At 35.3% G+C, this 107,362-nt stretch carries 100 protein-coding genes, 3 tRNA genes, 2 pseudogenes and 1 CRISPR repeat array; of the genes and pseudogenes, 75 read left to right on the top strand and 30 right to left on the bottom strand.

Translation table 11 applies throughout. From position 1 onward, the window contains the following. The first annotated feature begins 260 nt into the window (after positions 1–260). The 4 genes from GQ590_RS03995 (at position 261) to csdE (ending at position 3,867) form a co-directional block, all read left to right on the top strand. Positions 261–1,256: a peptidase U32 family protein gene (locus tag GQ590_RS03995; protein ID WP_160407164.1), complete on the top strand. Its 996-nt coding sequence runs from the start codon at positions 261–263 to the stop codon at positions 1,254–1,256. Between the two features lie 87 nt (positions 1,257–1,343). Continuing rightward, a complete protein-coding gene (locus GQ590_RS04000; RefSeq protein ID WP_160407161.1) occupies positions 1,344–2,222 on the top strand; it encodes a U32 family peptidase in 879 nt (292 codons plus the stop codon). After that, entirely contained in the window at positions 2,191–3,402 is a 1,212-nt protein-coding gene (csdA, locus tag GQ590_RS04005) for a cysteine desulfurase CsdA (protein ID WP_160407184.1), read from the top strand. The genes GQ590_RS04000 and csdA overlap by 32 nt, the downstream gene beginning before the upstream one ends. Before the next feature lie 69 nt (positions 3,403–3,471). Further along, complete coding sequence (gene csdE / locus GQ590_RS04010) at positions 3,472–3,867, top strand: cysteine desulfurase sulfur acceptor subunit CsdE (protein ID WP_160407158.1); 396 nt, start codon at positions 3,472–3,474, stop codon at positions 3,865–3,867. 49 nt (positions 3,868–3,916) lie between these two features. Here csdE and dolP read toward each other — a convergent pair whose 3' ends face one another. Further along, on the bottom strand, positions 3,917–4,495 hold the full coding sequence (gene dolP, locus GQ590_RS04015; RefSeq protein WP_160407155.1) for a division/outer membrane stress-associated lipid-binding lipoprotein: 579 nt from the start codon (positions 4,493–4,495) through the stop codon (positions 3,917–3,919). A gap of 238 nt (positions 4,496–4,733) precedes the next feature. On the opposite strand from dolP, the gene GQ590_RS04020 reads away from it, so the two are divergent. Then, the gene (locus GQ590_RS04020; protein WP_160407152.1) at positions 4,734–5,432 is read left to right on the top strand and encodes a DUF1266 domain-containing protein; all 699 of its coding nucleotides are present in this window, start codon (positions 4,734–4,736) and stop codon (positions 5,430–5,432) included. After that, positions 5,429–8,128: a J domain-containing protein gene (locus GQ590_RS04025; protein WP_160407149.1), complete on the top strand. Its 2,700-nt coding sequence runs from the start codon at positions 5,429–5,431 to the stop codon at positions 8,126–8,128. The genes GQ590_RS04020 and GQ590_RS04025 overlap by 4 nt, the downstream gene beginning before the upstream one ends. A gap of 72 nt (positions 8,129–8,200) precedes the next feature. Here the strand turns inward: GQ590_RS04025 and GQ590_RS04030 are convergent, their stop codons facing one another. The 3 genes from GQ590_RS04030 to xthA all read right to left on the bottom strand — a co-directional run bounded on the left by GQ590_RS04030 (position 8,201) and on the right by xthA (position 12,173). Further along, complete coding sequence (locus tag GQ590_RS04030; protein ID WP_160407146.1) at positions 8,201–9,871, bottom strand: molecular chaperone HscC; 1,671 nt, start codon at positions 9,869–9,871, stop codon at positions 8,201–8,203. A gap of 130 nt (positions 9,872–10,001) precedes the next feature. Further along, the gene (gene xseA, locus GQ590_RS04035; RefSeq protein ID WP_160407143.1) at positions 10,002–11,336 is read right to left on the bottom strand and encodes an exodeoxyribonuclease VII large subunit; all 1,335 of its coding nucleotides are present in this window, start codon (positions 11,334–11,336) and stop codon (positions 10,002–10,004) included. Positions 11,337–11,366: 30 nt separating this feature from the next. Further along, positions 11,367–12,173 carry an exodeoxyribonuclease III gene (gene xthA, locus GQ590_RS04040; RefSeq protein ID WP_091120250.1) on the bottom strand — a complete coding sequence of 269 codons (807 nt, stop codon included), beginning with the start codon at positions 12,171–12,173 and terminating at the stop codon, positions 11,367–11,369. Positions 12,174–12,288: 115 nt separating this feature from the next. Here xthA and tyrA point away from each other — a divergent pair, with 115 nt between their 5' ends. The 18 genes and pseudogenes from tyrA to GQ590_RS12445 all read left to right on the top strand — a co-directional run. Further along, positions 12,289–13,410 (top strand): bifunctional chorismate mutase/prephenate dehydrogenase, encoded by a 1,122-nt coding sequence (tyrA, locus tag GQ590_RS04045; protein WP_160407140.1) that lies wholly within the window; start codon positions 12,289–12,291, stop codon positions 13,408–13,410. Between the two features lie 150 nt (positions 13,411–13,560). Next, positions 13,561–14,892, top strand: coding sequence for a phosphoglucosamine mutase (glmM, locus tag GQ590_RS04050; RefSeq protein WP_160407137.1), 1,332 nt, complete (start codon positions 13,561–13,563; stop codon positions 14,890–14,892). A gap of 254 nt (positions 14,893–15,146) precedes the next feature. Next, positions 15,147–15,929, top strand: a complete 783-nt coding sequence (atpB, locus tag GQ590_RS04055) for a F0F1 ATP synthase subunit A (RefSeq protein ID WP_160407134.1) — start codon at positions 15,147–15,149, stop codon at positions 15,927–15,929. Positions 15,930–15,953: 24 nt separating this feature from the next. Then, on the top strand, positions 15,954–16,193 hold the full coding sequence (gene atpE / locus GQ590_RS04060) for a F0F1 ATP synthase subunit C (RefSeq protein ID WP_034911224.1): 240 nt from the start codon (positions 15,954–15,956) through the stop codon (positions 16,191–16,193). Between the two features lie 24 nt (positions 16,194–16,217). Then, a complete protein-coding gene (gene atpF, locus GQ590_RS04065; RefSeq protein WP_160407131.1) occupies positions 16,218–16,688 on the top strand; it encodes a F0F1 ATP synthase subunit B in 471 nt (156 codons plus the stop codon). A 13-nt stretch (positions 16,689–16,701) separates the two neighbouring features. Continuing rightward, a complete protein-coding gene (atpH, locus tag GQ590_RS04070) occupies positions 16,702–17,235 on the top strand; it encodes a F0F1 ATP synthase subunit delta (RefSeq protein WP_160407128.1) in 534 nt (177 codons plus the stop codon). Positions 17,236–17,246: 11 nt separating this feature from the next. After that, positions 17,247–18,788: a F0F1 ATP synthase subunit alpha gene (atpA, locus tag GQ590_RS04075; protein WP_160407125.1), complete on the top strand. Its 1,542-nt coding sequence runs from the start codon at positions 17,247–17,249 to the stop codon at positions 18,786–18,788. Between the two features lie 14 nt (positions 18,789–18,802). After that, the gene (gene atpG, locus GQ590_RS04080; protein ID WP_160407122.1) at positions 18,803–19,672 is read left to right on the top strand and encodes a F0F1 ATP synthase subunit gamma; all 870 of its coding nucleotides are present in this window, start codon (positions 18,803–18,805) and stop codon (positions 19,670–19,672) included. A gap of 47 nt (positions 19,673–19,719) precedes the next feature. Next, positions 19,720–21,102 (top strand): F0F1 ATP synthase subunit beta, encoded by a 1,383-nt coding sequence (atpD, locus tag GQ590_RS04085; protein ID WP_160407119.1) that lies wholly within the window; start codon positions 19,720–19,722, stop codon positions 21,100–21,102. A 41-nt stretch (positions 21,103–21,143) separates the two neighbouring features. Beyond that, entirely contained in the window at positions 21,144–21,569 is a 426-nt protein-coding gene (locus GQ590_RS04090) for a F0F1 ATP synthase subunit epsilon (protein ID WP_160407116.1), read from the top strand. A gap of 253 nt (positions 21,570–21,822) precedes the next feature. Next, positions 21,823–25,032, top strand: coding sequence for an exodeoxyribonuclease V subunit gamma (gene recC, locus GQ590_RS04095; RefSeq protein ID WP_160407113.1), 3,210 nt, complete (start codon positions 21,823–21,825; stop codon positions 25,030–25,032). 8 nt (positions 25,033–25,040) lie between these two features. Beyond that, a complete protein-coding gene (locus GQ590_RS04100) occupies positions 25,041–25,811 on the top strand; it encodes a TatD family hydrolase (protein ID WP_160407111.1) in 771 nt (256 codons plus the stop codon). A gap of 82 nt (positions 25,812–25,893) precedes the next feature. Continuing rightward, complete coding sequence (locus GQ590_RS04105; protein ID WP_160407108.1) at positions 25,894–27,297, top strand: MFS transporter; 1,404 nt, start codon at positions 25,894–25,896, stop codon at positions 27,295–27,297. A 4-nt stretch (positions 27,298–27,301) separates the two neighbouring features. Further along, positions 27,302–27,934 (top strand): MBL fold metallo-hydrolase, encoded by a 633-nt coding sequence (locus GQ590_RS04110; protein ID WP_160407105.1) that lies wholly within the window; start codon positions 27,302–27,304, stop codon positions 27,932–27,934. A 150-nt stretch (positions 27,935–28,084) separates the two neighbouring features. After that, positions 28,085–28,669: a biotin transporter BioY gene (locus tag GQ590_RS04115; protein ID WP_160407101.1), complete on the top strand. Its 585-nt coding sequence runs from the start codon at positions 28,085–28,087 to the stop codon at positions 28,667–28,669. Further along, positions 28,656–29,231: a YiiX/YebB-like N1pC/P60 family cysteine hydrolase gene (locus GQ590_RS04120; RefSeq protein ID WP_160407099.1), complete on the top strand. Its 576-nt coding sequence runs from the start codon at positions 28,656–28,658 to the stop codon at positions 29,229–29,231. The genes GQ590_RS04115 and GQ590_RS04120 overlap by 14 nt, the downstream gene beginning before the upstream one ends. A gap of 96 nt (positions 29,232–29,327) precedes the next feature. Continuing rightward, positions 29,328–29,403 (top strand) — tRNA-Asn (locus GQ590_RS04125). A 152-nt stretch (positions 29,404–29,555) separates the two neighbouring features. Continuing rightward, positions 29,556–29,800, top strand: a pseudogene (locus tag GQ590_RS12445) (integrase core domain-containing protein); the annotation flags it as partial. 218 nt (positions 29,801–30,018) lie between these two features. Here GQ590_RS12445 and GQ590_RS04135 read toward each other — a convergent pair. After that, positions 30,019–30,095, bottom strand: a tRNA-Pro gene (locus GQ590_RS04135). Between the two features lie 22 nt (positions 30,096–30,117). Next, a tRNA-His gene (locus GQ590_RS04140) sits at positions 30,118–30,193 on the bottom strand. Between the two features lie 485 nt (positions 30,194–30,678). On the opposite strand from GQ590_RS04140, the gene GQ590_RS04145 reads away from it, so the two are divergent. Next, the gene (locus tag GQ590_RS04145; protein ID WP_160407178.1) at positions 30,679–31,359 is read left to right on the top strand and encodes a response regulator transcription factor; all 681 of its coding nucleotides are present in this window, start codon (positions 30,679–30,681) and stop codon (positions 31,357–31,359) included. A gap of 18 nt (positions 31,360–31,377) precedes the next feature. Continuing rightward, entirely contained in the window at positions 31,378–32,673 is a 1,296-nt protein-coding gene (locus GQ590_RS04150) for an ATP-binding protein (protein WP_160407097.1), read from the top strand. Positions 32,674–32,679: 6 nt separating this feature from the next. On the opposite strand, the gene GQ590_RS04155 is transcribed toward GQ590_RS04150, so the two are convergent. Further along, on the bottom strand, positions 32,680–33,423 hold the full coding sequence (locus tag GQ590_RS04155; protein ID WP_160422540.1) for a M15 family metallopeptidase: 744 nt from the start codon (positions 33,421–33,423) through the stop codon (positions 32,680–32,682). Between the two features lie 125 nt (positions 33,424–33,548). Between GQ590_RS04155 and GQ590_RS04160 the strand changes: the two genes are divergently transcribed. The 8 genes from GQ590_RS04160 to lysS all read left to right on the top strand — a co-directional run bounded on the left by GQ590_RS04160 (position 33,549) and on the right by lysS (position 41,437). Beyond that, positions 33,549–34,712, top strand: coding sequence for a bifunctional tRNA (adenosine(37)-C2)-methyltransferase TrmG/ribosomal RNA large subunit methyltransferase RlmN (locus GQ590_RS04160; RefSeq protein WP_160407175.1), 1,164 nt, complete (start codon positions 33,549–33,551; stop codon positions 34,710–34,712). Positions 34,713–34,802: 90 nt separating this feature from the next. Beyond that, positions 34,803–35,360, top strand: a complete 558-nt coding sequence (locus tag GQ590_RS04165; RefSeq protein WP_160422542.1) for a hypothetical protein — start codon at positions 34,803–34,805, stop codon at positions 35,358–35,360. Positions 35,361–35,396: 36 nt separating this feature from the next. Continuing rightward, positions 35,397–35,969, top strand: a complete 573-nt coding sequence (locus GQ590_RS04170; RefSeq protein ID WP_160407088.1) for a manganese efflux pump MntP family protein — start codon at positions 35,397–35,399, stop codon at positions 35,967–35,969. A gap of 305 nt (positions 35,970–36,274) precedes the next feature. Continuing rightward, on the top strand, positions 36,275–37,003 hold the full coding sequence (locus tag GQ590_RS04175; protein WP_065635400.1) for a type 1 glutamine amidotransferase: 729 nt from the start codon (positions 36,275–36,277) through the stop codon (positions 37,001–37,003). 34 nt (positions 37,004–37,037) lie between these two features. Then, entirely contained in the window at positions 37,038–37,865 is an 828-nt protein-coding gene (locus GQ590_RS04180) for a VanW family protein (protein WP_160407085.1), read from the top strand. A 104-nt stretch (positions 37,866–37,969) separates the two neighbouring features. Next, complete coding sequence (locus tag GQ590_RS04185) at positions 37,970–38,593, top strand: Fe-Mn family superoxide dismutase (protein WP_065635398.1); 624 nt, start codon at positions 37,970–37,972, stop codon at positions 38,591–38,593. A 197-nt stretch (positions 38,594–38,790) separates the two neighbouring features. Further along, positions 38,791–39,889, top strand: a protein-coding gene (gene prfB, locus GQ590_RS04190; RefSeq protein WP_160407082.1) for a peptide chain release factor 2 whose coding sequence is annotated in 2 segments (ribosomal slippage) — positions 38,791–38,865 and positions 38,867–39,889 — 1,098 coding nt in all. Because the reading frame shifts where the segments join, the coding sequence is not laid out codon by codon here. A gap of 30 nt (positions 39,890–39,919) precedes the next feature. Continuing rightward, on the top strand, positions 39,920–41,437 hold the full coding sequence (gene lysS / locus GQ590_RS04195; RefSeq protein ID WP_160407079.1) for a lysine--tRNA ligase: 1,518 nt from the start codon (positions 39,920–39,922) through the stop codon (positions 41,435–41,437). A gap of 731 nt (positions 41,438–42,168) precedes the next feature. On the opposite strand, the gene GQ590_RS04200 is transcribed toward lysS, so the two are convergent. Then, positions 42,169–43,461: an NAD(P)/FAD-dependent oxidoreductase gene (locus GQ590_RS04200; RefSeq protein WP_160407076.1), complete on the bottom strand. Its 1,293-nt coding sequence runs from the start codon at positions 43,459–43,461 to the stop codon at positions 42,169–42,171. Between the two features lie 370 nt (positions 43,462–43,831). On the opposite strand from GQ590_RS04200, the gene GQ590_RS04205 reads away from it, so the two are divergent. The 5 genes from GQ590_RS04205 to rraA all read left to right on the top strand — a co-directional run bounded on the left by GQ590_RS04205 (position 43,832) and on the right by rraA (position 48,669). After that, positions 43,832–44,803, top strand: coding sequence for an HlyD family secretion protein (locus GQ590_RS04205; protein WP_160407073.1), 972 nt, complete (start codon positions 43,832–43,834; stop codon positions 44,801–44,803). Further along, positions 44,785–45,924, top strand: a complete 1,140-nt coding sequence (locus GQ590_RS04210; protein ID WP_160407070.1) for an ABC transporter permease — start codon at positions 44,785–44,787, stop codon at positions 45,922–45,924. Before GQ590_RS04205 ends, GQ590_RS04210 begins: the two co-directional genes overlap by 19 nt. 16 nt (positions 45,925–45,940) lie before the next feature. Further along, positions 45,941–47,089 (top strand): ABC transporter permease, encoded by a 1,149-nt coding sequence (locus GQ590_RS04215; protein ID WP_368669152.1) that lies wholly within the window; start codon positions 45,941–45,943, stop codon positions 47,087–47,089. A gap of 102 nt (positions 47,090–47,191) precedes the next feature. Beyond that, positions 47,192–48,088: a 1,4-dihydroxy-2-naphthoate polyprenyltransferase gene (locus GQ590_RS04220; RefSeq protein WP_160407064.1), complete on the top strand. Its 897-nt coding sequence runs from the start codon at positions 47,192–47,194 to the stop codon at positions 48,086–48,088. An 89-nt stretch (positions 48,089–48,177) separates the two neighbouring features. Further along, a complete protein-coding gene (rraA, locus tag GQ590_RS04225) occupies positions 48,178–48,669 on the top strand; it encodes a ribonuclease E activity regulator RraA (RefSeq protein WP_160407170.1) in 492 nt (163 codons plus the stop codon). A 96-nt stretch (positions 48,670–48,765) separates the two neighbouring features. Here the strand turns inward: rraA and dprA are convergent, their stop codons facing one another. Continuing rightward, positions 48,766–49,872: a DNA-processing protein DprA gene (gene dprA / locus GQ590_RS04230; protein ID WP_160407061.1), complete on the bottom strand. Its 1,107-nt coding sequence runs from the start codon at positions 49,870–49,872 to the stop codon at positions 48,766–48,768. Between the two features lie 156 nt (positions 49,873–50,028). Here dprA and def point away from each other — a divergent pair, with 156 nt between their 5' ends. Beyond that, a complete protein-coding gene (def, locus tag GQ590_RS04235) occupies positions 50,029–50,541 on the top strand; it encodes a peptide deformylase (protein ID WP_065605826.1) in 513 nt (170 codons plus the stop codon). A 44-nt stretch (positions 50,542–50,585) separates the two neighbouring features. Here the strand turns inward: def and grpE are convergent, their stop codons facing one another. Beyond that, positions 50,586–51,179: a nucleotide exchange factor GrpE gene (grpE, locus tag GQ590_RS04240; protein WP_160407057.1), complete on the bottom strand. Its 594-nt coding sequence runs from the start codon at positions 51,177–51,179 to the stop codon at positions 50,586–50,588. Between the two features lie 155 nt (positions 51,180–51,334). Between grpE and nadK the strand changes: the two genes are divergently transcribed. Beyond that, a complete protein-coding gene (gene nadK, locus GQ590_RS04245; RefSeq protein ID WP_160407054.1) occupies positions 51,335–52,213 on the top strand; it encodes an NAD(+) kinase in 879 nt (292 codons plus the stop codon). A gap of 55 nt (positions 52,214–52,268) precedes the next feature. On the opposite strand, the gene GQ590_RS04250 is transcribed toward nadK, so the two are convergent. Both GQ590_RS04250 and argF read right to left on the bottom strand, forming a co-directional pair. Further along, entirely contained in the window at positions 52,269–52,766 is a 498-nt protein-coding gene (locus tag GQ590_RS04250; RefSeq protein WP_160407051.1) for a phosphatidylglycerophosphatase A, read from the bottom strand. 99 nt (positions 52,767–52,865) lie between these two features. After that, the gene (argF, locus tag GQ590_RS04255; RefSeq protein WP_160407048.1) at positions 52,866–53,876 is read right to left on the bottom strand and encodes an ornithine carbamoyltransferase; all 1,011 of its coding nucleotides are present in this window, start codon (positions 53,874–53,876) and stop codon (positions 52,866–52,868) included. Positions 53,877–54,146: 270 nt separating this feature from the next. Here argF and carA point away from each other — a divergent pair, with 270 nt between their 5' ends. From carA to cas6f, 7 genes are all read left to right on the top strand, one after another. Next, on the top strand, positions 54,147–55,307 hold the full coding sequence (gene carA, locus GQ590_RS04260) for a glutamine-hydrolyzing carbamoyl-phosphate synthase small subunit (protein WP_160407045.1): 1,161 nt from the start codon (positions 54,147–54,149) through the stop codon (positions 55,305–55,307). Positions 55,308–55,309: 2 nt separating this feature from the next. Continuing rightward, entirely contained in the window at positions 55,310–58,525 is a 3,216-nt protein-coding gene (gene carB, locus GQ590_RS04265; protein WP_160407042.1) for a carbamoyl-phosphate synthase large subunit, read from the top strand. Between the two features lie 170 nt (positions 58,526–58,695). Next, the gene (gene cas3f / locus GQ590_RS04270; protein ID WP_160407039.1) at positions 58,696–61,713 is read left to right on the top strand and encodes a type I-F CRISPR-associated helicase Cas3f; all 3,018 of its coding nucleotides are present in this window, start codon (positions 58,696–58,698) and stop codon (positions 61,711–61,713) included. A gap of 425 nt (positions 61,714–62,138) precedes the next feature. Further along, a complete protein-coding gene (csy1, locus tag GQ590_RS04275) occupies positions 62,139–63,518 on the top strand; it encodes a type I-F CRISPR-associated protein Csy1 (RefSeq protein ID WP_160407036.1) in 1,380 nt (459 codons plus the stop codon). Beyond that, positions 63,518–64,441: a type I-F CRISPR-associated protein Csy2 gene (gene csy2, locus GQ590_RS04280; protein WP_160407033.1), complete on the top strand. Its 924-nt coding sequence runs from the start codon at positions 63,518–63,520 to the stop codon at positions 64,439–64,441. Before csy1 ends, csy2 begins: the two co-directional genes overlap by 1 nt. Positions 64,442–64,476: 35 nt before the next feature. After that, positions 64,477–65,487, top strand: coding sequence for a type I-F CRISPR-associated protein Csy3 (gene csy3, locus GQ590_RS04285; RefSeq protein WP_160407030.1), 1,011 nt, complete (start codon positions 64,477–64,479; stop codon positions 65,485–65,487). A 5-nt stretch (positions 65,488–65,492) separates the two neighbouring features. Then, entirely contained in the window at positions 65,493–66,062 is a 570-nt protein-coding gene (cas6f, locus tag GQ590_RS04290; RefSeq protein ID WP_160407027.1) for a type I-F CRISPR-associated endoribonuclease Cas6/Csy4, read from the top strand. Positions 66,063–66,199: 137 nt separating this feature from the next. Continuing rightward, a CRISPR array of direct repeats spans positions 66,200–67,127; the repeat unit is 28 nt; unit sequence CTTCAATGCCGTGTAGGCAGTTTAGAAA. A gap of 424 nt (positions 67,128–67,551) precedes the next feature. On the opposite strand, the gene flhA is transcribed toward cas6f, so the two are convergent. The 5 genes from flhA to flgA form a co-directional block, all read right to left on the bottom strand. After that, entirely contained in the window at positions 67,552–69,636 is a 2,085-nt protein-coding gene (flhA, locus tag GQ590_RS04295; RefSeq protein ID WP_160407024.1) for a flagellar biosynthesis protein FlhA, read from the bottom strand. Between the two features lie 17 nt (positions 69,637–69,653). Then, a complete protein-coding gene (gene flhB / locus GQ590_RS04300; protein WP_160407021.1) occupies positions 69,654–70,781 on the bottom strand; it encodes a flagellar biosynthesis protein FlhB in 1,128 nt (375 codons plus the stop codon). 152 nt (positions 70,782–70,933) lie between these two features. After that, entirely contained in the window at positions 70,934–71,368 is a 435-nt protein-coding gene (locus GQ590_RS04305; RefSeq protein WP_160407017.1) for a flagella synthesis protein FlgN, read from the bottom strand. A 26-nt stretch (positions 71,369–71,394) separates the two neighbouring features. After that, positions 71,395–71,688 (bottom strand): flagellar biosynthesis anti-sigma factor FlgM, encoded by a 294-nt coding sequence (flgM, locus tag GQ590_RS04310; protein ID WP_160407014.1) that lies wholly within the window; start codon positions 71,686–71,688, stop codon positions 71,395–71,397. Between the two features lie 78 nt (positions 71,689–71,766). Beyond that, positions 71,767–72,426, bottom strand: a complete 660-nt coding sequence (flgA, locus tag GQ590_RS04315) for a flagellar basal body P-ring formation chaperone FlgA (protein ID WP_160422544.1) — start codon at positions 72,424–72,426, stop codon at positions 71,767–71,769. Between the two features lie 152 nt (positions 72,427–72,578). Here flgA and flgB point away from each other — a divergent pair, with 152 nt between their 5' ends. The 9 genes from flgB (at position 72,579) to flgJ (ending at position 79,875) form a co-directional block, all read left to right on the top strand. Continuing rightward, on the top strand, positions 72,579–72,989 hold the full coding sequence (gene flgB / locus GQ590_RS04320) for a flagellar basal body rod protein FlgB (protein ID WP_160407008.1): 411 nt from the start codon (positions 72,579–72,581) through the stop codon (positions 72,987–72,989). A 2-nt stretch (positions 72,990–72,991) separates the two neighbouring features. Then, the gene (gene flgC / locus GQ590_RS04325) at positions 72,992–73,402 is read left to right on the top strand and encodes a flagellar basal body rod protein FlgC (RefSeq protein WP_160407005.1); all 411 of its coding nucleotides are present in this window, start codon (positions 72,992–72,994) and stop codon (positions 73,400–73,402) included. Positions 73,403–73,415: 13 nt separating this feature from the next. Beyond that, on the top strand, positions 73,416–74,153 hold the full coding sequence (locus GQ590_RS04330; protein ID WP_202112868.1) for a flagellar hook assembly protein FlgD: 738 nt from the start codon (positions 73,416–73,418) through the stop codon (positions 74,151–74,153). Positions 74,154–74,168: 15 nt separating this feature from the next. Beyond that, positions 74,169–75,380 (top strand): flagellar hook protein FlgE, encoded by a 1,212-nt coding sequence (flgE, locus tag GQ590_RS04335; RefSeq protein WP_160407002.1) that lies wholly within the window; start codon positions 74,169–74,171, stop codon positions 75,378–75,380. Positions 75,381–75,394: 14 nt separating this feature from the next. Beyond that, on the top strand, positions 75,395–76,153 hold the full coding sequence (locus GQ590_RS04340) for a flagellar basal body rod protein FlgF (protein ID WP_091121528.1): 759 nt from the start codon (positions 75,395–75,397) through the stop codon (positions 76,151–76,153). Between the two features lie 29 nt (positions 76,154–76,182). After that, positions 76,183–76,965, top strand: coding sequence for a flagellar basal-body rod protein FlgG (gene flgG / locus GQ590_RS04345; protein WP_065635947.1), 783 nt, complete (start codon positions 76,183–76,185; stop codon positions 76,963–76,965). A gap of 23 nt (positions 76,966–76,988) precedes the next feature. Further along, on the top strand, positions 76,989–77,666 hold the full coding sequence (locus tag GQ590_RS04350) for a flagellar basal body L-ring protein FlgH (protein WP_237397805.1): 678 nt from the start codon (positions 76,989–76,991) through the stop codon (positions 77,664–77,666). A gap of 50 nt (positions 77,667–77,716) precedes the next feature. Then, entirely contained in the window at positions 77,717–78,787 is a 1,071-nt protein-coding gene (locus GQ590_RS04355) for a flagellar basal body P-ring protein FlgI (protein ID WP_368669153.1), read from the top strand. Positions 78,788–78,852: 65 nt separating this feature from the next. Beyond that, positions 78,853–79,875 carry a flagellar assembly peptidoglycan hydrolase FlgJ gene (flgJ, locus tag GQ590_RS04360; protein ID WP_160406994.1) on the top strand — a complete coding sequence of 341 codons (1,023 nt, stop codon included), beginning with the start codon at positions 78,853–78,855 and terminating at the stop codon, positions 79,873–79,875. 272 nt (positions 79,876–80,147) lie between these two features. On the opposite strand, the gene flgL is transcribed toward flgJ, so the two are convergent. The 8 genes from flgL to GQ590_RS04400 form a co-directional block, all read right to left on the bottom strand. Beyond that, positions 80,148–81,104, bottom strand: a complete 957-nt coding sequence (gene flgL, locus GQ590_RS04365; protein ID WP_160406991.1) for a flagellar hook-associated protein FlgL — start codon at positions 81,102–81,104, stop codon at positions 80,148–80,150. 14 nt (positions 81,105–81,118) lie between these two features. After that, positions 81,119–82,762, bottom strand: a complete 1,644-nt coding sequence (flgK, locus tag GQ590_RS04370) for a flagellar hook-associated protein FlgK (RefSeq protein ID WP_160406987.1) — start codon at positions 82,760–82,762, stop codon at positions 81,119–81,121. A 130-nt stretch (positions 82,763–82,892) separates the two neighbouring features. Beyond that, complete coding sequence (gene motB, locus GQ590_RS04375) at positions 82,893–83,780, bottom strand: flagellar motor protein MotB (RefSeq protein WP_160406985.1); 888 nt, start codon at positions 83,778–83,780, stop codon at positions 82,893–82,895. Further along, positions 83,780–84,661 carry a flagellar motor stator protein MotA gene (gene motA / locus GQ590_RS04380; protein ID WP_160406979.1) on the bottom strand — a complete coding sequence of 294 codons (882 nt, stop codon included), beginning with the start codon at positions 84,659–84,661 and terminating at the stop codon, positions 83,780–83,782. The genes motB and motA overlap by 1 nt, the downstream gene beginning before the upstream one ends. 68 nt (positions 84,662–84,729) lie before the next feature. Continuing rightward, on the bottom strand, positions 84,730–85,335 hold the full coding sequence (gene flhC, locus GQ590_RS04385; RefSeq protein WP_160406975.1) for a flagellar transcriptional regulator FlhC: 606 nt from the start codon (positions 85,333–85,335) through the stop codon (positions 84,730–84,732). 13 nt (positions 85,336–85,348) lie between these two features. Then, positions 85,349–85,678 (bottom strand): flagellar transcriptional regulator FlhD, encoded by a 330-nt coding sequence (gene flhD / locus GQ590_RS04390; protein WP_160406973.1) that lies wholly within the window; start codon positions 85,676–85,678, stop codon positions 85,349–85,351. A 180-nt stretch (positions 85,679–85,858) separates the two neighbouring features. After that, positions 85,859–86,575 (bottom strand): RNA polymerase sigma factor FliA, encoded by a 717-nt coding sequence (locus tag GQ590_RS04395; protein ID WP_160406970.1) that lies wholly within the window; start codon positions 86,573–86,575, stop codon positions 85,859–85,861. Positions 86,576–86,751: 176 nt separating this feature from the next. Further along, complete coding sequence (locus GQ590_RS04400; RefSeq protein WP_160406967.1) at positions 86,752–87,564, bottom strand: flagellin; 813 nt, start codon at positions 87,562–87,564, stop codon at positions 86,752–86,754. Between the two features lie 336 nt (positions 87,565–87,900). On the opposite strand from GQ590_RS04400, the gene fliD reads away from it, so the two are divergent. The 5 genes from fliD (at position 87,901) to GQ590_RS04425 (ending at position 92,400) form a co-directional block, all read left to right on the top strand. After that, complete coding sequence (gene fliD / locus GQ590_RS04405) at positions 87,901–89,334, top strand: flagellar filament capping protein FliD (RefSeq protein ID WP_160406965.1); 1,434 nt, start codon at positions 87,901–87,903, stop codon at positions 89,332–89,334. Positions 89,335–89,343: 9 nt separating this feature from the next. Next, positions 89,344–89,724, top strand: coding sequence for a flagellar export chaperone FliS (gene fliS / locus GQ590_RS04410; protein ID WP_160406961.1), 381 nt, complete (start codon positions 89,344–89,346; stop codon positions 89,722–89,724). Positions 89,725–89,736: 12 nt separating this feature from the next. After that, positions 89,737–90,084: a hypothetical protein gene (locus GQ590_RS04415; RefSeq protein ID WP_160406959.1), complete on the top strand. Its 348-nt coding sequence runs from the start codon at positions 89,737–89,739 to the stop codon at positions 90,082–90,084. 265 nt (positions 90,085–90,349) lie between these two features. Then, positions 90,350–91,111: an IS5 family transposase gene (locus GQ590_RS04420; RefSeq protein ID WP_160406956.1), complete on the top strand. Its 762-nt coding sequence runs from the start codon at positions 90,350–90,352 to the stop codon at positions 91,109–91,111. Positions 91,112–91,521: 410 nt separating this feature from the next. Then, entirely contained in the window at positions 91,522–92,400 is an 879-nt protein-coding gene (locus GQ590_RS04425) for a DMT family transporter (protein WP_160406953.1), read from the top strand. A gap of 146 nt (positions 92,401–92,546) precedes the next feature. Here the strand turns inward: GQ590_RS04425 and GQ590_RS04430 are convergent, their stop codons facing one another. Both GQ590_RS04430 and fliE read right to left on the bottom strand, forming a co-directional pair. After that, the gene (locus GQ590_RS04430) at positions 92,547–93,668 is read right to left on the bottom strand and encodes a hypothetical protein (RefSeq protein WP_160406950.1); all 1,122 of its coding nucleotides are present in this window, start codon (positions 93,666–93,668) and stop codon (positions 92,547–92,549) included. A gap of 278 nt (positions 93,669–93,946) precedes the next feature. Then, a complete protein-coding gene (gene fliE, locus GQ590_RS04435) occupies positions 93,947–94,258 on the bottom strand; it encodes a flagellar hook-basal body complex protein FliE (RefSeq protein ID WP_160406948.1) in 312 nt (103 codons plus the stop codon). A 175-nt stretch (positions 94,259–94,433) separates the two neighbouring features. On the opposite strand from fliE, the gene fliF reads away from it, so the two are divergent. The 13 genes from fliF (at position 94,434) to fliR (ending at position 105,282) form a co-directional block, all read left to right on the top strand. After that, positions 94,434–96,152: a flagellar basal-body MS-ring/collar protein FliF gene (gene fliF / locus GQ590_RS04440; RefSeq protein WP_160406945.1), complete on the top strand. Its 1,719-nt coding sequence runs from the start codon at positions 94,434–94,436 to the stop codon at positions 96,150–96,152. After that, positions 96,149–97,147 (top strand): flagellar motor switch protein FliG, encoded by a 999-nt coding sequence (gene fliG / locus GQ590_RS04445; RefSeq protein ID WP_160406942.1) that lies wholly within the window; start codon positions 96,149–96,151, stop codon positions 97,145–97,147. Before fliF ends, fliG begins: the two co-directional genes overlap by 4 nt. Next, the gene (locus GQ590_RS04450) at positions 97,134–97,910 is read left to right on the top strand and encodes a FliH/SctL family protein (protein WP_160406939.1); all 777 of its coding nucleotides are present in this window, start codon (positions 97,134–97,136) and stop codon (positions 97,908–97,910) included. Before fliG ends, GQ590_RS04450 begins: the two co-directional genes overlap by 14 nt. Position 97,911: 1 nt before the next feature. Then, positions 97,912–99,297 (top strand): flagellar protein export ATPase FliI, encoded by a 1,386-nt coding sequence (gene fliI / locus GQ590_RS04455; RefSeq protein ID WP_202112870.1) that lies wholly within the window; start codon positions 97,912–97,914, stop codon positions 99,295–99,297. Between the two features lie 12 nt (positions 99,298–99,309). Then, complete coding sequence (gene fliJ / locus GQ590_RS04460; RefSeq protein ID WP_160406933.1) at positions 99,310–99,771, top strand: flagellar export protein FliJ; 462 nt, start codon at positions 99,310–99,312, stop codon at positions 99,769–99,771. Continuing rightward, positions 99,761–100,939: a flagellar hook-length control protein FliK gene (locus GQ590_RS04465; protein ID WP_160406929.1), complete on the top strand. Its 1,179-nt coding sequence runs from the start codon at positions 99,761–99,763 to the stop codon at positions 100,937–100,939. Before fliJ ends, GQ590_RS04465 begins: the two co-directional genes overlap by 11 nt. Before the next feature lie 179 nt (positions 100,940–101,118). After that, the gene (locus GQ590_RS04470; RefSeq protein WP_160406926.1) at positions 101,119–101,589 is read left to right on the top strand and encodes a flagellar basal body-associated FliL family protein; all 471 of its coding nucleotides are present in this window, start codon (positions 101,119–101,121) and stop codon (positions 101,587–101,589) included. A gap of 5 nt (positions 101,590–101,594) precedes the next feature. Then, entirely contained in the window at positions 101,595–102,656 is a 1,062-nt protein-coding gene (gene fliM / locus GQ590_RS04475) for a flagellar motor switch protein FliM (RefSeq protein WP_160406923.1), read from the top strand. Next, positions 102,649–103,029, top strand: coding sequence for a flagellar motor switch protein FliN (gene fliN / locus GQ590_RS04480; RefSeq protein ID WP_160406920.1), 381 nt, complete (start codon positions 102,649–102,651; stop codon positions 103,027–103,029). Before fliM ends, fliN begins: the two co-directional genes overlap by 8 nt. After that, entirely contained in the window at positions 103,029–103,460 is a 432-nt protein-coding gene (gene fliO, locus GQ590_RS04485) for a flagellar biosynthetic protein FliO (RefSeq protein ID WP_160406918.1), read from the top strand. Before fliN ends, fliO begins: the two co-directional genes overlap by 1 nt. 6 nt (positions 103,461–103,466) lie before the next feature. Beyond that, on the top strand, positions 103,467–104,204 hold the full coding sequence (fliP, locus tag GQ590_RS04490) for a flagellar type III secretion system pore protein FliP (RefSeq protein ID WP_160406916.1): 738 nt from the start codon (positions 103,467–103,469) through the stop codon (positions 104,202–104,204). Between the two features lie 8 nt (positions 104,205–104,212). Then, positions 104,213–104,482, top strand: a complete 270-nt coding sequence (fliQ, locus tag GQ590_RS04495) for a flagellar biosynthesis protein FliQ (RefSeq protein WP_160406913.1) — start codon at positions 104,213–104,215, stop codon at positions 104,480–104,482. A 5-nt stretch (positions 104,483–104,487) separates the two neighbouring features. Further along, positions 104,488–105,282, top strand: coding sequence for a flagellar biosynthetic protein FliR (gene fliR, locus GQ590_RS04500; protein WP_160406910.1), 795 nt, complete (start codon positions 104,488–104,490; stop codon positions 105,280–105,282). Between the two features lie 162 nt (positions 105,283–105,444). Here the strand turns inward: fliR and GQ590_RS04505 are convergent, their stop codons facing one another. From GQ590_RS04505 to GQ590_RS04515, 3 genes and pseudogenes are all read right to left on the bottom strand, one after another. After that, positions 105,445–105,780, bottom strand: coding sequence for a zinc ribbon domain-containing protein YjdM (locus GQ590_RS04505; RefSeq protein WP_160406907.1), 336 nt, complete (start codon positions 105,778–105,780; stop codon positions 105,445–105,447). A 225-nt stretch (positions 105,781–106,005) separates the two neighbouring features. Next, complete coding sequence (locus tag GQ590_RS04510) at positions 106,006–106,968, bottom strand: aldo/keto reductase (protein WP_160406903.1); 963 nt, start codon at positions 106,966–106,968, stop codon at positions 106,006–106,008. A 302-nt stretch (positions 106,969–107,270) separates the two neighbouring features. Then, positions 107,271–107,362 (bottom strand): annotated as a pseudogene (locus GQ590_RS04515) (elongation factor Tu); the annotation flags it as partial.

The following is a 107,362-nucleotide window of genomic DNA, read 5'->3' on the forward strand; positions in this document are numbered from 1 at the left end:
TTCTTCGTTAGGCTACTTGCCTCTCGTTGAATTTAAAAAACACTTACCCCTTAATTTTTTTGTTTGAAAATGTGTTGCCATTCCAGTTTTAAAAATGAGCAAATACAAAAATTTATTTATACGGTTATTCATATTTTTAGCGGTGATTGTAGTGCGCTATCTACTTTTTAAGCACAATTACCGCTTTCCATTCGCATTAAACTCAGAATTATTGCATAATACACAGCGTATAAAATACCAAACTTAAGTTAGGAATAATTATGGAACTTCTTTGCCCAGCAGGATCTTTACCATCACTAAAAGTCGCCATTGATAATGGGGCTGATGCTGTTTATATTGGTTTGAAAGACGATACCAATGCCCGTCATTTTGCTGGTTTGAATTTTAACGAGAAGCGTTTGATTGAGGCGTCGGATTATGTGCATAAACGTGGCAAAAAGCTGCATATTGCCATTAATACCTTTGCCCACCCCGATAATTTTGAACGTTGGCAATATGCAGTTGATACTGCGGCTAATATTGGTGCTGATGCTTTAATTATTGCCGATCTTGCTATGCTTGATTATGCGGCTGAAAAATACCCTAATCTTGAGCGTCATGTTTCTGTGCAAGCATCATCGACAAATGAGGAGTCGATTAAGTTTTACTATAATAATTTTCAGGTACATCGCATTGTTTTACCTCGCGTACTTTCAATGCATCAAGTTAAACAGTTATCACAAGTTTCACCCGTTCCGCTTGAAGTATTTGCTTTTGGTAGTTTGTGTATTATGGCGGAAGGTCGATGTTATTTGTCATCTTACTTAACTGGTGAATCCCCTAATACCGTTGGCGCTTGTTCGCCTGCTAAGTTTGTACGTTGGGAAGAGACCGAAAAAGGCCTGGAATCAAGACTGAATAATGTGTTAATTGATTGCCATAAAAAGGGCGAAAATGCAGGCTACCCAACATTATGTAAAGGTCGTTATTTTGTTGGGGATGAGCTTTATCATCCTATCGAGGAGCCAACAAGTTTAAATACCATTGAGCTATTGCCTGAACTGTTTGCCGCAAATATTGCCTCAGTCAAAATAGAAGGCCGTCAGCGTAGCCCTGCTTATGTTGAGCAAGTCACTAAAGTGTGGCGACAAGCCATCGATCGCTATAAAGCCAATCCGCAATCGTTCCAAGCCGAACAATGCTGGATCGATACGCTTGGTTCGGTGTCAGAAGGCACACAAACAACATTAGGCGCTTATCACCGTAAATGGCAATAAGGTGAGTTAGTTAGCAATAGGTAATTTGCTAACAGCATCAACGTAAATCATTGAGAAAGATCTAACATAAATATAGTGAGCAAAACCATGAAATACGCATTAGGACCAGTGCTTTATTATTGGCCTAAAACTGAAACAGAAGCTTTTTATTATGCCGCCAAAGAGAGTCAAGCGGATATTGTTTATATGGGCGAAACGGTTTGTACCAAACGCCGTGAAATGAAAGTCGCCAATTGGCTTGAGCTGGCAAAAGAGATTGCCAAATCAGGCAAGCAAGTCGTGCTATCAACACTGGCTTTGCTTGAAGCGCCCTCAGAACTTAATGACTTACGGCAATTAGTAAATAATGGCGATTTTTTAGTCGAGGCTAATGATTTGGCGGCAATTAATATTGCGCAAGAACATAAGTTGCCGTTTGTTGCAGGCCCAGCCATTAACTGTTATAACGCTTTAACGTTAAAATTGTTACAAAAACAAGGCATGGTGCGTTGGTGTATGCCAGTTGAGCTGTCGCGCGATTGGTTGAGTAATGTGCTTAAACAGTTTGAGAGTTTAAATATTGCACGAAATTTTGAAGTCGAAGTGTTCAGTTATGGTTATTTACCTTTAGCTTATTCAGCTCGCTGTTTTACGGCAAGATCGGAAGATAAACCTAAAGATAAGTGTGAAACTTGCTGTATTAAGTATCCTGTTGGACGTGAGGTATTTTCACAAGAACAACAGAAAGTATTTGTGTTAAACGGCATTCAGACTCAAAGCGGTTATTGTTACAATTTGGGAAATAATCTAAAAGAGATGAAAGGGTTAGTCGATATTATTCGTATTTCTCCTCTTGGGATTGAAACGCTTGATGTTGTAAAGCAGTTCAAAGCTAACGAAGATGGGTTAAATCCACTGACAATTGAACACAAACGAGATTGTAATGGTTACTGGAATGGGATTGCCGGACTTGAACTTACCCAATAAGCATTTTCTGCCTGAACAGTTTCGGGCAAATTTTCCTGCACTTAATAGTGAAAGCGTATATCTTGATTCGGCAGCAACAGCACTTAAACCGCAAGCCTTGGTTGATGCAACACTGGCGTATTATGCTCAAAACACAGCAACAGCAAAACGCAGTTTGCACCAAGATGCGTTGCAAGTCACTGCCACAATTGATAAGGCAAGGCAAAATGTTGCCGATTTGATCAATGCTAAGAGCAGCGCTGAAATTATTTGGACTCGGGGGGCAACCGAGTCAATTAACTTAATTGCCCAGAGCTATGCTCGCCCATTATTGCAACCTGATGATGAAATTATTGTCAGTGAATTAGAGCATCATAGCAATTTGTTACCTTGGTTGATTGTGGCTGAGCAAACTGGCGCTAAAGTCGTTAAGTGGTCGTCGGATGTTAATGAGTTATCATCGTTAATGTCAGCTAAGACCAAGATTGTTGCAGTGACTCAAATGTCAAACGTAACTGGATTTTGTCCTGATTTAGCTACAATAAGCAACATTGTTCATCAATATGATGCGGTTTTAGTGGTGGATGGTGCGCAAGGTGTTGTTCATCATGCAATTAATGTTAACCAGTTAGATATCGATTTTTATGCCTTTTCTACCCATAAGTTGTATGGTCCAACGGGGCTTGGCGTTTTATATGGTAAAAAGGCATTACTTGAGCAAATGTCGGTTTGGCATGGTGGCGGTAAAATGCTAAAAAGCGCTTCGTTTGATGATTTTATTCAAGAAGATCTTCCTTATAAATTTGAAGCTGGTACGCCTAATATTGCCGGTATTGTTGGTTTTAATGCCGTACTTGAGTGGTTAAAAAGTTGGGATAATAAGCAAGCAGAAAACTATACAAAACAGCTAACTTATTATGCAAAATCGCTACTAAGCCAATTTGCTGATATTCAATTTTATAGTGTGGATGATAGCCCGATAATCACTTTTAATATCAATAATATTCATCATAATGATATTGCTATTTTGTTAAGCGAACAAAATATTGCCATCCGTACTGGTGAGCTTTGTGCCCAGCCTTTAATGAATAAATTAGGATGTCATGGTGCGGTTCGTGTTTCATTGATGCCATATAATAATCAGCAAGATGTGGATAAATTTATTTTAGAGTTGAAAAGTGCAATTGAAATATTGGTGTAATTCTATTTTAAACGGTATAGAATCCTGAATATTTTTTACAAAATGACCAACCATAAATGAGGCAATATTATGCTATCACAGCAAGCTTTAATCGAATTATTTTCGCAGCAACATTCTTGGCAAGATCGTTACCGACAGCTTGTGATGTTAGCAAAGCAATTGCCTGACTTTCCTGAATCCCAAAAAACAACAGAAAACCAAGTGAACGGCTGTGAAAATCGCGTTTGGCTGACTTATCAAAAACAGGCTGATAATACCTATGTTTTTAGTGGCGATAGCGAGGGTCGAATAGTGAAAGGGTTATTGGCTGTGTTAATCAGTATTGCTAATCACAAAACAGCACAGCAAATAGCTGCTATTGATTTTCAATCGGTTTTGCATGAATTAAAAATTACTGACGAACTGAGCCAGTCTCGTTTGCAAGGACTAGCAAAATTGATTGAGCGTATTGAGTCGGTCATATAAAAAAGGAGGCTAATTAGCCCCCTATTTTTAGTCTCTTTTTTGTGATTGGTTAATTGTTAATATCAGTAAATAGGGTGACAACTTTCTTCACACCTTGAACTTTACTTGCCAGCTCTGCTGCTGTTTTACCTTCTTGTGATGTAACAATACCAATTAAAAATACTTCGCCATTTTCAGTAACAACTTTAATCTTGCGAGCTTTTGTTTGCGGATCTAAAATTAGTTTAGATTTAACTTGAGTGGTTATCCAAGAATCATTGGTAATGGTTCCTGCCCCAACTGGTTCACCAATACGAATTTGGTTATAGACTTTTTTCACTCCTCCAACTTGATAAGCAAGGCTTTGAGCTTTTTCAGCTTGTTCATTATTTGCTTGCCCAGTTAAAAGAATATTGCCATTATAAGTACTTATAATAATGCGCGATCCAATAAAGAGTGACCCATTATTTTTAATTTTCATACTCATGCGTGAACTAAGTGTTGTATCATCAACTTGAGTACCCGCAGTACGAGGATCAGTTGCAACTTTTGCCGTAGCCCCTGCACCAACCCCTATAACGGCAGCAACGCAGCCTTGTAATATTAATGTACAAGAAATTAACATTACCATTAAGGCGATCTTTTTCATTATAACTCCTTATGACTTATTACCCTGTAATAATCAAATTCCAATATATTTGGCTTATTATGCCTTGTAGAGGTTGATTTGCAAAATAATTTTATAATTTATGCTAGATGTAAAATATTTAACATTTCATTAAACCTAACATCATCATAACTTTTACTCGAATTTCAATTTTTATTTGAATAAAAATCTGCTATCTTTTGTTAAGAAGTAAAATAAATCAGATGATTGGAATTAAAATATGAATCAAGATTGTATCGATTGGCTATATGGCTTATCCGCGCCAATGGTTGCTTTAAATAAGAGATATGGTGCAAGTTATACTTCACCATCTTTTTATCCTGACAGAACATTTGTTGATATGGAGGATGATTGGGGAATAGATTCTCGACAAAAACTACTAAACTGTGTGTTTGATATGGTTGATGATGGCCATGCGCCAATGTTATCTCGATATTATGCGATGTACTCTCGATTTTCTGAATCACAATGGCGTGATTATTGCCAAGCACAAGATGATTACCAAAAAGTATTACTAACGTTTGTTGAACAAACTTTTTGTGTATGCGGCTATGGTGGCATTCGTAGTTGGGATTATGCCCGTATGGGATATTTGCTACGCAATGGCACGACTAATAAATATATTAGCGAAGAAGAAGCACTATGGATTTTTTCAAGAATTGCCGAGCGTTCCCAATATTTTTATAGCTCTTGGCACCACTACTTTGCTGGTTGGTCGATTGGATTTCAATATTGGGAAACACTCAACAATAAAGAAGATCTTGAAGCATTACGCTGTGAATTAACCCGAGCATCACAAACACATACCATGAAAATATTAATTAACGACGAGGATTCGCCTTGTAATCGATTGGCTTGGTATATTGATATCGACGAACTAGAAAAACCAGAATCATTAGCGGAGTATGATTGGTCATGAGTACAAATTTTTGGCAATTATTAGGCATCGAAAAAACAACTGACACCACGGTTATTCGTCAAGCATATCGTGTAAAGTTACCTTTATATCATCCTGAAACGGATCCCGATGGCTTTAAAGCACTGCGTGAGGCGTATGAATCGGCAATGAATTATGCTAAATCGCCCGAAACAGCTGTTGATGAAATGACAGAGAATTCAGTACAAGCAGCGCCACAACTAACAGAAGAACAAATCAAAGCAAATGAAATTTGCGAGGCTTATCAAGCACTGTTAACCGATCCAATGCGATGCTATAACATTGATGAATGGCAAAAATTTATCGGTTCATTCTATGATTACCCCATGACAGTTATCGATTCGGTAAAATGGCGACTATTAGAATTAAGTTACAAAACAACAGATATATCTGAGTCATGTGTCAAAATTTTAGCTGATAATTTACGTTGGCGTCAGCAACTTATGACACAATTTACTGATGAATATGAAATATATGATAATTATTTAAATCACATTGATCGCGGTGATTTATTTGATTACACATGCTTGCCAACAACCAATAAAACACTACAAAATGCAACTATCGATTATATATATAATGCCAAATGGTTATTTTGGGAACGTAGAGCGGAAAATGTTTATGCATTTTTAGCTCAAGATACCGTTATTTATCTTCCTGATGATAAGAAGTTTATGCTCGAATTTGCTCATTGGCATAGTACTGCGAGCTTAAAGAATCAATCTATTTTAGATTATGCTTTAAAATGTATTGCCGAAGGCGATGAAGACGAAAATATTATTATCGAGTGGAAATATATTGCCGCTATCCAATATACTTTGCTCGAAGACAAACAAAATGCCTTACAAGCTTGGTTAGAGTTGTATTATTCAGGCCATTATCAACAAAAAGCAGAAAGCTGGATAGCGGGGTGGTGTACTTATTTTGAAAAAAATTACTTTCCATTATTAGTTATGGCGCTAAATAATAGTTATTGTGTCGCTACCGATAAAACAGAAAATTATTTGCATACTATTCCGCAAATCACAGCAACCACAACAGCACGATTAGCCGCATTAGAGAATATCGATGAGTATCCAAAAGAAATTGTCGACTTTGTTAACTGGGCCTTGAATATAAGTTGGAGTTATAAACAAGTCTTATCAATATTGTTACTCGATGACGGCAATAATCGATTATATCGTTTATACCGACATGCCATTATGTTGCGCCACGGTAATGAAGTATTATTACAAGAAATTTTAGACGATCACAGCGATGATCCATTTGAACAATTTATTTTGCAACATTTGCAACGCCAAGCACGACAACATCTTGCATGGCTTACAGAACTTTCACCCGTGCAAGAATTTAAAGCATGGTTATTTGATAATAATGAAAATGCGCAACTTCCACCTCAATTCGATCCCGACGAGAATGGCAAGCTAGTTTTATATGCCCGTTTATGGCTAGATAGATTCAGGGATATTCCTGATATTGCTAAATTACATTTATATCAAAGTCTTTCTTATGCAAATATGGAAATGTTTGACTGGATTACGTTCTTAAAATTTAATGATTATTATCAACTACCAAAATCTCCAGATCCTTCGGTTATTGCTAATAATAAAGAAGCTTATTGGCAATGGTATCGTTGTTATTTATTAGTAATTGCAATTACTTGTAAACCAGTAGAAACAGCAAAATTTCTTCGACAAGAAAATAATACTTTTATTATTGATGAAAATAACCCATTTAAACCATTAATAGAGATATTTAAGCATGGTAATTGGCAAAATGAAACGGAGCTGTATAACCTAATTAATAATGATAGTGGACTAATTAATAGTGTTTTAAATAATTATCCAAATTCGATTGAATGGTTTATTGATGCGCCTCACCTTATTGATTTTGACGATATTGCGCAAAAAATGGAGTATACATGGGCACAAAAACTGGCAAATAAAAACCCAATTTATTTAATGTTGTTATACATAATTGTATTAAATAAACCTGAGCAAAAAAATAAATTAGATACAATGTTACAAGATATTACTGGTGATAATAAAGAGTTAATAGAAATAGCCAAAGATCTGCAAGATAGTTGGATTATACCATCTTCTAATAGCCAAAAAAAATACAATTATATCAAACAAATTGATAAAATAATAATGCTTGCTGAACGTTTGTCTAACTATTACGGTATATGTGATAACGATGAACTTGAAATGTTAGACAAGTTTAAAAACAGCAGTGATAATGATTTAGCCTTACGGCTTTGTGCGTCATTACTTATAGCAAAACATCGTGAAAATCAACAAAAGCTGGAATCACAGCCATTACCTAAAAATAAATGGTGGCAGTTTTGGCGTTGGAAAGGACGAACTAATATAAAAGGTTTTATTATACAATTATATTGTAGCTTCATAGTGTTAGGATTGATGATCGCACTTAACAACAATTTTGAATTGAATAGTCCTACTTTTTCTATGATTTGTTATTCCATTGCTGTAACCAATATGGTTTTTGCTTTAAAACGACGTTTTAATGATATCTATAAAGGGGAACCGCTCATCGGTTTTGTGGGCGAAATATTGGCTTATCTCTTATTTTTTGCGCCATTTTGGGTTTCTGGTGTCAAATACACTAACCGTTTTGGATCACCCGTAGAAGAAACAACCAAAGAAAAGGAAAAGTAAAAGTAAACAAAATAAAGCCCTCTTTTTTATCTCTAAAAAAGAGGGCTTTTTATATTTTTTAAATTTTATTGGTTATCGATTCAGATCTTGTAGATTAGATTCAATTTCACAACGAATTTCGTTAATTTCTTCAAGATTTTGTCTATTTAATGCTTCCATAAAAACTTCGATATATGATCCAATTAATAGTCGTTCATCACCCAATGATTGTGCCCATGCACGTTCTAGCCTTGCCAATAAAGTACGATTCGGCATTTCGTTGCGAGGGTGAATTTTAAGTGCTTTCAAGCGATCATGACTTTCTTGTTTTTGTTTGTCTGTTAATCCAATTGGACTATGATCAATAACTTTGCCATGTTGTTTACCTGTTTCAAGCAAAACAACGTCTACTTCTAATAAGCCATTTAGATCATAACTAAAGCGGACATCAATTCCTTGTATTCTTTCCATTGGCGTTAGGGGCACTTCAAACTCATCAATTAAAACATTATTTTCAACGCGTGGATTTTCACCTTGATAAACCGAAATACATATCACTTTTTGCTGAGGGTGCGTTGTGTAAAATGTTTTTACTTTTGAGGTCGGTACAATGGTATTACGTTCAATAATGGGTGAAAATAACCCACTGACATTATTTGAACAACTTTCAATCCCTAGCGTATAAGGGCACACATCAGTTAAAATGACTTCTTCAACATCGGCATTTCGCAATCGACAAGCCGCTTGAACTGCGGCACCTTGTGCAACAATCGTTGTTGGATTGATATGGCGATACGGTAATTTACCAAATAATTTGGTCACTAGCTCACGTACCACACCCAATTGTGATGAGCCACCCACTAATACAATATGTTCAAGCTGATTAGGCTTTAAGCGTGCATCACTTAATGCCTGTTCAATTGGTGCTCGTAAGCGATTAAGTAATGGTAACCATAACGTTTTTGCTCGGCTTTCGTTTAAGGAAAATTGCCACTGCTTATCCTGCCAAATCCAAGTTAAAGTATGTGATTGTTCACCATTTAATTGACATTTTAGTTGTTCGGCTAAATCTAATAAGCGAGCATAATCATCGGTCGGAATATCTTGCTTTTTAAGGTTCCATTCACTTAAGCAAGCTTTAACAAGCTCTTGGGTAAAATCTTCACCACCTAAATAGTTATCACCAGCAGAAGCGTGCACTTCAATAATCGGCATGGCATATTCAAGTACAGTCACATCAAATGTGCCACCACCTAAATCAAATACTAATGTATTGCCCGATTGTTCTTCGTGTAATCCATATGCCATGGCAGCGGCGGTTGGTTCATTAATTAAACGTACAGCATTTAATCCTGCTAACTCAGCTGCGAACCGAGTTTGCTTGCGCTGTTCATCATTAAAATAAGCAGGAACCGAAATAACCACATCACGAATTTCTTGTTTTAAAAACGCTTCGGCATCAGCTTTAAGTGATTTTAAAACCATGGCTGAAAGTTCAGTCGGTGTAAACTTTTTGTCTCCTAATTCAAACACTTTATTTGAGCCTAAAAAACGTTTAAAAGCCGCTGCACTACGATTGGGATGTGTAGTTAAACGAGACAACGCTGCGTGTCCAACTAAAATAGAATCGTCTTCATCAACACTTACTGCAGATGGTGTAACAACTTCACCAATTGAATTAGGAATAAGAACTGGTTTGCCATCTTGCCAAATACAAATTAAACTGTTTGTCGTACCTAAATCAATACCGATTGGATAATGCATAAACTCTCTGAATAATATCGCAATTTTTTATTGTTTGGATTATATACTAATGCTCACCTAAATTGCAAAAATCAGCTAAACACCTAAACACCTAAACACCTAACCACTTAGTAATAAAACGATTTATAAACTACTTATCGATTTTAGTAATTTGACTAACAATACTGCCTTTTTTTAGCTTTGTAATAATTAATTCACCAACAGCTACTTGTTCAGGAAAGCGAACCACGGTGTTATTTTGATTTGTCGTAACAGAATAACCCCTTTCAAGTGTCGCAAGTGGGCTGACGCTATTAAGTTGGGAGGTTTGTAAAACAAATTGGTGTTGAGATTGAGTCAATTTTTGTTGTACTAAATGAATAATTTGTTGCTGTTTTTGACTAACAAATTGCTGTAAAGAGTAAATTTTATTTTGTGGTGAAATGCGTGACAATCGTTTATCTAATTGATTGTATTGGTTTGATTTTTTGAGTAAATATTGCTGAATATTATCATATAATGTGTGACGATAAGTGAGCAGCGTGTTTAGCTGTTTTGCTAACTTTGTTTGAGGGTGCTGAGTTTGCAACCGATGATACCATTTATTTAGTTTTTCTCGGCTCTGTATTAAATAGTAATCCATTGCCATAGATAAATGTTGCTGTTGAGCTTGCAAGCGCTTAACTTGCGCTAGGCTATCTTGGCTAACTAGTTCGGCAGCAGCCGATGGTGTTGCCGCTCTAACATCAGCAACAAAATCAGCAATGGTAAAATCAATTTCATGCCCAACGGCACTGACAATCGGTAATTGACTTGCAAATATAGCCCTTGCAACGATTTCTTCGTTAAATGACCATAAATCTTCAATCGATCCGCCACCCCGTCCAACAATTAAGACATCACACTCTTTACGAATGTTGGCGATTTGAATCATTTTGGCAATTTGTTCGGCCGCTTCAATACCTTGTACTTGCGTTGGGTAGATAACCACATGCAAACTTGGATCACGACGTTTTAATATCTGGCAAATATCATACAACGCTGCGCCCGTTGACGATGTAATAATACCCACGGTGCGGATATTTTCAGGAAGTGGCTTTTTATAAATGGCATCAAATATTCCTTCATCTGAAAGCTGTTTCTTTAACTGTTCAAATTTTTGTTGTAATAGCCCAGCACCTGCAGGCTGAATTTTATCAATAACCAGTTGATATTCACCACGAGCTTCGTACAAGGTTACTGTTGCTCTAACTAAAACCTGTTGCCCATTTTGTGGCGTAAAACCTGCCCGAAAATTACTGTTGCGAAACATCGCGCAACGAACTTGTGCGCTATCGTCTTTTAACGAAAAATACCAATGACCCGATGAGGGACGCGAAAAGTTAGAAACTTCGCCCACTAACCAGACCTGCCCAATTGCATCAGACAGTAAATCTTTAACAATTTGATTAAGATCTTTGACCGATAAAACCGAGCTGTTTTGCATGTGATGATCCTTTATTACGATGATACAAATTTATATTAAATCAAATTTAGCCCAAATTGGCGCATGGTCTGAGGGTTTGTCCATTGCCCGAATAGCATAATCAATCCCTGTTTGTTGACAGTGTGCTAGCAATTTTTGGCTAGCTAAAATTAGATCAATCCTAAGTCCTGTGTCTGTTTCAAACCCTTTTGATCGGTAATCAAACCATGAATATTCTTGCTTTGTTGGATGTTCGTTACGATAAGTATCTATAAAGCCAAGTGACATTAAATTGTTCATCCATTCACGCTCTTGCGGTAAAAATGAACATTTACCCGTACGAAGCCAACGTTTACGGCTTTCTTCTGAAATACCAATATCTAAATCAGTCGGACTGATGTTCATATCACCCATAATTAAAGTTAATTGATTATTTAATTGATGCTTTTGTAAATGGTAAATCAAATCTTGATAAAACTTACGTTTAGCAGGGTATTTAGTTTCATGATGTAAACTTTCACCTTGCGGAAAATAGCCATTAATTATGGTTAAATTGCCTTTATTAGTAGGTAATTGAGCCATAATTAAACGGCATTGTGCTTCATCCCCATCGGTTGGAAAACCACATTGCACCGACAGCGGTTTTTGCTTTGTTAGTAAAGCAACTCCGTAATGTCCTTTTTGCCCGTGATAGTTTAGGTAATAACCAAATGGTTCTAGCTCAGCAATAGGAAACTGGTCATTATGGACTTTCGTTTCTTGTAAGCCAATCACATCAGGCTGGTATTTATCAATAATGGCTGCTAATTGGTGAATTCGAGCTCGAAGGCTGTTAATATTAAATGAGATAACATTCATGTTGATTTATTGTCTTGTATTTGATGTTCTAAATACGCATCGTACCAAAAATACGTTATACTGTTAAGCTATTACAGAAAAAGCAACTCTTTGTGATAATAAGGAACTACCCAATATGTCTACGGAACTACTTGCCTTACGCGATAAAATCGATGAAGTTGATCAATCCATTTTATCTTTAATTTCAAAGCGATTAGCGTTAGTTGCCGAAGTTGGCGAAGTAAAAAGCAAGCATGGTATTCCCATCTATGATCCTAAACGTGAATCCGCTATGCTAACTAAAAGACGGCAAGAGGCTGAAGCTCAAGGTGTTTCTCCTGTTTTAATTGAAGATATTTTACGTCGTTTAATGCGTGAATCTTATATTAGCGAAAACGACAAGGGCTTTAAAAAAGTCTACACGGGTCAAGGTTCTGTCGTGATTGTTGGCGGTAATGGGCAAATGGGCCGGTTATTTGCTCGGTTATTTACGTTATCGGGCTATCAGGTGAAAACGTTAGGCTCAAAAACGATGCATCAAGCAGCCGAAGTGGTTGCTGATGCAATTTCGGTTATTGTAACCGTGCCGATTAATAAAACTTGCGAAATCATTAAACAATTACCGCCATTACCCAAAGATTGTATTTTAACGGATTTTACATCCATAAAAGCTAAGCCTCTCCAAGCAATGCTTGATAAACATCAAGGACCTGTTGTTGGTTTGCATCCAATGTTTGGTCCTGATGTGCCAAATTTGGCTAAACAAGTCATTGTTTATTGTGATGGACGTGAGAAAGCGAAATATCAATGGTTAATTGAGCAAATGCGGATATGGGGTGCCAATTTATGTGCGATTGATGCCAAAGAGCATGATAAATGTATGTCATTTATTCAAGCATTACGCCATTTTACCTCGTTTTCATATGGTGTTAATTTACAACGTGAACAAGCGGATTTGGAACAACTCATTGCATTATCATCACCAATCTATCGGCTTGAACTGATGATGGTTGGACGCCTGTTTGCGCAAGATCCCGAACTTTATGCTGATATTATCATGGCATCTGATGATAACATTGAATTAATCAAGCGTTATTATAAATGTTTTGGGGAAATGGTGAATTTAATTGAACAACGAGACAAAACTAAGTTTATAAAAAACTTTAATGAAGTTACCCAGTGGTTTGGCAGTTATGCCGAGCGCTTTATCAAAGAGAGCCAAGGGTTATTAAAATTTGCTAATGATAATCGAGCGTAACTTTATATTAAACGGTATATTTTCCTGAAAGTTTTTTACAAGTTAAAAATATACTTTTTATCAAAAAAACAGTGTTATATAGTTTTATAACAAAGCATTACAGTTTAATAAAGTGGTTAAAGATAACAAATGTTAGTATGAGGAAATAGAATGTCTAATCGAAAATATTTTGGTACAGATGGGATTAGGGGTAAAGTTGGACAATATCCTATCACACCAGATTTTGCACTCAAATTAGGTTGGGCAGCAGGACGAGTTCTTGCCAAAGACGGCGTTAAAAAAGTATTAATTGGTAAAGATACTCGTATTTCAGGTTATATGCTTGAATCGGCCTTAGAAGCAGGGTTTGCTTCGGCAGGTGTTGCAGCAGCCTTTACTGGACCAATGCCAACGCCTGCTATCGCTTATTTAACCCGCACCTTTCGTGCTGATGCGGGCGTTGTTATTTCTGCTTCACACAATCCTTTTTATGATAATGGTATTAAGTTTTTTTCAACCGAAGGAAAAAAACTTGATGATGCCATCGAATTAGAAATCGAAGCTGAACTTGAAAAAGAGATCGACTGCGTCGAATCCAAACAACTTGGACGAGCAAGCCGTATCACCGATGCCGCAGGGCGTTATATCGAATTTTGTAAAAGCACATTTGATCATGATTTGAGTTTAGCAGGACTTAAAATTGTTGTTGATTGCGCTAATGGTGCTACCTATCATATCGCTCCTAAAGTATTACGAGAACTTGGTGCGCAAGTAATAAAAATGGGTTGTGAGCCAGATGGTGTTAACATCAACGAAAACTGTGGTGCAACAGATGTTAAGGAACTTGCTAAACGTGTTATTGATGAAAAAGCCAATTTAGGTTTTGCCTTAGATGGTGATGGCGATCGTATTATTATGGTTGATCATAACGGTCAAAAAATTGATGGTGATTTAATTATCTATATCATTGCTCGTGAAGCATTAAGGCAAGGCCAATTAAAAGGCGGTGTTGTTGGTACATTAATGAGCAACATGGGGCTTGAAATAGCACTTAAAAATCTTGGTATTCCTTTTGTTCGCGCCAAAGTTGGCGACCGTTATGTGCTTGAAAAATTAGTTGAGAAGAACTGGCGCCTAGGTGCTGAAAATTCAGGGCATGTTTTATTATTAGATAAAACGACAACCGGTGACGGTATTGTTGCCGGTTTACAAGTTCTGGCAGCAATGGTTCGTAATGATATGTCGTTAGCTGATTTATGCAGTGGCATGATAATGTTGCCACAAGTATTAATTAATGTTCGGTTTTCAGGTGAACATGATCCACTAAAAAGTGCTCAGGTAAAATTGGCAATAGAACAAGCAGAAAAACAACTTGGTAACAATGGGCGAGTATTGATCCGTAAATCAGGAACAGAACCGCTTATTCGCGTAATGGTGGAAGGAAATAACGAAACAGAAGTGCAAAATTTGGCCGAAGCTATTGCTGTAGCGGTTAAAACCTAAAAATAGCATCATTTATACCCATTAATTAAACCATTAATTGTGCAATATTAGGGGTAAAATGATAATTGAAGTTGTAAATATTTACATAAATTTAGTAAAAAGTGTCTAAATTCTTAATTTAGTTAATCAAAGGTTGACTTAATATAGGCAATTAGGTTTAAAATAGTAGCTTCGAGTTATTACAGCGATTGCTTATACCTTTTTAAACAAGTATAAGCAATATTTTATTTTTAGAAATAAGTTAAGAGGGTTATATGTCAGTTTCCTCTCCAGCTTCACCACAAGCTTATATCAAGCACCATCTTGAGAACTTGCAAGTAGGTTCTGGTTTTTGGACCTTAAATCTTGACTCATTGTTCTTTTCGATTCTGCTTGGTGTTATCTTTCTATGGGTATTTTATCGTGTTGCCCAAAAAGCAACCAGTGGAGTGCCAAGTAAATTACAATGTGCAGTCGAGATGATCTTTGAATTTGTCAATAATACAGTCAAAGATATGTTTACTGGTCAAAATAAGCTCATTGCGCCGTTAGCATTAACGGTATTTATTTGGGTTTTCTTGATGAATTTAATGGATCTTATCCCTGTTGATTTCCTACCTTATGCAGGTCAATATTTAGGCTTGTCACACTTAAGAGTAGTACCAACGGCAGATGTTAGCATTACTATGTCAATGTCTTTAGGGGTATTTGCACTCATTATAATTTATTCAATTAAATACAAAGGGGTGTCAGGGTTTATTAAAGAATATACTTTACATCCTTTTAATCACTGGGCATTTGCACCAATCAATTTAGTGCTTGAACTGGTTAGTCTTTTAGCTAAACCCGTTTCTTTAGGGCTTCGACTTTTCGGTAATATGTATGCAGGTGAACTTATCTTCATCCTTATTGCGGCATTATTACCTTGGTGGTCACAATGGGCATTATCATTACCATGGGCCATTTTTCATATTTTAATTATTACGTTACAAGCTTTTATTTTTATGGTGTTGACGATCGTCTACTTAGCTATGGCGTCGGCAACGGAAGATCATTAATTTTACTATTTTTTTGTTAATAAACTGGAGTATATAATGGAAATGTTATTTGTAGCCGCAGGTATTATGATGGGATTAGCTGCAATTGGTGGTGCAGTTGGTATTGGTTTATTGGGTGGCAAGTTTTTAGAAGGTGCTGCGCGTCAACCGGAATTAATGCCTATGTTACGTACTCAATTCTTTATCGTTATGGGTCTAGTTGATGCAATCCCAATGATCTGTGTTGGTATTGCGCTTTACGTTATTTTTGCTGTTGCCGGTTAATAAAAATTTAAGAGGAATCGTGTCATGAATATGAACGCAACGCTCCTCGGCCAAGCAATTACATTTGTATTGTTTGTTTGGTTCTGTATGAAGTTTGTTTGGCCGCCTGTTATTGGCGCGATTGAAAAACGCCAAAAAGAGATAGCAGATGGCCTTGCTTCAGCAGAAACAGCAAAAAAAGATTTGGAATTAGCCAAAGCAAATACATCTGACATAATGCAACAGGCTAAGGTTGAGGCTAATGCAATTATTGAGCAAGCAAACAAACGCAAAGCTGCTATTCTTGAAGAAGCAAAGCAAGAAGCTGTGCGTGAAAAAGAGCGAATTGTTGCTCAAGGGCTTGCCGAAGTAGAGGCCGAACGCAAACGAGCAAAAGAAGAGCTTAAACAACAAGTTGCAGCACTTGCTATTGCTGGGGCAGAAAAAATTATTCAACGCTCTGTTAATGAAGCCGCAAATAGCGACATCATTGATAAACTCGTAGCTGAACTATAAGGAGAATAGAGCAATGGCTGACTTAATTACAATTGCTCGCCCTTATGCTAAAGCTGCTTTCGATTTTGCGATAGAAAAAAACAGCATTGAATCATGGCATAAAATGTTGGTGTTAACGTCACAAGTGAGTCAAGACCCACAAGTTCGAAGTATTTTAACATCTGACATGAAAGCCGATTCGGTGGCTAATCTACTCATCAACATCTGTAAAGATGTGTTAGATGAGTTTAATACCAATTTTATTAAAATTATGGCAGAGAACAAGCGGTTATCACTTCTTCCTGAAGTGCTAACTTTGTTTGAACAATACTGTTTAGATAGAGAGTCTCAAGCAGATGTCGATGTTATTTCTGCCGATGAGCTCACAAGTGAACAACTTAATAAAATTTCTGTCGCTGTCGAAAAACGTTTATCACGAAAAATAAAACTAAAATGTCATATAGATAAATCGCTCATTTCTGGTTTTATTATTCGTACGGGCGATATGGTTATTGATAGTAGTATCAGAGGGCGTTTAAATCGTTTAAATGACGCTCTACAGTCTTAAGGGGACTGATAATGCAGCTAAATTCAACTGAAATAAGTGAACTAATTAAAGAGCGAATAGCTCAGTTCAATATTGTGAGTGATGCTCACAATGAAGGCACTATCATATCTGTAAGTGATGGTATTCTTCGAATCCACGGATTAACCGACGTAATGCAAGGCGAAATGATTGCATTACCTGGGGGTCGCTATGCAATGGCACTTAACCTTGAAAGAGATTCAGTCGGTGCGGTAGTTATGGGGCCATACGAAGATTTATCGGAAGGTATGAAAGTACAATGTACTGGTCGTATTTTACAAGTACCTGTTGGTGAAGGTCTATTAGGACGCGTAATTAATACACTTGGTGAACCAATTGATGGTAAAGGCTCACTTCAACATGATGGTTTTTCACCCGTAGAAGTCGTTGCCCCTGGTGTTATCGATCGTAAATCTGTTGACCAAGCTTTACAAACTGGTTATAAAGCGGTTGACTCAATGATTCCAATTGGTCGAGGTCAACGTGAGCTTATCATCGGTGACCGTCAAACAGGTAAAACAGCATTAGCAATCGATGCAATCATCAATCAACGTAATTCAGGTGTAAAATGTATTTACGTTGCCATTGGTCAAAAACAATCTACTATTGCTAATGTAGTGCGTAAACTTGAAGAATATGGCGCACTTAAAAACACAATTGTGGTTGTTGCGTCTGCTTCTGAATCAGCTGCGTTGCAATATTTAGCACCGTATGCAGGTTGTGCAATGGGTGAATACTTCCGTGACCGCGGTCAAGATGCATTAATTGTTTATGATGATTTATCAAAACAAGCCGTTGCTTATCGTCAAATTTCGTTATTACTTCGTCGTCCACCTGGACGTGAAGCTTATCCTGGTGATGTGTTCTATCTTCACTCTCGTTTACTTGAACGTGCAGCGCGCGTTAACGAAGCTTATGTTGAAGAATTTACCAAAGGTGAAGTTAAAGGTAAAACTGGCTCATTAACAGCATTACCAATTATAGAAACCCAAGCGGGTGACGTTTCAGCATTCGTACCAACTAACGTAATTTCGATTACTGATGGTCAGATTTTCCTTGAAACTAGCCTATTTAACTCAGGTATCCGCCCTGCGGTTAACCCTGGTATTTCGGTTTCACGTGTGGGTGGTGCTGCACAAACGAAGATAATGAAAAAATTATCAGGTGGTATTCGTACTGCGCTTGCACAGTATCGTGAGTTGGCTGCGTTCTCTCAATTTGCATCAGACTTAGATGAAGCAACAAGAAACCAATTAAGCCACGGTGAAAAAGTAACTGAACTATTGAAACAAAAGCAATACTTACCAATGACAGTTGCTGAACAATCAATAGTACTTTACGCCGCTGAACGTGGTTATCTTGAAGATGTAGAATTAGCTAAAGTATTGCCATTTGAAGCAGCACTTCTTGCTTATGCCCATAGTCAATACGCTGATTTTGTTAAATCAATTGATGAAACAGGTAATTACGATGATGAGATTGAAGCTAAGCTAAAAGAGTTACTCGAAAGCTTTAAATCAACTCAAACATGGTAAGGGTGAGGTAAAATATGGCTAATGCAAAAGAAATTAGAACCAAAATTGCCAGTATCCAAAGTACACAAAAAATCACAAAAGCGATGGAAATGGTTGCCAATTCTAAAATGCGTAAAACGCAAGATAGAATGGCTGCTAGTCGACCCTATGCTGAAATGATTCGTGAAGTAATTGGACATTTAGCGTTAGCTCAAATAGGCGCCAAACATCCCTATTTAGAAAAAAGAGATGTAAAGCGAGTTGGCTATCTTATCATTTCAACCGATCGTGGTTTATGTGGTGGTTTAAATATCAATCTTTTTAAGACTGTCATTGCTGATATGTCAGCATGGCAGGAAAAGGGTGTTGAAGCAGATGTTGCTTTAATTGGTTCTCGGGCAGTTTCGTTTTTTTCATTAGTAAAAGCAAACATCTTAACCCAAGTCACCAATTTAGGTGATGAACCCGCTTTATCTGAGTTGATTGGTCCGGTAAAAACAATGCTTGGGGCATACGATAACGGTAAAATTGACAAACTATATATTGTAACAAATAGATTTATCAATACCATGTCGCAAAAACCGACAATACAGCAGTTATTACCGTTACCGCCATCAGAGGATAAAGAGCTTAAAGCTTCATCATGGGATTATATTTATGAGCCTGATGCTAAATCACTATTAGATGTGATTTTACGTCGCTATATTGAATCACAAGTTTATCAAGCAGTGGTTGAAAATCTAGCGAGTGAACAAGCAGCAAGAATGGTGGCCATGAAAGCAGCAACAGATAATGGTGCAAACTTAATCAATGAATTACAAATTGTGTATAACAAAGCCCGTCAAGGTGCTATCACGAATGAATTAATTGATATTGTATCGGGTGCAGCTGCTGTTTCAGGTTAGTGCTAAATATTGGCTTATAGTTAAGAAAAAGACGTAGAGGATTAAAAATGGCTACTGGAAAGATTGTCCAGATCATCGGTGCGGTGGTTGATGTCGAGTTCCCAGAAGATGCAGTACCAAAGGTATATGATGCATTAGAAGTAGAAACTGGCACTGAGAAATTAGTTCTAGAAGTTCAACAACAATTAGGCGGTGGCGTTGTTTGTTGTATTGCAATGGGTTCATCTGATGGTTTGAGACGTGGACTTAGCGTAGTAAACACTGGTCACGGTATTGAAGTACCAGTTGGTACAAAAACACTAGGTCGTATTATGAACGTACTTGGTGAGCCTGTTGATAAAGCAGGTCCAATTGGCGAAGAAGAGCGTTGGGCGATTCACCGCGCAGCACCAAGCTATGAAGAACTTGCTAGCTCAACTGAATTACTTGAAACAGGTATTAAAGTTATCGACTTAATTTGTCCATTTGCTAAAGGTGGTAAAGTCGGTCTATTCGGTGGTGCGGGTGTAGGTAAAACCGTTAACATGATGGAATTAATCCGTAACATCGCTATCGAGCACTCTGGTTACTCTGTATTTACGGGGGTAGGTGAACGTACTCGTGAAGGTAATGATTTCTATCATGAAATGAAAGAATCAAACGTACTTGATAAAGTATCGTTAGTTTATGGTCAAATGAATGAGCCACCAGGAAACCGTCTGCGTGTTGCGTTAACTGGGTTAACCATGGCTGAAAAATTCCGTGACGAAGGTAAAGATGTTTTATTATTTATCGATAATATTTATCGTTATACCCTAGCCGGTACTGAAGTGTCTGCGTTATTAGGTCGTATGCCATCAGCAGTAGGTTACCAACCAACATTAGCTGAAGAAATGGGTATATTACAAGAACGTATTACTTCAACAAAAACGGGGTCAATTACCTCAATCCAAGCAGTATATGTACCAGCGGATGACTTAACTGATCCATCACCAGCAACAACCTTTGCTCACTTAGATGCAACAATTGTATTGAGTCGTCAAATTGCTTCTTTAGGTATCTATCCTGCGGTAGATCCACTTGATTCAACAAGTCGCCAATTAGATCCTTTAGTTGTTGGTCAAGAGCACTATGATTGTGCCCGTGGTGTTCAGTCAATTCTACAACGTTATCAAGAATTAAAAGACATTATTGCAATTCTTGGTATGGATGAATTATCAGAAGATGATAAATTGATCGTTGCGCGTGCTCGTAAAATTCAGCGCTTCTTATCTCAACCATTCTTTGTTGCAGAAGTATTTACAGGATCACCAGGGAAATATGTACCATTAAAAGACACTATTAGTGCATTTAAAGGAATCATGAACGGTGATTATGACCATATCCCTGAACAAGCATTTTATATGGTTGGTTCAATTGATGAAGCAATTGAGAAGGCAAAATCTCTATAAGAGATTCATTGAACTAAGATCATATTAATGGAGATCGTATTATGGCACTAACTTCCTATCAATTAGAAGTTGTTAGTGCTGAATCTCACCTATTTTCGGGTGATGTTCAGCGAATCAGAGTAACAGGTAGAGAAGGTGAATTAGGTATTTATCCTGGGCATACTCCTCTACTTACAACCATAAAACCAGGTATGGTTGGTATTGTGAAAACGAATGGTGAAGAAGAGTTTATCTATCTATCTGGTGGCATCTTAGAGGTTCAACCTAATATCGTAACCATCTTAGCCGATACCGCAATTCGTGGCGAAGATTTAGATGAAGTAAGAGCACAAGAAGCAGTAAGGCAAGCACAAGAACAGATTAATCACCCAAGTGATGATATGTCTTTTGCCCAAGCATCGGCCAAATTATCAAAAGCGTTGGCAAAAATTCGCGTTATCGAGTTAACTCGCCGTATGGGTCAATAGTTTGCGTTTGTGCTTAACCATATATAAAAAGGTTACTTACACTGCTAAGTAACCTTTTTAATATTTTGATTTATAATAAAATTATACTTAAACACATAGCTTTCCTGAAACTTTTTGACAAAAATAAGAAAAATATCAAAATACAGTTTTCTTTTCCACTATTGTTATTAAATGGTTAAAACTTAACACTGACTGGATTTATTGGCAGCTATCAGCGATAATCTGAATAAATCTTATCAATATTAATGTGATTATGTTTACCATTTACCATTCAAATCAAGTCGATCTACTTAAGACACTCGTGAGCGAGCTAATGCGTAGGCAACCATTAGAGGACGTATTCACGCCTGATATTGTTATGGTACAAAGCCAAGGTATGGCACAATGGCTGCAAATTGCGTTAGCAGATGATTTGGGCATTGTGGCTAATGTTGATTTTCTTTTTCCAACGCAGTTTATTTGGCAACTTTATCAAACATTATTACCCGAGGCACCAGTTGAAAATAGTTATAATGTGGAATCAATGAGCTGGCGTTTGTATTATTTGTTGCCTCAAGTTATTAAACAACCTGAATTTAGCGCACTTAAGCATTATCTTGATATTGATAAACAAGATAGAAAACAGTATCAACTAGCAATACGAATCGCTCGGTTATTTGACCAATATTTAGTTTATCGTCCTGATTGGTTAGCAAAATGGGAAGTAAACCAAACTGTAGCTGAATTAAATAATCATTCTGATGAAGTATGGCAAGCAGAGCTGTGGCGGAAGTTGATATCAATCAGTCAACCTTATCATCGTGCTAATATTTATCAACAAATGCTTGAAATTTTATTAGATGATAACTTTGATCGCTCACGCTTAAATTCGTTACCAAATCGTATTTTTATTTTTGGTATTACCTCGCTACCGCCAATTTATCTTTCACTTCTTGCAGCGCTTGGAAAACATATTGATGTCCATTTAATGTTTAATAACCCGTGTAAATGGTATTGGGGTGATATTGTTGAAAAACAGTTGTCGGATATATTAAATACCCCCGATCAGATACCCAATCCACTTTTAACTTCGTGGGGAAAACTAGGACGTGATAATCTGTTTTTATTACAGGAATTTAATGATAAGCAAGATATTGATGTCTTTGTCGATCAAAATCGGGATTGTTTATTACATGCAATTCAGCAAGATATTCTCGAACTTTATCCAATAGTTGACGCTCAAAAGCCAATTGAACTTGCAGATAAATCACTGTCGTTTCATGCTTGTCATAGTGAACAACGTGAAGTTGAAGTACTGTATGATTATCTTTTATCTGTTTTTGATGAAGATCCTACACTAGAATTACGCGATTGCATTGTGATGGTATCGGATATTGATAAGTATGTTCCTTACATTCGGGCTGTTTTTGGTAATGCTTATGGAAAGCGTTATTTGCCTTTTACAATTTCTGATCAAAAAGCCAGAAATATTGATCCGATTGTTCAAGGTTTTTTTACTATTCTAAATTTTCCACAAAGCCGATTTACTGCTGAAGAACTATTTAATTTATTAGAAATACCAGCAATTTCAGAAAAATTTGCGATTAGTGAATCACAATTAACGTTGTTACGCACATGGATTGTTGAATCGGGTATTCGCTTTGGTCTTGAAAATGCACATAGTTGGTTATTTGGACTTGAGCGGTTATTACTAGGCTACACCATGAATAGTGAACAAGGTGGTTGGCAACAAATATTACCGTATGATGGTGCAACAGGTTTAGATGCCGAATTAATTGGCAAGTTAGCTGAGTTTGTTAGTGTTGTGAAAAAATGGTTATCAATCTTAAGTGAAGAAAAACCATTAATTGAATGGCAAAGTTGTGGCTTTGAATTGATGAATGACTTTTTTGCGAGCAATCTACAGCGTGAATCTATTTTGTTAATGATCGAAGATGAGTGGCAAAAATTGATTAATAGCGGAATGGTGGCTAATTATACGGATAATATTTCTATCATTATTTTGCATGATGCTATGCAATCACGCTTAGAACAAAATCATTTAGCACACCGTTTTTTAATCGGTAAAATAAACTTTTGTACTATGATGCCAATGCGCTCTATTCCATTTAAAGTTGTTTGTTTATTGGGTATGAATGATGGCGATTATCCAAGAACATCACTACCACTTGATTTTGATCTTATTGCCCAACACCCAAGGCGAGGTGATCGCAGTCGTCGTAATGATGATCGCTATCTCTTTTTAGAAGCCATTTTATCGGCGCAAAACCAGCTTTATATTAGCTATATTGGTCGAGATATAAAAGATGATAGTGAACGTTATCCATCAATACTTGTTGATGAACTTTGGGAATATATTGCTCAATATTATAACATTTCTGTAAAACAGGTTGATAACATTATTAACAACTTAGATTGTTTACGGATAAACCATACACGTACACCATTTAATCCCCTAAACTTTTTACAAAATCCAAAAAGTTATGCCGATGAATGGTTACCAGCTGCATTACAACAAGGAAAAAATCAAGACTTTATCAGTGAAATACCCGCTATCAGTGTCGATAATATTAGTCTTGATGAATTAAAACGATTTTATCAGCACTCTATTAGGCTATTTTTACAAAAACGATTTAATTTTTATATGAATTATCTGGATGATACCTTACCAGATGCTGAAAACTTTAATTTTGATAGTTTACAGCGTTACCAGCTGAATTTGCAGATTTTAAATCAACTCATTACCAAAGAACCTCAACAAAAAGATGATTTATATCAACAATTAGCATTAACTGGTGACTTACCTGATGGAGCATTTGGTCAGATTATTTACCATGAGCAAAACGAAACAATGCAATCATTAGCTGATAAAATCTGCCAAGAACGTTTAGTCATGACAACGCAAGAAGTTAATTTAACTATTTCATCCAATGATCAACATTACCAATTACAAGGTTGGTTAACTCACATTCAAGACGATGGTATATTGACATGGCGACCATCAAAGCTTTCCATTCGTGATGGTATTTCATTGTGGATTGATCATTTGGTTTATTGCATTTTAAGTCCCAATAAAATTGACAGTCAAAGTCGCATGTATGGTCGGGAAGATAATGAATGGCGATTTTCACATTTAAATGCAGATCAGGCTTTAGCCATATTAACTAATTTAGTTGAAGGCTATCTGCAAGGTATCAATGAACCATTATTAATGCCATTAAAAAGTTCATGGAGTTGGTTAATTGCAGCTTATGACCAAAAAACAGGTAAAATTATCGCTAGCGATAGAGCTATCAATCAGCTTTTAAATTCATGGCAAGGAGGCTTTAACCAATCCGCTGAGTGTGATAGTTATTATACTCGCCTTTATCCTGAATTAACGGATAAACTCATTGAACAAATTATATTTGCTGCTGAGCGATTTTTATTGCCAATTTTATTACATCAAAAAGCAGTAAACTAGGAGGCATAATGTTTATCGATACGCATTGCCATTTTAATTTTCCACTGTTTACGCAGCATATTGCTGAGTCGATACAACAAATTCAACAAGCGAATATTACAGGATTAATTATCCCTGCTGTTTCTGCTTCACACTTTAATACAATATTACAGCTTTCTGAAACTTACGATGAAATTTATGCAGCATTAGGCTTACATCCGATTTATCAACATACTCAAGCTGATCTACAACAATTAATAAGTATACTAAAAACTAAATCCCAAAAACTTGTCGCCATTGGTGAAATTGGCTTAGATAGACACGATCTAACCATCGATTGGCAAGAGCAACTTGCTGTTTTTAGGGAACAATTATCGCTTGCTAAACAGTTTGATTTACCTGTTTTGATTCACTCTCGTAAAACGCATGATATCATGTATCATGAACTACACCGAGCCAATTTACCTTGTCGTGGCGTGATACATGGATTTTCCGGTAGCTATCAACAAGCAATGCAATTTGTTAAACTCGGCTATTATATTGGTGTGGGTGGCGTAATTAGTTATGAACGTGCTAATAAAACTCGCAATACAATTGCTCAATTACCTCTTGAAAGCCTAGTGCTTGAAACAGATGCCCCCGATATGCCATTAAGTGGACGCCAAGGTCAACCAAACCGCCCTGAATATATTACCGAGGTTTTTAAAATCTTGACACAATTACGCAATGAATCACCAGATCACATACTTAACACAATTTTAACAAATACTTTAACTTTGTTCAAAAAATCAATAGGATAAAAAACAACTAAAATAACCTCACAAACATTAAAAAATTATTTTATCAAACCATATCATTTAAATTATTTTAGGCTAAATTAAAATGAATAGTGAATCACAGTTATCCCCTTTTGTGTATCGTATATTACCCTGGATTGCGGCATTTGCTTTTTTTATGCAATCACTCGATACTTCGATATTAAATACCGCACTACCTGCCATGGCTAGGGATCTTAATGAGTCTCCTTTAAATATGCAGTCTGCTGTGATAAGTTATGCTTTAACCTTAGCCTTATTTATTCCAGTTAGTGGCTTTTTATCGGATAAATTTGGTACTAGAAATATTTTTGCCATGGCCGTTTCGCTATTTACATTAGGATCTCTACTTTGTGCTTTATCTAATTCATTAGTTTTTTTAGATATATCACGGGTTATCCAAGGCATTGGTGGCTCGATGATGGTACCTATATCACGTTTAGTATTAATAAAATCTTTTAAACGTAGTGATTTTTTAGCTGCGTTAAATACGGCCACAATTCCTGGCTTAATTGGTCCTGTTTTAGGGCCAGTATTAGGGGGATATTTGGTTGATATGGTCAGCTGGCATTGGGTATTTTTTATTAATTTACCTATTGGTATTTTAGGCGTAATAATCAGTTGGAAATATATGCCTAATTTAAAAGGTCAACGTATGCCTTTTGACTTATTCGGTTTTATTTTTATCGTTGTTAGCTTTATAAGTGCCACATTAAGTGTCGAGATTTTAAGTCAAAACCAGACATACTCAGTTCCATTACTACTTGCAACAATCAGCCTACTTTTTTTATTGATTTATCGCGGGCATGCAAGAAAGAAACTCAACCCTCTATTTCCATTATCACTTTTTAAGATTCGAACGTTCAAAATTGGTATTATTGGCAATCTTGCTTGCCGTTTAGGTATATCAGGAGTGCCTTTTCTTATTCCGTTGTTATTACAAGTAGGGTTTGGTTACTCTGCTATCTTTGCTGGTGTTATGCTAGTGCCAATGGCTATTGCTTCACTTTGTACCCGAATATTTATTCCACATATTTTAGCGCGTTTAGGTTACCGTTTCGTACTTGTTACTAATACAATTTTAGCTGGTGTAATGATTTTTTTAATGTCCCTGTTAAATTTGTCAACGCCTCTTATCCTCATCAGTTTATTGCTATTTTGTATCGGTGGCATCAATTCTATGCAATATACTGCTATGAATAGTATAACTCTTGCTAATTTAGAAAACGATAATACAAGTAGTGGCAATAGTTTAATGGCAGTAAATCAGCAATTAGCAATCAGTTTTGGTACGGGTTTTAGTGCCGTTTTACTGCGATTAATTAGCAATTCAACGAGTACGCTTCACGCATTTCAATTAACATTTGTTATACTTGGCGTGGTTACAGTGCTATCAGGCTTTATTTTTGCACAACTAAAAAAACAAGACGGACAAAACCTAACTAATCATCACCAAGAAACAAGGAGATAAATCTATGTTCCAATACCAAATCATCCCCGTTACCGCTTTTCAAGAAAATTGTAGCATTATTTGGTGTGATGAAACGATGGAAGGTGCAATTATTGATCCCGGAGGCGAGCCCGAACTCCTGAAAAAAGCGGTTGAAAAGCTAGGCGTTAATATTAAGCAAATTTTATTAACCCATGGACATTTGGATCATGTTGGAGCAGCAGTCGAATTAGCTAAACATTATCATGTGAAAATAATGGGTTCTAGTGCCGAAGATGAATTTCTATTCACCAATTTGCCACAACAATGTATACAATTTGGCTTTCCTCATATTGAAAGTTTTTTACCAGATCATTGGCTAAAAGAAGGCGATAAAATTCAAATGGGTAAAATTGAACTTGATGTACTTTTTTGCCCTGGGCATACGCCGGGACATATTGTTTTTATTAATCATTCAAACAAACTAGCCTTCGTTGGCGATGTGCTATTTAAAGGTAGTATAGGACGGACTGATTTTCCGCGCGGTAACTATACCGATTTAATTTCGTCCATTACTAACAAATTATTTCCGCTTGGTGATGATTTTATTTTTGTACCGGGGCACGGACCTATGTCAAGTTTTGGTTATGAACGGAACAGCAATCCTTATTTAGTTTAAATAAATATTGATTTTGTTATCGCACCCTTGATTTTAGAAAAAATAACAACTCTTTTATTTTAATGTAAACATTTTTATAAAAAAATGGTTTACATTAAAATGCGTTGCGCTATTATAGTTTTGCTATTTATATATCAAAGGTAGAAAACAATGAAACAACAACTGACTTCGTATTACCCTACATTTATTACTACGTTAGTTAATTTATCATCTTGGCAACGTAAACTATTAACTACCACCAGTGCAGCACTCCTTTTAGGACTGGCTGCTAATGTTAGCATACCCACTTATCCCGTACCTTTTACATTACAATCATTGGCAGTCTTGTTAATTGGCGCTTTTTTAGGTCGTAAGTTAGGTGCATTAACAATAATTCAATACCTTTTTTTAGGCGCGATTGGATTACCACTCTTTGCCAATGGTAGTGGTGGAATTATGTCGCTAGCATCGCCTTCTTCAGGTTACTTATATGGCTATGTATTTAGCGCCTACTTAGCAGGTTTTGCGGCGGAAAAGGGTTATGATCGTCACTTTATTTTAGGATTAATTGCATTCGCTTGTGCTCATCAATTATTATTTGTATTTGGTGTTGTCTATTTAATGGGCTATTTACACATCACGTTAATTGATGCTTTAAAAGTGGGTTATCTGCCATTTGTTGGTGTTGATGCGTTTAAATTTATTATTGCAACTTGTGTAATGTTTTCGCTATGGCGTTATCGTGCTAAAAAATAATAATATCCAATGCGGAGATATTATCTTCCAAAGCCTTAAAAAAAATAATGCTTTTAATGGTGCTGTAAGCCTTTCAGGAGCAGCACTTAACACAGATGAAATAACGAATAATATTAATCATGTTGGTTTATATGTTGGAAATAATACCGTTATTGAAGCAACACAAAACTATGGCGTAATCGAACAATCTTTAACTGATTTTGTTTGTGTTGCTAAGTACAATATTATTGCTAGAATTCATGATGTGGGTATTATTAAAAATGCATTAAAGCGAGCAAAAACTTGCTTAGGTTCACCTTACAACCACAGTTTTCACCCCAATGCGAATGGGTTTTATTGTAGTGAACTCATTACATATGCCTTTAAAACTGAGCAAGGTAATGATTACTTCGAATTATACCCAATGAATTTTAAGAATTTAATAACAAAACAAATTTTACCTTATTGGATTGATTATTATCTCTCTATAAAGCAAATTATTCCGCAAGGTGAGCTTGGTTCACATCCACAACAATTACTGAGACAGCGCCATTTATTCAAGACAATTTCAATATTAGAATGATTATTTAAGCGGCAATTTAACACAAATTGATATTTTAAATAATTTAACTATTGACATAGCGCCATTAAATCTATAATATGCGCGCTACATTTCGGTTCCTCCATAGTTCAGTCGGTAGAACGGCGGACTGTTAATCCGTATGTCACAGGTTCAAGTCCTGTTGGAGGAGCCAACTTTACGTTTTATCATATTCCAAATATTTTATATTTATTCATAACTAAATAATTCTTAATTAAACTTATTTAATTTATTTATTCACCTTTTATCCTATTTCTAGGAAAGTAATCCCGAAACAAAGCTTATTTTACGCCCCTGCACGGGGCTGCTTATGAACTTTATCTTAATATAGAAGACATTAAACACACCAAAACCAAAGCCTACAGCCCACAAACTAACGGTATTTGTGAGCGATTCCATAAGACGATGAAAACAGAATGTTATGATATTTTTATTTCGACGTAAGATTTACACACAATTGAGTGAAATACAAAACGATATTGAACAATAGTTTGAGTTTTACAATCGAGAAAACGCACTTTGGAAAATATTGTTATGAAAAGACACCCTAGCAAACATGGAACGGAGCAAAAGGACTAGTTAAGGAAAAGCAATTGGAGAATTTATTGTGCTCATCGGACACGCATTTTGTTAGAATGAAGGCTAATGAGTAATAAGTTTCTGTCAGTTTAAGTTTGAGCTAACATGCATTAAGGCTATTAACGATGAACCAATTCGCTAGGAGACAATAAAAAAGCCGACTTAATTGAGTAGGGTTTTTATTAAAAATTGGTCGGCGAGAGAGGATTCGAACCTCCGACCCACTGGTCCCAAACCAGTTGCGCTACCAAGCTGCGCTACTCGCCGTTAGATTTACTACTATATAAAATGGGGTGGCTAATGGGATTCGAACCCACGACAACTGGAATCACAATCCAGGGCTCTACCAACTGAGCTATAGCCACCACAGAAGCAGGACAAAATATTACGCATAAAAAATGATATTGTCCAGCATAATTTTAAAAAAAAGACCGATTGATTACATAAAAAGCGTTAAAAGTATAAAATTTGATAATTTAAAATATACTAAATTATGATCAGATTTTATCAATGAGCTTTTATACGACTTGTTGTTTTCTTTTTTGTCTCCATATTAATAATGCTAAATGGTAAAACTATTTTTCAAATAATATAGATTTTGTTTTAGTTTTTTGTTCAAGATTGGATAGTGTTTTTTGTAAAGCAATCTGATAATAGTATTTCTTTTTCAGATCATGTTGAAAATATAGAGTAAAGCATGAAATTAACCTCAACTTCCTTACATAGTTAAATAGTAAATTAAACAATCAGCAATAGTATAAAATATGTAATATTTTAGTAAAACTACCTGACTTTTTTTTATTATTGCAATAATGTAAAGACCTAAAATTAGATTATGGTGGCGATTATGATAAATATTTTATTAATTGATGATGATGTTGAATTATCACAAATGCTTAGCGAATATTTGACTAATGAAGGTTTTAATATCAAAAGCGTTTATTTGGGTAAAGATGGCATTAATGAAGCATTATCAGGAAAGTATCGTGCTGCAATTTTAGATGTAATGTTACCTGATATTAATGGAATTGATGTTCTTAAAAGTATACGTCAACAATGTAATATGCCTGTTATTATGCTAACAGCTAAAGGCGATAATATCGATCGCGTTTTAGGGTTAGAATTAGGTGCTGACGATTATATCCCTAAACCATGTTATCCTCGTGAGTTATTAGCAAGATTACGTGCTGTTCTTCGCCGATTTGATGAACGCTCAGTAGAAACCGTTGATGATAAAAAATACCATTTTAACGGTTTAACATTAGATCTACCACAGCGATTATCCACTTGGAATGGACAAGTTATTGACTTAACATCAACTGAGTTTAATTTGTTAGTATTGCTTGTAAAACATAGCGAACGAGTAGTAACAAAAGAAGAATTATCTGAAATAGGACTTGGCCGAGCGCGAGAGCTTTACGATCGTAGTGTCGATGTGCATATTAGTAATATTCGTCAAAAACTACACCAAGTTGCACAAAATGATGTAACAATAGAAACAATTAGAGCCGTTGGCTACCGTATTCGTTAATGACTTAATAGGCTTGATATGAATCGTCGATTATTTTGGAAAATACTCATTATATTTGGGATTATTTTTTATCTTACTTTCCAATTAACTTGGATTGCGTTTTCTATTTATGTAGGAAATAAAAATCAAAGATTCCTTAATCATATGCCGACAAAAGTTGATATGATTGCTCAGTTATTACATGTGGCAGGTGAAGATGAAACACTTAATTTTGTAGCGCATTTGCCTGAACGAGAAAGATCTTTATTATCAATAAAATTAGTTTCTCCTGTTAATGAGCAAGTCAATATTTTGAACGATGAATTAGAAACCCCAACATATGCTTACCAGCGTATGGCAGCAGCACCTGACGGAACACTTTATTCTGTTTCATTTAAAGAAGATAAGGATGATCACGATACAAAAGCGTTATTTAATATGCCAATGACAATTGTATTACTTGGGATATGTGTTGGCCTTGTTTTTAGCCTTTTTTTAGCTTGGAACTTAACCAGGCCAATGAGACTATTAAGACAAGGTTTTTTTAGAGTATCTCAAGGGGATCTTTCGGTTAGATTGTTCAATAAATTAAAACCTCGCCGCGATGAATTAAGTGAGCTTGGTAAAGATTTTGATATGATGGTTGAACAGCTCAATATTTTGCTCTCTGATCGTCAATCTCTTCTTCATGACGTTTCTCATGAACTTAGAACTCCACTAGCCCGTTTGCAGTTAGCAATTGGGCTTGCTCAACAAAATAAGCAAAATATTGATACGGCTTTAGCTAGAATTGAATTAGAATCAGAACGATTAGATCAGCTAATTGGTGAGATTCTAAATTATTCTCGTGCAGAAATGAATAATCGTACCGATGAGTATTTTGATTTAAAAGACTTAATTAGCGTGGTGATTAATGATGCTAACTATGAAGCTAATCATCAGTTAATTGATGTACATTTTAATCTATCACCAATCACGCATTCTATTGTTAAAGGGAATTCAGAGCAAATTCGGCGTGCAGTTGAAAACATTATTCGTAATGCCATTCGTTTTTCAATATCTGGACAAGCTGTAGAGGTTTCGTTAAAAGAAACTGGTAAATATTTACAAATTGAAGTTAAAGATCGTGGTCCTGGTGTTGAAGAGAGTAAATTATCTAGTATCTTTGAACCATTTGTCCGTATTCAGTCTCCTCAATTAGGCAAAGGTTACGGACTAGGACTTGCGATAGCAAGAAAGACCGTTATTATGCATAACGGTACTATTGAAGCGACTAATCGTGATGGTGGTGGGCTTATTGTAACAATATGTTTACCTTATTGGAGAAAGCTTTAATAAGAGTTAGTAACAGTCGCTATTAACAGTTAATACATACTCTTTAACTAAGCTTCCTAGTCTAATTTTATCGTGACCAATAAAGTTTAGCGTTTTGATGATAGCATTTGGATCACTCTCTAATATGGCTTTATATTGTGCAATATATTGGCTAGCAATGGGCTTGTATGACCAGTGCCATTCTTCAAGTTGGTATCCGCCTTTTCTACCACCATTAAATGCTTGGCAAAAACCATATTTTGGTAGATTCTCTTGAAGCCATTTATAAAGAATAATTCCTTTTTTATCATTCCTAAAATATTCCGAAGAAACGCTAGTAATGTCGACATCACTACCCCAATGATGCCTTGATGTACCAGGCATTGAGGAATATTTTAAAATTTCTTCGGCAATTTTTTGAGGATCATTAAATTTAGCAGATAAAGCATCCCATTTTCGTTGCCAAATTCCATTTTGGTAAGTGTAATTACGCGTTGCACTTACCACTATAAAAGGAATATTTGGATGAGTACTTCTGAAATCTTTAAAGGCCTTTATCAACTGCTCAGTCGCTTCTTTTTGCAAATACATTCCTTTTTTATTAACAAGTAATTCTGTCGAATCTAATGCAACAAAATCACTGTCATTTTTTTCATCAAATTGCCCAGTTAGTTTATTTAATGGAATTGTTTGCGCCATAGTAAAACTCGAATAAAAAAGTAAGGTTACTGTCTGAATTAAAATAAAAAATATTTCTAATTTTCTTTTCATTTTAAATATATATCTATTCTTTAATAGCAAGATAAGGTAAAAACCAGTATAATCTTTTTCCTAAAAATTGAAATAGCCATAATGTGTAAAAACGAGGCCTTATGTCAACACCATGTACATCCAATATGTCTGCTTGTTCAGACTCTCCAAACGTAATAAATCTAACAAAAATGAACCAAAGTAACGAAAAAATAAATTTACTCAATTTTACACGCAAACAGTTAAGAGAATTTTTTATTTCACTAGGCGAAAAGCCATTTAGAGCCGATCAAGTGATGAAGTGGATTTATCACTTTGGAATAGATGATTTCGACCAAATGACCGATATCAACAAAAAACTACGAGAACAATTAAAAACTTTGGCAGAAATTAAAGCCCCAAAAATTGCCATAGAACAACGATCATCGGACGGCACAATAAAATGGGCTCTTGATGTGGGCAATAATCAGATGATTGAGTCTGTTTATATACCTGAGCGAGATCGGGCAACATTGTGTGTTTCGTCACAAGTAGGTTGTGCATTAGAGTGTAAATTTTGCTCAACAGCACAGCAAGGGTTTAATCGGAATTTAACGGTTTCTGAAATTATTGGCCAAGTATGGCGTGCATCAAATGCGATTGGTGTAACGGGTAAATTAGCTGATAGACCTATTACCAATGTAGTTATGATGGGAATGGGCGAACCATTACTTAATTTATCTAATGTTGCTCCCGCTATGGAAATCATGTTAGATGATTTTGGCTATGGTTTATCTAAAAGACGAGTAACACTCTCTACATCTGGTGTTGTTCCTGCTTTGGATAAATTGGCGGGTATGATTGATGTTGCATTAGCTATCTCACTTCATGCACCAAATGATAAAATTCGTAGTGAAATTATGCCAATAAATCAAAAATATAATATGGCAATGTTACGTGATTCTATTTTACGTTATCTTTCTACTTCAAATGCAAATCATGGTAAGGTAACGATTGAATATGTACTACTTAATCAAATTAACGATGGCGTTGAACATGCTCATGAACTTGCTGCATTCCTAAAAAATGTACCTAGTAAAATTAATTTGATTCCTTGGAATCCGTTTCCTGGTGCACCTTATTCACGTTGTTCAAATACTCGTATTGATCGCTTTATGAAGACATTAATGGGATATGGATTTACCGTCATTGTTCGTAAAACTCGTGGAGATGATATTGATGCCGCATGTGGTCAATTAGCTGGTGAGGTAGTTGATCGTACAAAAAGAACACTTTATAAAAAACAAAATCTTGCCCAGCAAATTTCATAAAAATGCATCTTTATAAAAAAGGGAGGATAAATGAAAAAACTGTTAATTATATTTAGCTGTTTTTTGATAATCATACTATCTGGCTGTCAAATGAAAAACAGTGATGAATTTGATCCAGAAAAGGCCGCTTTAGCACGAATGCGACTTGGGTTGGGTTATCTTGCTAAAGCAAATGAGTCAGAAGAAAACGTTAAAGCAGCACATTATAATCTCAAATTAGCAGCACAATACTCACCAAACAATCCTCAAGTCATGTTGGCGATGGCAATGTTTGATCAACATGTAGGTGAATATAACGAAGCGGAAATGATTTACAAACGTATTACACTAATGCAACCAGGTAACGGATTATATCATGTTCATTACGGAGCTTTTTTATGTGGGCGTGATCGTTATCAAGAAGCAAAAGAGCAATTTCAACAAGGACTTGATTTAGATCGCCACCCTTGGAAAGCTGATGCTTATGAGCAATATGGCTATTGTGCAATCCAAAACAACGATCGAAAAACAGCTGATTTAATGTTTAAGCAGCTTTTTCAATATGATGCAACCCGTCGAGAAAATGTAAAAAAAACAGCTGAACTTTATCAAAATAAAGGCGATATAAAAATCGCAAATTATTTATTTTCTATAACAAAAAATAAATAATAAAAACTACTACAATTTAAAGCAAGAGTATATGTCATGAGTTTTTGGGCTATTTTATTACTGGCACTGGCTATGTCAACCGATGCCTTTGCTGTCGCTGTGTGTCGTGGAATGTCACTTAAATCAATGCCGTTTTTCGGAGCCTTAAAAGTAGGTATCTTATTTGGCATTGTCGAGGCGATTACGCCATTACTTGGTTGGCTAGTTGGTTATATCGCACTTCAATATGTTGAGCAATGGGATCATTGGCTTGTTTTTGCTGTTATGCTATTTTTAGGTACTAACATGATCTATAACAGCTTTAAAAAGCCAGATGATTGCCAGGATGATGAAAGTCTATCAGACAAAAAATCGTTCTTGATGTTAATTTTTACAGCAATATCAACCAGTATCGATGCATTTGCTGTCGGCGTAGGGTTGGCATTAGCAAGTGTTAATATCTGTTTTGCAGCAGGAATGATTGGGCTGGCAACGTGTATGATGGTAACGATTGGATTATTGCTAGGTAAAAAAATTGGCTGTTTAATTGGTAAACGAGCTGAGCTTTTGGGTGGGTTAGTGCTTATTTTGATTGGTATAATCATACTTTACCAACATCTATTTAATTAGCTTTTTTCCTTCTTTATCTAACGACACTTTTTATCTTAAAAAGTATGATATATTGCAATTACTCGCATTATTTACAGTAATTAAAAACTATGCTAATTAATACACATAAAAAATAAAATTTACGCTGATCAATAATAGCTTGATTCTAATCTTTCTACTCACTAAATCAATAGAAAAACAGAAAGTATAATATGCACTTTCATAGTAATGTGGCATAATTAGCAAAATTTAACAGTGTAATTATATCCTCCTAAAATAATATAGTAAGAAAAGTAGTACATTTTTTATCAAAGGAAATTTTACTCATGCATATCCATTTTATTATTCACGAGGCTTTTGAAGCTCCGGGTGCTTATGAGCAATGGGCAATAGATCATCATCACACTATAACTTATTCTCGCGTTTACCTTAATGAACCACTTCCTAATAGCATTGATGATATCGACTTTCTTATTGTTATGGGCGGTCCACAGTCACCATCAACGACCAAACAAGAATGTGCTCATTTTGATTCTAAAGCAGAACAAGCCATTATTTTATCAGCAATAAAAGCAGAGAAAGTAGTCATTGGTGTATGTCTTGGTTCACAATTAATCGGCGAAGCTCTAGGGGAAAGTTATAGCAACAGCCCAGAAAAAGAAATTGGCAAATTCCCTATTATGTTAACTCAAATCGGTAAAACAAATCCTTTGTTTACTGATTTTGGTAGTACATTAGAAGTCGGTCATTGGCACAATGATATGCCAGGTTTAACCAAAGATGCTCAAATTATTGCGTATAGTGAAGGGTGTCCTCGTCAAATCATTGCATACAGTAAATTTGTTTATGGTTTCCAATGCCATATGGAGTTAACACCTGAAGTAGTCGAATTATTAATTACCCATTCACAAAAGGAACTTAGCCAAGCAGAAAAATACCGCTTTGTCGATACACCTGATAAGCTTCGCTCTCATGATTACACTGAAATGAATCAAAAACTTTTCACTTTTCTCGACAAGTTAAGCCAACGCTATCTGTCACCTTTAGAAAAATAACTGATTATATCTTGTCGATAAGGGAATGGAAAATATGCAGGATATTATTATCGATAAACCGATAAAACGCAGTAAATTAAGGCTAAAATTAGGCAAAGAATATTTTATCTTAAAACGAAAATTTGATTGGTGGCAACATCGTAACGCATATTGCACTGTCGACATAAATAATAATACATGTTGTTTTTCACACAAAAAGCATCAGTCTGTTTTATTAAGACAACTAAAAGATGTTGATATGTATTTACAATATAACAAAATCACTAATCTTAGATTAGCAATTGAAAAACTTAATGGTTCAATCATTAAGCCTAATCAACGTTTTTCGATCTGGCACAAAGTAGGACGCCCATCAAAACGGCGAGGATTTCTTGAAGGACTATCGCTACATAATGGACAAATAGGTAAAGATATTGGCGGCGGTTTGTGCCAATTAGGTAACTTAATTTATTGGATTGTATTACATTCTGATTTAACTATAGTAGAGCGTTGGCGACATAGCTTTGATGTTTTTCCTGATGTTAACCGTACCATTCCGTTCGCTTGTGGCGCAACTTTATCGTATAACTATGTGGATTTACAATTACTAAACAAAACCAATACCACTTATCGCCTTAATCTTTGGCTTGATGATGAATATTTACATGGCGAATTACTTGCTGATACGCCTTTATCTTATACTTATGAAGTCTTTGAAACCGATCACCGCATTGAACAACAATGGTGGGGAGGCTATACCCGACATAATAAAATATGGCAACGTAAAACACATTTAATTGATAATCATGTTGAAGAAAAGCTAATTAGTGAAAATCACGCTATTATGATGTATATCCCTTATCTAAAAAATAATGACGATTAATAAAATAGATAGTCATTAACTATCTATCTAATAGATTGTTAGTAATATTAATAGCCCGTATACTGCTAAGATAAAGTAGTTAATAATATGAAAGGAACAATACCATGGCTTATACTTTACCGCCCCTACCTTATGCTTATGATGCATTAGAACCTTATATCGATTCAGAAACCATGCATCTTCATCATGATAAGCATCATCAAACTTATGTGAATAATGCTAATGCGGCGATTGAGTCATTGTCTGCTGAACTAAAACAGTTATGCCCAAGCGAATTATTAAAAAATTTAGATAAAGTCCCCGCTGACAAATTAACCGCTATTAAAAATAATGTGGGTGGACATGTTAATCACACCTTTTTCTGGGAACTTTTAAAAGTCGGTACTGAACTTAAAGGCGAGCTTAAAACTGCAATCGAAAAGGATTTTGGTTCAGTTGACGCCTTTAAAGAAAAATTTGCAGCAGCGGCAGCCACTCGCTTTGGTTCAGGTTGGGCTTGGTTAGTACTACAAAATGGCAAACTTGCTATTGTATCTACTGCTAATCAAGATTCTCCAATTATGGGCGAAAAATTTGCCGGTGTGTCTGGTACGCCAATTTTAACGCTTGATGTTTGGGAACACGCTTATTATTTAAAATATCAAAATCGCCGTGTTGATTACATCGGTGCATTTTGGAATGTGGTTAACTGGGATAAAGTTGCCGAACTTTATGCTCAAGCTAAATAATTAAATAATAATAAACATAATAATAAATATAATAATAAAATTTTATTGAGAATGGCGTATTATGCGTCATTTTTATTTTTTAATTTATCAATAAGTTAACCTAATCGGCCTAAAATTGGTCATTGCTAAATCATGCCTAAATCCGCTACAATGAGCGATTCTTAAAAAATCAAAGCCAATAAAATCCAAATAAAAATATGTTTGAAGTTAATCCTGTAAAAACCAAAATAGCTGAACTTACCGAGCGCACGGCTGTAATTCGGGGGTATCTTTGACTACGATGTCAAAAAAGAGCGACTAGAAGAAGTTAATGCCGAACTAGAACAAGCCGAAGTTTGGGCAGATCCTGAAAAAGCACAAGCATTAGGTAAAGAACGCGTCGCACTTGACGAAATCATCAGTACGATCAACTCATTAAATCAAGGTCTTGATGATGTAGAAGGCTTGCTTGAACTTGCCATTGAAGCTGAAGATCAAGATACTTTCGATGAAGCTAATTTTGAACTTGAACAGTTAGAGAAAAAACTGGCTGGACTTGAATTCCGACGAATGTTTTCTGGTAAATATGATAGTGCAGATTGTTATTTAGATATCCAATCAGGCTCAGGGGGAACTGAAGCACAAGATTGGGCAGAAATGTTACTTAGGATGTATTTACGCTGGGCTGAATCAAAAGGTTTTGCAACTGAAGTGATGGAAGTATCGGATGGTGATGTTGCTGGTATCAAATCGGCAACGATTAAAGTATCGGGTGATTATGCTTACGGTTGGTTACGCACAGAAACTGGAGTACACCGCCTAGTTCGCAAAAGTCCATTTGACTCAGGCAATCGACGCCATACCTCGTTTGCTTCTGTATTTGTTTATCCTGAAATTGATGATGATATTGATATCGACATTAACCCTGCCGATCTCCGTATCGATGTATACCGTGCGTCAGGTGCTGGTGGTCAACATGTAAATAAAACTGAGTCTGCTGTACGAATCACTCATATTCCTACGGGTATTGTTACTCAATGTCAAAATAACCGTTCACAACACAGCAATAAAGATCAAGCAATGAAACAGTTAAAAGCAAAACTGTATGAGCTTGAGATGCAAAAAAAGAATGCTGAAAAACAACAAATGGAAGAGACTAAATCTGACATTGGTTGGGGAAGCCAAATTCGCTCTTACGTACTTGATGATTCGCGTATCAAGGATTTGCGTACTGGCGTTGAAACTCGTAATACACAGGCCGTATTAGATGGCGATTTAGATCAATTTATTGAAGAAAGCTTAAAAGCAGGTTTATAAACCGCTTGGTTATAAATAAAAGGTAAAACTATGTCAACAGAGCAGCAAGATCAACAAAACCAAATTGAAGAGTTAAATAATGAACTAAAAGTACGTCGCGAAAAGCTCGCTCATCTTCGCGAACAAGGTATTGCTTTCCCTAATGATTTTCGCCGTGATGCGATTTCTAGTGATCTCCATAAACAATATGGCGATAAAACTAACGAAGAACTGATTGAAAAGAAAATTATTGTAACTGTGGCTGGCCGTATGATGATGCGTCGTATAATGGGTAAAGCCTCGTTTGTTTCTCTACAAGATGTTGCTGGACAAATCCAACTTTATGTTACTCGTGATGATCTCCCTGAAGGTTTTTATAACGAGCAATTTAAAAAATGGGATTTGGGAGATATTGTCGGCGCTAAGGGTTACCTATTTAAGACTAAAACTGGTGAGCTTTCTATTCACTGTGAAGAAATTTGTTTATTAACTAAAGCTCTTCGCCCATTACCTGATAAGTTTCATGGACTTGCCGATCAAGAAATGCGTTACCGTCAACGTTACTTGGATCTTATCACAAATCAAGAATCAAGAGAGACGTTCAAAGCACGTTCAAAAGTGGTCAGTGAAATTCGTAACTTTATGATTGAAAACCACTTTATGGAAGTCGAAACGCCAATGATGCAGGTAATTCCGGGTGGTGCATCAGCTAAACCCTTTATTACGCATCACAATGCGCTTGATTTAGATATGTATATGCGTATTGCGCCAGAACTTTATCTAAAACGATTAGTTGTAGGCGGCTTTGAGCGGGTATTTGAAATTAATCGCAACTTCCGAAATGAAGGCGTATCACCAAGACATAATCCAGAATTTACCATGATGGAAATGTACATGGCTTATGCTGATTACAAAGATCTGATCGTATTAACAGAAACATTATTCCGTCGTTTAGCTATTGCGGTAACAGGTGATGCTGTTGTGCAATATGGCGATCATACTTTTGATTTTGGTAAACCTTTTGTCAAAATGACCATGCGTGAGGCTATCTGCCATTACCGTCCAGAAACCAATAATGCAGACTTAGATGATTTTGATAAAGCTTGTGCTATTGCACAGTCAATTGGCATTAAAATTGAAAAAGGTTGGGGACTTGGTCGTGTTGTGACTGAAATTTTTGAAGAAGTGGCTGAATCGAACTTAATTCAACCAACTTTTATTACCGAATACCCAGCAGAAGTATCACCGCTTGCTCGTCGTAACGACGAAAACCCATTTGTAACAGACCGATTCGAGTTCTTTATTGGTGGTCGTGAAATTGGCAATGGATTCTCAGAACTCAACGATGCCGAAGATCAAGCTCAACGCTTTGCTGATCAAGTATCACAAAAAGATGCAGGTGATGATGAAGCGATGTTTTATGATGAAGATTATATTACAGCGCTGGAGCACGGCTTACCGCCAACAGCAGGACTTGGGATCGGTATTGACCGTACCGTGATGCTATTTACCAACAGCCACACGATTCGTGATGTAATTTTATTCCCAACCATGCGTCCAATCAAATAAAACCGCTTATCACTACTTATCACTAAAAACACACTTATTTTTTGATAAGTGTGTTTTGATACTTAAGTACATACTTTCCTGAAAGTTTTTAACAAAATCTAGCTGTTTTTTAGATTATTTTTTTGTAAAAAATATTCAGGATTCTATACCGTTTCGCGATTTATTATAAATTTACAGCCGCTATTTATTAAAACAAAGATAACCACTGTAACAACCCCCTAAAATAGTACAGCAAAAAGTAGAAAATTCTCCATAATAAAAGTAAAAGAGGATTTAAACATAAAAAAAGAAGCGAACACTAAATTATATCGATATTAAAAGATACAAAAGCAGGTATTGTCGTTAAAGAACTTTGCCGTAAATATGGCATGGGCAACTCGACCATTTATAAATGACGAGAAAAATATGGTGGCATGGAAAGCTTAGATATCAAACGATCAAAAGAACATGAGGAAGAAATCGTTAGCTTAAACAAATGGTTGCTAAGTTAAGTTTAAAATTCTAGCTTCAGGAAAAAAATTATAAAAAGCTGTAATGTCCACGTAGGAACGTAAAAGGAGAAAGGCAAAGGGTTGGTTAAGGAAAAGTAATTGGAGCGTTTATTTGGCTCATCGGACACGCATTTTGTTAAAATAAAGGCCGATGAGTAATAAGTTTTTGTCAGATTAATTTTGAGCTTGAGCGTTTTCTATTGGTTGTTAACCAAACCAAACGACAAAGGAGCAAAGAAATTAATCTTGATGAGTAAAGATAGAAGTAAATGTATTTTTATACATCTGTTTGCTAGCTTTAACAAATCGAATTGTTTTGACAATGCCTAACAGGCTTGCTTGATGCATGCGATACAACAGACGATGAATCATTAAAGCAAAAAATCCTTTAACGTTCATTTCGCCTTTACCAGCAATTTTAACCACACCTTGAGCTGTATCATGCAAAGAAATAATTGTGCCATTATCTGTATATTTAAATAACTTCATTGGCTTATTATTTAATTTTTTAATAATATTTTCATAACATATTTTTGCCATCTGATGCGCTGCTTGTGCCGTAGCAGGAGAAGCTCTACCACTATCTTGCATTGCATAAGCACAATCACCAATTACAAAAATATTATCATCACGTGTGGTTTGTAATGTTGGTTTAACAACAAGTTGATTAGAACGGCTTGATTCTAGACCTGCAATCTCTTTTAAAAAATCGGGTGCTTTTACCCCTGCAGTCCAGATCATAATATCTGCGTTAATTGTATTGCCTTCTTTTGGATAAAAACCATCGCTTTCCACTTTAGTTATCATGGTATTAGTCAACACATGAATTCCGCGCTGTTGTAAGGTTTTAGTAATACCTAATGCTGTCTTTTCAGGTAATGCAGGTAAAATTCGATCGGTTGCTTCAATAACGGATACATCCAGTAACTCCGAACACATTTTATTACGTCCACAAGAGCCAAAGGTTTCAACCATATGAGGTAATTCTGAAGCTAATTCAACGCCAGTTGCTCCACCGCCAACAATAGCAATACGAATTTTATCTTCATCTTTTGCTTCATTTTTATCAATGATTGAACAAAAACTGGCAAACTTTGCAATGAGTGTTTCACGTAAACGAATTGCAGCATTTTGGTCATCTAAAAAAATACAATGTTCTTTTACTCCTGGTGTCCCAAAATCGTTTGAAGTACTACCAATTGCTACAACTAAAATATCATATGGAACAGAAACAGATTCATTATTTGAGTTGTTAATAATAACTTGTTTTTCTTCACGATTAAGATCGGTAAAAGCACCTTGAATAAATTGAAAAGCGTGTTGTTGACCTTGTGTAGTATAATCAATTTTATCTGCTTGTTCGCTTAAAACGCCGGTGGCAACTTCATGTAATAAAGGTTTCCAAATATGATAACTATTTTTATCTATTAGCGTAATTTCAGCTTGGTTTCCTTTTCCTAGTTTATCGCCAAGGTCAGTTGCTAATTCTAATCCTCCTGCGCCACCACCAATAATAACTATTTTTTTTATCATATTTAATCCTTTTTTAATACTTTATATTTTAAACTATTAAATATCTTACTAAATACATAGATTTTTATCTATTTTTTTTGACTGATATCATTTATATATAAAACCTATTAAAGTGATGGTTTACAATTGTTAAAAAGTATCTATAGTAATCTATAATATAAAAATAAAAATTATTTGCTATGATTATGATAGTGAAGATACACATTAATATGTATTGATTTAAAATGATTTTTTGTTTTATTTAACGCTTATAAAGCACTTTTTGTATAATGCGAAAATAAAAGTGGTCATATGTTTATAAAATATAGTATATGATCATTTTAATTTTTTATGCCTTATGTCTTTACCATCACTCTATACACGAAATTTTATGAATAAAAAATTTTTTATTATCATTACGTTAATCGTTATTTTGATATCAATGACGATTTTAATTCGCTCACACAATAGCCCGCTTATATTACAAGGCGAAGTTGATGCGCCGAATATTAATGTTGTGTCTAAAGCAAAAGGCCGAGTGCAAGTCATTCATGTTAATCGTGGGGATGATGTTAAACCTAACGATATTTTAATTACACTCGATAGTCCAGAGCTATTAGCTCAGGTTAAAGCGGCCGAAGCCGTTTGTGAACAAGCAAAAGCTCAAGTTGAGCTTTCTAAACATGGCACACGTGAAGAAAGCATTCGCTACTATGAAGCATTACTTCAACAAGCTAAAGTGGCTTATGATAATGCATCTAAAGAATATGATCGTAACAAAGCCATTTCGGCTAAAGGATTTGTGTCGCAATCAATATTAGATAATGCACTAAAAAACCGTGATGCGGCTTTTCAACAAGTACAATCAGCGCAAGCAAGTTTAGATCAAGCTAAAAATGGCGATCGTGTCGAACAACGACAAATTTATGATGCGCAATTAAAACAAGCAGAAGAACAACTTAAACAATTACAAATTCAATATGACGATTTACAAGTAAAAGCTCCCGTTGGTGGCGAAGTCGGCTCAGTACCTGCCGAAGTGGGTGAGTTATTTAACGCCAATAGTCCTTTATTAACTATTATTCAACTTCCTCAAGCTTACTTTATATTTAATCTTCGTGAAAATATTATGCCCAATATTCATAAAGGCGATCATGTTAAGCTTGATGTTCCTGCTCTTGGTAGTAAAGAAATTGAGGCCGAGGTTCGTTATATTGCTCCAATGGGAGATTATGCAACAAAACGTGCAACACGAGCGACTGGAGATTTTGATTTAAAAACCTTTGAAGTTCGACTTTATCCAATTAAACCTATTGAGGGTTTACGTGCAGGTATGAGTGCATTATGGAAATTAGACAACTAATTTGGGATTTTTGGTGTCGTTTTAAACAAGCGTTTAATGCAGAAATACTTGTTATATTTAAGCGATTTACGTTTCACTGGTTAATGTGGATTTTACCTCTTATTATTTTTGTATTAATCAGCAGTATTTTTTATCGTGGTGTTTTATTCGATCTTCCTGTTGGTTATATTGATAATGATAAAAGTGGTTTATCACGCGAAATAATGCGTGATCTTAATGCTGGTGCACATGCTAATCTTATCAATTACGGCAATGAGCTTTCTTTGGCGGAAAGTGATTTACAAAAAGCAAAAATTTATGCCATTTTGTATATTCCTCCTAATTTTGAATCAGATGTATTAGCTGGTCATCAACCAACACCAATGCTGTATTATAATGCGTTATATTACAGTGCAGGATTGTATTCCATTATGGATTATTCGGGTTTAATTGCATCATTAAATACCCAATATCGAACCACATTGGCAACCAGTATTGGCATGCCGGTACCTCCACTTGCGAAAGTCAATTTTAATTATGATGGGTTATTTAATGCAAGCGGTAACTCAATGTACTTTCAACAATTTTCAGCTGTAGTTCATTTGTTACAATTATTTGTGGTAACAACCACAATACATATTTTATCGCAACTACCTAAAAGGACACGGCCTAATTACCCATTTGTCCTTGGTAAGTTAGCGCCCTATACCATTTGGTATACAATGTTACTTATTTTTGAAATTGCGATGTTAGTTTTGTTTTCTGATGCACGTGTATCAGGCTCGCCATTTGCCATGATCACTGTTGTCTTTTTCTATGTCATTGCAGCGCAAAGTATTGGTATTTTGCTCTATTCTTTTACCAAAACAGCAATTGATGCTTATACTTATATAGGTATTTTAGTTGGACTTGCATTAACTTATTCTGGCATTGTTGTACCAGAGCTTTCCATGCCTTGGATTGCGAGATTTATTTCATCACTTGAGCCTTTAACTTATGCGCTTAATAAGTTGTTTGATCTATTTTTACGTCATTCTAGCTATCTTTCTGTGTTAAAAACCTGTGGTATTTTGATGATCTACCCAATAATTATTACAGTCTTAGTAAGAAAACGCCTAGTAAGACGGTTACATTCACAGTAGGAGGAATACTAGGATGATTAAAATATTTTGGTCTTCATTCGTAAAAATATTTTTATTTATGTTAGTAAGACCTATGTGGTTATTATTGCTATTATCTGTTTCATTGATGAGCTTAGTTTATAGTAATGGCACTATCACCAGTTTGCCTGTTGCTATTGTTGATCAAGATCATACAGCGGCAAGCCGAAGTTTAATTCGTTCTTTAAATACTAGCTCTAAAATTGAAACAGTTATATATGATAGTTCACTACAGGCTTATGATGATATTAATAATCATAAAATTTTTGCAGTATTTACTATTCCAAATGATTTTGAAAAACGGTTATTAAGTGGTCAAGAAGTCACTATACCTGCTTATGGAGATGCCTCAAGCCGTTTAGCTAATGGTTTAATACAAGTTGATATAAAAGGGATCTATCAGCAGATATTGATTGAATATAATACTAAAATAATGCGTAATAATGGATTTTCAGATAAACAGATCAATATCATCTTGTCACCAATCAAAGGGCAAACAGAACCACTTTATAATGCAGGCATCAGTTTTGCTGCTATTACGTTTCCAGGCTTATTAGTTATGTTATTGCAACACTCTTTCCTAATTGCGGCAACTCGCACCAATATTACATTAAGCTCACTACCTCAAGGCAAACCACCTAAAATAGTTATACTGGGTAGCTTAAGTGGGTTAATTCCTATCTGGTTATTTTTATCTATTGTGCTATTTGGCTTGTGGCCTTGGATTCTTGGCTATCGACAGCTTGCTAATATTCCCGAAATTTTAATTATGACATTTCCCTTATTACTTGGTGTGTTAGGACTCAGTAAATTACTGACAGAATGCTTACGAAAAACCGAAATGATTTATCTAACACTGGCATTTTTGACAACTCCAGTCTTTTATTTATCAGGCACAATTTGGCCACTCGATGCAATGCCATTTTGGGTGCAAGTTGTTTCCAAAATGTTACCATCAACTTGGGCAACAAATATGATTGCAGGCGTAAATCAAATGGGACTAGGTCTAAAAGAAAATTTATTTAATGTGTTTATGATTTTATTACTTGGGATTATATATGGTTCGCTAGGTATTTTTATTGCTGCATTGCGAGATGGGCGAATAAGAAAATTGTTTAAAAACTACAGCATGCAAACAGAAAAATAAAATAATAACAAGTTTATTATTAGCTGTTAAAATGTAACAATCATATTGATGCTTATTATGTAATTATTATTTTCCTAGTTATAAATGATATATTAAACGCACATGAAATTTTATCCATGGATTATTAGTTTTCGACCTAAAACTTTAGCGCTTTCTTTTTCTTCTATTTTATTGGGTAATGCATTGGCTTATTGGCAACAATCTTTTGATGTACTTATCTTGTTACTTTCACTCATTACTGCCAGCTTATTACAGATATTATCCAATTTAGCCAATGATTATGGTGATGCAATTAAAGGGAGTGATAGGCAAAATGTGCTTGCTCATACTCGAGGAGTTCAATTAGGGCTTATCACTCTAGAACAGTTAAAAATGGCCTTATGTATTAATATTTTTTTATGTATTATATCAGGTTTGAGTTTGATCATTTTTGCCTGCCATAACACTTATCAATTTTTAATTTTTATATTACTAGGGTCACTATCTATTATTGCTGCAATTACTTATACAATAGGTAAAAAACCTTATGGCTATATTGGATTAGGTGATTTATCTGTATTAATATTTTTTGGTTTAGTCGGTGTAATAGGTAGTTATTTTTTACAAGTAAAGTCATTATCTGTATCAATTATATTACCTGCGATTAGTAATGGGTTGCTGGCTGTTGCTGTTTTAAATATTAACAATCTTCGTGATATTGATAGCGATCGAGCAAATCATAAAAGAACATTAGTTGTATTAATGGGTAAAACGTTAGGTAAATATTATCATCTATTGTTATTACTAAGTTCATTTATTTTATTTAGTCTATTTGCTTATTACAATTTACACACAATTTATAGTGGATTATTTCTTTTAATCTTACCGTTATATGTCAAACATATTGATGCTTTATTTAAATTTAATAGTATAAAAACGGCTGTGCCTTTATTAATACAGATGGTTAAGCTTGCTTTATTGACTAATTTACTTTATTGTTTGGGTATTATTTTGAGCTAGTTCACGTTTATTTAAATTTAATATCATTTTATTTAATGTTAGCGTTATACTAAATATCATTAAACATGACAGCAAAAGGAGATTTGATGATGGAGTTTGATACTTCAATTCTTTGCGATTATTACCCAGAAGATATTAACGTAGTTGAACCGATATTCAGTAACTTTGGTGGTGTTGCATCATTTTCTGGTCAAGCTGTAACAGTTAAATGTTTTGAGGATAACGGCTTACTATACGAAATTTTACAATCTAATGGTGCAGGTAAAATCCTTGTCATTGATGGTGGTGGTTCTGTTCGCCGTGCATTAATTGATGCAGAGCTAGTAGATATTGCTGTTCAAAATCAATGGGAAGGAATCATTGTTTATGGTGCTGTTCGCCAAGTTGATTATCTAGCCGAAGCCGACATTGGTATTCAAGCTCTAGCTGCTATTCCAGTAGGAGCCGAAGATCAAGGTGTTGGCGAAATCGATATTCGTGTTAATTTTGGTGGTGTGACTTTCTTTTCTGGTGATTTTGTTTATGCCGATAACACAGGTATCATCCTATCTGAAATTGCGCTTGAAATTGAAGATAAGTAAAAATAGTATCAGCACTCGATTCGCCGATACCTATCGGCGGGTTTTATACTTAAACATCTACTTATCTGAAAATTTTTAACAAAAATCTTTTTAATTTTAAATTACTCGATTACGAATATAACCGCCTGTTACTGTTTTAATTAATCCTTCTAGTTCCATATCTAATAATTTGGTAGTCACTTCTGAAATTGACATATTTACTTGCTGAGCAATAATATCAACAGGAATCGGTTGATGGTGAATAATAGAAAAAATTTCAGGATACAAAATAGAATTGCACTGTTTTTCTTTAGGCTGATTATGAGAGTTATTTACTGCTGATAAATAACTATAATAATGCTCTAAAATATCAGTAGGCTTCGAAACTAAATAAGCACCTTGTTTAATCAAATAATGTGTTCCACTACAGTTTTCATTGTTAATATCACCTGGCAAGGCAAATACATCGCGGTTTTGTTCAAGAGCATAACGTGCAGTAATTAATGAACCACTTTTTTCTGACGCTTCAACCACGAAAGTTCCTAAACTTAGCCCGCTAATAATTCGGTTCCGACGAGGAAAATAAACCGATCTGGCTTTTTCAAATGGCAAAAATTCCGATACAATCGCCCCATCTTGCGACAAAATATCATTAGCTAAGTTTAGATTTGATCTTGGTGCAATTTTTGCTAAACCGCTGCCTAAAACTGCGATGGTATAACCCGATACATCAAGTGCACCACGATGGCAAATAGCATCTAATCCCAATGCCAAACCACTAGTTATTGTTAAGCCATTAATAGCTAATTCACTAGCAAAATATCGTCCCCACAGTGCTCCATATTCACTAAATTCACGACTTCCAACCATAGCTAATTGAGGCGAATGTAATAACTGCCGATTACCTAAAACAAACAATAATAAAGGTGGAGAGCAAATTTGTTTAAGTAATAATGGATAGTCGCTATCACTATAAGCAATAAGGTGTTTTGGTGGGTTAGGCGAATCTAGCCATTCAAGTATTGGTTCAAAATGAAGATATGAAGTTTCATAAAATAACGCTAATTGAGCATCAGACAATTTCAACTTATCTAATACATAAGAGACGTTTTGAATACTATTAGGTAAGTTGTTTGTAAAGATCTGCCCAATTTTTACAAAAATGGCTCGTTTCCCATAACTAAGCATTGAAATTCGTAATAAAAACTCATATTTACTCATCATAATCTTTCCGCACTCGTTTTAAATGATTTAGATATCTTGAATTGATAAGATAAATACTACCAATAGCCAACAAGGGCTATTCATCAGTATGATAAATGTTTACAATGAGCAATAGTTTGAATAAACCCGAAATTTGAGGAGTAGATCGAATAATTTATGGCTATTTTACCGGTATTACGTTTTCCTGATGAGCGACTTCGCAAAGTTGCTAAACCAGTTACTAAGTTCACCCCTGAGCTACAAACGATCATTGATAATATGATTGAAACCATGTACGACGAAAACGGTATTGGGCTTGCTGCAACCCAAGTTGATGTACATGAACAAATTATTGTTATTGATGTATCAGAAGATAAAAGCCAAGTTTATGTGATCATCAATCCTGAAGTGATAAGCCAAGAAGGTGAAACGGGTATTGAGGAAGGGTGCTTATCGGTTCCTGATTGTCGTGGATTTGTGCCAAGAGCAGAAAAAATCAAAATTAAAGCCCTAGATCGCCATGGCAATCCTTACGAAATTGATGCCGATGAGTTACTTGCTATCTGTATCCAACACGAAATGGATCACTTAAAAGGTAAACTCTTTGTTGATTACCTTTCACCATTAAAACGTCAACGAATTGAACAAAAAATGAAGAAACTTGCTCGTGAGGAGCAACGGAATCAATAAAATTAACCGCCACAGTGATTGGCGGTTAACCTATCTAAAGATAACTATTTAGCAACAATTACCATCGCAGGGCGAATTAACCGGCCATTTAAGGTATAGCCTTTTTGGATGGTATTTACTATTTGACCTGATTGATGTTCTGGTGATTCCACCATACTAATGGCTTGATGCACATCCGGATTTAGTTGTGAATCTTCAGTATTAATCACTTCAATACCAAATTTTTTGACAGTATCTAGGAATGATTTTAATGTCAGTTCTAACCCTTCAACAGTAGCTTTATGCTCAGGGTTGGTTTTATCTGTAGATTCTAAAGCTCTCTCTAAATTATCAATAACGGGGAGTAATTCATTAGAGAATTTTTCTAGTGCAAATTTACGAGCTTTATCAACATCTTGTTCAACACGTTTACGAACATTATCAATTTCAGCTCGCGCACGAATCATGGCTTCGCTTTCATTTTTTTTAGCCAACTGTAATGCTTGTTCTAGCTCTGCAATGCGTGTATCTTTTGCGTTTAATTGCTCTTCTAGACTTGGTTGCGCTGGGGTTTCTTGCTCGATAGTTTCTTCTGTTGGTGTATCAATATTAGTTTCGTTAGTTTCATTTTCTGACATATTTTTATCTTGCTCTGTCATAAGGTACTCCAAATAATGTAGTCGAAAACTCAGTGAATAACGGTTATTATGGGGATAAATTTTATTATTACAAGCTTATTGGCATGTTGATATGCATTTTTTTGAACTAAAACTAAAAAATACATAGATTTATATAAAAATTACAAGGATATTTTATGGATACACCTTTTAAATGCATTGGTCTCATTGGGCTTCCTCGTAAATTAGAGGCAATCGAAACTCATCAAGTGCTTTATGATTGGCTTGTTAGTCTTGGTATTCATGTGCTAGTTGAAGATCGCTTAGCGGATCATATTCAATTTCCAGTTAGCCATTACGCCTCGTTAGAAGCAATTGGTGAACAGGCTGACCTAGCCATTGTTGTGGGTGGTGATGGAAATATGCTACGTTCAGCTAGGTACTTGTCACACTATAAAATCAAAGTGATTGGTGTTAATCGAGGTAATCTCGGTTTCTTAACGGATATCTCGCATGAACAAGTGATTGAACAATTAAGTCCAGTTATTGCGGGTGAATATGATGATGATCCTCGATTTTTACTTGAAGTTTCTATTTATGATAATGGTAAATTAATTAATTCAGGGTTTGCTGTTAACGAAATTGTCGTAACGCCAAATACTGTTGCTCATATGATTGATTACGATGTCTATATTAATGAACGCAATGCATTTTCACAACGTGCTGATGGCTTAATTATTGCAACACCAACAGGCTCTACTGCTTACTCGTTATCAGCAGGAGGTCCTATTTTAGCGCCACATTTAGATGCTTTAATTATTACCCCAATGTTTCCTCACTCGCTAGCGGTTAGACCATTAGTGATTAAAAGTGATAACCCTATACGTCTAAAATTTCCAACAACAGCACTGGATCTCAATATTGCTTGTGATAGTCAGATTATTTTACCTGTCAAACCAACACAAGATGTGATTATTCGCCGATCTTTATATGAATTTAATTTAATTCATACCAAAGATTATGATTATTTTAATAATCTTTCGACTAAGTTAGGATGGTCGCAAAAGATGTTTTAATCTATTTTTGTAAAAAACTTTCAGGAAAGTATGCGTTTTAGTATAAGATTACATCTTAAATAACCAATGTCATGATATAAACGGTGAATGATGAAAAGATAGCGGCAATCACATCATCCACCATAATACCAAAACCGCCAGGTATGCGTTTATCAAACCAACGAATTGGCCACGGTTTTGCCATATCAAAAATCCTAAATGCTATAAAGGCTATCGCAATCCACATAACAGAAAGTTGTGGAATAAAAAATAGGGTGATCCACATGCCAACAAATTCATCCCATACTATATGCCCTGAATCGTGAGTATGGGTATCATCCGATGTTTTTTGGCAAATAAAACAACCAAAAATAAAAGTCACTAAAATAAATACCCAGTATAAAGCTGGTTGTAAACCATAAAATAATAGCCAAAGTGGAATCGCCATTAACGATCCCATTGTTCCTGGCATAATTGGAGACAAACCACTACCTAGTCCTACAGCTAAAAAATGAATGGGATTGGTTAACTTGAGGAATTTTTTAAAATCTTTATTTCGTTCTTGTTTTGTCATAATCCAATATTCTTTTAAATAAAATTTGCCGACATTAAGCCGGCAAAAAGAAAGTGCCTAATTTTTTAGCTAAGCATTTAAGTATTGATTATGTCAATATTATTCATCTTTGGTTAATGTTGCAACCATTACCGCTTTAATGGTATGCAGTCTGTTTTCTGCTTCATCAAAAACAATACTATGTTCAGATTCAAACACATCATTAGTCACTTCAAGTCCATTGGTTAAACCATATTGAGCTGCCATTTGTTTACCGACGGTAGTGTTCATATCATGAAAAGCTGGTAAACAGTGCATGAATTTGACATTTGGATTATTGGTAAGTTTAATAACATTTTCATTCACTTGATAAGGTGTTAATAATTTAACACGCTCATCCCAAACTTCCTTAGGTTCACCCATTGATACCCATACATCAGTATATAAAAAGTCGACGTCTTTAACTCCTTTGGCAACATCTTCTGTTAAAATAATTTTTGCACCCGTATTTTTTGCAATATCTTGGCACTTTTGTACAAGTTCGGCTTCGGGATGACAGGCCTTTGGTGCAACTAAACGAATTTCCATTCCCATTAAAGCCGCACCTTCCATTAACGAATTTCCCATGTTATTACGGGCATCACCTAAATAGGCAAATTTAATACTACTTAATGGGCGATTGCCTATATGCTCTTTCATCGTCATAAAATCGGCTAATATTTGGGTTGGATGTGCTTCGGTCGTTAAGCCATTCCATACTGGTACACCAGCATATTGAGCTAATGTTTCAACGATCTCTTGACCATAACCACGGTACTCAATACCGTCATACATTCGCCCAAGTACTCGAGCTGTATCTGCAATTGATTCTTTATGCCCAATTTGACTACCACTTGGCCCTAAATAAGTGACATTTGCACCTTGATCAAATGCACCAACCTCAAATGCACAACGCGTACGGGTGGAGTCTTTCTCAAAAATTAACGCGATATTTTTACCAATCAAATGTTGTTGTTCTTGCCCTTGTCGTTTAGCTTGTTTTAATTCAATAGCAAGATTAATTAATTGATTAATTTCGGTAGGGGTAAAATCAAGTAACCGTAAAAAATGGCGCTGATAAAAACCGTGCATGATAAGCTCCTAAATGGCGATAAATATTTGTACGATTCTATTTGAATAATTATGCAAATTCAAGCTAAACATAATAATACGAATAATATTTTATTTGTTTTTGTCGTTAAGTCTCAAAAATGAGACATTATTATCTATTTATTTTTTATAATATTGCTTTTTTTGTTTAAAAATTTGTAATAAAATGATTAAATATTGTCTGCTAAAAATGAATTGAATTGTATTTTTATTCATTTATATTGATTTTTTATTCAAAAGGCCTTTTAAATCATGCAAACTTATGCCCTCTTTATGTTACAAGATGGTTCACAATTTGTTGGTAAGTCAATTGGTGCTGACGGACAAGCTGTTGGTGAAGTAGTGTTTAATACATCAATGACTGGTTACCAAGAAATTCTTACTGATCCTTCTTATTGCGAACAATTAGTGACATTAACTTATCCACATATTGGTAATGTTGGCACGAACAATGAAGATGCCGAGTCAAAGCAAGTTTATGCAAAAGGGCTGATCATTCGTGATTTACCATTATTAGCTAGTAATTATAGAAATGAACTCGATCTTTCTAGCTATTTAAAAAAACATAATGTTATTGCCATTGCAGATATTGATACGCGGCGCTTAACCCGTATTTTGCGTGAAAAAGGTGCACAGCATGGCGTCATCATAACAGCAACGGACAAAACGAGCTTACTTGAAAAAGCCGAAATAGCTAAACAGCAGGCAATCGATTTTAAAGGATTAAGCGGGCTTGATTTAGCCAAAGAAGTGACTTGTTTGACAAGTTATATTTGGTCACAAGGCATATGGACAAGGCAACAGAAACAGCCTGCTCCAAAACCAGAAAGCCAATTACCATATCATGTTGTTGCTTATGATTTTGGTGTAAAACACAATATTTTACGAATGCTAGTTGAACGTGGTTGTCGATTAACTGTCGTGCCGGCAAAAACAACGGCAGACGAAGTACTTGCATTAAATCCTGACGGTATCTTCTTGTCTAATGGACCCGGTGATCCCGCTCCATGCACTTATGCCATTGATGCTATTAAGCAATTTTTAAACACAGATATTCCTATTTTTGGCATTTGTTTAGGTCATCAACTTCTTGCGCTTGCTTGTGGTGCTAGAACTATCAAAATGAAGTTTGGTCATCATGGTGGTAATCATCCTGTTAAAGATCTAGAAAATAATAAGGTAATGATCACTGCACAAAATCACGGTTTCGCTGTAGATGAGGCAAGCTTACCAGCTCATTTACGAGCGACGCACAAATCACTGTTCGATGGTTCATTACAAGGCATTCATCACAATCAAAAACCAGCTTTTAGTTTTCAAGGTCATCCTGAAGCCAGTCCTGGGCCTCATGATGCCGCACCTCTTTTTGACCACTTTATTGAGTTAATTAAAATTTATAAGCAGGAGCAATAATTATGGCTAAGCGAACAGACATAAAAAGTATACTAATTATTGGCGCTGGCCCAATTGTTATTGGTCAAGCATGTGAATTTGATTATTCTGGTGCACAAGCTTGTAAAGCGCTGCGTGAAGAAGGTTATCGTGTTATTTTAGTTAACTCTAATCCAGCCACTATCATGACAGATCCTGAAATGGCTGATGCCACTTATATTGAACCCATTCATTGGACAAGCGTTCGTAAGATTATTGAACAAGAAAGGCCAGACGCCATTTTACCAACCATGGGCGGTCAAACAGCGTTAAACTGTGCATTAGAGCTTGAAAAACAAGGTGTATTGAAAGAATTTAATGTTGAAATGATTGGTGCAACAGCCGATGCTATCGATAAAGCCGAAGATCGAAAACGCTTTGATGAGGCGATGAAAAAAATTGGTCTTGATACCGCTCGCTCAGGGATTGCTCATTCGCTTAAAGAAGCTTACGCCGTTCTTGATCAAGTCGGTTTTCCTTGCATTATTCGTCCATCATTTACCATGGGGGGCACTGGTGGCGGTATTGCTTATAATACCGAAGAGTTTGACGAAATTTGTACTCGAGGACTTGATCTTTCGCCAACCAATGAACTACTTATTGATGAATCATTAATTGGTTGGAAAGAATATGAAATGGAAGTAGTTCGAGACAAAAATGATAACTGCATTATTGTTTGTTCAATTGAAAACTTTGATCCAATGGGTATTCATACAGGTGATTCAATTACGGTGGCTCCGGCACAAACCTTGACTGATAAAGAATACCAAATCATGCGTAACGCTTCGATCGCGGTACTGCGTGAAATTGGTGTTGAAACTGGTGGCTCCAATGTACAATTTTCGGTTGATCCAAAGACAGGACGATTAATTGTTATTGAGATGAATCCACGGGTGTCGCGATCATCTGCCTTAGCTTCGAAAGCAACGGGCTTTCCTATCGCGAAAATCGCCGCTAAACTGGCTGTCGGTTATACGCTTGATGAATTATCTAATGATATAACAGGCGGAAAAACCCCTGCTTCATTTGAACCGTCAATTGATTATGTTGTCACCAAAATTCCACGCTTTAATTTTGAAAAATTTGCTGGTTGTAACGATCGTTTAACCACACAAATGAAATCAGTTGGTGAAGTGATGGCCATTGGGCGCACCTTCCAAGAATCAATACAAAAAGCGTTGCGAGGGCTTGAAGTTGGCGCTTCAGGATTTGATCCTAAAATTGATAATCATACTGATGAAAAAAATATCACCAAAATTCGTTATGAGCTCCAAGAAGCGGGCGCTGATCGGATTTGGTATATTGCTGATGCTTTTAGAGCAGGATTCAACTTAGAAGATATCTTTTTACTAACCAATATTGATCGTTGGTTTTTAGTACAAATTGAAGAGTTGGTTAACCTTGAAAACAAGCTAAAGGAACAATCACTTGCACAGCTTGATCAAGAAACATTGTGGCAATTAAAACGTAAAGGTTTTTCAGATTTACGCATCGCCAAATTGCTTAATACCACAGAACAAGCTGTTCGCGATTTACGTCATCAATATCAAATTCACCCTGTTTATAAACGTGTTGATACCTGTGCGGCTGAATTTGCAACAGATACCGCTTATCTTTATTCAACCTATGAGCAAGAGTGTGAAGCTAATCCTCAATTTAGCCGTAAAAAAATTATGATCCTTGGTGGTGGTCCTAATCGGATCGGACAAGGTATTGAGTTTGATTATTGCTGTGTACATGCGGCATTGGCACTGCGTGAGGATGGTTATGAGACCATTATGGTTAACTGTAATCCCGAAACGGTTTCAACCGATTACGATACTTCTGACCGCCTCTATTTTGAGCCAGTTACGCTTGAAGATGTGCTTGAAATTGCACATGTTGAAAAACCAGATGGTGTTATTGTGCAATACGGTGGGCAAACACCGCTAAAACTTGCTCGTGCGCTTGAAGCAGCAGGGCTACCAATTATTGGTACCTCACCTGATGCTATAGATAAAGCTGAAGATCGTAAACGCTTTCAAGAAGTCGTCGATAAACTGAAATTAAAACAACCTGTCAACGCCACAGTGACCGATATTAATGAGGCTGTCATTGAAGCAGAAAAAATAGGTTATCCATTAGTGGTTAGACCTTCTTATGTATTAGGAGGTCGCGCAATGGAAATTGTCTATAATGAACAAGATTTAAGGCGTTATTTTAAAACAGCGGTAAGCGAATCAAATAATGCACCAGTCTTACTTGATCACTTTTTAGATGATGCAATTGAAGTTGATATTGATGTAATTGCTGATGGTGAGCAAATCCTGATTGGTGGCATTATGGAACATATTGAACAAGCAGGCATTCACTCTGGTGATTCTGCTTGCTCACTGCCAACCCACACCTTAACTGCAGATATTTTAGACAAACTACGACAACAAGCCAAACAATTAGCACTTGAACTCAATGTAAAAGGTTTAATGAATGGGCAATTTGCGGTGAAAGATAATCAAATTTATTTGATCGAAATCAATCCTCGTGCAGCTCGCACTGTACCTTTTGTCTCAAAAGCAACAGGTTTACCATTGGCGAAAATAGCGGCTCGCGTGATGACGGGGCAATCACTTGCCAAGCAAAATGTGACTAAAGAGGTGATTCCTCCTTATTATTCGGTAAAAGAAGTGGTATTACCGTTTAATAAATTCAGTGGTGTCGACCCAATATTAGGTCCTGAAATGCGCTCAACTGGTGAAGTAATGGGAATCGGTAAAACCTTTGCTGAAGCCTTTGCTAAAGCCCAGCTGGGTAGTTTATCCAATATGAAAAAATCAGGGAAAGCATTATTATCGGTTCGCGATCAGGATAAAACAAGGCTGTTAGAGATAGCTAAACGGTTAATTACTCATGGGTTTAGTATTGATGCAACTATTGGCACGGCAAAGGTATTACAACAAGCAAATATACCATGCCAAGTCGTAAAAAAAGAAAACGAAGGGCGACCAAATATCCATGACCATATAAAAAATGGCGAATATAGCTATATTCTTAATACCACCTCTGGGCGAGCAGCTATTGAAGCCTCAAAAGTATTACGTCGAAGTGCCATTCAATATAAGGTACATTACGATACCACGATGAATGCTGCCTATGCTACAACTGCAGCGCTAGATTACGATCCAGCACAAACTGTAACGCCATTACAGCAACTTTATTGCTAATCACAAAGATAAAGACGAGAATTGCTCGTCTTTAAAAATTCCATCCACAATATAATAATTTAGAAATCACGCAATTGTTCTTAATAAACAATAAAATGCTCGTTTTTGATACAGAATAATGTTAATTTATTTTCTATATTTCAATCAATTTAATTAGTTATTATCATGATATGATTCATTCTTCTGATTCAAAAAACATTCAATTAATTACAACCATAGCGGCACTACTTCATGATTTAGGTAAAGCAACGATTGGTTTTCAATCTAAATTACGAGCAGAAATGGTGGTGGCGGCTGATCCTTACCGACATGAATGGATTTCGTTACAATTATTTTTATTAATGATTCAAGACTGCACCACGAACGAAGCCTTATTTGATCGATTAGCGCATTTTGATCAATATCAACAACAGAATCCTAATTGGCACAAGCAGCTTACCAAAGTCGACAAAAATGATCTCACGCAGTTACCGTTATTGGCACAATGGATTGCGTGGCTCATTGTGTCGCATCATAGAATGCCGTTTTTAACGACTTCATTAGGTGGTAATAAAAAAAAGAAACAAGAAAAAGATTCATATCTCTCAGGCTTAAAAATAACTACCTTTTATAAAATATTGAATGCAGTTGATGGGTGGGTTAAAAATAGTCATAGTCAACACACTTCACCCAATGATTTTTGGCAGCTTAAAAGCGATATTACCTTAAGCCAGCTTTGGCTGAAAAAACTAAGCCGTTATGCAACCAAAGCCCTAAATCATGTTCCCTTAATGCAATTGTCTAATATTGACGCGTTTTTATTGCATATTTCACGTTTAAGCTTAATGGTGGCTGATCATAACTACTCAAGTTTATCTTTATCAAATGACGAAGCAAAAAGAAATAGGGAAATACTGATTGCTAACACAAATTACCAAAAAGAAGCCAAACAGTGTTTGGATGATCATTTGGTCGGTGTAGCTAATTTTTCAGCCCGTTTTGCTCGTTTATTACCTAAAATAACCACGGAATTACCCGCAATTAATCAACATAAACCCTTTACCAAACGAACAACTATAAAACGATTCCAATGGCAAAATCATGCTTTTGATTTAGCAAAAAGTTATCAAAATGTCTCCGATGAATGTGGCTTTTTTGGTGTGAATATGGCATCGACTGGCTGTGGTAAAACCTTAGCCAATGGGCGGATTATGTATGCGCTTTCAAATCCAAAACGGGGCGTGCGTTTTACCATTGCATTGGGATTACGTGTTTTAACGTTGCAAACAGGTAAAGCATTAAGAGAAAGATTACACTTAAGTGATGAACATCTGGCGATTTTAGTGGGTGGGCGTGCAACAAAAACCTTGTTTGAACTGAGTAAGGAAGACATTGAACAAAACGATTCTCAAAAAAAATCAGAAAACCAAGGTAGTGAATCTATCGAATCGTTACTTGATGAATATATTGATGTAGCTGAAAGTGGTATTGCTGATTGTGAATTAGGTACTATTATCGAAGACAGTAAAGCACGGCAATTACTTTATGCGCCTATTGTGACATGCACAATTGACCATATTATTCAAGCTAGCGAATGTAGCCGAGGCGGTAAATATATTGCACCAACGTTAAGATTGTTAACCTCAGATTTGATTTTAGATGAGCCAGATGATTTTGATCAACACGACTTGCCTGCACTAGCGCGTTTAGTCCATTTAGCTGGATTGTTTGGGAGCAAAGTACTGCTGTCATCGGCGACCTTAACGCCAGATTTAATTGCCGGATTATTTGATGCTTACCAAGCAGGGCGAAAAATTTGGAATCAAAATAACCAATATGCCGATAATGCCATTGTATGTGGTTGGTTTGATGAATATGAACAGTCGATATCACAAATTGCTGATACCAAAACGTTTAGCGATCACCATCAACAATTTGTAGCAATGCGCATTCATCAATTAGCACAAAGTGCAATCCGTCGTCAAGGGTATATTTTAGATCTACTAAATTACCAAGAAAATAAAACAGAAAACCAAAAAATTAATTATGGTGTGCTAGCTAAACAACTATTAGATCAAGCTTATCAATTTCACCAAGATCATCATCAAATTGATAAAAAATCACAAAAAAAGGTAAGTATCGGTTTAATGCGTTTTGCCCATACAGAAGATGTTATTTCACTTACCGAACAAATTTACGAACAAAAGAAGTTACCTAGTGATACTGCTTTTCATATCGTGGTTTATCATGCTCGACAACTGCTGTTATTGCGTAGCCAATTAGAAGAAAAACTTGATAGAATTTTAAATCGCAGTGATGAACAGGCACTATTTAACCAACCTGAAATTTGTCAAGCTATAAAAGGTAGCAAGAAAGAAAATCATATCTTTATTGTGATTGGCACACCAGTCACCGAAGTCGGTCGTGATCATGATTATGATTGGGCGATTGTCGAACCATCATCCATGCGATCTATTATCCAGTTAGTAGGGCGAGTATGGCGTCACCGACCACAAAAAATCGCGCAGAAAGCCAATGTAGCCATATTAGGATCGAATTTAAAAGCAATTGAATCTAATTATCGTACGGATCAAGCCTGTTTTACTAAACCAGGGTTTGAAGAAGAGCAATTATTTTTGCTGAAAACCCATAAAACCCATGAACTAATTCCTGAGCATCAGTTAGTAAATATTGATGCAGTTCCACGTATTAAGTCTTGCCCAGAAGATGGGCTAACGCTAGCCGAATTAGAACATAAGGTCATGGCAGATCTGTTTGCGATTAATGCCCGTAAAAGTAATTATGTGACCAGCTATTGGCAACAAGGCTTAGCTCATCACCATTGTGTGCATTTACAGGCGATTTCACCATTTAGAGGAAATGATGAGACACAAGATGAATATATTTGCCAACTCGACGACGATGGCGATTATCAATTTAGTTATGCAGATATAGCATGGCAAACACCAGATGAACGCTGCGAAGATACCCAAAATAGTATAATTGAATATAAAAACTGGTTATTTGATAATCCTAACATTCAACCTTGGCTAATTAATAGTGTCGAGCAAGCCATAGCAAGAATAACCGAATATTTCCCAAATAAAACGCCATATCGCTTAGCGAATGAATTTTGTAGCGTAAGCTTATATCGTAATAGCAGTTGGTATTTTCATCCTTATTTAGGATTTTATGAAAAGAAAGGATAAAAGAATATTGTTTTTATACTGAAACACATAGTTACCTGAAACTTTTTGACAAAATATCGTCAGGTGCATAATGGTTGCTAGTAAAAGTGAAGTAATTCTTTTATACTGAGTTTTGACAGCCGAATAGGTTGCTGAGAAATGTTAAGTATTTACTTTTCTTTGAAGTGAATTTTACCGCTGAATAAGCGGTCTATAAAAGTGTTAATCTCGGACAGTGTAAATTAGCTAGTTTTATTTATCGTATTGATTTTTTAAATTATTTTTTTTGTGTTTGATGTATCTCACCTGTTAAGTTTTAACTGTTTCTTTGTTTCTTTCTTTTTTATGTTTTATTTTTAGATTATTTTTTGTGTTATTTGCTTGATTTTTAGCAAAGATTATTTTATTCTAATTATATTAAAATTTAAAATAAATAAGGAGGGTCAATGAATAACATATCTTGGCAAGATATAAGAAAGGTAATTTTAGATTTTCTGCAACAACGGCTTGCCAATAATAGTAATTATAAAAGTGAAACCGCTAAGTTAGAAAAAGCAAAAGAGTTAGGCGATCAGGTTGCAGTGAATGAAGCTCAGCAAAAGTTAGCTGAACTCGCTAAACGATTTGATTTTGAAACGTGGATGGAAGATGCCGCTATTCGTCGTATTTCATGGCTTCTTATTGCTACCCATATAGCTAAAGGAGTGCACCCGAGCTCGAAGGCTTGTAACGCAAATTACAATACACAGATAAAGCCTAATAACCTGAATAATTTAGTATCATCTGCTACAGTGAACACTTTGCCTTTTGATGCCAGTGGCGCTGCGGCTTTAGACATATTTGGGTTTTTAAACCAAGTTGTTAAAAATGATATAACAATTTTACAGCTTATTATTAATAATCACCCTGCTGTTCAAGAAGCTTTATCTGATGATAAAAATAAGTCTGCTCTTTATTTGGAAAATTTTAAGCAGTTACTTAAAGATAATTGGAGTGATGCGCAGGCTTCGGAACTTAATAAGCAATTTTTCTGGCCGAATAGTGAAGAAACTTATTTGTCACAGCATGAAAATAATTATCGCTTACTGATTCCACTACATCCTAGTGCTTTGTGCCATTTGGTTTATCAAAAGGTACAAACCCGATTTTCGGAAGAAAATAAAAATGCACGAGAATTGCGTAGAAAAAAAGATGTTGAGCATCAGCCCTATATTTCTTTTCATGATCTTGCTGTTGTCAAACTAGGTGGCAGTAATGCTCAAAATGCAAGCCAACTTATTGGTAGTCAAATGGGACGTAATTTTTTGTTACCTTCCATGCCACCTAAATTTCAAGAATCTCAATTTCCATCGATTTCCAAACACCAAAAAACAATTTTCAATAATACACTGCAATATTTTTGCCGATTTGGTTTTAAATTACTGTTTGATATGGTTAAGGCGCCCAAAAATATTGTAGAAGAAAGAGATGATCGTAAAGATGCATTTGCGGTGATTTTATCATTACTACTTAAGTTTGCTCGTCATATTCAAACTACTCAACCAGCCGGTTGGAGCCGTGATTATTCACTCAATTTTAATGAAAAACTTTGGCTTGATCCACAGCGAGCACAATTAGAGAATGAAGAGGATTTTAAAAAACAGTATGAACAAGGTGATTGGCAACAAAGTCTAGAAAAGCTTTTTGCAACTTGGGTTCAAACTATTTTAAAAGAGAAATTCAAAAATATTAAACAGCAATTTGCCGATCCGGAATTTAGTGAATGGCGCCGTGAATTTAGATCTGCGGTGAAAGCAAGTCAACGTAAACGGGAGGGAATCTTTTAATGGCATTACCAGATTATTATTTATTTTTTGATCATGTCAAAATTCATAATGCTAATGCAATTTCTAGCCCATTAACGTATGGATTTCCTGCTATTTCGGGATTTTTAGGCGCTATTCATGCTTTAAGTCGTAAAATTGAATCAGAAAATCCTATTTATTTAGATGGTGTGTTAATCGCATGTCATGAATGTGATGTACAAGTTTATCGGCCAAACAACTATGCGGATTATACGTTTCGATTAACTCGCAATCCGTTGGCCAAAAACGGTAGTACTCGTTCAATTATTGAAGAAGGTCGAGTACATCTTGATGTATCATTATTAATTGAAGTAAGAATAGAAGATTTAGAAACATTATATGACGCCGAGCAACAGAAAGCCTTTATCCAACAGATGAAACAAAAACTTTACCAACAACGTATAGCTGGTGGTCATGTAGTATCTATAGGGGATGTCAAGTTAATTTCTTCTGATGAATCAGATGCTGATTTAGCTAATTTGCTATTACCCGCATTTATTTTAGTTGAAGCACCACAAGATTTACAAGATATCACTACTGAATTACAGCAACAAGATCCTAATGCTACAGCGCTTGATGCCTTGATTGAAACAGCGATATTGCATCATCATCCACAAGAAAAAGATCACTGGCAAACCACATCGGTTAAACAAGGTCGTGGTTGGCTTGTTCCTTTGCATTTGGGTTATCAAGCTATTTCACCGTTATTTTCAGCGGGTAAGGTTGAACATGCGCGCAGTAATGAGCATGCCACGCAATTTGTGGAGTGTATTTATGGGCTTGGTAAATGGGTCTTTCCTTTACGCTTGAAAGAGAGTTTATCACAGGCTTTTTGGCGTTATAAATGCAGTGAATTGCAATCTAATGATGCAGAAATTTATATTATCAATCAAGAAACTAATTAAGTAAATTTAGAAAATTATAGACTAAGGAATACATTATGAGTAAAGATAAAATGACAACCGCAAGTGTACTTGCTTTTGAACGTAGTTTTGATATTTCAGATGCAATTTTTGCACAGCAAAGTAATACAGATACCAATAAATTATCTCCTGTTGTAGTTACTGAAAAATCAGTCCGAGGCACTATTTCAAATCGTCTTAAAAATGCAGTGGCAAACGATCCAACCAAATTAGATGCTGAAATACAAAAACCAAATTTACAAACAGTAGATGTCGCTTCGTTAGATGCCGATAAAGATACTTTGATCGTTACATGGAGCTGTAAAGTGTTGCCATTTTTAGGTAAACCATCAGTGTGTAATGAGCTTGAATATCAAAAAGAATTAGAAAAAACAACGCAGGGTTATATTCAAACGCAAGGAATGACAGCACTAGCTAAGCGTTATGCTATTAATATCTTAAATGGTCGTTGGTTATGGCGTAACCGTATGGCTGCAGAGCAAATTAGCCTTTCGATTACTCGAAAAGATGATAAAAAGCCAATGATTGAAGTCAATGATGTTAAACAATATCAACTAAACTCATTTGATTATGATGATAAATCGGTGAATGATCTTGCCAAACTGATTGAAGCAGGATTATGTGGTAAAGAGTTTGTGATTTTTAACGTTGAAGCCAAACTGAAGATGGGCTTAGGTCAAGAAGTCTACCCGTCACAAGAATTAATTCTAGATACTGGCAAAACTAAAAGTAAAGTATTGTATGAGAAGAACAAACAAGCGGCCATGCATTCACAAAAAATCAGTAATGCAATTCGAACTATCGACACTTGGTATGACGATAATGTCCAATTTCCAATAGCGATAGAACCATATGGTTCGGTCACCTCAATGGGACATGCCTTCCGACAACCAAAACAGAAATTAGACTTTTATACCCTATTTGATAATTGGGTATTAAAAGGTGAAAAACCATTGCTTGAGCAACAACATTATGTGATTGCGGTATTAATTCGTGGTGGTGTTTTTGGTGCTAGTGGCAAGGAGTAAATAATATGCACTCACACTATTTAGAGCTGCGAGCTATTTCGCAAATTGAGATAACCGAGGTGGACGTGATGAATCAAGTCATGCAGTCACTGCACCAAATCTTGGTTAATCAACAAGGAAATATCGCAATTAGTTTTCCTTGTTACAATGTGCACCGAACATTAGGCGGAGTGATTCGCCTATTTGGTACCGAGCAGGAATTGCAAAAATTTAAAGCAGATATACAGCAAAAATCATCGATTAGTGATTATGCTTTATTGATGCCTATCACTGTAGTACCGACGACGATAAAAGGCTATTTACGTTTTAGCCGTGTCAATCCTAAAGGTCAGAGTGCGTTAAGGCGTGCCGAAAAAAGATTAACAGCACAAGGTAAATGGACACCTGAAGTGAAAAATAAAATGATTGAAAAGTGGGGAAGTGTTCATTTGCAATACCCACATCTTCATTTGAATAGTAAAAGTACAGGGCAAAAATTTATTTTGTGGATAAAGCAAGAAAAATGCCTAGAGCCAGTGCAAGGCACATTTAATAGCTATGGATTAAGCCAAACAGCCACTGTTCCTGATTTTTAAATTTCTAACCCTTTTTTTGGGGATGATTTTAACATATTGATTATTATTGATATTAAAATAGACTCAAAAAAAGGGTAGAAATTGGGTAAAGTGCAGTATGCTCTTTTACAATAAGGCTCTATTGAGATAAAATTCTACTTCAATGCCGTGTAGGCAGTTTAGAAACATGATTTGGGGCAATGAACCCTTTGTCAACGCTTCAATGCCGTGTAGGCAGTTTAGAAAAATTGAGACCTGACTCCGATGCTCCAATTTGACTTCAATACCGTGTAGGCAGTTTAGAAAATGTCATTACCGAAATTACGTAAGTATTCGATCTTCAATGCCGTGTAGGCAGTTTAGAAAATTTTACCGCCATTAAATATTATTGAAAGGGTCTTCAATGCCGTGTAGGCAGTTTAGAAAAATGTATCCATCGATACCGCCACTTTGATTTACTTCAATGCCGTGTAGGCAGTTTAGAAAATGGGAGTCTCACCCTCGTCGAATGTTACGACCTTCAATGCCGTGTAGGCAGTTTAGAAATGAATGTCAAGGTGTTTATAAAAATTTTATTTCTTCAATGCCGTGTAGGCAGTTTAGAAATGTTGATGCTTGAGTTAGCAAAACTTCAAATCCTTCAATGCCGTGTAGGCAGTTTAGAAAGATTTGTGATTGTTACATGCTGAACATTGCTTCTTCAATGCCGTGTAGGCAGTTTAGAAAACGTTGGCAACCGTATGCACAAAGTTATATTGCTTCAATGCCGTGTAGGCAGTTTAGAAAATCGCGCACCGTTGTACATTCTTGCTTCAGAGCTTCAATGCTGTGTAGGCAGTTTAGAAAGTGCTGTGAGTTGATGCTAGGTAATTGTGATACTTCAATGCCGTGTAGGCAGTTTAGAAATGCAGAGTGTTTTGCAACCCATTCATTTGTATCTTCAATGCCGTGTAGGCAGTTTAGAAATACCCAATGACGATAACACCAAGCTCGTGTAACTTCAATGCCGTGTAGGCAGTTTAGAAATGTTGATAGGGCACCATAACCAACACCGCCTACTTCAATGCCGTGTAGGCAGTTTAGAAATTGTTCAGATTTAAATAGCATCATTGTTGTAACTTCAATAATCATTAAGTCCCACAATATAACCCTTTCAATGTGGTTTAACCGTATTATAAAAGTGAATAAATCGCTTAAACTTTTGTTTTCTTTTTTTGAATATTTGTTGATTATGCTAGATTTCAATTAAAGTCTGTATCGCTTTTTTTGGCTTTTTTAATCTTGAAACGGTATAGAATCCTGAATATTTTTTACAAAAATATAACCTAAAAAGTAAACAGTTCAACTTTAGCTAAATCAGTGATGGTTAGCTTTGTTTATGATATCAGCGCCATATCTCTTGTATGTGATATGGCGTTAGTTTGCTTTTTTATGGATATTTATTATCGTAGTGTCTTAAATTACTGTAAAAAAGAAATAATTACTACACATTATTAGTATAATAAGATCACTATTCAGCCCCAATTTGCGTACTCACTTTTATCTCTCTGTTATCGGTAATTTCTAAATTCGATAGCACCGCTAATTGAGGAAAATTAGGTCTTAAAAATTGTGAAAGCATTGGCCTTAATGTATGGTTTACTAATAATACAGGTGGTGCACCAATAGCTTCTTGTTGATTAAGCGCTATTTGTAGTTGCTCAATAATATGTTCAGCAAGCCCTGGTTCAAAATTGCTGGTATTTTGCAGTGCTTGTAATAATAAACGTTCTAAGTTGATATTTAACCCTATTACATTGATTGGGTCTGTACCTGGGAACCATTGTTGTGTAATTACTCTACCTAATGCTATTCTTACTATACTAAGTAATTGATAAACATCATTTTGAATTGGTGCATGTTCACAGATTGTTTCAATGATGGTTCGCATATCACGAATTGAAACCTTTTCTGCGATCAAGTTTTGCAGTATTTTATGGAAAGTGGTTAATGTTACAACATTAGGAATAAAATCTTCTACTAATTTGGGAATCTCTTGTTTTATTCTGTCTAATAGCTCTTGGGTTTCTAATCGACCTAATAAATCGCTAGCAAACTGTTGTAGTAAATGATTAAAATGAGTAGCGATCATGGTGCTTGTATCTACGACGGTATACCCTAATATTTGCGCATTTTCTTTATTGCTTTCATCTATCCAAACCGCAGGTAATCCAAAAGCTGGCTCAGTTGTTGGAGTGCCTTCAATGGTTTCTGCTACATTACCGGGGTTAATAGCTAACCATTTATTATTAACAATTTCACCTTTACCAATTTCTCCCCCTTTTATGAAGATTTTATATTGATAAGGTGCTAATGAAAGATTGTCTCTTATATGCACTTGTGGTGGTAAAAAGCCAAGTGTTTGAGCAAATTTTTTCCGTAAACTGCGGATCCTTCCAAGCAACTCGCCATTTTGAGTTTGATCTACCATTGGGATTAGTCCGTATCCTACCTCCATAGCTAAGATATCTTCAATATTAACATCTGACCAAGTTGCTTCAATGTTGGCTGGCATGGTTGCCTGTACTTCTTTAGTTTTATTTGTGATTTGTGGTTCAGTTTTTTTCTGTTTTATTAGCCACCAAGCGATAATAGATAAAAAAGCAGTAAATAATAAAAATACAAGATTCGGCATTCCTGGAATTAGTCCTAATAAGCCAATCACCACTGCAGTTAAAATAAGGACTTGTGGATTATTAAATAGCTGCTTGAGCATCTGTTCGCTGACATTTTCTTGCGATGTGACTCGTGTAACAATAACACCAGCGGCAGTTGAGATAATCAGTGAAGGAATTTGTGCAACTAAACCATCACCAATGGTGAGTAAAACATAAGTCTTGCTAGCATCTGAAAATGGCATACCGTGTTGAACCATACCAACTAGTAAGCCTCCGATAATGGTAATTGCCATTATTAGTAATCCAGCAATGGCATCACCGCGTACAAATTTACTTGCTCCATCCATTGAACCATAAAAATCAGCCTCTTGTGTAACTTCGGCACGGCGTGCTTTGGCTTCATCTTCTCCAATTAGACCTGCGTTAAGATCAGCATCAATTGCCATTTGTTTACCTGGCATACCGTCTAATGCAAAGCGTGCGCCAACTTCGGCGATTCTTCCTGCTCCTTTAGTAATAACCATAAAGTTAATAATGACTAAAATAATAAACACCACAATACCGATAGCAAAGTTACCCCCTACTAAAAAGTGGCCAAAGGCTTCAATAACGCGCCCAGCGGCGTCACTACCTGTATGTCCTTTTAATAACACAACTCGCGTTGAAGCGACATTTAATGATAGCCGTAATAAAGTTGCAAAAAGTAAGATAGTTGGAAATGCAGCAAAATCAAGCACACGTTTAGTAAACAATGCGACTATCAAGATAACAATTGATAACGTAATATTAAATGTAAAAAACAGGTCCAAAATAAATGCAGGCAGGGGTAATACCATCATCGAAAGAATCAATAAAATTAGCAAAGGACCAGCTAAGATTTGATAACGACCATTTTTTGTATTATTTGATAATAAATTAAGTAGTTTAGATTTAATCATAAGACTAGTTATTACCTTTATTTATTTACGGATAGTGATTCAGGTATGGGTAAATTATTTGGCGCTATTGGTTTATCGCCACCATATTTATGCCACTGTTTTAATTGATATACCCAAGCTAAAATTTGCGCAACAGCCGCATATAATTCAATTGGAATAGTTTCGCTTATTTCACCATGACGATACAAAGCCCGCGCAAGTGGAGGAGCTTCTAATTGCGGAATATTATGTTCACTGGCAATTTCTTTAATACGTAGCGCAATTTTATCTGTGCCTTTGGCCAATAATTTTGGTGCCATCATTGTTTTTTCATCGTATTGCAGAGCAACCGCATAATGGGTTGGGTTGGTAACAATGACATTTGCTTTCGGCACATCTTTCATCATACGGCGTCTTGCCATTGCTTGTTGCATTTGACGAATTCGCCCTTTGATTTGCGGATTACCTTCTTGTTCTTTAAATTCATCTTTAATCTCTTGTTTTGACATTTTTAATTTTTTCAAATTACTCCAAATTTGATAAAAGATATCAAAACCGACCATTGGTACTAAAGCGATAACACTAAGAATCCCACAAAGAATAACTAATTGTGTTGATTTGGCTAATGCATTATTTAAATACATATTAGGTAATGAGAGCATGTCATAAAAATGATGCATTAAAAACAGTGTTGAAGTTATAGTAATTAGTATTACTTTAAGCACACTCTTTAACAATTCAGAAAGAACTCTAGTGCTAAATAACCTGCCAAATCCTGATATTGGATTGAGTTTTTTAAAATTAGGTTTAATTGATTGTAGACTAAATAGTAATCCGCCAACACAAAGTGGTGCAAATATAGCAATAATAACTAACCCCAAAAAAATTGGTAAAACTGCCCAAAAACCATGGATTAATAAGTTAACTAAATTAAAGACCATTAATCTGTCATCAGTTTTATACGAAACCTTGATTGCAGTTTTTATCATTGTGATTAATTGGTTAACTAAATGTGATCCCATTACTGCAAATAAAAAGATACCTATTAACAATATTAACAGAGAAGTTAATTCTCGAGATCTTGGGATCTGTCCCTTTTCTTTAGCCTTTTTAATTTTGCTATCGGTAGGTTGTTCACTTTTATCTAGATCACTATCGTCAGCCATGATGAAATTAAATAAAACTTTATAGTTTGATTAAAATTTACAATGCTAACAGTATGAACTAATTACTCACAAGTTATTGGCTTAATAAGAGGGTATTTTTGTGGGTATTTATCGAGTTTGCTAACAATAACATCAACAAATATCAATTCTCCTTAAACTTTAGCTCGTTTTGATGAGATAACATCTGTTTGTTGATAGCCATGATTAGTATAAACTGCTGGGCTATTCATATTTTTAAGATAATTGATCGATTGTTGGGTTATGTTCATACGATTTTGAATGATTATCCCGTTATCACGATTTATCTTTGACAATAATACCGTTGTGTTAGTAATTGATAGCCAATGTTCTGCAATTGTTGGGCTTTCTTCATAAGGTGGTTGAATATTAAATTGTTTACTTAATTTTATACGCTTTTCATCTAGTAACTTTAACTCAATCAGGAGTTGACTTTTTTTATTAATAATTTCATTTAATTGATTGGTTAAGCTATTTTCAATTAATAACTTTTGCTCGGTTTGCAAAATTCCTGAAAGTGTTTGTAGCATTTCTGTTATTTTATTTAGGGTATTATTGAGTTCTATCATTTTGTATTCCTATAATTGTCTTATCTTCAAACACGTTGTAGTAATTGTTTAATTAATTTATCTGCAATTTTATGTGTATCAATAGCCAAGGTGCCGTTGGTAATGGCTTGTTTTATTTTTTCAATTTTTTCGATATCAATATCTTGGTCGGTTGAGTGTAAAAGATCCATTGAATGTTGAGTTATGCTTACTTTAGTACTCACATTCGCACTGTTTTTTGCTTGTACAGATACTGTTTCACTTTTATGTTGCTCATTGACAACACCACGCTTAAGTAGTCCTGATATGGTTGTAACGGATTTTGTTGCATCTATACTCATAAAATACCTTTAATCAAATTGACGATTTAAGTGATTTGTTTAGTTTTATTATCGGCAATAATAAAAAAATCATTAATATTATTTGTTGAAAATAATTACTCCTTGGTGAGTAAGTGTTCCTTCAACAACCTTATTAGAATTTAGCTTAACTCTAATTTTATCATTTAACGCAGCATTACTTAGGCTTTTACCACTTGTTGACACTTCATAACCCTCACCATAAATTATTACTTTAATTGTTTGACCTGCTTTTACTAGCCAGCTATTTTGAAGCATTGTTGTTTTTATTGGTTCGTCCTGATTGATATTACGCAAAGCGATACGATTAAGCACATCAACTTCATTTAAAATAACCGAAGAAGGTAATTTATCTAGCCGACCTGATTGTATGCGAATATGATCTTTATCTATTACCGCTCCTGCATTTATTGTTTTTTTAGCAACAATATAGTTACCCACTGCAGCAACATGAATTTGGATAAATTTTTTCTTATTATCACATTGCGCACTAATAGTTATGTTACCCAACAATTTTTTTTTATCTAATAATGAAAGTATTGGTGTATTGCAATCCAATTTAGGTTTAGCGGTAAGATAAGTAATTACAATCTCATCAGGTTTATAGCTAAATTGTTGCGATAGTAAATTATTAATCTGTTTATCAAGTGAATTAGCAAAAACTGTATTCGAACTAAATAGCATAAAAATAGCGAACATTAATTTTGTAATTTTAATCATATTTACTTGTTTTGAATTATTCATAAACTGATTTTACTTTATCATTGCATTAAATGAATCTTGAAATAAGGGCAATTTTTATCGTTATTTCTTCAATGACTTTTTTTTGATTGGCTTAAAATTCTCACTATCAAAAAAAGTGAGACAATTTTATGTTTGATAAATTAGATACATTTGTTAATTTTCATCAGCAAGCATTAAATATAAGAGAAAAACGGCAAAATATATTATCTGCAAATATTGCCAATAGTGATACTCCTAACTATCAAGCTAGAGATATTGATTTTAACGCTGAACTCATTAAGGCGCTTAACAACCAGAGCAATATTAATCATTTCAACCTAAATACAACCGCATGTAATCATATCCAAGGCGCGGTATCACCTAAGCCTAATCAAAATGTGCTTTATCGAATTCCTTATCAGGCATCAGCCGATGGTAATACTGTCGAAATGGATCAAGAGCGCACTGCTTTTATTGATAATAGTATTCACTACCAAAGCAATTTAACGTTTTTAAGTGAACAGTTTAAAAATGTTATGTCAGTATTACAAAAAGGATAATAATGATGAGCTTTTCTATTTTTGCAATATCTGGGTCAGCATTAATGGCGCAAACCCAACGAATGAATGTTAGCGCTAGTAATTTAGCCAATGCTGATAGTGTAACAAGTACATCAGGTAAGGCTTATCGCGCCAAGCAAGTTGTTTTTCAAGTAGATAACCAAGGTTTCCCTAGTAATAGTATTGCAGGGGTTAAAGTGTCGCAGGTTATTGAAGACCCAACACCAATGAATTTAGTTTATGAACCTAATCACCCTTTAGCCGACTCAAAAGGCTATATTCAAAAACCAAATGTCGATGCGGTTGCCGAAATGGTTAATACCATTTCAGCATCACGAAGTTATCAAGCAAATATTGAAGTCATTAATACAGCAAAAACGTTAATGCTAAAAACATTGACATTAGGACAATAACAAGGAGTGACTGGTGGGCGTATCAAATGTACTGGTTTCAGAATCTTCAGGTGTAAAAAATCTTCAAGCAAAACAAAAAAATACGTCAGATGGTAACTCTAGTAAAGAGTTGCAGGATAATTTTTTAACGTTATTAATTGCACAAATGAAAAACCAAGATCCAACAAACCCAATGGATAATAGTCAGTTAACCTCGCAACTTGCTCAAATTAATACGTTAGCAGGAATCGAAAGGCTTAACACCTCATTAGGCATCGTTTCGGGGCAGATTGACGATAGTTTATCGGTTAATGCCAGCAATATGATTGGTAAAGGGGTTATGGTCCCAGGTAATAAAATTTTAGTGGCAACCTCGGATCCTAATGGCATCAATACATTTGATGATACAAAGCCAGATAAAGAAACTATCACAACGCCTTTTGGTTTTGAATTGATGCGTGATGCAGATTCAGTGGTTATAACCATTCAAGATGAAAAAGGCAATGTGGTTCGTGAAGTCGATTTAGGCGCTATTCCTGCTGGGGTCAGCTCTTTTACTTGGGATGGCATTTTAAATGATGGAACAATTGCGCCTGATGGGAGTTATACCTTTTCGGTCAATGCCACTAATGATGGGCAAAAAGTATTCTCTACACCATTATCTTATTCAGTTGTGTATGGCGTGATTAACAGCAAGGTTAACAATAAAGTATTACTTGATTTAGGTATTCTTGGTTCTATTAGTATTGACGAAGTTCGTCAAATTCTTTAAAGGAGATGAAGTTCTATGGGATTTTCTCAAGCAGTAAGTGGCATGAATGCTGCATCAAAACAGTTAGATGTTATTGGTAATAACATCGCTAACTCAGCAACAGTCGGTTTTAAAAGCGCAAGTATCTCGTTTGCTGATATTTATGCCGGTTCAAAAGTTGGAATGGGCGTAAAAGTCGCTAGTGTGATGCAAAATTTCAATGATGGCACAGCAACAACGACCAATAACAGCTTAGATGTTGCGATTTCAGGAAATGGCTTTTTTCGCTTAGTCGATAGTAATGGTCAAATTTACTATACCCGTAATGGGCAATTTCAATTGGATGCCGAACGAAATATTGTGTCTACTGATGGCTTACAACTGACGGGGTATCTTGCAACAGGAACGCCACCAAAAGTGCAGCAAGGCGCAGCACCAGGACCATTAAAAATTTCGCAAGAAATGTTAAATGCATCGGCTACAACAAAAGCTTCTTTGCAAACCAATTTAAATTCAAATAGCAAAGTGCCAACAAAACAACCTGTTAACGCACTTGATGCTGATACGTTCAATTACTCTACAACCATTACCACTTACGACTCTTTGGGGAATCAACGTAATGTTCAGCTTTTTTATGTAAAAACGGCAGATAACCAATGGGATGTTCATTACCTTGATAGTAGTGATCCTAATGCAACTTTACAAAGAATTGGGCAAATGGAATTTGATTCTTCTGGTAAATTAATCAGCGATCCTGAAATGACTATTAATATTAATGGGTTAAATGGTTCAGCGGATAACACCTTTACTCTATCATTAGCAAATAGTTCTCAACAAAATATGGGCAAAGAAGTCGGCAGCATAAAAACGCCAATAGTTGATGGCTATGCGCCGGGTGATTTAGTTGGCTATAGTATTAATGATGATGGTTCGATTTATGGTGTTTATTCAAATCAGCAAACAATGTTATTAGGTCAAATTGCTATGGCTGATTTTGCTAATGTTAACGGCTTAGAATCAGCAGGTAACAATAATTGGCGATCAACAATTAACTCTGGTACTGAAGTTTTAGGTGCGGCAGGTTCTGGCACATTTGGCTCACTAACCAGTGGTGCGGTTGAATCATCAAATGTTGATATGAGCCAAGAATTAGTGAATATGATTGTTGCTCAGCGTAATTACCAATCTAATTCGCAAACTATTAAAACGCAGGATCAGATCCTAAATACGTTAGTTAATTTACGTTAATTAAAAGGTTATTTATGGATCGTGTAATTTATACAGCAATGTCGGCAGCAAGTCAGACGCTTAATCAACAGGCAATCACTAGCCATAACCTAGCCAATGTCTCTACAACTGGGTTTCGAGCTCAGTTAACAGCAATGAAAGCAGTACCTATTGTTGGCAGTCAAACGAAGCAGACACGAACCATGGTTACAGCAACAACGCCAATGTTTGATTCAGCAATGGGTGAATTTAATTACACAGGTAGAAATTTAGATGTTGCTTTAGCTCAAGATCATTGGTTAGCCATACAACTTCCTGATGGTAGTGAAGCTTATACGCGTAATGGCGCTATTCAAATTGACCAAAACGGCACACTAAATGTTCAAGGATACCCTTTAGTTGGTGATAATGGCGTTTTAACTGTGCCACAACAATCGCAAGTAAGTATAAGCAGTGATGGAACGCTTTCAGCATTGGGTGCAGGCAATAAGCCAACCACTATTGCCCAAGCAGGTAAAATCAAAAAAGTGCATCTTGAACGTCATGAAATTGTTCGTGGTGATAATGGCTTTTTTCAACTAACCGACGAAGCACGCAACCAACGAGGTGCTGTATTGCAAGATAATCCTCAAGCGAAACTCATGTCAGGCGTATTAGAAGGCAGTAATGTCAATCCTGTTTCGACAATGGTTGATTTGATAAGTCATTCTCGACAGTTTGAAATGCAGATGAAAGAAATCATGACGGCTGATGAAAATGCACAAAAAGCGAATCAAATTTTATCGCTAACTTAAATTTATTAATGTATTAAGGTAGGAAGAAAATGATTAAATCATTATGGATTGCAAAAACTGGCTTAACGGCACAGCAAATGAATATGGATATTATCTCTAATAATTTGGCCAATGTTAGTACCAGTGGTTTTAAAAGACAAAGAGCCGTATTTGAAGATTTATTATATCAAACCGTTCGTCAACCTGGCGCACAATCTTCAGAGCAAACAACTTTACCATCTGGTTTGCAAATTGGTACTGGCGTTCGCCCTGTTGCAACAGAGCGTTTACATAGCCAAGGAAATTTAGAAGCCACTGATAATAGTAGTGATATTGCGATTAATGGTCAGGGATTCTTTCAGGTTTTATTACCTGATGGAACACAAGCTTATACTCGTAATGGTTCGTTTCAAGTTAACCAAAATGGTCAATTAGTTACGGCTGCAGGCTATGAAATTCAGCCCACCATTACAATTCCATCTAATGCAACAAAAATGACGGTTGCCCGTGACGGCGTAGTAAATGTGACGTTAGCTAATCAATCAACACAAGTGCAAGTTGGGCAATTAACGTTACATACATTCATGAATGATACTGGGCTTGAAAGCATTGGTGAAAACCTGTATTTAGAAACCGAAAGCTCAGGAACATCGACCGAAAATACCCCAGGATTAAATGGTGCTGGATTGCTATATCAAGGCTACACTGAAACCTCTAATGTCAACGTTGCTGAGGAGCTAGTTAATATGATTCAAGTCCAACGGGCTTATGAAATTAATAGTAAAGCCATTTCGGCATCTGATCAAATGTTACAGCGTTTAAATCAGTTATAAACATTAGCCATATGATAAACAAAATGAGATATTTTTATATTTTAATTGCTTTCTTTTTGTTTAGCTGTGCACAGTTGCCTAAAAAAGCATTAGTTGAAGGCGAAACTAGCATAGTGCCACAAATGCCCGAAATTGTGAACACCAGTGGATCGATTTATCAAGCTGCTCAACCTAGCAGCTTTGGTTATCAGCCGATGTTTGAAGATCGTCGCCCTCGTCATGTAGGAGATGTGTTAACTATTGTTCTGCAAGAAAACGTTAGCGCCAGTAAAAGTTCATCTATTAATGCGGGGCGTAATGGCTCGGTAAATTTAGGGGTAAAAAAAATCCCCACTTTTTTAGATGGATTAGTTGGTCGAGGCAAAGCCGAAACTGATCTTTCTGGAAGCAATGACTTTAAAGGTTCAGGTGGCGCAAACGCTAAAAATACATTTAGCGGCACTATCACGGTTACCGTTCAAGATGTCATGATTAATGGTAATTTAAAAGTAATTGGTGAAAAACAGATTGCGATTAATCAAGGTACCGAATTTATCCGTTTTTCGGGGGTGGTTAACCCAAGAACCATAAGCGGTAATAACACCGTTATATCAACACAAGTTGCCGATGCTCGCATTGAATATGTTGGCAATGGCTATATTGACGAAGCACAAACAATGGGCTGGTTACAGCGTCTATTTTTAAATCTTTCACCATTTTAACGAGTCTGATTATGATAAAAAAACTGCGTTCCTTTTTTAGTGTTATCTTTATGATGATATTGGTCATACCGAATGGACATGCTGAACGTATACGTGATCTAGTCACTATTGAAGGTGTAAGAGAAAACGCATTAGTTGGCTATGGCATTGTTGTGGGTCTTGATGGAACTGGCGATCAAACATCACAAACCCCCTTCACCATTCAAAGCATCACCAACATGTTATCTCAACTGGGTATTACCGTGCCATCAGGAAGCAATATGCAACTGAAAAATGTTGCTGCGGTAATGGTGACAGCTAAATTACCCTCTTATTCACGAGTTGGACAAAAAATTGATGTCGTCGTATCTTCACTAGGTAATGCTAAAAGCTTACGAGGTGGCACATTAATTATGACGCCATTAAAAGGCGCTGATAATCAAGTCTATGCCATTGCTCAAGGTAATCTTTTTGTTGGTGGAATGGGCGCAAGCAATAAAGGAAGCAGCGTGAGTATTAACCAAATGGCGGGCGCTTCAATTCCTAATGGCGCAACAATTGAACGCGAGCTTGCAATCAACTTAAATGAACAAAACGTTATTCATTTACACCTTAACGAATTTGATTTTACCCGAGCGTTAAAAATTTCGGACGCAATTAACAGACTACAAAAAAATATCGCTGTCGCCTTAGATGGCATAACAATCGCTTTGCAAATGCCAAAAGAAAATACTGCAAGAGTTAAGCTGTTATCACAAATACAAAATCTTGAAATAGCCACAACACCTATTTCGGCAAAAGTGGTAATCAATACTCGCACTGGCGTTGTTGTGATGAACCAAAAGGTTAGGTTAGACAATTGTGCTGTGGCGCATGGTAATTTGTCGGTGGTTATTAATCGTAAACTTAATGTTAGCCAACCCAATACGCCGCTTGCTGGTGGTGCGACGGTTGTCACTCCTGAAAATCAAATCAGTGTAGAACAAGAAGGGGGCGCACTGCATAACCTAGCCTCAGGTGCAGATTTAAATCATGTAATTAATTCGCTCAATGTGCTCGGCGCTAATCCGACCGAATTAATGTCGATACTTGAAGCACTAAAAACAGCAGGTTGCTTACATGCAGCTTTAGAAACAATTTAACTTATTTGTCATTACATGGTTTGTGAGTAATATAAATTAAGCATGATAAAAAAAGAAAATACATTATGAATAATAAAATAAGTCAATCTTTAAATCATTTTGCTTATGATTTTTCTGGGCTTAATCAATTAAAACGCAATGTTGCAAATGGCTCGGCAGGAAGCATTAGGCAAGTCGCCGAGCAGTTTGAAACGTTATTTATCAATATGATGATGCAGTCAATGCGCAAAGCAGTGCCAGAAAGTGGTTTATTTAATCATTCCGCTACACAACTGTTTACTTCAATGTTTGATCAGCAAATTGCACAGCAAGCAGCGGGCAAAGGATTTGGACTGGCCGATATCATTACTAAACAATTAAGTCATCATGCATCGCCATCAACAAAGATAAATTTACAATCAAATACCAATAATACCTCGCAAAATCTTAGTTTAGCGCAGTCTTTATTTAGTGATATATCAGCTAATATATCGCCTCAGGCATTAGGGCAAATGCTTTATCGCCAGCATAAGACAAATCTGGCAACTAACTCAACCAATGAATTATCGTTAAAAACACCAATAAAAGATGGAAAAGACGAACATATTGTTAAATTTGTAACCGAATGGCTTGAACCTGCCAAGCAGGCTGCAAAACATTCAGGCATTCCTTACGAAATTATCATTGCACAAGCAGCATTAGAAACAGGCTGGGGACAAAAGCAAATAAAGACAGAAAATAATCAATCAAGTCACAATTATTTTGGAATTAAAGCGACTCGATCGTGGCAGGGAGGCTCAACGCAATTAACTACTCAAGAATTTATCAATAATAAGATGATAAAAATCAAAGACCAATTTAGAGTCTACAATAGTAAACAACATGCACTTACCGATTATATTAATTTATTAACAAATAATCCTCGTTATCGTGCTGTAGTTAATGCGCTAGACGCCAGAACGGCAGCTAAAGCATTACAAGAGGCCAATTATGCCACCGATCCAAATTACAGTGATAAACTCATTCAAATCATTGGACGTATTGAACAAATAGCCCAAAATAATCCACCAACAAAAGTGTCGGGGTTTAGGCAAATTGCGTTTAATTGATGGTAGGAATACTGGATTTAAATACAATACATAATATGCCGTTTATGTAAACGACGAGTGATTAAACCACACTAAAAAATCAGTCAGAAATGCATTGATTTTATTTAAGTTTTTATTTTTATGTTAATTATATAATTACATTGATTGCTTATCTAGCATGATATAGCATTACTTATTGAGCATTTCTGCAAAAAAGGAGGCGTTAAGCCTCCTATAGGGGATGAATTATTTTAGGGGGGTAAAATCACGTTGTACAAATCAGCATGCAATGTTTATTTCATTTGAAACAGTGACATACTTTGCATTGTCATAAAGGTGTATTGTGCTGCTTGTAAATTTGCTTGTAGTATGGCGTATTCTGAAATGGCATCATACCAATCTACATCTTCAAATTGACTAATTTGTGTTTGGAATTCAATATCTAATGTTTTGCCTAGTGTGATGAGTCTGTTTACTTCAGATAATACCGAGCCACCTTCTGCTCTAAGCGTTGAAATATTGCTAAATGAATTGTCGACACCATTGCGAGCTTTTGATAACCCTTCTCTAAATGCCTCAACACTTTTTTCATCATCATAATTTAAGTCTGCTTTTAATGCATCGAGTGCATAATCGATACTGGCAAAAATATTGCTTTCAGCTGGTGAGCCATCGGCATTTTTGACATTGGCATCTGTCATAAATACTTCAATACCTGTAAAACTTGCCGAAACCTCTCTTGAATCATCAATTAAAACATTAATAGAGGTACTTCCGCCAATATAGGTGATTTCGCCTGATTCATTTTTTATAAAAGGAGGCGTATCATTTTTTTTGCCAGCAAAAATATAGTTACCGTTTGTGTCTTTTGAGTTAGCTAACGAAAATAGTTGATCTTTTAAACCTTGTAATTTATTGGCAATATCTAGCCTATTTTCTTCATTTAATGTTTCATTAGCGGCATAAACTAAGGTTTCTTGAATTGATTGAATAACGGTATTGATTTCCGACAAAAGTGTATCTTGGCGACTTAGTGTTTTTTCAGTACTTTCGCGCGTAGCTTGAAATTGTTCATTTTGAGCTTGCGCTTGTTTTAATATTAATGACTGTGCAGCCCCCATAGGATCATCTGAAGGCGTTAAAATTTTTTTTCCTGTTGCTAGATGTAAACCGGATTTTTGCCATTTGCTGTTAGTATTTAAAATACTTTGTGTATTTTTTTGATAAAGTGAGTTTGTACTAAGGCGCATTTTTTATCCTTTTATCATTTAGTTAAACTTAAAATGGTATCAAATAGGGTCGTTGCCGTATCAATCACTTTTGCATTCGCTTGGTAGTACTGCATATAAACTTGCATTGAGATATACTCTTCTTCAAGATTAACCCCAGATATTGATTGATTTTGTTCATAAATTTGTTGAGTTATATTTTGTGTTGATTGAGATGAAACTTTAGCTGTTTGAGTTTCGCTACCAATGTAACTTACTAAGGTTGTATAAGCACTTTTTAACGTTGTTGTACCATTGACAAGTTTTTCATTTTGGATTTCTAATAATTTAGCAACATTACGATTATCGCCTGCGCCATTTTCTTCGTCATCAAAACCTGTTGCTAGTTTATTGACATCTTTAACCAACAGTTCTAATGACGAAGCAATATCTGCCACGGGTTTAATCATAAAAGCGTCACCACTTACAGCGTTACCGCTTATTTCAATAGACAGACCATCAAAGAGCAATTTATCCCCTTCCATTTTTGGGGTTATTTGTTGGTGATCCGATAATCTTGTAACAACCCAATCTTTGCCATTAAATTCTATTTTGTAATCAGATGCTTTTACATCTGTAACCGATGTAAACTCGATTTTAGCCGTGGCATTACCTTGATTTTTAGTATTGGTGATACAACTAGGGTGGTTGTAATTAAATAACTTTTCGCCTTGATTACCATTAATATCGATACCCGACATATGCACTTGGTTAAAGCGTTCAGCTAAATTGAGGGCAATTAAACCTAGTTGATTGCGTGCATCGGTTAAAGGACCTTCACGAAAGGTTAACAGACCATTTAATGAGCCTGATGTGATGTTCTGACTCGTTAATTCTTGTGTTGCGCCTGAATGGTGCGTATAAATAATTGTATTTAACGAGGGATCATCTGCAGAAGGTTGAACTGATAATAAATTTATAGAAGAACCTTGAACTAAATTTAGACCATTGGCTAAGGATAAGTTATATTGTCCATTTTGCTCAGTAACGGTAATACCAATGATTTCACTCAGTTCGTTAACAAGTTGATCACGCTGATCAAGTAATGCGTTGGGTTCAAGCCCGTTACCCACTGACTGTAATTGTGAAATTTTTTGATTGAGATCAGCAATTTGCTGAGTATAGGTGTTGATTTTATCTACATTACTGCTTAATTCAGTATTAATATTGGCAATTTGATTTTTTAAGTTTTTTTCTGTTTTATTAAATTGGTTAGTTAACGATGCCAGATCACTTATCACTGTTTGTTTTGTTGATGCATCGCCTGCATTTGAAGCTAGCTTATTTAAACTTGCAAAAAGGTTGTTAAGTTGTGATGAAATACTATTGTCATTTTCTGCCAATAGGTTATCGACTTTTGATAATTCATTATAATAGGCTTTGATTGAGCCGCTTTGCGATTGTGATTGGCGCAGTTGTCCGACTACAAAGCTGTTAAAGGCACGGTTCACCGATGAAACCGAAACACCATTACCCACAAAACCAAAACTATGTTGAGTTCCATTTGCTTGACGTAAAATTTGCTGTTGACGATTGTAACCTGTTGTATGGGCATTACTAATATTATTGCTTATTACATTAAGCATATTTTGTGCAGCATTTAATCCACTAATACCAGTATTCATCAATGAATTTGTCATAAAAACTCCTAAATTTATGGTTTCAGTTAATAATATTATTATTAAACGAACGGGTTACTTTTTATATCGGCATAAGTTACCAAAACTTTAATTATTTTTTAGATAATGCCATGGATGGTTTATCTTTTGATTATTGCTCGCTAATGGATTGGGTTTGTTTTAAAAAATCAATACCTGTCATGTTGTTTTCGGACTCAATATATTCTTGCGTGGCTTTATTTAAAATTAAGATGCTAATACGACGGTTGGCATCTTTACTATAGTTTGGATTGTTTAAACTTACTGTATCGGCTAAGGCAATAATACGAGTAATTTTGCTTGAATCTAAACCGCCAGCAATAAGCTCTCTTCTTGATGAATTGGCTCTATCGGCTGATAATTCCCAGTTGCTATATCCTCGATCGCCTGTTGAATATTGCCGTTCATCAGTATGACCTGACAAGGTAATTTTATTGGGTAATGAATTGATAATCGGCGCTAAAGTTCGCAGAATTTCTTGCATATTAGGATCAATTGTCGCACTACCTACATCAAACATCGGTTTATCGTCAGAAGCTAGAATCTGAATTCGTAATCCCATTTCAGTTAATTCAATAATAAGATTCGGTGCTAATTTTTTTAATTTTTCATCAAGATCGAAAATATCATAAATTTTTCGCGCCGCTTCAATCATCTGTATTTTTTCAAGTTGTTTTTTTTCAAATTCATTTTGTGATAGAGCATCATTTTTTTCTTCACCAAGCTGTTTACTCACATCATCACCACCGCCAGGAATGGGGCTTTCACTGTCGCTAATGTTTTTTCCACCATTGTAGCCAAGAATTAATGGCGTTCTAAAGTATTCTGCAATACCTTTCAACTCTTGTGGTGTTGATGTCGAAATTAACCACATGACTAAAAACAGTGCCATCATTGCGGTCATAAAATCAGCATAGGCAATTTTCCATGAGCCACCATGATGCCCACCACCATGTCCCGATTTTTTTTTAACAATTATTCTTATTGATTGATCTTTCATTACTCGTTATTTTTATTGATATTTTTATCTTTAATTTCTTGAATATATTTTTCTAATTCAAAAAATGACGGTCTTTCATGAGAAAAGATTGTTTTTCGCCCAAATTCGATACAAATTTGTGGTGAATAATCATGCATGCTGGCAATTAGTATAGTTTTTGTACATTCTAATATTTTGACTACGTCGGCATTTCTTTGTTTCAATAAAGCTGCTAATGGAGAAACAAATCCATAAGCAAGTAATATTCCTAAAAAAGTACCAACCATCGCATGTGCAATAAGTTCACCAAGCTCGCTCGCTGGCCTATCGGCTTGTGCAAGTGTATTAATAACGCCCATAACCGCTGCAACAATTCCGAACGCTGGTAAGCCATCACCAATTCCCGAAATAGCATCTACCGGTTTTTCAAGTTCGTGGACAAATGTTTCAATTTCTTCGCTCATTAGTGTTTCAATTTCAAATACATCCATATTGCCACTGATCATAAGTCGTAAATAATCGGTGATAAAATCGCATATTCTAGGGTTAGATAAAATAAGTGGGTATTGTTTAAACAATTCACTTTCGTGTGGATTATCAATATCCGCCTCAATAGATAACCCCCCGTTTTGGCGAATTTTAGTTAAAATGGTGTACATAAAATTGATCAGCGTTAGATACAGGTTTTTATTATATTTAGATGTTTTAAATAATAACCCTAACGCTTTGAGTGTTGCTTTTATTGTTTTTTGTTCATTACTGACAATAAAACCACCAATTGCAGCACCGCCAATAATTAACAATTCAAGTGGTTGAAATAGCACAGCTAAATGGCCACCACTTAGCACATAACCAAGTAGTGCTGAGGCGATAACAACAATATATCCTATAATTATTAGCATTGGCTTTCTTTTTTCTCCATGGAGTAATAGTTTAATAGTTAAATTGTGGAAGTATCTCTAATATTTGTTTAAGCCGTTATCTGTTTTGTAACAGATGGATTTAAATTACTTAACGTTGATAACAATTTTAGACACCTTTCGTTATTCTCTTGTGGCGTTTTATTATTCTTATCCGCTCTTGACGGTGGTTGACATAAACTACAAGTGAACGTATTGTGTGGATGGTAAGCGTGCGTAATAAAAAGTCCTCCACAGTCTGTGCAACATGATTGTTGCATGATATTTTTTTCTACAAATTTAACTAAAATCCAAGCTCTGGTTAATCCTAAAACAGGTTCATCTTTGTGTGAAAATTGACACTGTTCTAAATAAAGTTGATAGGCTTTTAAGATCGTTTGAATGCCTGACTTTAGACCATTTTTAACTAAAAAAGCGTAAGCATTATAAAAAATACTGGCGTGGATATTTGGTTCCCATGTCATAAACCACGAGGTTGAAAAAGGTAATAAACCTTTAGGTGGAGGACAACCTTGAATTTCTTTATAAAGCTTGATAAGTTTATTTCGGCTTAAATTAGTTTCACTTTCCAACATTTGAATCCTACCACCAAGGGAAATTAATTTGATGGCAAGCTCGGTTTCCTGATATTTTTGAATAATACTTGTACCTGTCATTTCGGTTCCTTAGTTACTTATTGAGTGAGTCTAATAACAAACTTGATAAAAGAATTCCTGTATGCATCTGTTTTATATCTCGAATACGGGATTCTTCTGTCAGTTTTTTCATCATTTCTGCGTTTTCAAATCGTAACTGAAATATTAATTGATTGGTTTCCGATAAAACCAACATTTGAGAGGTACTTAAACTGCTAAGTATATCTGCCGTTTTTTCATCAATTCCTAATCGATACATTGCCATTACTTTATCTTTTTCAATCATTTTTTGACTTAATAGTAGTGTTGACAGATTCAAATGATGTATACATTTAAGAATATCGTCATCTAATAAATTTCCCAATTTAGCCACCAATTTATATTTATTTATTCGAGTAAAAAAACGAATAATTAGTAAAATTAAAACGAAATATTTTTTTTATGTGCGTAAAGTTACATTTTTAAATGCAAAAGGTCAATAAAAAAATAATTTCAATTTATTTTCGATTAATTACGCTTTATTTAATTTGTTTTTTTATTTTTACTAAAAACTGACTTTACTTTGTATTCTTTTTATTGCTTGACTATGTAATTGGCTTACTCTTGATTCGCTAATATTCAAGGTCTTACCAATCTCTTTTAAATTGAGATCTTCTTGGTAATAAAGTGATAGAACAAGCTTTTCTTTCTGGGGCAAGTTTTCAATTTGTTCAATTACGGTATTACGAATTTCTTCATCTATTATGGCTAAAAAAGGATTATTATCTTCTTCATATTTAATAACTGCATCAATGTTATCACCTAGCTTTTTATGGATTTCATCGTATGAGCATATTTGGCTGCAATTTGAATCTAATAAAATCTTACGGTATTCACTAATTGATAATTTTAAATATTGAGCAACTTGATAATCGTTAGGTGCTGTACCTAGTGATTTTTCTAACTCATTAATGGCAGTTGTAACATCTTTAATCTGTTTTCGAGTTTTCCTTGGCAACCAATCACGGTTGCGTAGTTCATCTAGCATTGCGCCTTTAATTCTTGGTATAGCGAAAGTCGCAAAGGTATTACCTTGCGATTTGTCATAACGCTTTATTGTGTCTAATAAACCGATATAGCCAACTTGTAATAAATCATCAAGTTCAACCGTTGTAGGTAAACGAACAGCTAATTTTAAAGCTTCATTACGAACCAAATGAATATACTGTTTCCAATCGATTTGGTTTATTACACCATGCGAGTTATATAAGCTATTATCCATTTTTGAACCAATGTTGAAAAAGTGCTTAACAGTATTATGACGATTGTTGATAAATTTAATGGCAGAATAAAGGGGGTAAAAAATAGCTAATTATAAATATTAGTCATAACGGTATTATAAAAACACCGCCATGACTAAATGATAAAGTTAGAATGACTAAAAATAAATAAACAGAATTACTGTAATAAAGACAATACAGATTGTGGTACTTGGTTAGCTTGTGCTAATACTGATGTACCTGCTTGTTGTAAAATTTGACCTCGAGTCATGTTTGATACTTCAGTTGCATAATCTGCATCTTCAATTCGGCTACGTGCAGAACTTAAGTTATTTACAGTATTGTTGATGTTTGTTACTGTTGATTCGAAACGGTTTTGTACCGCACCAAGCTGCCCGCGTAATGCATCAATTTTTGATAATGCTGCATCAATGGTTTTTAATGGATCTGCTGTTGGTGTATCAGATACGTTAAAATCTTTTAAACCAAGCTCTGAACTATCAATTTTTTTCAAATTGATTTCAATGGTTTCGCCGTCATTTGCACCTACTTGGATTTTTAGTGTTTTATCTTCAGATAATACTTTAGAACCATTGAAATCAGTTTGTTGAGAAACACGATCGATCTCATCTAAACGTTGGTCAATTTCGTTCTGAATTGATACTAGATCGCTTTCAGAGTTGGTACCATTTGCCGCTTGAACGGTTAATTCCCGAATACGTTGTACATTATTATTGATTTCATTTAATGCACCTTCAGTAGTTTGTGCAAGTGAAATACCATCATTTGCATTACGAGCAGCTTGAGTTAACCCTTTGATATTTGATGAGAAACGGTTAGCAATAGCTTGGCCTGCCGCATCATCTTTTGCGCTATTAATGCGCATACCAGAAGAAAGACGCTCAATTGCTGTACCAAGAACACTTTGAGAGTTGTTAAGATTATTTCTTGCCATTAAAGACATTGTATTAGTATTAATTACTTGTGCCATTTTTTATCTCCATTAATATAAATAATAAAATCAACGATATATTGAGGTTTTATTCAATATTTTTTGCTGATACATAACTTATCGGTAATAAAATAAGGAACTTTAATTTTTTTAATATTTATATTTTTTCAAATAGGTAAATTATTGTTAATATCTTTAATATTAACAAACAAATCATAATGTTATATTTTTGCAAATAAATTTTTAATGATTATTTTTTGTTCATAAAAAGAAATAACTTTTTCTCTATTAAATAAATATTAAGTTGATGCTAAATTTTTAGGAAAACTAGCCGATATGATAAATATTGAATAATTGTTATAGGCAGATTAAATCATGGCAATGAGTGCATTAGGGATTGGTTCTGGAATCGATCTGGGTGAAATTTTAAATCAATTAGAAGCAGCAGAAAAAACACGGCTAGCCCCAATCACTACGCAACAAAAGGCGATTAATGCCAAAATTAGCGGTTTTGGTAAATTAAAGAGTGCATTAACTACATTTAATACGGCAACGGCAAAATTGCAAAAAAAAGAATTGTTTCAAAGTCGAACTGCAACGGGTAATAATGATTATTTTTCAGTAAAAGTAAATAGTAAAGCGGCATTAGGTAATTATGCAGTTACTGTTGATCAATTAGCGACTTCTCATGGTGTTGCAACATCAGCTATCAATGATAAAGCAACTCAATTAGGCAATGGTAATGAGACTCGAACAATTACTATTGAACAAGCAAATGGCGATAAGCTTAATATAACGCTATCTAAAGATGAAACCTCATTAGAAGCAATCGCCAACGCCATTAATAATGCTCAATTTGTTGATGAAAATGGAAAAACAAGCTCGTCAACAATGAATGCTGCGGTTGTTCGCTCTGGAGATGGCAGTTATCAATTATCTATTACTTCGAAAGAAACAGGTGAATCACAAAGCATTACTGCTATTTCATCTGATGATGAAAAACTAAATGAAGTTATTGGGTTTGATATTAATCAGCCAAACAATAGCCATATGACTGAAGTTTCAAAAGCGCAAGATGCTAAATTTTCGTTTAATGGTATTGCGATAACAAGTGGCTCTAATACTGTCAAAGACGTGGTTGCGGGTGTTGATATTACATTAAAAGCGACCACAACAACAAGCCAAAATTTGGCAATAACCGCAGACGATGAAAAAGCCGAAGAGGCAATTAAAGAGTGGGTAGAGGCATTTAATCAGTTACAGTCCACAATATCAACATTAACCCAGTTTACTGCTGATGAAAAAAATTCTAAGGAATTAAATAACAGTAATGGTCCGCTTGTTGGAGATGCAACATTACGCAATATAGATCAAAGCATTCGTTCGATATTTTCTAAAGGACAATCTGGCGAGTTTTCGGTATTAGCCCAAATTGGTATTAATATGGATAAGAGTGGTACGTTAACCATTAACGAAAATGAGCTAAAAAAAGCCCTAAGTGAAAATAGTGATGCTGTAGCAACACTGTTTACAGGTGATGGTAAAACCACAGGGATTGCTAATGAAGTTTTTGCCAAAGTCAGTGGCTTTATTGATAGTGATGGTATGATTGATTCAGCAACTAACGGTTTGAATGCAACATTAAAGTCATTAGATAAACGTCATGATCAAGTAAGTAATTCGATTGAGCAAACAATTGATCGTTATCGAACTCAATTTACTAAATTAGATGTTTTAATTAACTCGTTAGATAGTATGAGTAACTATTTAACAACGCAATTTGATATGATGGCAAACTTAAAAAAATAGAGGAAAATAATGTATAAATTAGGTTCAAAGGCCTATGAACAAGTCAATTTAGAAACGCGTGTTAGTCAAGCCTCTCCCCATCAATTAATTGTTTTATTATTTGATGGCGCGCTTAACGCAATTAAATTAGCGAGTTTATATATTCAAAAAGGCAATATTGCAGGTAAAGGCGCTGCAATTTCTAAAGCGATTAATATTGTTGATAACGGTCTTAAAAGCTGTTTAGATTTAGAAAAAGGTGGTGAAATCGCTGAAAATTTAGATCGTTTATATCAGTATATTAGCCAACAGTTAGTTCTAGCCAATTTACATAATGATAAAGAAAAATTACAAACCTGTTTCGATTTATTAAACAATATTGCCGAATCTTGGCGTGAAATTGCAAAATAAAAAAGGATGATTATGCAAGGAAATAACTTATTAGAACAATACGAACAATTTAATTATGTTGTTGAACAAATGTTGATTAGTGCACAGGATGAAAATTGGGATTTATTGTTAAGTTGGCAAGCTAAATATCTTCAATTATCAAAAGATATTATGTTGATTGATGATTTTGCAGAAATTGAAAATATACCCTTGCAACATCAGGATATTGTTCGAATGTATATTAAAAATATTCTTAGCTATCAGCAGCAGTTAACCCAATTAATGATTACTCGTCATTCTCAGCTTAGAGAGTTGATTGGTAAGCATGCCGATTATCAAACCAAAATCGGTAGCTATCAAAAAATTGCCTATTTAATGTAAGTTTGTGGATGCTTTGCTTGAATCTTATTTATAAATAAGATTCAAGCAAAATTGCCATTAAATAACTTTAACCAATATTTCGATTTAAAATAATTAAGTTGTAGAAATTCCTCGCATTGTTTACAGTCATTTGAGAAACCGGTGAATTACATATGCTCATTTTTTAATATGTTATCAGGGCGTGTTGATCTTTCGTGATTATTTTTTAGACGGCATGATATGAGTTATAATAATTCTGCAAAAAACAACCATAACTCGATTCATCATGCCAAGAACAATGCTAACAGATAAACGGTGGGAAAAGCTACTACAAATAATGAAAAATACCGGCCGAGTTTATAATAAATCCGAGCATCGGATGACGTTTGAAGGGAGCCTTTTCCGAATGAGAACCGGTATTCCTTGGCGAGATTTGCCAAAAGAGTTTGGTGAATGGAGCACTGTCTATAGACGATTTAATTTGTGGTCTAAAAAAGGAATATTAGTTGATATTTTCAAACATTTATCACAACTAGCGGATTTTGAATGGGGGTTCCTAGATGGCTCGATTATCAGGGCTCATCAACATAGTACAGGCGCTGCAACGGAGCATTGTGAGCAAATAGGTCATAGCTGTGGTGGTAATTCAACTAAAATTCATCTTGCGGTTGATAGTGGTGGTTTGCCTATTTGTTTTGAGCTTTCTGAAGGACAACGACATGAGATCACTTATGCAAAAAACCTAGTTGAAAGGCTCGATGAAGTCAATATCGTGATAGCCGATAAAGGTTATGACAGCGAGCCTTTTCGGTGCTTTGTTCGTCAAAAAGGCGGACGAACGGTGATTGCTAAACGTAATTATGGTAAGGATATAGATAAAAGCAGTATGGATAGGTGCCTTTATCGCTATCGTCATTTAGTCGAGAATGCCTTTGCTAGAATCAAGCAATATCGTTCAATACCAACTCGATACGATAAGTTAGAAAGGAATTATGCCAGTATGGTATCACTGGCATTTATGTTAATGTGGCTGCCAATGTATTGTTGAGTAATTTATGTACAGCAAAGTTCAACAGCCCCTAGCCATTTTCAGTTCTTTAATTTCTTTTTCTAACGCAATAATCATCTATTGCTAAGCCGTTAGCTCTCGACGGTTAGTTTTATTTGCGACTCGTTGCCTAATCCATTTATCGAGGGTTTATTTTCTTATTATTAAGTGGTTGGTAAGTTCACTTATAGAAAGGTGAGCATGAGATAACACATAATCGACTGATTGTCATTTGAATTCAACACTAAATTTTCTGATCATGATATTTTTCTCCTATAATTTTGTTTATATCATAGAGGCGACTTTTGTCCACTTTTTGGGTTAGGATCATTTCATGTCAAAAAAATATTGTAAATTGATAAAATAGGTGTAGTATTGTTGTACTTGACAACTAGTTCAATGGTACCTTTGTGAAAGGTAATTATTCAGTTGTAGCTATATTAATTGGTGTATTTGGTTTTTCTTTGAAATCAATTTTTATAAAACTAGCCTACTTTGATGGGATAACTTCAATTTCATTAATGTTTTTCAGAATGATCTTTTCAATTCCATTTTTCTTTGTAGCATTTTTATTATTTAAAGATAATTTAATAAAAACGAGCATTCAAATTAAGCTCAAGATTTTTCTATGTGGCTTTTTATATTATATATCAAGCTATAGTGATATAACCGGTTTGGTTTATACATCAGTTAATATAGAAAGAATTATTCTTTTCACCATACCTATATTCGTTCTTTTTATATCTGTTATTTTCATGAAAAATAAATTTAGTAAAAAAGTTTATATCCTATCTTTTTTTTCTTGGATTGGTGTTTCAATTGCATTCGTCAGTAATCAAGTTTTAATTGATAAAAATGTTCATTACATTGGTCCATTATTAATAGTTTTAAGCGCTATTACCTATGCTACGTATCTTATAATAAGTGGTGAAGTGATGAAAAAGATAGGATTTATTATCTTCAATTCACAGGTCATGATTGTAGCTTGTTTGCTTTCTCTAATTCCAATGATATTTGAAGTATCAGGAACAATAAATAACCTACCATCAATCAATAATTTTAAATACCCATTTTTATTAGCCATTGTTTCTACTGTCATACCATCGTTTTTCATGATGTATGGTGTTAAACACAGCGGTGCAGCAACTACTGCCATCATAAATAATATTGGCCCCTTTATTACAATGATTTGCGGTTATTTTTTCTTAAAAGAGTCAATTGGATTATTTGATGTAATCGGTATGTGTATTGTTATATTTTGCGTTATTTCCATTAATAAAATCAAATAAAAGTAAGGAGATGAATGTAATGAAAGGCATTATTATTTCTTCATCTGAACGCTTAGAGATTTAATAGGTAAACATGTTGATAATCAGAACAAAGTAGGAAATTACCAAAAAATTGCAAGCCTAATGTAAATTGCCATTAAATAACTTTAACCAATATTTCGATTTAAAATAATTAATTCTTTGTTATTTGCATGTCTTTCTTCTTCTTTTCCATAAAAAACAACAGCATAATTATCGTCTTTAATTTTGACTATATCACTGATAATTAATTTTTTTGTAGATAATTTAAAAACTTCTTTTGTGAGTAAATTTATATAGCAACCTATGCTTTCCTGAAAAAAAACTTCGGCTATTTTATTATTTTGAATTGTAATCCATCCATTGCCCAATTCATATGTGAATCGGATAACAAACGTTTCTGCAGCAATTTTTACCGGTTCCCAAATAGAATAAATTTGCCTTTCTATATCAAACAATAGATTTTGTTCTATTTTTTCTTCAGGTGAAACACTAATTAAATAAAATTTACCTTTTTCATCAATACCTAAAATATTTGATGTATAAATAAAACTTAAATTCAATACGCAGATTAGAGAGAAACGTTTTCCTATGTTTATATTTCTTGACTGTAACTCCCTCCCCATTTCATCAATTTGACGATGTAACCAAACATTGTCAACATAAGCAATTAGATGGATTTGATTATTCAAAGAATCAATAAATAATGTGTTATCTTTGGGAAACGGAATTTTATTTATATAGGTTTTTTTAATATCATCATTTTTAAATTCAACAGCAATCAATTTATCTGGTTTTGTATCTGAAAAAATATCAACATTATGGAAAATAGAAAAATTATGACATATTCCCATAAAATTACCCACAATAGGTCTCTTGGGTTTTGGATAGGTAAGATTCTCTCTATCAAATAATGGTAATATAATATCTAAGTCTTTATCTGGATGATACACGGTAATAGATACATAATCCTTACCTGTTGGGCTTACAAAGAACAGAGGTAGGATTCCATCTAACTCATGATAATAATGAATACTTTTTTTATCCAGATCTATAACGATATATATGACATTATAACTCATTCCGTTTTTATGATAAAAATTAGCAGAAATAACAAGCTTTTCCTGACAATATATTGCTTCTTTTATATCAAATTCGTCAAGCGTAGTAAGAACAGTAAGTAGCCCTAATGTTGGGAAATCGATATGTTGTTCATTCAAGGACATATTAGCTTTTTTTAATGTTATCACTTTAAATCCTTCATGTATTGTTTATTATTTATTGAATAATGGCAGTATGTTGTTATTTTTTTAAAAGTAAAGCAAAAATCGTGAGGTCTTTTGACCAATCAGTTGATAAAGAAAATAACATATTTAGTAATACAACAAGCATCAAAAACATGAGCGGAGCTTGTTGTAAATTTGAAACGAGCGATAAGTTGATTATCGTATTTAGATTAGAATTAACAGTTATCTGTAGAAAGAAAATATAAAAACTAAGGGATGAGTATTATATTCGCTGTTATTAATTAAATATTCATATTCATAATTTCTTGATAAGCAGCAACCAGCTTATTGCGCACTTGAATGCCAAACTGCAATGATACTGATGATTTTTGCATGCTAACCATTACCTCGTTCAGCGAAATATTAGTATCCCCCATCTCAAAAGCTTTAGCTTGTTGATTTGCTCGTATTTGCAGTTGGCTGATTTTATCTAAAGCTGTTTTTAGCTCGGAACCAAAGCTTTTTTTGTCAGCAACGTGTTCTTTTGCAGTAATATAGACTGATTCATTTAAATTTGTCAGCTCAATTGAATTTAACATGTTGATTGTATTCATCTTGATAGTTATTTGTTTCGTTTATTTTGCCAATTGTCGTTAAATTTATCATAAAAACAAAAAATCAAAGGTTTTAAGTAAGGGAAAAACTGTGCGCTTTTCTTGCCATTGAAATTTTTAAATACATGGATAATAAACTACAGAGTCAATCTAAATAGTTTAGAGTCAGGATGCTATGGCTAGCGAAACAGTCAATAATAAAGGCGAATCAATTTTCAATAAGTTGCCTTTTGCCGATCAATTAAAACAAAACAAAAAAATGGCATTGTTAATTGCAGGTGTAATTACAATGGCTATTGTTAGTTTTATCTATTTATGGGCTAAAGATGAGTCTTATAGTGTTTTATTTAGTAATTTAAATGATAAAGATGGTGGCGAAATAATTAGTCAACTTGATAAGATGAATATTCCTTATCAATTTTCTGCCTCGGGTTCGACAATCTTAATTCCACAAGATAAGGTTTATGATACCCGTTTACGTATAGCGCAACAAGGATTACCTAAAGGTGGTTCTGTTGGTTTTGAATTGCTCGACAAAGAAAGCTTTGGTATGAGTCAATTTAATGAGCAAATCAATTACCAACGCGCACTAGAAGGTGAATTATCCAGAACAATATCGATTATCAGTAGCATAGATGATGCTAGAGTGCATTTAGCAATGCCCAAACCGTCGTTATTTGTGCGTGAGCGAAAATCGCCATCCGCTTCTGTCGCATTGACTTTACTACCAGGACGAAGTTTATCACAAGGTCAAATCGATGCCATTATTCACTTAATTTCAAGTAGTGTGCCTGAATTACAGGCTGATAAAGTGACTATCATCGATCAACATGGTCATTTATTAACGGGTGAAGGTTATCGAAACAGAAATACGAATGTTGCTCAACTTGAGTTTAGTGAGCGGATTGAAGAAAGTATTCGCCAACGAGTGGAAAAGATTATTATACCTATTTTAGGTAAAAATAATGTTAAAGTACAAGTCAATGCAGATGTAGATTTTAGCCGCCAAGAATCAACATCAGAAACTTATGATCCTAATAGCGATATCGCGAATCAAACTATCCGCAGTAAGCAACAAATAGCAAACCAACAATCAGCAAATAGTAATGGTATAGGTGGCGTGCCCGGTGCTTTGTCTAACCAACCACTGCCAACTTCTAGTGCGCCGATTGATGCAGATGAAACAAAAAACGCATCGACTGAAAAAACAGATAAAGCGCAATCTTACAATCTACAATCAAATAATACTGTCAACTTTGAAGTAAATCGACAAGTTATACATAGTCAAACACCGGAAGGGCGAATTAAACGCTTATCTGTTGCCGTTTTAGTTAATTATAAATTTGTCAAAACCGAACCAAGTGACAGCAAATCGGAATCAGATGACAGTCAGGAGCCAGTTAGTACTGAGCAATGGGTGAAATTAGATAATGATGAACTTAAAAATATTGAATTGTTAGCCCGTCAAGCGATGGGGTTTTCGGATTTACGTGGTGATTCACTCACTGTAGCTAACTTAAAATTCACCGATCAACAAGTCGATGAAGATAACAGCCTAGCATTTTGGAAAACCAATGAATTTTATCAAACGGTTAAAAATATTGGTAAGTATCTGATTTACATTTTAATCATTTGGTTAATCTGGCGAAAAGTATTGCGTTCACTATGGATAAAAGTACAACGACAATACCTAATTTTGGGTGATAAAACCACTGACGCATCAGCCGTTGTTGAGGAAAAATTAGATTATAAAGCGCACAGTAAACAGCAGCAAAAAATATTTGAAGATAACATGCAACAACAGCAATACATCCGCAAAGTTGTTGAAAAAGATCCTCGTGTTATGGCATTGATAATTCGTAGCTGGATCAGTAAGGAGGATACAGAACAGTGAATTTAAGTGAATCTCAAAAAGCGGCTACTGTATTAATGGTATTAGGTGAAGAGCTAGCGGCAAAAGTGATGCAGTATTTAAGTTCGAAAGAAGTACAGCAAATTAGTAGTGCAATGATGTCATTGCCTCAGCTTTCCCAAGAACAGTTGAAAAGTATACTTAATGAGTGCCAAGGAACACTTGATGATTGTGCTGTTTTAAATACAGACACTGATGGATACTTGCGTACAATACTTGAAAAATCCATTGGTAGTGAAAAAACTGAACGTTTACTTGACGATTTATTAAATACCGATCGAAAAGAAGAAACCGATGGCCTTGAAATGCTGAACTTTGTTGATGCTGCACGAGCAGTTGATCTTGTTAAAAAAGAGCATCCACAAATTATTGCGACAATATTAGTACATTTAAATCGTGATTTAGCAGCTGAAATTTTAAATCTGTTTGATGATGAGTTACGTAATGACGTTATGTTGCGAATAGCCACATTTGGTGGTGTTGAGCCATCAGCACTTAAAGTGTTATCAGCATCGTTATCAACGTTATTACATGGTCAAAATATTAAACTGAATAATATGGGCGGAATCCGTACAGCGGCTGAAATTATTAACTTAATGAAATCGCAGCAAGAAGAGCAAGTTATCAACTCATTACGTGATTATGATGGTGAGCTTGCACAGAAAATTATTGATGAAATGTTCTTATTTGAAAATCTTGTTGAAGTGGATGATAGAAGTATTCAACGTTTACTCAAAGAGGTCGACAATGAAGTACTCATCATAGCCTTAAAAGGTGCGTCAATAGCATTGCGTGACAAACTATTAAGCAACATGTCACAACGTGCCGCGTCAATTTTACGTGAAGATCTTGAAAACAGACCGCCTGTACGCTTATCACAAGTTGAAACCGAACAGAAGAAAATTTTGGTTATTGCGCGTCGATTAGCTGAAAGTGGCGAAATGATCTTAACTAGTGGTGATGATGAATACGTATAATCAATCGGATAAATTAGACTGGCAACCACTAGACTTTCGGGACTTAGCTACCTGCTCGCTATCGAATGTAATTGAAAATAGAGAGCTAGAACAAACCGAAATTAATGTGTTACAGCCTGATCTTGAGGTTGAACCAGAGCCAGAATCAGAACTTAATACCGAAAGTTCAGATTCCATGGTTATTCAACAAACATTGGAACAATTAAAGCGGGAAGTGGAAACACAAGCCTATCAAGAGGGATTTAATTTAGGCCGAGAGACAGGTTTTGACGAAGGAAAAAAAGCAGGTTATGAACAAGGATTTCTTCTTGGACAACAAGAAGGACGAGAGCAGATTCAGCAGCAACTGAATGATGAAAAGCAAAAAACAGTTCATGCTATAACTAATTTAGCGCATAATTTTCAGCAATCAATTAACGATATTGATGAATTAATTGTACCTAAGTTGTTTGATTTAGCGTTAATTGCTGCTGAAAAAACAGTGGGTAGTCTTACTAAAATCAAACAAAAACAACTCATGCACACGATAAAAATATTGGTTGAGCAGTGTTCAATTTTGTCAGAACCTATGTCATTACACCTTAATCCTACTGATTGGCAATGGTTAAAGCCCATGCTTAATGAAGAAAACTTACAATATCAGTGGCAACTCATTGCAGACCCTAACATTGAAATAGGGGGCTGTAAAATTTTTACTGACAGCAACGAAATTGATGCCAGTGTCAACAATCATTGGCAAATCATGTCTGACTGTTTGCAATAGGATGATCATTAACGTGAAATATTCATCTTTATGGTCAGATAAAATTACCCAAGCGACACAGCGACTGGAATCTTTATCTTTAATTCGTCAATATGGGCGCTTGGTTAAAGCATCGGGACTAGTCCTTGAAGCGGTTGGATTAAAATTACCTTTAGGATCTAACTGCCTAGTTGAGCGACAAACAGAAGGACGGATTGAGCCTGTTGAGTGCGAAGTAGTTGGCTTTAAAGATCAAACACTTTATTTAATGCCCTTTGAATCAACGGATGGCATTTTATTAGGTGCACGAGTTTATACTAAACAATATGATCTAACACACTTTAGCCATAAAGTATTGCCTGTCGGTATGGGGTTATTAGGTAGAGTGGTGGATGCCATGGGTAAGCCGTTAGATGGCAAACCCTTACCTGAACATATTGAGCATGCAGGGTTAGCAAGTAAATCACTTAATCCATTACAACGAACGCCAATCCATCAAGTATTAGACGTTGGCGTAAGAGCCATAAATGCGTTACTGACCGTAGGACAAGGGCAACGAATGGGATTATTTGCAGGTTCAGGTGTGGGTAAAAGTGTTTTGCTTGGCATGATGGCACGTTACACTCAAGCCGATATCATTGTTGTTGGTTTGATTGGTGAACGTGGACGAGAAGTAAAAGATTTTATCGAAAACATATTGGGTGAAGAAGGGTTAGCACGAGCGGTTGTGGTTGCTGCCCCCGCTGATGTTTCACCCTTATTGCGCTTACAAGGTGCGGCCTATGCCACTAAAATTGCTGAAAGTTTTCGTGATCAAGGGTTTAACGTTTTATTGATTATGGACTCATTAACACGTTATGCCATGGCACAACGTGAAATTGCCTTAGCAATTGGCGAGCCCCCTGCGACTAAAGGATATCCACCTTCAGTATTTGCAAAATTACCAGCACTAGTTGAAAGAGCTGGTAATGACGAAAGCGGTAAAGGTGCAATTACTGCCTTTTATACGGTATTAACTGAAGGTGATGATCAACAAGATCCAATTGCTGATTCTGCTAGAGCAATTTTAGATGGGCATATTGTATTATCAAGGGCACTTGCTGAATCAGGACACTATCCAGCTATTGATATTGAAGCTTCAATTAGTCGGGTTATGACCGATCTTACGGCACCTGAAGACGAAAAAAAATCACGATTATTTAAAAAACTATTTTCAAGTTTTCAACGAAACCGTGATTTAATCAATGTTGGTGCTTATGTAGCAGGTACTGATCCCTTATTAGACAAAGCAATAACGCTATATCCCACAATGCAAAAATTTTTACAACAAGGTATTTATGAACACTGTAGTTATCAAGATGCCTATCAACAATTGGCGGACATTGTGGCACCGCAATTAACTGGTTAGGAGTAGTGTGCTGTGAATAAACATTCATCAAAAATAGCCTTTACTACATTAAAAAAACTGGCACAAAAGTCGGTCGACGATAATTTAATGAAGCTAAAAAAAGCAAATGAAAATCAACAAAATGCACAATCACAACTTAATGTTTTAACGGATTATTATGTTGAATATCAACAAAAATTAAATAATGCCTTATCTGAGGGGATAAAAGGCAATGAGTTAAACAACTTTACATTATTTATTGCGTCCATTGAGCAAGGAATTGAGCAACAAAAAAAATTGTTGTTATCGTTAGATATCAAACAAAAGCAAATTATAAAAAACCTTAATCTATCACAAAAAAATGTAAACACTTATACCACATTACTAAGCAAACAGCATAACCAATATTTACGACAGCAAAATCGGTTACAACAAAAACTGACAGATGAATTTGCGCAATTACAATTAGCAAGGAGAATATTAAATGAATATTAATCTGATTAATGATTTAAACCTTACCGCTTCTCGTCAATCAGAACTTGTTGAAACCGATGGTATGGCTAACGATAATGATCATTTTCAGCAATTATTGCAATTTAGTGAAAACCAAACAGAGCAAAATAAGCAACTACTTAATACCAAACTAAATGGCGAGGATGAAGCACATGAAGATAATGACAACGATGTCAACATGCCTTTTATCGCCATGTATGCTTTTAATAGCGCACCACAACAGCAAATCCATTGTGCTTTGCTTGATGTAACACAACATAGTGATATTAAGATTGATCAAAGTTCATTAATGACGGCTAACGTTAATACTGATTTATTAGGGGATTTATCGACTGATACCGCAACAAATGAGCAGGCAACGAAGTTGCTTTCTTCTATTTATGGTAGTGAAAACTTAATTAATAAGACAAACTCACAAATCGATGTCATGTCATTAGCGGATGATAAAAAAGAGGTAAAGTTAGGACATACTCGTAAGCAAGTTACAAACATTAAAGGTGAGGTTAACGTTAATATAAATCAAACAAAAAACAAGCAAAACGCGAATGATTTTGTTCAAAAAATAGACAATTTCCAAGCTCAACTTATAACTAACAATCATAATCAAGATACGACTGGATATCACAACAAAGAACTTTTGTTAACACCTAATACAAATGGGCAGAATTCGTTATTATCGCCAGTAAATGCTACGGTAAAGCCAGCGACAATAAACCTAGCAACGCAAGTTAACAGTAAACAATGGCAAACTTCATTAACTGAGCAAATTGTGATGTTTAATCGTCAAAATCTTAAAACTGCCGAAATTAAACTACAGCCTCAAGAATTAGGATCTTTGCACATTAAACTTGAAATAAATGACGATAAAATGAGCCTGCATATGATGGCAGCACATCATGTTGTTAAAGGCATGTTAGAATCAGCATTACCTTTTTTAAAAACATCACTAGAACATCAAGGTATTACACTTGAACAAGCCAATATTGGTGACTTTTCAATGATGAACGATTCACAGCAATCAGCCATGCATCAGTCTAAAAAAAATAGCCGATCACAAAGAGAAATATCACTTGATACGACCGATGATAATATTGAGCCAATACTTTTTGAAAATCACTCACTAAGTACAAGAATCAGTATTCTTGCTTAAAAATTAAACGCATTATGTATTAGACAACTCACAAGCTAAATAGAGTAAAGCGCTTAAATAGGTAATGTTTTATTGCCTATTCTTCAAATCAATTTTAAAAATATGATTTATTATTCTTGTCGCTATAGACACTAGATGAATTGTAGATCCTTTAATATATTATAGAGACAAGAATAAATATGCCGACAACCAAAAAGAAATTAAGTATTTTAAATTTAGTTCTTATTCTTATTACACTGTTAGCAGTAGGCGCTGCTGCTTATTTGTGGTTTCAAAAAGATTCACACAGCAGCACAATTAAAGAGCCAGAAGAGCCAGAAGTCACATCGCCTGTATTTTTAACATTAAAGCCATTTACTATTTCAGTGCCTGTTTCGGAAGAACATATCGATATCAATAAAATGCTTTATTTCGGTATTGTTTTAAGAGTGGCGAATGAAAACCAAAAAACAGTGTTATTGGATTATTTACCGGAAGTAAGAAGCGATGTACTGCTTTTAACTTCAAAACAATATGTTAATAATCTAAAACAAGAAAAAGGAAAAACCGATTTACAAGAGCAGATAAAAACTGCCTTATCTCGACAATATGATGCAAAACATTTTGTTAAGATTGATGAAGTGCTATTTACTGATTTTATTATACGGTGATTAACATGTCTGATAAGCATGAATCAACAACAAGTCTTGATGAGCATAACAACGAAGAGCAAACCTTAGATTGTTCATTAACAACAGAAGAAAATTCTGAAAACAATACAAAGGTTGATGCTTCATTTAATTTACCCGCATTGAATAAAGCTCCCGATGTTAGACCTTATGATCTATCTGTCAAACATCGCTTTATTCCTGAACGCTTAACAGCGTTAGAAATCATTAATGAGCGTTTTGCGCGACAATTTCGAATTGGTTTATTTAACCGATTGCGTCGTAATACCGATGTGATTGCCTCGCCTATAGAGCCACTTACATTCAAAGAGTTTTCTGAAATTTCGCCAGCAACTTATTTAAACCTAGTTCATCTTAACCCTTTAAGAGGTGCAAGCCTATTTTCATTTTCGCCCGAATTAGTTTTTATTATTGTTGATTCCTTATTTGGTGGCGATGGCCATTCGACTAAAATTGAAACAGAAGGTCGAGAATTCACCCACACAGAACAGCAAATTATTAAAAAAATTTTAGAGTTGGCCTTAGTGATTTATCAAAACTCATGGGCGGATGTTTACTCGATTGAAACCGAATATATTCGTTCTGAAATACAAAGTAAATTCACCAATATCACCAATTCGCCTGATGATATTGTATTAATAAGCAACTTTAAAGTTGAAGTCGGTCATAGCAAAGCAACTTTTTGTGTTTGCATTCCTTATTCGATGGTTGAACCTATTAAAGAGCTACTTATTAAACCACCGATTGAACAACAAACTTACCAAGATGATAACGTTTGGATGAGTTCGTTAACTAGCGGAATCAAACAATCTGCGGTCGAATTAGTCGCTAATTTTGCAACTATCAATACATCTGTAGCCAAATTATTAGCCTTAAAGACTGATGATGTTTTAATGATCGAAAAACCTACAAACCTTGATGTCACCGTAGGGGGGGTGCCTATTTTAACGGGACATTATGGCAAAATGAATAAACAATATGCAATTCAAGTTGAACAGGTCATTAATCCTGTATTAGAGCAATTGAATGAAGGAGTTTTTAATGACTGATATCAAACAAAATAGTGGTGACAAACAACCATCTAATATAAATAGTGACGAAATCATCACTCAAGAGGCTATTTTTGAAACACTATCGCCACAGCAAACAGAAGATAAAAAAAATGATATCAATTTGATCCTTGATATTCCTGTAAATTTAAGCGTTGAATTAGGTAGAACCAAAATGGCTATTAAAGATCTCTTAAATCTAACCCAAGGATCGGTCATAGCCTTAGATGGTCAGATAGGTGAGCCATTAGATATATTAATTAACGGCTACTTAATTGCGCAAGGTGAAATTGTTGTTGTGGGCGATAACTACGGTGTACGCATTACCGACATTATTACCCCTGCAGAACGAGTAAGAAGATTGAGTCGCTAATGATAAGTAAACAATCCCATTTAGAACAACCAACCGTTGACACAGCTAACACTTTATTGGCGCCATCTTCTGAATTAAATATCTATACCGAAGTGGTATCATCAATGGGGCTAATGCTAATTGTGGTCATTGGTTTTATTTTATTATGTGGATGGCTAGCTAAACGAATGGGCTGGAAAAAAAAGACTCACCAATGGTTAGATATCAAAGCGACCTACAACATTACTCCAAAAGAACGCATTATTATGGTTCATGTTGATAACCAATTATTAGTGGTTGGAGTTACGTCACAACAAATGACACTACTTCACACTATTGATGAACAACGCACTCAAACGCTACTTAAACAAAATGTGACAGGTAAAAACTCGGCTCAAAGTAATGCATTTCAACAAATATTACAAGCTGCGTTGAAAACCAAAAAGGAGTAACAGCAAGTGCGATCAAATTTAACTCTTTTGCTAAGCTTATTGTTATTTAGTCTACCAAGTTATGCGGAAACATCAGCACTATCTGCTATAGCTCAACCACTCAGTAGTGGGCAAGGTTGGGCATTACCTGTTGAAACATTAGTATTTTTAAGCCTACTCACTTTTATCCCTATCATATTACTATTGATGACCAGCTTTACACGCATCATTATTGTACTAGGGTTATTACGCAATGCGCTTGGCACACAATCGGCACCACCCAATCAACTTATTTTGGGAATTGCACTTTTTATGACTTTTTTTATTATGTCACCAGTAGTTGATAAAATTTATGAAGAGGCTTATGTACCTTATTCGCAAAATCAAATCACTATGCAAGAAGGCTTAACTAAAGCAGCCAAACCATTACAACAATTTATGTTAGCCCAAACTCGAGAAAACGACCTAGCACTATTTGTCAACATGTCTCACACCAATAACATTCAAACCCGTGACGATATTCCATTAAGAGTGCTTGTTCCTGCTTTTGTGGTAAGTGAATTAAAAACGGCATTTCAAATTGGCTTTACTGTTTTTATTCCTTTCTTAGTGATTGACCTTGTAGTTGCTAGCACACTTATGGCATTAGGTATGATGATGGTACCACCGGCAACTGTGTCTCTACCGTTTAAATTAATGTTATTTGTCTTGGCTGATGGATGGCATCTATTGCTAGGATCGTTAGCGCAAAGCTTTTTTAGTTGAGTCTCACCATGTCACCAGAATATATAAGCACCTTAGCAATACAAGCAGTAAAAGTTGCTGCATCACTTGCAGGGCCAATATTGCTCGCTGCTTTAATTACAGGGCTTATTATTAGCTTATTGCAAGCAGCAACACAAATTAACGAAATGACATTATCGTTTATACCTAAAATTATTGCCGTCGTTGTAGTATTAACCTTATGGGGACCAACCATGTTATCAATCATGATTGACTATTTACAAACAGTCATTACTGACATACCTAATTTAACGCATTAAATATAATGGATTTTGATAGTAATACTTTATTTAATATTGATTTCTTTTCTTTTGTGCAAAATAGTTTTTTCCCTTTTGTGCGTATATTAGCGTTAATTACGACTGCGCCTATTTTTGGTGAAAAAGAGATCCCAAACCGTGTTAAAATAAGCCTAGCTTTACTTATTACCATTTTACTACCGCTACCAAATCTTGAGAACAGTATCAAAATATACTCTTTGATGGGAGTTATGATCACAGCTCAACAAGTCATGATTGGCGTACTAATTGGCTTTACTATGCAATTGGCATTTATGGTCATGAGGTTTGCTGGTGAATTGATTGGTATGCAAATGGGGCTAGGAATGGCAACTTTTTTTGACCCAATCGGTGGGCCATCGACATCGGTATTATCACGCCTAATAAACCTTATTTCGTTATTAACGTTTTTGAATCTTGATGGACATTTATGGCTACTATATGGCATATCAAACAGTTTTGACATTATTCCTATTGGACTAATTCCATTACAGGAAAATGGTTATTTGGTACTGATCGAAATTAGCAAATTACTATTTATTAACGGTATTATGCTAGCGCTTCCCTTAATGACCTTACTGCTAATTGTCAATATATCACTAGGGTTACTTAACCGAATGACACCACAATTATCAATATTTGTTGTCGGCTACCCTGCAACGCTATTATTAGGATTATGTATGCTCACTTACCTAATGACAACATTACCAACATTTGTAGAATTTGTTTTTGAACAAATGTTTGAAAGAATTTCGAACGTATTGTGGTATTTAAGGTGGTGATGCTTATAACGTATTGAATTAAAAAAACAAAATAAAAACTTAAATAAAATCAATACCTTTCCTGACCTATTTTTTAGTAATAAATCGCATTAAGTCATTATGTTAAAAAAACTGTGTCAATACTGATAGGCCAGCATTGACACAGTATTTAGCTTGTTTCTATTAAGCCTTTTTAACAAAGCAGGCTTTTAGCATAATCTTCATACCATCAACTTTACAATCGATTTCGTGATCGCCTTCGACTAAACGAATGCCTTTCGCTTTAGCGCCTTTTTTAAGTACCGTTGACGATCCTTTTAATTTAAGATCTTTAATCAAAATAATATCATCACCATCGGCAAGTAAGTTACCATTACTATCTTTGACTTGTAATCCATCGTCAGAAGCCGCAACTTCGTTTGGATCCCATTCATGCGCACATTCAGGACAAACATAAAAAGTACCATCGTGATAGGTGTGTTCAGACTGGCAAACAGGGCAATTAGGTATAGATTCCATGGGTTATAATTTTTCCAAATTAAATAAAATGGCGCTTACTATAGCAAAAAACGTTGTTAAGTCATAGCATTCGGTACTAAGTTTATATTAGGTATTTTTATACATCGTTACTATCTGAATAGTTATTATTTAAAATAACTAAAAATAACTCATAAAAATTATTTATTTTATTAGTATTTTAGATGGTTGTTTTTATAAAAAACAACCATCTTTCTTCTTTATTAATCAAATCGCCCCAACAATACGATGCGGTATATACGGCTCTTGTAAATAAGCAATATCATCTTCCGATAACGAAACCTTAATAGCTCCAACTGCATCATCAAGATATTTAGTTTTAGTCGCTCCAATAATTGGTGCTGTCACCCCTTTAGCAAATTGCCACGCTAGTGCTATTTGTGTCATTGTCACACCGTATTTTTCAGAAAGCTGATGAACTCTTTGTACAATATTGGCATCCATTTTTTGCGTACTATCATATTTGGCAATAGCGGTCTGATCAGTTTTACTGCGTAGCGTATTGGTTTGCCACTCTAAACGAGCAAGTCTGCCTGCGGCTAAAGGGCTATAGGGTGTTAAAGAGACATTAAATTGTTGGCAGATAGGAATAAGCTCACGTTCGTCTTCACGATATAGTAAATTGTAGTGATTTTGCATCGAAACAAAAGGTGTCCAGCCATTTTGTTTGGCGACAAGTTGCATGTTATGAAATTGGTACCCATACATAGCCGATGCTCCTAACGCACGGATTTTTCCTGCTTTGACTAGGTTGTGTAGTGCTTGCATTGTTTCTTCAATTGGTGTTGTGTAGTCAAAGCGGTGGATAATGTATAAATCGACATAGTCAGTGCCAAGTCGTTTAAGCGACCCATCGATTTCCCTTTCAATTGCGGTTTTTGATAGGTGTCCTTCGTTAAAATAGACTTTTGTTGCTAAGACGACTTTGTCACGGGCGATATTTTTTTTGATGGCTCGACCTAAATATTCTTCGCTAGTTCCTGCTGAATAAGTATTTGCGGTATCAATAAAATTAATGCCTAAATCGAGTGCATGTTTAATGATGGCTTCGCTTTCATCAGCATTAAGGGTCCATGCGTGCATTTTGCTAGCTGGATCACCAAAACTCATACAGCCTAAACAAAAACGAGATACTTGAATATCAGAATTACCAAGTTGTACATATTCCATAAAACCCTCTCTTTTTTAAAAATTAGTTGAGTAAATGCAATACTTTCATTGTAATACACACTATTTATAGCACTATTTTAATTGTTGTATTATTTAAGATAAATGCGGTATTGCTTTATAGTATCATGAATTAAATTCACGAATAATAAACTTATGCCTAGTTTTAGGGATAAAAGGAAAATATTAAATGATGATTATGTCGATAATGGTTATGGGGGAAGTGGATTTTATGTGGCAAATATGTTTTGGGTTATAAAATAAAAAAGGTGCACAAAAGCACCTTTTTTATTGTAGCAAGTCGATTACTTGATAACTTTAGCAACCACACCAGCACCAACAGTACGACCACCTTCACGAATCGCAAAACGTAAACCTTCTGCCATCGCGATTGGGT

This window comes from Gilliamella sp. Lep-s35 (assembly GCF_009795845.1).
In the GTDB taxonomy this organism is placed as follows: domain Bacteria; phylum Pseudomonadota; class Gammaproteobacteria; order Enterobacterales; family Orbaceae; genus Gilliamella.

What these genes read in the sequence shown, in the direction of transcription:
- argF (WP_160407048.1), bottom strand. Translation starts at nt 53,876, where the DNA reads ATGCACGGTTTTTATCAGCGCCATTTTTTACGGTTACTTGATTTTACC.
- recC (WP_160407113.1), top strand. Translation starts at nt 21,823, where the DNA reads ATGTTTACCATTTACCATTCAAATCAAGTCGATCTACTTAAGACACTC.
- dprA (WP_160407061.1), bottom strand. Translation starts at nt 49,872, where the DNA reads ATGATGAGTAAATATGAGTTTTTATTACGAATTTCAATGCTTAGTTAT.
- dolP (WP_160407155.1), bottom strand. Translation starts at nt 4,495, where the DNA reads ATGAAAAAGATCGCCTTAATGGTAATGTTAATTTCTTGTACATTAATA.
- GQ590_RS04420 (WP_160406956.1), top strand. Translation starts at nt 90,350, where the DNA reads ATGCCAAGAACAATGCTAACAGATAAACGGTGGGAAAAGCTACTACAA.
- GQ590_RS04000 (WP_160407161.1), top strand. Translation starts at nt 1,344, where the DNA reads ATGAAATACGCATTAGGACCAGTGCTTTATTATTGGCCTAAAACTGAA.
- GQ590_RS04020 (WP_160407152.1), top strand. Translation starts at nt 4,734, where the DNA reads ATGAATCAAGATTGTATCGATTGGCTATATGGCTTATCCGCGCCAATG.
- flhC (WP_160406975.1), bottom strand. Translation starts at nt 85,335, where the DNA reads ATGACAGGTACAAGTATTATTCAAAAATATCAGGAAACCGAGCTTGCC.
- atpB (WP_160407134.1), top strand. Translation starts at nt 15,147, where the DNA reads ATGTCAGTTTCCTCTCCAGCTTCACCACAAGCTTATATCAAGCACCAT.
- cas3f (WP_160407039.1), top strand. Translation starts at nt 58,696, where the DNA reads ATGATTCATTCTTCTGATTCAAAAAACATTCAATTAATTACAACCATA.
- GQ590_RS04100 (WP_160407111.1), top strand. Translation starts at nt 25,041, where the DNA reads ATGTTTATCGATACGCATTGCCATTTTAATTTTCCACTGTTTACGCAG.
- fliM (WP_160406923.1), top strand. Translation starts at nt 101,595, where the DNA reads ATGTCTGATAAGCATGAATCAACAACAAGTCTTGATGAGCATAACAAC.
- lysS (WP_160407079.1), top strand. Translation starts at nt 39,920, where the DNA reads ATGTCAACAGAGCAGCAAGATCAACAAAACCAAATTGAAGAGTTAAAT.
- GQ590_RS04250 (WP_160407051.1), bottom strand. Translation starts at nt 52,766, where the DNA reads ATGACAAAACAAGAACGAAATAAAGATTTTAAAAAATTCCTCAAGTTA.
- GQ590_RS04165 (WP_160422542.1), top strand. Translation starts at nt 34,803, where the DNA reads ATGAAAAACAGTGATGAATTTGATCCAGAAAAGGCCGCTTTAGCACGA.
- GQ590_RS04220 (WP_160407064.1), top strand. Translation starts at nt 47,192, where the DNA reads ATGAAATTTTATCCATGGATTATTAGTTTTCGACCTAAAACTTTAGCG.
- csdA (WP_160407184.1), top strand. Translation starts at nt 2,191, where the DNA reads ATGGGATTGCCGGACTTGAACTTACCCAATAAGCATTTTCTGCCTGAA.
- fliS (WP_160406961.1), top strand. Translation starts at nt 89,344, where the DNA reads ATGTATAAATTAGGTTCAAAGGCCTATGAACAAGTCAATTTAGAAACG.
- GQ590_RS04110 (WP_160407105.1), top strand. Translation starts at nt 27,302, where the DNA reads ATGTTCCAATACCAAATCATCCCCGTTACCGCTTTTCAAGAAAATTGT.
- tyrA (WP_160407140.1), top strand. Translation starts at nt 12,289, where the DNA reads ATGTCTACGGAACTACTTGCCTTACGCGATAAAATCGATGAAGTTGAT.
- flgJ (WP_160406994.1), top strand. Translation starts at nt 78,853, where the DNA reads ATGAATAATAAAATAAGTCAATCTTTAAATCATTTTGCTTATGATTTT.
- flgG (WP_065635947.1), top strand. Translation starts at nt 76,183, where the DNA reads ATGATTAAATCATTATGGATTGCAAAAACTGGCTTAACGGCACAGCAA.
- csdE (WP_160407158.1), top strand. Translation starts at nt 3,472, where the DNA reads ATGCTATCACAGCAAGCTTTAATCGAATTATTTTCGCAGCAACATTCT.
- GQ590_RS04185 (WP_065635398.1), top strand. Translation starts at nt 37,970, where the DNA reads ATGGCTTATACTTTACCGCCCCTACCTTATGCTTATGATGCATTAGAA.
- GQ590_RS04115 (WP_160407101.1), top strand. Translation starts at nt 28,085, where the DNA reads ATGAAACAACAACTGACTTCGTATTACCCTACATTTATTACTACGTTA.
- GQ590_RS04395 (WP_160406970.1), bottom strand. Translation starts at nt 86,575, where the DNA reads ATGGATAATAGCTTATATAACTCGCATGGTGTAATAAACCAAATCGAT.
- flgC (WP_160407005.1), top strand. Translation starts at nt 72,992, where the DNA reads ATGATGAGCTTTTCTATTTTTGCAATATCTGGGTCAGCATTAATGGCG.
- GQ590_RS04030 (WP_160407146.1), bottom strand. Translation starts at nt 9,871, where the DNA reads ATGCATTATCCAATCGGTATTGATTTAGGTACGACAAACAGTTTAATT.
- GQ590_RS04210 (WP_160407070.1), top strand. Translation starts at nt 44,785, where the DNA reads ATGGAAATTAGACAACTAATTTGGGATTTTTGGTGTCGTTTTAAACAA.
- GQ590_RS04150 (WP_160407097.1), top strand. Translation starts at nt 31,378, where the DNA reads ATGAATCGTCGATTATTTTGGAAAATACTCATTATATTTGGGATTATT.
- cas6f (WP_160407027.1), top strand. Translation starts at nt 65,493, where the DNA reads ATGCACTCACACTATTTAGAGCTGCGAGCTATTTCGCAAATTGAGATA.
- fliO (WP_160406918.1), top strand. Translation starts at nt 103,029, where the DNA reads ATGATAAGTAAACAATCCCATTTAGAACAACCAACCGTTGACACAGCT.
- xthA (WP_091120250.1), bottom strand. Translation starts at nt 12,173, where the DNA reads ATGAATGTTATCTCATTTAATATTAACAGCCTTCGAGCTCGAATTCAC.
- GQ590_RS04170 (WP_160407088.1), top strand. Translation starts at nt 35,397, where the DNA reads ATGAGTTTTTGGGCTATTTTATTACTGGCACTGGCTATGTCAACCGAT.
- GQ590_RS04205 (WP_160407073.1), top strand. Translation starts at nt 43,832, where the DNA reads ATGAATAAAAAATTTTTTATTATCATTACGTTAATCGTTATTTTGATA.
- def (WP_065605826.1), top strand. Translation starts at nt 50,029, where the DNA reads ATGGCTATTTTACCGGTATTACGTTTTCCTGATGAGCGACTTCGCAAA.
- nadK (WP_160407054.1), top strand. Translation starts at nt 51,335, where the DNA reads ATGGATACACCTTTTAAATGCATTGGTCTCATTGGGCTTCCTCGTAAA.
- GQ590_RS04465 (WP_160406929.1), top strand. Translation starts at nt 99,761, where the DNA reads ATGAATATTAATCTGATTAATGATTTAAACCTTACCGCTTCTCGTCAA.
- GQ590_RS04510 (WP_160406903.1), bottom strand. Translation starts at nt 106,968, where the DNA reads ATGGAATATGTACAACTTGGTAATTCTGATATTCAAGTATCTCGTTTT.
- GQ590_RS04400 (WP_160406967.1), bottom strand. Translation starts at nt 87,564, where the DNA reads ATGGCACAAGTAATTAATACTAATACAATGTCTTTAATGGCAAGAAAT.
- atpF (WP_160407131.1), top strand. Translation starts at nt 16,218, where the DNA reads ATGAATATGAACGCAACGCTCCTCGGCCAAGCAATTACATTTGTATTG.
- atpD (WP_160407119.1), top strand. Translation starts at nt 19,720, where the DNA reads ATGGCTACTGGAAAGATTGTCCAGATCATCGGTGCGGTGGTTGATGTC.
- csy2 (WP_160407033.1), top strand. Translation starts at nt 63,518, where the DNA reads ATGGCATTACCAGATTATTATTTATTTTTTGATCATGTCAAAATTCAT.
- rraA (WP_160407170.1), top strand. Translation starts at nt 48,178, where the DNA reads ATGGAGTTTGATACTTCAATTCTTTGCGATTATTACCCAGAAGATATT.
- carB (WP_160407042.1), top strand. Translation starts at nt 55,310, where the DNA reads ATGGCTAAGCGAACAGACATAAAAAGTATACTAATTATTGGCGCTGGC.
- csy1 (WP_160407036.1), top strand. Translation starts at nt 62,139, where the DNA reads ATGAATAACATATCTTGGCAAGATATAAGAAAGGTAATTTTAGATTTT.
- GQ590_RS04160 (WP_160407175.1), top strand. Translation starts at nt 33,549, where the DNA reads ATGTCTGCTTGTTCAGACTCTCCAAACGTAATAAATCTAACAAAAATG.
- GQ590_RS04470 (WP_160406926.1), top strand. Translation starts at nt 101,119, where the DNA reads ATGCCGACAACCAAAAAGAAATTAAGTATTTTAAATTTAGTTCTTATT.
- glmM (WP_160407137.1), top strand. Translation starts at nt 13,561, where the DNA reads ATGTCTAATCGAAAATATTTTGGTACAGATGGGATTAGGGGTAAAGTT.
- grpE (WP_160407057.1), bottom strand. Translation starts at nt 51,179, where the DNA reads ATGACAGAGCAAGATAAAAATATGTCAGAAAATGAAACTAACGAAACT.
- fliI (WP_202112870.1), top strand. Translation starts at nt 97,912, where the DNA reads ATGATCATTAACGTGAAATATTCATCTTTATGGTCAGATAAAATTACC.
- GQ590_RS04415 (WP_160406959.1), top strand. Translation starts at nt 89,737, where the DNA reads ATGCAAGGAAATAACTTATTAGAACAATACGAACAATTTAATTATGTT.
- xseA (WP_160407143.1), bottom strand. Translation starts at nt 11,336, where the DNA reads ATGCAAAACAGCTCGGTTTTATCGGTCAAAGATCTTAATCAAATTGTT.
- atpH (WP_160407128.1), top strand. Translation starts at nt 16,702, where the DNA reads ATGGCTGACTTAATTACAATTGCTCGCCCTTATGCTAAAGCTGCTTTC.
- fliQ (WP_160406913.1), top strand. Translation starts at nt 104,213, where the DNA reads ATGTCACCAGAATATATAAGCACCTTAGCAATACAAGCAGTAAAAGTT.
- GQ590_RS04350 (WP_237397805.1), top strand. Translation starts at nt 76,989, where the DNA reads ATGAGATATTTTTATATTTTAATTGCTTTCTTTTTGTTTAGCTGTGCA.
- atpA (WP_160407125.1), top strand. Translation starts at nt 17,247, where the DNA reads ATGCAGCTAAATTCAACTGAAATAAGTGAACTAATTAAAGAGCGAATA.
- GQ590_RS04340 (WP_091121528.1), top strand. Translation starts at nt 75,395, where the DNA reads ATGGATCGTGTAATTTATACAGCAATGTCGGCAGCAAGTCAGACGCTT.
- fliN (WP_160406920.1), top strand. Translation starts at nt 102,649, where the DNA reads ATGACTGATATCAAACAAAATAGTGGTGACAAACAACCATCTAATATA.
- motA (WP_160406979.1), bottom strand. Translation starts at nt 84,661, where the DNA reads ATGCTAATAATTATAGGATATATTGTTGTTATCGCCTCAGCACTACTT.
- flhB (WP_160407021.1), bottom strand. Translation starts at nt 70,781, where the DNA reads ATGGCTGACGATAGTGATCTAGATAAAAGTGAACAACCTACCGATAGC.
- GQ590_RS03995 (WP_160407164.1), top strand. Translation starts at nt 261, where the DNA reads ATGGAACTTCTTTGCCCAGCAGGATCTTTACCATCACTAAAAGTCGCC.
- GQ590_RS04450 (WP_160406939.1), top strand. Translation starts at nt 97,134, where the DNA reads ATGAATACGTATAATCAATCGGATAAATTAGACTGGCAACCACTAGAC.
- motB (WP_160406985.1), bottom strand. Translation starts at nt 83,780, where the DNA reads ATGAAAGATCAATCAATAAGAATAATTGTTAAAAAAAAATCGGGACAT.
- GQ590_RS04305 (WP_160407017.1), bottom strand. Translation starts at nt 71,368, where the DNA reads ATGATAGAACTCAATAATACCCTAAATAAAATAACAGAAATGCTACAA.
- flgB (WP_160407008.1), top strand. Translation starts at nt 72,579, where the DNA reads ATGTTTGATAAATTAGATACATTTGTTAATTTTCATCAGCAAGCATTA.
- GQ590_RS04175 (WP_065635400.1), top strand. Translation starts at nt 36,275, where the DNA reads ATGCATATCCATTTTATTATTCACGAGGCTTTTGAAGCTCCGGGTGCT.
- GQ590_RS04025 (WP_160407149.1), top strand. Translation starts at nt 5,429, where the DNA reads ATGAGTACAAATTTTTGGCAATTATTAGGCATCGAAAAAACAACTGAC.
- flgE (WP_160407002.1), top strand. Translation starts at nt 74,169, where the DNA reads ATGGGATTTTCTCAAGCAGTAAGTGGCATGAATGCTGCATCAAAACAG.
- GQ590_RS04505 (WP_160406907.1), bottom strand. Translation starts at nt 105,780, where the DNA reads ATGGAATCTATACCTAATTGCCCTGTTTGCCAGTCTGAACACACCTAT.
- carA (WP_160407045.1), top strand. Translation starts at nt 54,147, where the DNA reads ATGCAAACTTATGCCCTCTTTATGTTACAAGATGGTTCACAATTTGTT.
- flgM (WP_160407014.1), bottom strand. Translation starts at nt 71,688, where the DNA reads ATGAGTATAGATGCAACAAAATCCGTTACAACCATATCAGGACTACTT.
- GQ590_RS04090 (WP_160407116.1), top strand. Translation starts at nt 21,144, where the DNA reads ATGGCACTAACTTCCTATCAATTAGAAGTTGTTAGTGCTGAATCTCAC.
- fliR (WP_160406910.1), top strand. Translation starts at nt 104,488, where the DNA reads ATGGATTTTGATAGTAATACTTTATTTAATATTGATTTCTTTTCTTTT.
- GQ590_RS04105 (WP_160407108.1), top strand. Translation starts at nt 25,894, where the DNA reads ATGAATAGTGAATCACAGTTATCCCCTTTTGTGTATCGTATATTACCC.
- fliE (WP_160406948.1), bottom strand. Translation starts at nt 94,258, where the DNA reads ATGAATACAATCAACATGTTAAATTCAATTGAGCTGACAAATTTAAAT.
- GQ590_RS04200 (WP_160407076.1), bottom strand. Translation starts at nt 43,461, where the DNA reads ATGATAAAAAAAATAGTTATTATTGGTGGTGGCGCAGGAGGATTAGAA.
- GQ590_RS04155 (WP_160422540.1), bottom strand. Translation starts at nt 33,423, where the DNA reads ATGAAAAGAAAATTAGAAATATTTTTTATTTTAATTCAGACAGTAACC.
- fliD (WP_160406965.1), top strand. Translation starts at nt 87,901, where the DNA reads ATGGCAATGAGTGCATTAGGGATTGGTTCTGGAATCGATCTGGGTGAA.
- flgK (WP_160406987.1), bottom strand. Translation starts at nt 82,762, where the DNA reads ATGACAAATTCATTGATGAATACTGGTATTAGTGGATTAAATGCTGCA.
- fliF (WP_160406945.1), top strand. Translation starts at nt 94,434, where the DNA reads ATGGCTAGCGAAACAGTCAATAATAAAGGCGAATCAATTTTCAATAAG.
- csy3 (WP_160407030.1), top strand. Translation starts at nt 64,477, where the DNA reads ATGAGTAAAGATAAAATGACAACCGCAAGTGTACTTGCTTTTGAACGT.
- GQ590_RS04355 (WP_368669153.1), top strand. Translation starts at nt 77,717, where the DNA reads ATGATGATATTGGTCATACCGAATGGACATGCTGAACGTATACGTGAT.
- flhA (WP_160407024.1), bottom strand. Translation starts at nt 69,636, where the DNA reads ATGATTAAATCTAAACTACTTAATTTATTATCAAATAATACAAAAAAT.
- GQ590_RS04180 (WP_160407085.1), top strand. Translation starts at nt 37,038, where the DNA reads ATGCAGGATATTATTATCGATAAACCGATAAAACGCAGTAAATTAAGG.
- atpG (WP_160407122.1), top strand. Translation starts at nt 18,803, where the DNA reads ATGGCTAATGCAAAAGAAATTAGAACCAAAATTGCCAGTATCCAAAGT.
- flgL (WP_160406991.1), bottom strand. Translation starts at nt 81,104, where the DNA reads ATGCGCCTTAGTACAAACTCACTTTATCAAAAAAATACACAAAGTATT.
- flgA (WP_160422544.1), bottom strand. Translation starts at nt 72,426, where the DNA reads ATGATTAAAATTACAAAATTAATGTTCGCTATTTTTATGCTATTTAGT.